This is a genomic window from Psychrobacter okhotskensis, assembly GCF_013248965.1.
Classification (GTDB): Bacteria; Pseudomonadota; Gammaproteobacteria; order Pseudomonadales; family Moraxellaceae; genus Psychrobacter; species Psychrobacter okhotskensis.
On sequence record NZ_JABRVQ010000011.1, the window covers coordinates 1 to 110,117 of the forward strand.

91 protein-coding genes and 1 pseudogene are annotated in these 110,117 nt (G+C 43.7%); 51 read left to right on the top strand and 41 right to left on the bottom strand.

The annotated features are described in order from the left end of the window. Positions 1-433 precede the first annotated feature (433 nt). On the top strand, positions 434-1,630 hold the full coding sequence (locus HQR03_RS07015; protein WP_173239672.1) for a globin domain-containing protein: 1,197 nt from the start codon (positions 434-436) through the stop codon (positions 1,628-1,630). A gap of 121 nt (positions 1,631-1,751) precedes the next feature. On the opposite strand, the gene HQR03_RS07020 is transcribed toward HQR03_RS07015, so the two are convergent. The 6 genes and pseudogenes from HQR03_RS07020 to HQR03_RS07045 all read right to left on the bottom strand — a co-directional run bounded on the left by HQR03_RS07020 (position 1,752) and on the right by HQR03_RS07045 (position 8,904). Continuing rightward, positions 1,752-2,573, bottom strand: coding sequence for a phosphodiester glycosidase family protein (locus tag HQR03_RS07020; protein WP_173239673.1), 822 nt, complete (start codon positions 2,571-2,573; stop codon positions 1,752-1,754). Positions 2,574-2,780: 207 nt separating this feature from the next. Then, positions 2,781-4,586: an FMN-binding glutamate synthase family protein gene (locus tag HQR03_RS07025; RefSeq protein WP_173239674.1), complete on the bottom strand. Its 1,806-nt coding sequence runs from the start codon at positions 4,584-4,586 to the stop codon at positions 2,781-2,783. Positions 4,587-4,775: 189 nt separating this feature from the next. Beyond that, complete coding sequence (gene rtcA / locus HQR03_RS07030) at positions 4,776-5,864, bottom strand: RNA 3'-terminal phosphate cyclase (protein WP_173239675.1); 1,089 nt, start codon at positions 5,862-5,864, stop codon at positions 4,776-4,778. A 373-nt stretch (positions 5,865-6,237) separates the two neighbouring features. Then, positions 6,238-6,696: a DIP1984 family protein gene (locus tag HQR03_RS07035; RefSeq protein WP_173239676.1), complete on the bottom strand. Its 459-nt coding sequence runs from the start codon at positions 6,694-6,696 to the stop codon at positions 6,238-6,240. Positions 6,697-6,706: 10 nt separating this feature from the next. Beyond that, positions 6,707-7,435, bottom strand: a complete 729-nt coding sequence (locus tag HQR03_RS07040; RefSeq protein ID WP_173239677.1) for a hypothetical protein — start codon at positions 7,433-7,435, stop codon at positions 6,707-6,709. A gap of 237 nt (positions 7,436-7,672) precedes the next feature. Continuing rightward, positions 7,673-8,904 (bottom strand): annotated as a pseudogene (locus tag HQR03_RS07045) (RtcB family protein). A 289-nt stretch (positions 8,905-9,193) separates the two neighbouring features. Between HQR03_RS07045 and HQR03_RS07050 the strand changes: the two are divergent. The 3 genes from HQR03_RS07050 to HQR03_RS07060 are packed head-to-tail and all read left to right on the top strand — an operon-like array spanning position 9,194 to position 12,155. Then, entirely contained in the window at positions 9,194-9,949 is a 756-nt protein-coding gene (locus HQR03_RS07050) for an alpha/beta hydrolase (protein ID WP_173239678.1), read from the top strand. After that, positions 9,939-11,636 carry an RNA repair transcriptional activator RtcR gene (rtcR, locus tag HQR03_RS07055; RefSeq protein ID WP_173239679.1) on the top strand — a complete coding sequence of 566 codons (1,698 nt, stop codon included), beginning with the start codon at positions 9,939-9,941 and terminating at the stop codon, positions 11,634-11,636. Before HQR03_RS07050 ends, rtcR begins: the two co-directional genes overlap by 11 nt. Before the next feature lie 27 nt (positions 11,637-11,663). Continuing rightward, positions 11,664-12,155, top strand: coding sequence for a class I SAM-dependent methyltransferase (locus HQR03_RS07060; RefSeq protein ID WP_173239680.1), 492 nt, complete (start codon positions 11,664-11,666; stop codon positions 12,153-12,155). Positions 12,156-12,185: 30 nt separating this feature from the next. On the opposite strand, the gene HQR03_RS07065 is transcribed toward HQR03_RS07060, so the two are convergent. Both HQR03_RS07065 and HQR03_RS07070 read right to left on the bottom strand, forming a co-directional pair. Further along, the gene (locus HQR03_RS07065; RefSeq protein ID WP_173239681.1) at positions 12,186-13,091 is read right to left on the bottom strand and encodes a hypothetical protein; all 906 of its coding nucleotides are present in this window, start codon (positions 13,089-13,091) and stop codon (positions 12,186-12,188) included. A gap of 116 nt (positions 13,092-13,207) precedes the next feature. After that, the gene (locus HQR03_RS07070; RefSeq protein WP_244951997.1) at positions 13,208-14,020 is read right to left on the bottom strand and encodes an IclR family transcriptional regulator; all 813 of its coding nucleotides are present in this window, start codon (positions 14,018-14,020) and stop codon (positions 13,208-13,210) included. Positions 14,021-14,198: 178 nt separating this feature from the next. On the opposite strand from HQR03_RS07070, the gene HQR03_RS07075 reads away from it, so the two are divergent. Continuing rightward, entirely contained in the window at positions 14,199-15,383 is a 1,185-nt protein-coding gene (locus HQR03_RS07075; protein WP_173239683.1) for an acyl-CoA dehydrogenase, read from the top strand. Between the two features lie 186 nt (positions 15,384-15,569). Then, complete coding sequence (locus tag HQR03_RS07080) at positions 15,570-16,778, top strand: CaiB/BaiF CoA transferase family protein (RefSeq protein WP_217271558.1); 1,209 nt, start codon at positions 15,570-15,572, stop codon at positions 16,776-16,778. A 40-nt stretch (positions 16,779-16,818) separates the two neighbouring features. Here HQR03_RS07080 and HQR03_RS07085 read toward each other — a convergent pair whose 3' ends face one another. After that, positions 16,819-17,589 (bottom strand): IclR family transcriptional regulator, encoded by a 771-nt coding sequence (locus HQR03_RS07085; protein WP_025651254.1) that lies wholly within the window; start codon positions 17,587-17,589, stop codon positions 16,819-16,821. Positions 17,590-17,927: 338 nt separating this feature from the next. Between HQR03_RS07085 and HQR03_RS07090 the strand changes: the two genes are divergently transcribed. The 3 genes from HQR03_RS07090 (at position 17,928) to HQR03_RS07100 (ending at position 22,601) form a co-directional block, all read left to right on the top strand. After that, on the top strand, positions 17,928-19,394 hold the full coding sequence (locus HQR03_RS07090) for an NAD-dependent succinate-semialdehyde dehydrogenase (RefSeq protein WP_173239684.1): 1,467 nt from the start codon (positions 17,928-17,930) through the stop codon (positions 19,392-19,394). A gap of 129 nt (positions 19,395-19,523) precedes the next feature. Further along, on the top strand, positions 19,524-20,786 hold the full coding sequence (gabT, locus tag HQR03_RS07095; protein ID WP_025651252.1) for a 4-aminobutyrate--2-oxoglutarate transaminase: 1,263 nt from the start codon (positions 19,524-19,526) through the stop codon (positions 20,784-20,786). A 372-nt stretch (positions 20,787-21,158) separates the two neighbouring features. Continuing rightward, positions 21,159-22,601 carry an APC family permease gene (locus HQR03_RS07100; protein ID WP_173239685.1) on the top strand — a complete coding sequence of 481 codons (1,443 nt, stop codon included), beginning with the start codon at positions 21,159-21,161 and terminating at the stop codon, positions 22,599-22,601. An 82-nt stretch (positions 22,602-22,683) separates the two neighbouring features. Here HQR03_RS07100 and HQR03_RS07105 read toward each other — a convergent pair whose 3' ends face one another. From HQR03_RS07105 to carA, 11 genes are all read right to left on the bottom strand, one after another. Then, positions 22,684-24,057, bottom strand: coding sequence for an NAD-dependent succinate-semialdehyde dehydrogenase (locus HQR03_RS07105; RefSeq protein ID WP_025651051.1), 1,374 nt, complete (start codon positions 24,055-24,057; stop codon positions 22,684-22,686). A 525-nt stretch (positions 24,058-24,582) separates the two neighbouring features. Then, positions 24,583-25,926, bottom strand: a complete 1,344-nt coding sequence (locus tag HQR03_RS07110; RefSeq protein WP_173239686.1) for a glycosyltransferase — start codon at positions 25,924-25,926, stop codon at positions 24,583-24,585. Positions 25,927-26,080: 154 nt separating this feature from the next. Then, positions 26,081-26,953, bottom strand: a complete 873-nt coding sequence (locus tag HQR03_RS07115) for a TIGR03915 family putative DNA repair protein (RefSeq protein ID WP_173239687.1) — start codon at positions 26,951-26,953, stop codon at positions 26,081-26,083. A 79-nt stretch (positions 26,954-27,032) separates the two neighbouring features. Next, entirely contained in the window at positions 27,033-28,301 is a 1,269-nt protein-coding gene (locus tag HQR03_RS07120; protein WP_173239688.1) for a putative DNA modification/repair radical SAM protein, read from the bottom strand. Positions 28,302-28,420: 119 nt separating this feature from the next. Beyond that, the gene (locus tag HQR03_RS07125; RefSeq protein ID WP_217271559.1) at positions 28,421-28,924 is read right to left on the bottom strand and encodes a hypothetical protein; all 504 of its coding nucleotides are present in this window, start codon (positions 28,922-28,924) and stop codon (positions 28,421-28,423) included. Positions 28,925-29,219: 295 nt separating this feature from the next. Then, positions 29,220-30,188 carry a hypothetical protein gene (locus tag HQR03_RS07130; protein ID WP_244951998.1) on the bottom strand — a complete coding sequence of 323 codons (969 nt, stop codon included), beginning with the start codon at positions 30,186-30,188 and terminating at the stop codon, positions 29,220-29,222. 484 nt (positions 30,189-30,672) lie between these two features. Next, on the bottom strand, positions 30,673-31,149 hold the full coding sequence (greA, locus tag HQR03_RS07135) for a transcription elongation factor GreA (protein WP_173239690.1): 477 nt from the start codon (positions 31,147-31,149) through the stop codon (positions 30,673-30,675). Positions 31,150-31,510: 361 nt separating this feature from the next. Further along, positions 31,511-34,774, bottom strand: a complete 3,264-nt coding sequence (carB, locus tag HQR03_RS07140; RefSeq protein ID WP_173239691.1) for a carbamoyl-phosphate synthase large subunit — start codon at positions 34,772-34,774, stop codon at positions 31,511-31,513. 237 nt (positions 34,775-35,011) lie between these two features. Then, positions 35,012-35,797, bottom strand: a complete 786-nt coding sequence (locus HQR03_RS07145; protein ID WP_173239692.1) for a hypothetical protein — start codon at positions 35,795-35,797, stop codon at positions 35,012-35,014. A gap of 38 nt (positions 35,798-35,835) precedes the next feature. After that, on the bottom strand, positions 35,836-36,648 hold the full coding sequence (locus HQR03_RS07150; protein ID WP_173239693.1) for a hypothetical protein: 813 nt from the start codon (positions 36,646-36,648) through the stop codon (positions 35,836-35,838). Positions 36,649-36,651: 3 nt separating this feature from the next. Further along, positions 36,652-37,893: a glutamine-hydrolyzing carbamoyl-phosphate synthase small subunit gene (gene carA, locus HQR03_RS07155; protein ID WP_173239694.1), complete on the bottom strand. Its 1,242-nt coding sequence runs from the start codon at positions 37,891-37,893 to the stop codon at positions 36,652-36,654. A 739-nt stretch (positions 37,894-38,632) separates the two neighbouring features. Here carA and HQR03_RS07160 point away from each other — a divergent pair. Then, the gene (locus tag HQR03_RS07160; RefSeq protein ID WP_173239695.1) at positions 38,633-39,169 is read left to right on the top strand and encodes a gamma carbonic anhydrase family protein; all 537 of its coding nucleotides are present in this window, start codon (positions 38,633-38,635) and stop codon (positions 39,167-39,169) included. A 138-nt stretch (positions 39,170-39,307) separates the two neighbouring features. Here the strand turns inward: HQR03_RS07160 and HQR03_RS07165 are convergent, their stop codons facing one another. Next, on the bottom strand, positions 39,308-39,757 hold the full coding sequence (locus tag HQR03_RS07165; protein ID WP_025651062.1) for a hypothetical protein: 450 nt from the start codon (positions 39,755-39,757) through the stop codon (positions 39,308-39,310). A gap of 193 nt (positions 39,758-39,950) precedes the next feature. On the opposite strand from HQR03_RS07165, the gene HQR03_RS07170 reads away from it, so the two are divergent. The 3 genes from HQR03_RS07170 (at position 39,951) to ppnP (ending at position 42,191) form a co-directional block, all read left to right on the top strand. After that, complete coding sequence (locus HQR03_RS07170; RefSeq protein ID WP_025651063.1) at positions 39,951-40,652, top strand: HAD family hydrolase; 702 nt, start codon at positions 39,951-39,953, stop codon at positions 40,650-40,652. 116 nt (positions 40,653-40,768) lie between these two features. After that, positions 40,769-41,864, top strand: a protein-coding gene (prfB, locus tag HQR03_RS07175; protein WP_101212133.1) for a peptide chain release factor 2 whose coding sequence is annotated in 2 segments (ribosomal slippage) — positions 40,769-40,840 and positions 40,842-41,864 — 1,095 coding nt in all. Because the reading frame shifts where the segments join, the coding sequence is not laid out codon by codon here. A 42-nt stretch (positions 41,865-41,906) separates the two neighbouring features. Next, a complete protein-coding gene (gene ppnP / locus HQR03_RS07180) occupies positions 41,907-42,191 on the top strand; it encodes a pyrimidine/purine nucleoside phosphorylase (RefSeq protein WP_025651065.1) in 285 nt (94 codons plus the stop codon). A 263-nt stretch (positions 42,192-42,454) separates the two neighbouring features. Here the strand turns inward: ppnP and HQR03_RS07185 are convergent, their stop codons facing one another. Then, the gene (locus HQR03_RS07185; RefSeq protein ID WP_173239696.1) at positions 42,455-42,907 is read right to left on the bottom strand and encodes a GNAT family N-acetyltransferase; all 453 of its coding nucleotides are present in this window, start codon (positions 42,905-42,907) and stop codon (positions 42,455-42,457) included. A 180-nt stretch (positions 42,908-43,087) separates the two neighbouring features. On the opposite strand from HQR03_RS07185, the gene HQR03_RS07190 reads away from it, so the two are divergent. The 8 genes from HQR03_RS07190 (at position 43,088) to HQR03_RS07225 (ending at position 56,377) form a co-directional block, all read left to right on the top strand. Then, positions 43,088-44,230, top strand: coding sequence for a DNA topoisomerase IB (locus HQR03_RS07190; protein WP_173239697.1), 1,143 nt, complete (start codon positions 43,088-43,090; stop codon positions 44,228-44,230). 322 nt (positions 44,231-44,552) lie between these two features. Beyond that, positions 44,553-46,256 carry an AMP-binding protein gene (locus HQR03_RS07195; protein ID WP_173239698.1) on the top strand — a complete coding sequence of 568 codons (1,704 nt, stop codon included), beginning with the start codon at positions 44,553-44,555 and terminating at the stop codon, positions 46,254-46,256. A 100-nt stretch (positions 46,257-46,356) separates the two neighbouring features. Then, the gene (locus tag HQR03_RS07200; protein WP_025651069.1) at positions 46,357-47,142 is read left to right on the top strand and encodes an SDR family NAD(P)-dependent oxidoreductase; all 786 of its coding nucleotides are present in this window, start codon (positions 46,357-46,359) and stop codon (positions 47,140-47,142) included. Positions 47,143-47,274: 132 nt separating this feature from the next. Beyond that, the gene (locus HQR03_RS07205; protein ID WP_173239699.1) at positions 47,275-47,862 is read left to right on the top strand and encodes a L,D-transpeptidase family protein; all 588 of its coding nucleotides are present in this window, start codon (positions 47,275-47,277) and stop codon (positions 47,860-47,862) included. 456 nt (positions 47,863-48,318) lie between these two features. Beyond that, the gene (clpB, locus tag HQR03_RS07210; protein ID WP_173239700.1) at positions 48,319-50,916 is read left to right on the top strand and encodes an ATP-dependent chaperone ClpB; all 2,598 of its coding nucleotides are present in this window, start codon (positions 48,319-48,321) and stop codon (positions 50,914-50,916) included. Positions 50,917-51,248: 332 nt separating this feature from the next. Further along, the gene (locus tag HQR03_RS07215) at positions 51,249-52,502 is read left to right on the top strand and encodes a PQQ-dependent sugar dehydrogenase (protein ID WP_198015411.1); all 1,254 of its coding nucleotides are present in this window, start codon (positions 51,249-51,251) and stop codon (positions 52,500-52,502) included. Between the two features lie 319 nt (positions 52,503-52,821). Further along, entirely contained in the window at positions 52,822-54,471 is a 1,650-nt protein-coding gene (locus HQR03_RS07220) for a BCCT family transporter (protein ID WP_025651073.1), read from the top strand. A gap of 250 nt (positions 54,472-54,721) precedes the next feature. Beyond that, complete coding sequence (locus HQR03_RS07225; RefSeq protein ID WP_025651074.1) at positions 54,722-56,377, top strand: BCCT family transporter; 1,656 nt, start codon at positions 54,722-54,724, stop codon at positions 56,375-56,377. 157 nt (positions 56,378-56,534) lie between these two features. Here the strand turns inward: HQR03_RS07225 and HQR03_RS07230 are convergent, their stop codons facing one another. The 8 genes from HQR03_RS07230 to dnaQ all read right to left on the bottom strand — a co-directional run bounded on the left by HQR03_RS07230 (position 56,535) and on the right by dnaQ (position 65,264). After that, a complete protein-coding gene (locus tag HQR03_RS07230) occupies positions 56,535-56,831 on the bottom strand; it encodes a DUF3144 domain-containing protein (protein WP_173239734.1) in 297 nt (98 codons plus the stop codon). A 158-nt stretch (positions 56,832-56,989) separates the two neighbouring features. Beyond that, positions 56,990-58,156 (bottom strand): methionine adenosyltransferase, encoded by a 1,167-nt coding sequence (gene metK / locus HQR03_RS07235; protein ID WP_025650834.1) that lies wholly within the window; start codon positions 58,154-58,156, stop codon positions 56,990-56,992. 162 nt (positions 58,157-58,318) lie between these two features. After that, complete coding sequence (locus HQR03_RS07240; protein WP_101212026.1) at positions 58,319-58,915, bottom strand: DJ-1/PfpI family protein; 597 nt, start codon at positions 58,913-58,915, stop codon at positions 58,319-58,321. Positions 58,916-59,005: 90 nt separating this feature from the next. Further along, entirely contained in the window at positions 59,006-59,701 is a 696-nt protein-coding gene (nth, locus tag HQR03_RS07245) for an endonuclease III (RefSeq protein WP_173239701.1), read from the bottom strand. 53 nt (positions 59,702-59,754) lie between these two features. Then, positions 59,755-60,588, bottom strand: a complete 834-nt coding sequence (locus HQR03_RS07250; protein ID WP_173239702.1) for an RnfABCDGE type electron transport complex subunit B — start codon at positions 60,586-60,588, stop codon at positions 59,755-59,757. 100 nt (positions 60,589-60,688) lie between these two features. Continuing rightward, complete coding sequence (gene nudC / locus HQR03_RS07255) at positions 60,689-61,657, bottom strand: NAD(+) diphosphatase (protein ID WP_173239703.1); 969 nt, start codon at positions 61,655-61,657, stop codon at positions 60,689-60,691. Positions 61,658-61,821: 164 nt separating this feature from the next. Next, the gene (locus HQR03_RS07260) at positions 61,822-63,501 is read right to left on the bottom strand and encodes a hypothetical protein (protein ID WP_173239704.1); all 1,680 of its coding nucleotides are present in this window, start codon (positions 63,499-63,501) and stop codon (positions 61,822-61,824) included. A 161-nt stretch (positions 63,502-63,662) separates the two neighbouring features. Beyond that, positions 63,663-65,264: a DNA polymerase III subunit epsilon gene (gene dnaQ / locus HQR03_RS07265; RefSeq protein WP_025650840.1), complete on the bottom strand. Its 1,602-nt coding sequence runs from the start codon at positions 65,262-65,264 to the stop codon at positions 63,663-63,665. A gap of 449 nt (positions 65,265-65,713) precedes the next feature. Between dnaQ and HQR03_RS07270 the strand changes: the two genes are divergently transcribed. Both HQR03_RS07270 and HQR03_RS07275 read left to right on the top strand, forming a co-directional pair. Then, entirely contained in the window at positions 65,714-66,268 is a 555-nt protein-coding gene (locus HQR03_RS07270) for a hypothetical protein (RefSeq protein ID WP_217271560.1), read from the top strand. A 383-nt stretch (positions 66,269-66,651) separates the two neighbouring features. Further along, positions 66,652-66,957: a hypothetical protein gene (locus HQR03_RS07275; protein ID WP_025650842.1), complete on the top strand. Its 306-nt coding sequence runs from the start codon at positions 66,652-66,654 to the stop codon at positions 66,955-66,957. 119 nt (positions 66,958-67,076) lie between these two features. Here HQR03_RS07275 and HQR03_RS07280 read toward each other — a convergent pair whose 3' ends face one another. After that, on the bottom strand, positions 67,077-67,535 hold the full coding sequence (locus HQR03_RS07280) for a YkvA family protein (protein WP_025650843.1): 459 nt from the start codon (positions 67,533-67,535) through the stop codon (positions 67,077-67,079). A gap of 271 nt (positions 67,536-67,806) precedes the next feature. On the opposite strand from HQR03_RS07280, the gene HQR03_RS07285 reads away from it, so the two are divergent. After that, positions 67,807-69,063, top strand: a complete 1,257-nt coding sequence (locus tag HQR03_RS07285; protein ID WP_173239705.1) for an LD-carboxypeptidase — start codon at positions 67,807-67,809, stop codon at positions 69,061-69,063. 207 nt (positions 69,064-69,270) lie between these two features. Here the strand turns inward: HQR03_RS07285 and HQR03_RS07290 are convergent, their stop codons facing one another. Beyond that, a complete protein-coding gene (locus HQR03_RS07290) occupies positions 69,271-70,281 on the bottom strand; it encodes a GlxA family transcriptional regulator (protein ID WP_173239706.1) in 1,011 nt (336 codons plus the stop codon). Positions 70,282-70,480: 199 nt separating this feature from the next. Between HQR03_RS07290 and HQR03_RS07295 the strand changes: the two genes are divergently transcribed. The 4 genes from HQR03_RS07295 to HQR03_RS07310 all read left to right on the top strand — a co-directional run bounded on the left by HQR03_RS07295 (position 70,481) and on the right by HQR03_RS07310 (position 75,259). Continuing rightward, a complete protein-coding gene (locus tag HQR03_RS07295; protein WP_173239707.1) occupies positions 70,481-72,286 on the top strand; it encodes an acyl-CoA dehydrogenase in 1,806 nt (601 codons plus the stop codon). A gap of 221 nt (positions 72,287-72,507) precedes the next feature. Further along, complete coding sequence (locus HQR03_RS07300; protein ID WP_173239708.1) at positions 72,508-73,515, top strand: NADP-dependent oxidoreductase; 1,008 nt, start codon at positions 72,508-72,510, stop codon at positions 73,513-73,515. A gap of 3 nt (positions 73,516-73,518) precedes the next feature. Further along, a complete protein-coding gene (locus tag HQR03_RS07305; RefSeq protein ID WP_025650848.1) occupies positions 73,519-74,313 on the top strand; it encodes an SDR family NAD(P)-dependent oxidoreductase in 795 nt (264 codons plus the stop codon). 184 nt (positions 74,314-74,497) lie between these two features. Then, a complete protein-coding gene (locus HQR03_RS07310) occupies positions 74,498-75,259 on the top strand; it encodes an SDR family oxidoreductase (protein ID WP_101212030.1) in 762 nt (253 codons plus the stop codon). A gap of 119 nt (positions 75,260-75,378) precedes the next feature. On the opposite strand, the gene HQR03_RS07315 is transcribed toward HQR03_RS07310, so the two are convergent. After that, positions 75,379-76,638, bottom strand: a complete 1,260-nt coding sequence (locus tag HQR03_RS07315; protein ID WP_173239709.1) for an alkane 1-monooxygenase — start codon at positions 76,636-76,638, stop codon at positions 75,379-75,381. Positions 76,639-77,289: 651 nt separating this feature from the next. Between HQR03_RS07315 and HQR03_RS07320 the strand changes: the two genes are divergently transcribed. From HQR03_RS07320 to HQR03_RS07335, 4 genes are read left to right on the top strand one after another with little or no spacing between them, the layout of a single operon-like run. Next, on the top strand, positions 77,290-77,601 hold the full coding sequence (locus tag HQR03_RS07320; RefSeq protein WP_173239710.1) for a cupin domain-containing protein: 312 nt from the start codon (positions 77,290-77,292) through the stop codon (positions 77,599-77,601). A 14-nt stretch (positions 77,602-77,615) separates the two neighbouring features. Beyond that, on the top strand, positions 77,616-78,254 hold the full coding sequence (locus HQR03_RS07325) for a cupin domain-containing protein (RefSeq protein WP_173239711.1): 639 nt from the start codon (positions 77,616-77,618) through the stop codon (positions 78,252-78,254). Continuing rightward, a complete protein-coding gene (locus tag HQR03_RS07330; protein ID WP_173239712.1) occupies positions 78,211-78,480 on the top strand; it encodes a helix-turn-helix transcriptional regulator in 270 nt (89 codons plus the stop codon). The genes HQR03_RS07325 and HQR03_RS07330 overlap by 44 nt, the downstream gene beginning before the upstream one ends. A 58-nt stretch (positions 78,481-78,538) precedes the next feature. Next, positions 78,539-79,453: an HpcH/HpaI aldolase/citrate lyase family protein gene (locus tag HQR03_RS07335; protein WP_244951999.1), complete on the top strand. Its 915-nt coding sequence runs from the start codon at positions 78,539-78,541 to the stop codon at positions 79,451-79,453. Between the two features lie 30 nt (positions 79,454-79,483). Here HQR03_RS07335 and uvrA read toward each other — a convergent pair whose 3' ends face one another. Further along, a complete protein-coding gene (uvrA, locus tag HQR03_RS07340) occupies positions 79,484-82,081 on the bottom strand; it encodes an excinuclease ABC subunit UvrA (RefSeq protein ID WP_173239713.1) in 2,598 nt (865 codons plus the stop codon). Positions 82,082-82,411: 330 nt separating this feature from the next. On the opposite strand from uvrA, the gene arfB reads away from it, so the two are divergent. After that, positions 82,412-82,825 carry an alternative ribosome rescue aminoacyl-tRNA hydrolase ArfB gene (gene arfB, locus HQR03_RS07345; protein ID WP_173239714.1) on the top strand — a complete coding sequence of 138 codons (414 nt, stop codon included), beginning with the start codon at positions 82,412-82,414 and terminating at the stop codon, positions 82,823-82,825. 97 nt (positions 82,826-82,922) lie between these two features. Here the strand turns inward: arfB and HQR03_RS07350 are convergent, their stop codons facing one another. After that, a complete protein-coding gene (locus tag HQR03_RS07350; RefSeq protein WP_173239715.1) occupies positions 82,923-84,122 on the bottom strand; it encodes a sugar transporter in 1,200 nt (399 codons plus the stop codon). Between the two features lie 416 nt (positions 84,123-84,538). Here HQR03_RS07350 and HQR03_RS07355 point away from each other — a divergent pair, with 416 nt between their 5' ends. From HQR03_RS07355 to HQR03_RS07385, 7 genes are all read left to right on the top strand, one after another. Continuing rightward, entirely contained in the window at positions 84,539-85,486 is a 948-nt protein-coding gene (locus tag HQR03_RS07355) for a LysR substrate-binding domain-containing protein (RefSeq protein WP_173239716.1), read from the top strand. Positions 85,487-85,749: 263 nt separating this feature from the next. Further along, positions 85,750-87,021: a 2-aminoadipate transaminase gene (locus tag HQR03_RS07360; RefSeq protein WP_173239717.1), complete on the top strand. Its 1,272-nt coding sequence runs from the start codon at positions 85,750-85,752 to the stop codon at positions 87,019-87,021. Positions 87,022-87,230: 209 nt separating this feature from the next. Next, positions 87,231-88,631, top strand: coding sequence for a 2-oxoadipate dioxygenase/decarboxylase HglS (gene hglS / locus HQR03_RS07365; RefSeq protein ID WP_217271563.1), 1,401 nt, complete (start codon positions 87,231-87,233; stop codon positions 88,629-88,631). A gap of 170 nt (positions 88,632-88,801) precedes the next feature. Beyond that, positions 88,802-90,292, top strand: a complete 1,491-nt coding sequence (gene amaB, locus HQR03_RS07370) for an L-piperidine-6-carboxylate dehydrogenase (protein ID WP_173239719.1) — start codon at positions 88,802-88,804, stop codon at positions 90,290-90,292. Between the two features lie 305 nt (positions 90,293-90,597). After that, positions 90,598-92,058 carry a Na+/H+ antiporter NhaC gene (nhaC, locus tag HQR03_RS07375; protein WP_025650858.1) on the top strand — a complete coding sequence of 487 codons (1,461 nt, stop codon included), beginning with the start codon at positions 90,598-90,600 and terminating at the stop codon, positions 92,056-92,058. A gap of 17 nt (positions 92,059-92,075) precedes the next feature. Further along, positions 92,076-93,362 (top strand): L-pipecolate oxidase, encoded by a 1,287-nt coding sequence (gene amaA / locus HQR03_RS07380; RefSeq protein ID WP_101212039.1) that lies wholly within the window; start codon positions 92,076-92,078, stop codon positions 93,360-93,362. 388 nt (positions 93,363-93,750) lie between these two features. Further along, positions 93,751-94,386, top strand: coding sequence for a hypothetical protein (locus HQR03_RS07385; protein ID WP_101212040.1), 636 nt, complete (start codon positions 93,751-93,753; stop codon positions 94,384-94,386). 153 nt (positions 94,387-94,539) lie between these two features. Here the strand turns inward: HQR03_RS07385 and HQR03_RS07390 are convergent, their stop codons facing one another. Then, the gene (locus tag HQR03_RS07390; RefSeq protein WP_173239720.1) at positions 94,540-95,421 is read right to left on the bottom strand and encodes an alpha/beta fold hydrolase; all 882 of its coding nucleotides are present in this window, start codon (positions 95,419-95,421) and stop codon (positions 94,540-94,542) included. A 7-nt stretch (positions 95,422-95,428) separates the two neighbouring features. Beyond that, the gene (locus tag HQR03_RS07395; RefSeq protein WP_173239721.1) at positions 95,429-96,208 is read right to left on the bottom strand and encodes a class II aldolase/adducin family protein; all 780 of its coding nucleotides are present in this window, start codon (positions 96,206-96,208) and stop codon (positions 95,429-95,431) included. Between the two features lie 660 nt (positions 96,209-96,868). Between HQR03_RS07395 and HQR03_RS07400 the strand changes: the two genes are divergently transcribed. The 6 genes from HQR03_RS07400 (at position 96,869) to HQR03_RS07425 (ending at position 102,648) form a co-directional block, all read left to right on the top strand. Further along, on the top strand, positions 96,869-98,188 hold the full coding sequence (locus HQR03_RS07400; RefSeq protein WP_173239722.1) for a short-chain fatty acid transporter: 1,320 nt from the start codon (positions 96,869-96,871) through the stop codon (positions 98,186-98,188). A 91-nt stretch (positions 98,189-98,279) separates the two neighbouring features. Then, positions 98,280-98,927, top strand: coding sequence for a glutathione S-transferase (locus tag HQR03_RS07405; RefSeq protein WP_173239723.1), 648 nt, complete (start codon positions 98,280-98,282; stop codon positions 98,925-98,927). 380 nt (positions 98,928-99,307) lie between these two features. Continuing rightward, positions 99,308-100,027, top strand: a complete 720-nt coding sequence (locus HQR03_RS07410) for a hypothetical protein (RefSeq protein ID WP_173239724.1) — start codon at positions 99,308-99,310, stop codon at positions 100,025-100,027. Between the two features lie 158 nt (positions 100,028-100,185). Next, complete coding sequence (locus HQR03_RS07415; protein WP_173239736.1) at positions 100,186-100,899, top strand: DarT1-associated NADAR antitoxin family protein; 714 nt, start codon at positions 100,186-100,188, stop codon at positions 100,897-100,899. A 171-nt stretch (positions 100,900-101,070) separates the two neighbouring features. After that, positions 101,071-102,051, top strand: a complete 981-nt coding sequence (gene rluF / locus HQR03_RS07420) for a 23S rRNA pseudouridine(2604) synthase RluF (protein WP_173239725.1) — start codon at positions 101,071-101,073, stop codon at positions 102,049-102,051. Positions 102,052-102,210: 159 nt separating this feature from the next. Then, positions 102,211-102,648 carry an SRPBCC family protein gene (locus HQR03_RS07425; RefSeq protein WP_101212045.1) on the top strand — a complete coding sequence of 146 codons (438 nt, stop codon included), beginning with the start codon at positions 102,211-102,213 and terminating at the stop codon, positions 102,646-102,648. A 116-nt stretch (positions 102,649-102,764) separates the two neighbouring features. Here HQR03_RS07425 and HQR03_RS07430 read toward each other — a convergent pair whose 3' ends face one another. Next, positions 102,765-103,076 (bottom strand): DUF1244 domain-containing protein, encoded by a 312-nt coding sequence (locus HQR03_RS07430; protein ID WP_025650869.1) that lies wholly within the window; start codon positions 103,074-103,076, stop codon positions 102,765-102,767. Between the two features lie 305 nt (positions 103,077-103,381). Between HQR03_RS07430 and ppiC the strand changes: the two genes are divergently transcribed. Beyond that, positions 103,382-103,660, top strand: a complete 279-nt coding sequence (ppiC, locus tag HQR03_RS07435) for a peptidylprolyl isomerase PpiC (protein WP_025650870.1) — start codon at positions 103,382-103,384, stop codon at positions 103,658-103,660. A gap of 247 nt (positions 103,661-103,907) precedes the next feature. Here ppiC and tnpC read toward each other — a convergent pair whose 3' ends face one another. From tnpC to HQR03_RS14375, 3 genes are read right to left on the bottom strand one after another with little or no spacing between them, the layout of a single operon-like run. After that, complete coding sequence (tnpC, locus tag HQR03_RS07440; RefSeq protein WP_173239726.1) at positions 103,908-105,665, bottom strand: IS66 family transposase; 1,758 nt, start codon at positions 105,663-105,665, stop codon at positions 103,908-103,910. Between the two features lie 42 nt (positions 105,666-105,707). Then, positions 105,708-106,052 carry an IS66 family insertion sequence element accessory protein TnpB gene (gene tnpB / locus HQR03_RS07445; protein ID WP_173239727.1) on the bottom strand — a complete coding sequence of 115 codons (345 nt, stop codon included), beginning with the start codon at positions 106,050-106,052 and terminating at the stop codon, positions 105,708-105,710. Beyond that, the gene (locus HQR03_RS14375; RefSeq protein WP_173239728.1) at positions 106,049-106,444 is read right to left on the bottom strand and encodes a transposase; all 396 of its coding nucleotides are present in this window, start codon (positions 106,442-106,444) and stop codon (positions 106,049-106,051) included. Before HQR03_RS14375 ends, tnpB begins: the two co-directional genes overlap by 4 nt. Positions 106,445-106,503: 59 nt before the next feature. Between HQR03_RS14375 and HQR03_RS07455 the strand changes: the two genes are divergently transcribed. From HQR03_RS07455 to HQR03_RS07470, 4 genes are all read left to right on the top strand, one after another. Further along, on the top strand, positions 106,504-106,743 hold the full coding sequence (locus HQR03_RS07455; protein ID WP_173239737.1) for an IS630 transposase-related protein: 240 nt from the start codon (positions 106,504-106,506) through the stop codon (positions 106,741-106,743). Positions 106,744-107,376: 633 nt separating this feature from the next. After that, complete coding sequence (locus tag HQR03_RS07460; RefSeq protein WP_173239729.1) at positions 107,377-108,318, top strand: hypothetical protein; 942 nt, start codon at positions 107,377-107,379, stop codon at positions 108,316-108,318. Positions 108,319-108,366: 48 nt separating this feature from the next. Beyond that, complete coding sequence (locus HQR03_RS07465) at positions 108,367-108,951, top strand: YqiA/YcfP family alpha/beta fold hydrolase (protein WP_173239730.1); 585 nt, start codon at positions 108,367-108,369, stop codon at positions 108,949-108,951. Positions 108,952-109,074: 123 nt separating this feature from the next. Next, positions 109,075-109,932 (top strand): PP2C family protein-serine/threonine phosphatase, encoded by an 858-nt coding sequence (locus tag HQR03_RS07470; protein WP_173239731.1) that lies wholly within the window; start codon positions 109,075-109,077, stop codon positions 109,930-109,932. Positions 109,933-110,117 lie beyond the last annotated feature (185 nt).

The following is a 110,117-nucleotide window of genomic DNA, read 5'->3' on the forward strand; positions in this document are numbered from 1 at the left end:
AGTGTTTCATAACGTTCTGATATGTAGGAGTTGAAGTTTGAAATGCAACACGGCACATCTTACTCTTCAACTCATTCTTTTAAAACGTTGCACTTCTTATTTGAATCTAGGGCACAAAATAAGCGTCCGTTTGCAGCTTTGTTGGTTTTTACCAGAGTAGTAATCAGAGATACTTATTCTAAAAGCCTGTTACTTTAAAAACTTGTCACTCTAAAAGCCAATCACGCTAAAAATAACTGAAAATACTGATTCAGTATTGGTATGCGTAGACAAACATGATAAGATTCATTTTAAATATATCTTATAAAGATTTATGTCAGCCCTTCAATTAGAATTGCCAAAATGTTTGATTGATTTAGGCAATTCTAATCACCGCTGACAACTTAACTTTAACCTTATCCAAGCAATGTTATACATCACTAAGAGAGATATTATGGCTTCACCAAAAACGTCAGAAATCGTAAAAGCAACCGTACCCGTCCTTGAAGAACATGGGACAGCGATTACAACAGTATTTTATAAAAACATGTTTGAAGAGCATCCTGAGCTGTTGGACATATTCAACGAAACCAATCAAAAGCTAGGCCGTCAACAAACCGCGTTAGCGATGACAGTATTAGCAGCGGCAAAGCATTTGGATAAATTGGCGACGCTACTGCCACAGGTCACCCAAATCAGTCACAAGCATCGCGCGTTACAAATCTTGCCTGAGCATTACCCCATCGTTGGTAAGCACTTAATCGGTGCCATTAAAGAAGTGCTAGGCGAGGCTGCCAATGATGATATCATTACGGCTTGGACGGAAGCTTATGATGAGATTGCTTCGGTATTTATCCAGATTGAACATGGTATGTATGAAGAGGCGATGTGGCAGGGTTTTGCACCTTTTAAAGTGACTGAAAAGGTAGCGGCTGCCACGGATATCGCCGCCTTTACGGTTGTGCCAGTGAACGAGTATTCAGAAAGTACACAAAGTATTGACCTGAGTAAATTAAATCTAACCGCTGGTCAATATATCACGGTCAAAACAGATCCAAAGGCCAGTGACCATGTTGCCCTGCGTCATTATTCTTTGTACTCTGCCAGTACCGATACAGGCGTCCAGTTCGCTGTGAGACGCGACAACCGTAATGAGCATCACGGTTTGGTTTCTAACTATCTACATGATGATTTAGAAGTGGGTGATACCGTTCTATTGTCGGCACCGGCGGGCGACTTTGCGCTCAACCAAGAGCTGGTTGAGCAAAATGAGATTCCATTGGTATTGATGAGTGCTGGTGTTGGCGTGACCCCTGTATTATCCATGTTAGAAGCGCAAGTATTGACCAATCCGAAACGACATATTATCTGGGTTTATGCTTGCCAAAATGAAGCGCATCACGCTTTTAATCCTGAAGTGAATGCGCTGTTAGATAAGGCCGACCACGTAGAAAAGCATATTTTTTACTTCGAGTCTGGGCAACTATTAGATGAGGCATGGCTTGCTACCTTGCCTGAGCCTGCTGATATTTATGTCTGTGGCTCGATGCCATTTATGGAAAGTATGATTGATGGCTTGATGACATTAGATCATGGCGTTGATAGCGTCCATTATGAGCCCTTTGGTCCTAAAATGAGTCTGGGCGGCTAGTTTTTAGCTATTGTTGATAAAGAAAAAGCACTTGGATGACAAAATCGTCTCAAGTGCTTTTTTAATTTCAAACAATAAATGGTTAGTAACTGCTTAGGAAGGCAGAGGTATAAAAGGTATATTAATTTTTATTTTCAACAAAGCCAATCATCACGCCCATCTCTTTTTTATCATGCTTATCGATGCTGGGTGTATATAATGCCGATGCAATCCCGCCGTCTAAAAAAAGCGCGTTTGCACAGTTTAAATCATCTTTAAACAGCGCAGCAAATTGATAAAACGTCACAGGCTCATCGCTATTGACGAATTGGATGCTACCATCGCTGCAAACACCGGCACCATTGCGTAGCTTGAGTGAGGTGCTATCAGGGTTGAACTGCGGATGTATCTCGTTATTGATAACCAACATCGGACCCGATTGGGTGGCATACCAAGGCTGCGCTTTGCCGCTCTCAAGCTGCTCATTTAAAGCATTGCTTTCAGTGATTTTTACCTTGCCAGACTTATCCCACCACAGCACACCATTGGGCAATAAATGAAAATTGCCGCCTCCTTCTTTGGTATTTAACGCACGAATCTCTTTACCATCGATGACAGTATAGCCAATCGGTGCATAATTTTCGTTATACATGCCTGCATTCATGGCAAAACTAAGCGTTTGATTGTCTGGCAAGGTCGCTACGACATTGTCAAAGGTTAGCAAAGGTTGCTCGCTTGCAGACGATTGCCAAAACAGCTGTAAAGAGTAGCGCTCGCTATTTAATGCATTGGTATCGATACGGCAGATGCTATAAGAAAACGGCGAGTTTTGTGTTTCGCATGACCAGTTTTCTGTATCATTGTCAGACGTGTCAGCACCTATCGGCTGGCAGGCACTAACGCTCAAGGCCATAAGCGCTGCCGCCAGTAAGGAGTGGGGTAAAGCAAAACCGAAACTTGGCATCAATGAGGTGTCTTTTATATTAGGACTATAGTCAGTGAAAAGTAATATCGATATATCATGTACAACTGATATCAACTTTTCTTGCTTGCTGTGCCTGCGCAGACAGAGGCTACAAAAAACTGATATCAGCAATAGCATCGCGTTTTTAGAAGATTTTAACGATATAATTGGGTCTATAATTTATAGGCTTGTATGGCTATTAGCTTATTATTTGCTAGCAGGCGGGAAGTCGCGAAAGGTATTATTGACATTACCAATCAGCCGACCACCATTGATTTCATTATACTCAGGACTACCCAGGCTTGCTTCTGTGGGTGCGCTGGTTTCTTTGCCTTTATCACGCGAGTCCTTGTTATAAGCAATCAACGCATCGTTATTGGCTAAGAAGCTATCGGGGTTTGCCATGACCCACATCTGGTTGAAAACGTCTGCGCGGGCACTATGATCAAGTAAAGCGCCTCTATCGGTAAAGTAAAAGAACTTGGATAATAATTTGATTTGGCCGTCGTCTAAGCGGCGAGCGATATGATAAGGCTGCAACTGACTTGGGTGTTCAAGTCCCACCGCTCCCACGATACTGGCGAGAGATTTTAGGGTGTTCTTGTGGAAGCTTGCGACGCGCTCGGCTTTGCTGGGGACATCCAGTGCTTTTTGACGATACGGGTCTTGAGTAGCCACACCAGTCGGGCAGGTATTGGTGTGACATGAGCGTGACTGAATACAGCCAACGGCAAACATAAAGCCACGCGCTGAGTTGCACCAGTCTGCGCCCAAAGCAATCATACGCGCAATATCAAAGCCGGATACGATCTTGCCGCTGACGCCAAGCTTAATCTTGTTGCGGATGCCTGCACCAACCAAGGTGTTGTGTACCAATAAAAACCCTTCAACCATCGGCATGCCGACGTTATCCATAAATTCAACCGGTGCTGCGCCCGTGCCGCCTTCAGCGCCATCAATAACGATAAAGTCAGGATAGTTATCCGTTTCTATCATGGCTTTGACAATGGCCATAAACTGCCACGGTTGACCCACACATAACTTAAAACCAACGGGCTTGCCGCCTGATAAGTCACGTAGCTGTTGCCAAAAAGCCACCATTTCGCGTGGCGTACTAAAGGCCGTATGCGAAGATGGCGACACGCAATCCTCCCCAAGAGGAACTTGACGGGTATCAGCAATCTCTTGAGTGATCTTCTCAGCAGGTAGCACGCCACCTTTACCAGGTTTTGCACCTTGAGAGAGCTTAATCTCAATCATTTTAACTTGTGGATCGACCGCTTTTTCGGCGAAAGACTGTGGATCAAAATTGCCGTTGTCATCACGGCAACCAAAATACCCCGTACCCAATTCCCAAATCAAATCGCCACCGAACTTGCGGTGATACGGGCTAATCGCGCCCTCACCGGTATCGTGAGTGAAGCCGCCAATCTTTGCACCTTGATTGAGCGCCATAATGGCATTGGCTGATAAGCTACCAAAGCTCATCGCCGAGATATTAAACACCGACATATCGTGCGGCTGTTGGCAGCGTTCGCCGCCAACGATAATACGAAAGTCTTGGCTCTCTAACGGTTGACTCACTGCCGACTGCAAAAACCACTCCTTACCATGCGCGTATAAATTATCCAACGTACCAAAGGCATTGGTATCGCTGACGTTCTTTGCACGTTGGTAAACGAGCGCACGTTGCTGGCGTGAAAACGGTACTTGCTCTTTATCATCCTCTAATAAATACTGACGAATCTCAGGACGGAAGTCTTCAAGTACGTAACGAATGTGCCCGGCAACTGGATAGTTTTTCAAAATAGCATGCTTTGATTGTATGATGTCATAAATTCCCAAGCACACCCCAAACCCTCCGATAACGATTAACCACCAATTCAGCAATAATAGACCTGCTAGAAATATCAATATCGCAGCGCCAAAGGTGCTGTAGCGCAGCAATAAGCCGACCAGATACGGAGAGTTGGTTTTAGGTTCAGGATTTAGATTGGTACGAGATTGGGGCATAGTGGCGCTCGACAATAGGACATAAAAAACAGAGACGAAATAAAAATTTTCTATATAGAAAACTATGGAATAGAAAACTATGGATTACTATTATACGTTGAAAATATCATGGCAAAATATGAGTTGAGTAACGGTATGAAGCTGCGTATTTTCAATGTATAAGTCTAAAAAGTAAACGTCATTACTTTTTTAATCAACGATTCGTACTAAAGTTCTTTGTTCATCAATCGTCTCGAACTTGATCTCTACAGGCAAAAACTGCTCGATTAGCCATGCTTGGGTCTCGGTATGTTGGCTAATAATACGCGCAGTAAACTCACCACCCCCTGACAATGCTAAAGGCAATAAGAGTTGATCGGTTAGGTACTCATCCATCAACGCATCGGTTTTGAACAAGTAGCGTTTAATTAATCCTGCTAAGCGACTCCCCATCTTTTCAGCAGAAGCACGTTTTTCTCCGAGCAGGGTAAAGACTTCTGGATGGTATTGTCCATTAACCTTATGCGTAACGATCGCATAGCAAGTATTGCCTTCACCGATACCGAGCAGTTTATTACATCTTGTGGTAATAAGGGTGTCGTCGATTCCGGCTTCAACCAATACCGCCTGCGCGCTGGCAAGCTCACGTTTACCAATGTCATATTCTAAGTTCAGAACACTAGCGACTAGCTCTACGCTCATCAGCTCACCACGTTCAATAAGTTTGAAAGGCAGCGAGTCAGCACGGCGCAAAAACGGCGGTATCGTTGCCTTAACGATACCGCCACCGATAGGCGCAAAGCCTGCTTGCAGACATTCAATATCTACTTGCATACCCAACTTAGTAAGTGCAGGAATAAACGCTTGTTGTAAAAAGTCTGTGGTTGGCGCTAATGGATTGTGCGTGCCCCCTTTAATGGTTACGGTTGATTTTAAGTGTTTATTGGAGTTAGCAAACAGCAAGGCAGGCAGTATAGTTTGCAGTACGAGACTGGTACTACCAGCCGAGCCGATATCAAAAGTATAGTCACCTGAGTTAATCATATTCGGCGTAAAGCTAAATGCCGTACTACCTAAGTGAGCGCCTGACACGCTGGCGTCTGATATCGCTTGTGACGCTTGCACGCACATTACATGTTGACGCATCAATCCAGGCTTGGCACGACCAGCCCGAATATTAACTATCTCAATTGGAGTACCGGTCAGCATAGATAAAGACAATGCGGTACGGATAATTTGTCCACCGCCTTCGCCAGTGCTGCCGTCTATTTTTAACGGTTTGGTTTTTGATATTGGCATGATGTGAGACTTTCTTATTTTTGAGATGTTTTTAGCGTTTTTTTGATGATACTTATCGCGTAATGATAGTTGAATGGTATTTAAAAAAATATAAATGTTAGAGAGCCATAAAAATAAATTGAAACCGACTGTCAGTGTCTGGTGGTAAGGTCTAAATAGTGCACTGTGAGCTGTGACGTGTACGGGGCATGAGGTGTAAAAAAAGCATTTGCCCCCAACGCGTAGCAGTCACTACAGTATGTTTTCAACCCCCTGCTGTGACGGTTTGGGGTCTGACACTCGCCCAATCGGTTCCAAACTGGTCGTCTATGCGCTTATATTCAGCACGTAGAAAATTCTAAAACATATGGTTTAAAATAACTACTTAAGCAAATCATTCAACCAAATCAATCTGCCAGTTATTAGACTGAATGACAATATTAATTTTGCGTAGTTTCATTGCGATGTCATCGGCTTGCTTTTGTAATCCTGCGACCGAGACTATGATATTCCATTTAATCTCACGATGGCTATAGCGATCAACCTCGGTGTCCGTGGCTTCAATCGCTTCAATCAATAGCTTATGGCGCATCTCTAAGGTATCACGCTCAACCAATAGTGTCAGTATCGACTGACCTTTATCCGTCTTAGCAATGGCATTGGTACGGTGAATGCGCTCAATTAAATTACTTAGCTCACTAATAATTTGGCTAGCATCAATCATTAGCTCATTAGGGTCTTCGCTTGGCGTATCACCGTCTTGGACTTTGACATTACTACGAATTCGTCCTTTAAGCTGGGCAAGCTTTTTTTGCATATCGCTACGGATAAGTAGGGCTTCTGCGAGTTTCATAGTTTTGTCCTTAAGTCCTATTTTTCATTCTAATGAAATGCTTCATAAATGAAGAGGTTATTTCAAGAATAAACTCAACTTCTTCTTCGATAACTTGAGAATCATGTTTAACATACTCATTCTGATACTTTGTAAAATAATCGATTAACTTTACAAACATATTTGATAGTTCTTTAGAGCCATTATTACTCTCAATAAATAAACCTATATCACTAAATTGGTTTTCTAGAGATTTTGAATTTCCTAGTATTTCTTTGACTAGTAGCTCTAACGATAAACGAAGATCATCTAGTAAATTTCTTTCAAATATATTTCCTTTGTACTTCTCTAGAGCATTATTATATTGTTTTAAAGATTTAGTATAGTCATCTAACCAAAATCTAGTTTCATCTACTAAGATTTCATTAACCATATCTATATCTGTGTTTAAACCTTTAAAACGTGTTAATAATTTTATTTTAAGGTCTTTGACTTCGGGTAAGTTTTTAAGTTCTGAATGTTCACAAAGTTCTTTTATGATTTTAAATTGTTGCTTCGAATCAAATACGCTTAAGTTTTTCTTTAGAGCATATCTTTTGTTAGGTACTGATGGAGGAAATGGATAACTTGGATAGGGAATATCAACATCATAGTCAACTGCATGCGCCGACAATAAGCTAGCAATTTTAGAACCTGATAATCCTTTCTCGGTATTGCCTAAAATATCACCAACTATTTCAATAAATGTTTGAGGAATCATATTTAGCCTTGTGTTTAAGAATAATATTTAGTTGTGAGTGTTAGGATAGCTTAAATTCTAACATACGTTTGAATCATGTATTGCTTTTGCCGAGGGACGAGCACCGAGCTAAGCTTTTAAAGAAAATAGAGTTATGAAAAGCATATTTACCACTGTTTAAAGAACCCAGATGTTGAGGCCATGCTTCTTAAGCTTTTGATTTTTTCAGCTAAGCGCATAACCTTAATCATATTCCATTTACCCTTTAACACAAACTACCTGACGCAAGGTATGCACCACTTCTACCAAGTCACTTTGCGCATTCATCACATCATCGATATTTTTATAAGCTGCTGGGATTTCGTCAATCACTGAGGCATCTTTACGGCATTCCACGCCTTCGGTTTGGGCAATTTGATCGGCTACCGTGAAGACTTTTTTGGCTCAGTCCGTGACATCACGCGACCTGCACCGTGTGAGCAGGAGCAAAACGATTCCTCATTACCTTTACCGCGCACGATAAAGGACTTTGCGCCCATTGAGCCGGGGATGATACCGTATTCACCAACGCGAGCACGTACCGCGCCTTTGCGAGTGACAAAGATTTCTTCGCCGTAATGCTCTTCTTTTGCCACATAGTTATGATGACAGTTCACCGCTTTAACCTTGGCATCAAAGGGCTTAGTGATGATTTGATGTAGCGCTTTAATCGCTTTTTCCATCATGATTTCGCGATTTTTAAAGGCGAATCGCTGCGCCCAACCCACCGCAAACCAATAATCATCGAAGTGCTCGGTACCTTCGGCAAAGTAAGCCAAGTCTTTATCAGGCAAGTTAATAAACCACTTACGCATATCCTCACGTGCCAACTCGATAAAGTAGCGACCGATAGCATTACCGACACCGCGCGAACCTGAATGCAGCATAATCCACACTTGATTGGTCTCATCCAAGCAGACTTCTACAAAGTGATTGCCCGTGCCAAGCGTACCCAAATGATTAAGATTATTAGTGTTTTTAAGCTTAGGATGCTTTTGGGTGATATAGTTAAAATCATCGACTAACGTTCCCCAACCATCCATGACGCTATTGTCAGGGTTTGACCAGGCTCCAACATCACGACGTGAACCGCGTCCACGAGTTTTACTACGACCATGTGGAATGGCTTTTTCAAGTTCAGTACGTAGACCCAGCAAATTATCAGGCAAATCATCAGCGGTTAGGGTGGTTTGCACGGCCATCATCCCGCAACCGATATCGACACCGACCGCTGCTGGAATAATCGCTTCTTTGGTCGGCAGCACCGTGCCGATAGTCGCGCCAATACCGACATGCACATCGGGCATTACCGCAAGCCACTTATAAATAAATGGCATTTTCGAAGCTTTAATAAGCTGGTCATGGGCTTTTGGGTCAACAGGTACGCCCTTTGTCCAAAGCCTGATAGGGGTTCCACCGTCCTGAATGATATTATGAGTAGTTGGTTGCATAGCGTGCTCCTTAGTCTTATAAAGTTATTTAATATTGAATAAGCTGTGCTTTATACACTGCGAAGGGCGTGCCAAGTTTTTTACTTTACCAGATATGCAAGTTAAGTTACTGATAGTTAATAAGAAAATAGAAATTAAATATAAGTCTTATGCTCATTTATTTTATAGTAAAAATACAATACATTATGATTTATTCTATTTTTATAGAATTTAATATATATTAGATGGTATTAAGGTTAGGTTTGTTTTCAGAAAACTAATCTAAAAATAGAATTTAAAAGGTGCTTTTATGATGATTTTACTATTGCCAGGGGCAGATGGCACAGGCGTGCTATTTAAGCCATTTATAGAAGTGCTACAAGCTTCGATTAATACAGAGCATTTCTCAAAAGCGTCAAAGCCAATATCGAGCGTGATTATTAATTTAAATCATGATGAGATGGGCAATCCACTGGCACAAAAATTATCTGAACAAGCGACGCGTATTGAGAACGAATATGAAGGTCAATCAGTAGTTGTCATTGCTGAGTCTTATTCTGGCTTATTGGCCTATGAGTTACTTAGCCGTCAGCAGTTAGACATCACACACGTTGTATTTGTTGCAAGCTTCCTAAAAGCACCTAGCAAATTTGTTTCTATAGTCGCCAAGCTTAACCCTGCTTGGTTGAAAGGCGCTATTCGAACTACTCCAAGTGTAATATGGGGTAGAGTACTATTTGGACGCTGGCAAACGAGGCAACTGCGAATTTTATTTATTCAAGCACTGAAGCAGACGCCTAACGAGTTATTGCAACAGCGACTGGCAATCATTGCTAATACTACAGTAGCGCACAAAACCCTAAGTGTGCCTTGTTTATACTTGCAAGCCAATCAAGACAATCTAGTCTCTGCGCAAAACATAGAGATATTTGATGAAGTATTTACTGATTTTTCTAGAATTGCTATGGATGGTAGCCATTTCTTATTACAGACCAATCCAGAAGGGGTTTGGGAGGCGATAAAAAGCAATATATACTTTGGAACGAATGATTACTATGTCAAATAAAACCCAACATAATAAAACCGCCGTTATCGGCTTTCTCGGCACCACTTTAGACAATGGCTTTAACGATAAGCGTTGGCAACGTTGGCGACCGACGGTTAGTCTAGGTTTGCATGATGCGCTGTTGATTGATGAGCTGCATATTTTATATAGCACCCGTGACAAGCGTCTATTTAAGATTGTCAAAGATGACGTGGCGCATGTCAGTCCGCAGACACAAGTGATTGGTCATCATGTCTCGTTATCTAGTCCGTGGGATTTTGCGGATGTCTATGCTGAGCTGTATGACTTTGCGGCAGCGTTCGACTTTCAAGATAACACTGATTATCTGCTGCATCTGACTACGGGCACGCATGTCGCGCAGATTTGCTGGTTTTTATTGGTAGAGGCAGGATTCATCCCAGCAGATTTACTGCAGACGTCTCCTTGTCCGAGACCGGATCAAGCGGATCCGCAAGGTCGCTATCAAGTGATAGATTTAGACGTCTCGCGTTATGATGGTTTACGCGCACGCTTTGAGGCGGAAAAGCAGCAGCATTGGCAAACCTTGCAAGCCAATCTCGTTACCCAAAATGCTGCTTATCAACAGCTCATCTCCGATATCGAAAAAGTTGCCACGCGCTCGACCGCGCCGATACTATTGATGGGTGCAACAGGAGCAGGCAAGTCGCAACTTGCGAGCCAAATCTACGCTCTAAAAAAGGCCAAAGCCAACAGTACCGCACAAGGTAAATATGCGTTAAATAAATTTGTCGAAGTCAACTGTGCCACCTTGCGCGGTGATACAGCAATGAGTGTATTGTTTGGGCATATTAAAGGCGCATTTACAGGTGCGGCGTCAAATCGTGATGGTTTACTAAAATCAGCGGACGGCGGTTTATTATTCTTAGATGAAATCGGTGAATTGGGACTTGATGAGCAGGCAATGTTATTAACGGCACTAGAGGAGCAGCGCTTTTATCCGCTCGGTAGTGATACGTCGATTAACGTCTCGTTTCAGCTAATGGCAGGAACCAATAAAGACTTGCGCCAAGCGGTCACAGATGGTGAGTTTCGTGCGGATTTATTTGCGCGGCTTAATACGTGGACGTTCTTTTTGCCGTCACTTAAAGACAGACTAGAGGATTTACCTGCTAATATCGATTATGAGCTGGCGCGTTTAGGTAGCGAACAGCAGCAACAATATCGCTTTGAGCCGAGTGCACGACAGTTGTATGAAGACTTCGCAACTAGTCCGCAGGCGACATGGCAAGGCAATTTTCGGGATTTAAGCGCGAGTATGATTCGCTTGACTACGCTTGCAGATAGCAAAGTGATTAGAGTAGTGGATGTGCAGGCAGAGATTGAACGTTTGACAGAGCTATGGTCATCACCGGGAGACATGCAGTCTAAAAATAGCCTAAGTAAAAATAAACCTGAAACAGGGTTAGACAGTGAACTATTAGAGCAGGGTAGCCATGAGCTTTTAAGCCAATATCTTGACGAAGAAATGCTTGAGTCTATCGATCCTTTTGACGCTATACAATTGGCTTATGTTATTAATGTTTGTATTGATCATAAAAATCAAGCAGCAGCAGGGCGCTACCTCTATGCCAACTCCCGCAATAAACTCAAAAACCCTAATGACAGCGATCGTTTACGTAAGTACCTGATGAAGTTTGGGCTTAAGTTCGATGAGTTATCTTTTTAATAAAGGTAACAAGTATTTACGGATAACTTGCATCATATTATTGTCTCAGATATAAGTGTGCAAATGCTGGATAAGGCTAAAGAGAAAATGACTAACTACAGTGCGAACACTTCATTTATGCCTTTAGACGCTGAAAACATGATACAGATTGAGAGCGCCAGCCAAGATGTGGTATCTATCTCTTTAGGATTGAAAATATGTGATAGACATAAGGCATTGCAAGAAGCTTATCGAGTATTAAAAGCAGAGGGTAGACTAGTCGTTTTAGAAGCTTCTAACATTCCTATTAACTGGATTCATAAATTATATTTAGGATATATGTCAGTGGTAATGCCACTGATTGGTTGGCTGGCAACGGGTGGTGACAGCTCAGCTTATCAGTACTTGCTTAAGGGCGTAAAAGACTTCCCTAGTGCCGAAGCTTTAGCGCAAGAGATGAAAGATATTGGCTTTGGTGAGGTCAATTTTGAGCGCTTAAGCTTTGGCATTGTCGCTATTCATATGGCACGTAAACTATAGTCAAGCTACTGCTATGATATGCACACACGCTCAATCGCTGCTATTTTCAAAGTCATAGCCTTTGACCGCTGGCGTGCTTTTAGAGAAATCAATTTGATAGTTATGAGTCTGATCTTTATCATCGATAAGTCCATTACCGTCACTGTCTGAGCGAGTGATAAAATAATAACGCGATAGTTGTGGTAGCCATTTGGTGGTTTGGATAAATTCATTATCAGGATGCAGTTTGAGCAACTTATCCCCTTTATCGTCACTCATATACAGCGCTTGTTGCTTCAATAAATTTTTATCTTTGGCATCTTTTTGATTTGGCGTCTCATTAATATGATAGATAGCATGCTTAAATAAAGTGTTTACGGTCTCAAAACGCGGCGTTCTATAAACTTCGTCTGTAGCATTATCAGACTCTATATCTGTCACGATATTAGCGTCCACAATAGCATCACCATTTGAATTTATTTTTAAAATACGTTTTTTAGTGACATGAGGAATAAAGATACTACGGATAATAAAGCTATCGTCAACCAATAACTTTTTTTCTACGCCAGTTGCGAGGTCTTCAAAGACGATATTACTGATGTAGGTTTGATAGGTATAAGGCTCTGTTTCTGCAAAGATAGTAGGTTGCCATTTATCCCTAGATTTTATACTACTTAAACTTTCATCCTGCTCAGCAGTCAAGCTAAGCGGCGAGATCGGATGAAGCAGAGTAGGCCAGCCTTTAATATAGTGCGGGAACTCAATTTGCGTGGCGATTGGCGCTGGAGTAGCAGTACTGGCATCTGAATTATCAGTCTGATTTGGATTGCTAGTTTGAGTTTCAGCCGTAGCGTCAGGGTTATTATTGGGCTGACAAGCACTAAGCATTAGCATAGCTGCTAAACTAATGCCAAAAGATAGTGCCGATTTCGCTAAATTCTTATTATAATGAGTCATGCGCATTCCTATATAACTTTTTATATTCGGTATATTTAATCATACGCATATGATTTAACATTTCAACAAAGTTACATGGAAAATTGATGGAATAGATATAGCTATGCTACTTTTATTTAAATCCCACTCCCAATCTGTTCAGCCAACGCCTGCAATTTTGGCACTATTATTGCTGCATATTCCTTTGCATCCCAGTTCGCTCTTGGCACACTAGCATTTAACGAATAGGCAAAATGATTCGTTGCTACATCAAATACACCAACCGCCACTGCCAATATATCTGGCGAAAACTCACCGTCGGACAAGGTATAGCCTTTTTCTTCAAAGTGTTTAGCAGCTTTATTTAGGTTTAACTGCGCTATTTGAGTGTCCTTAGCCGATGATCTTGTTCGTAGATTATTATTAATAACAGCCTGTCTAGTTGGCGTACTCATCGCATAAAAAGCCCGACCAATAGCCGTATCAGCAATAGGGACAGCGGAGCCCACTTGCAGATTTACCGAGAGTCGAGCAGGACTACGATAGCAAGCCAAATAACGCATCTCTCCTTCAATTTCGGTGGCTAAATTCACTGACACCTCATAGTCTAGCGCAAATTGGCGCAATAGAGGCTCTGCAAGTGCTACCAAATCATGCTGACTCCAAGCGCTAGCGCTCAAACGAACGGCACTGCTGCCTAGCTGATATTGACCCTGTACAGTAGTACGCAAGAACCCGAGAGTCGTCAAGGTGTAAATCAGTCGCGTCACAGTCGCTTTAGGTAATCCACTCATTTGACACAACTGCTGGTGACTCATTTGCTCTTGATGCTCAAATGCTGCGAGCAACAGTAATCCACGGCCAAGAGCGGTGACAAATTGCCGATCTTCAGCTTCTTTGCTCTGTATAAGTTGATCATTAATATTCTCTAATAAAAGCGTGTTTTTCATCATTTTATAGCCATAGTTAGCAATAGGGGTTTACAGCAGCCTATAATTCTGCTTAAATAGTTTCATAATATGAAACTAAGTTTCGCACAGCGGAATTAAGAAGTCAATATCTTACTAAGTTAGTTCATATCTCATTCACTACTCGTCGGTCAGGATGACTGACACCAAGGAGCTCCACATGGCAACATCTACTAGCCCACGTTTTGATTGGGAAGATCCTTTTTTATTACGCGATCAGCTGACTGACGAAGAGCGCATGGTCACTGAAAGTGCTCGTCAGTTTTTTCAAAAAGAATTAATGCCTAATATTGTTGAGGCCAATCGTAATGAGGTTTTCGATCGTAATATCATGCGTCAAATGGGTGAGATGGGTCTGCTTGGTGTGACTATTGAGGGCTATGATTGCGCGGGTATGTCCAGCGTCGCGTATGGTCTGCTGGCTAAAGAAATTGAAGCGGTTGACTCGGGCTATCGTTCAGCGATGAGTGTACAGTCAAGCTTGGTCATGCATCCTATTTGGGCGTACGGCACCGAAGAGCAAAGAGAGCGATACTTGCCAAAGCTGGCTTCAGGCGAATATGTCGGCTGCTTTGGTCTGACTGAACCAGATTCCGGCTCTGATCCTTCATCGATGTCGACTCGTGCGCGTGCAGTGGATGGCGGTTATGAGCTGACGGGTAATAAGATGTGGATTACCAACAGTCCTATCGCGGATGTGTTTGTGGTGTGGGCAAAAGATGACGCTGGTGATATTCGTGGTTTTATCTTAGATAAAGGCATGAAAGGCTTATCAGCGCCGAAGATTGAAGGGAAGTTCTCACTGCGTGCCTCAGTCACTGGCGAGATTGTCATGGACAAAGTGTTCGTTCCCGAAGCCAATGCCTTCCCAGATATCCGTGGTCTAAAAGGGCCGTTTGGTTGCTTAAATAAAGCCCGTTACGGTATCGCTTGGGGCTCAATGGGCGCGGCTGAGTTTTGCTGGAAAGCGGCTCGTCAATACACGCTAGATCGCAAGCAGTTTGGTCGTCCGCTAGCCGCGACGCAGCTCGTGCAGTTGAAGCTTGCCAATATGCAAACTGAAATCACGTTGGGTCTACAGGCAGCGCTACGTGTTGGGCGTCTGATGGATGAAGACAATGCAGCGCCTGAGATGATTTCGCTGATTAAGCGTAATAATTGTGGTAAAGCGCTGGATGTCGCGCGTATCGCTCGTGATATGCATGGCGGTAACGGTATCTCTGATGAGTATCACATCATCCGTCACGTCATGAACCTAGAGGCGGTCAACACTTATGAAGGGACGCATGATATTCATGCGCTCATCTTAGGTCGTGCACAGACGGGTATTCAAGCGTTCTTTTAAGCGTTTTTAATTGATACAACTGTATTTTGTGACGTACGTTATTGTTTTGCTTTTTACGAAGCAGTTATAGACAGTAGCGTACGTTTTTCAGTTGTTCTTCATGATTTAACCGTTAAGCGGCTAAATGATGCAGAACAGTTTTATGATCAAAAAATCAAAGAATACGCTACAAAATAAGGGATGATTATGACTGATAGGGCTAATATGCCAGAGGGCGCGTTGCATGGTATCAAGGTACTGGATTTATCGAGAGTATTGGCGGGCCCTTCTTGCACACAAGTACTTGCTGATCTGGGCGCAGAAGTCATAAAAGTTGAGCGTCCACATATCGGCGATGAAACGCGTCATTGGGCCCCGCCAAAATTCAGCGATGACACTTCCGCTTATTACGCTACTATTAACCGCAATAAAAAATCGCTTACCGTCGATATTACTAAACCGGCAGGACAGGCCATTATCAAACAGCTCATTGCTGATAGCGATATTGTCGTTGAGAACTTTAAGGTAGGTGGTTTAAAGAAATACGGCTTAGATTACGACAGTTTAAAACAAGCCAATCCACGTCTGATTTATGCGTCATTGACGGGTTTTGGTCAGACAGGTCCCGACGCCAAGCGCCCCGGTTACGACTATATTATTCAAGGGCTATCAGGACTAATGAGTATTACTGGGCCAAGCGACGGCGAACCGCACAAGGTTGGTGTGGCCGTCGTTGATTTGTTTGCAGGCTTGCAGCTGACCATTGGCATTCAAGCGGCACTGCTGGCACGTCAGCATACTGGATTTGGACAACATGTCGATGTAGCATTGCTTGACAGTGCACTGGCGATGTTAGCGAACGTCGGTATGAATCATTTAGCCTCAGGTGATGTACCGCCAAGACTGGGTAATCAGCATCCCAATATCGTGCCTTATCAAGTGTTTGCTGGTGAGGGGGAGGCGCACTTTATCTTAGCATGTGGTAATGACAGCCAGTTTGCCAAGCTTTGTGACGTATTGGGTATTGATTGGCATAGCGACAGCCGCTTTACGACCAATCCGCAACGCGTTGCCAATCGTGAGCTGCTATGTAATGAGCTGGCCAAAAAGTTCGGCGAGCAACCACGCAACTATTGGTTAGAGGTATTGGATCAAGCAGGCATTCCGTGCGGTGCTATTCATAACGTGGCCGAAGCTTTAGCCATGCCGCAAGCATTGGCACGCGAGATGATTGTTGATTTTAGTGAGCAGGGTAGTCCTGTTAGAGCACTGGGTAATCCCATTAAGCTTTCTGCATCACCTGTCAGCTATCGTACGCCGCCACCGCAATTGAGCGAGCATACCGATAGCACGCTTGCTGATTTGGGTTACGACAGCGAGATGATTGCCAAGCTTAAAGCGGATGGGATTGTTTAGTTAATGGCTCATTTGACTGTTTGAGACGTTTATTAAACAGCTAAGCCAAATGCTCCTCCTTAAAACCCAAACGCTGCTCAATTTGCTGTGCCAATTCAATCAGCACAGCACTGACCTCAGCATACTTAGACTCGTACTCTGCCTGCAAAAAGCTAACCGCCATACCTGCAACGGCATTGCCTGACGCATTGCGAATATAAGTACCCAAGCAGTACATACCTTCGCGTAATTGCCCGTCATCGAGTGAGATACGACTGTCATGAATGGCGGCCATCTCAGTAGATAAGTCCGCAAAGTTATCGACACCGTTTGGCGTCAGTGGTTCAGGGAAGATACCTTCGTACAAAGATTCGATGGTTTGGATGGAGAGCGTAGACAACATCGCTTTGCCAGTCGCTGAAAATACCGCTGGCACGCGCACACCAGCACGGAAGGTAAAGCCGAGCGGGGCAGGCGCTTCATGACAGGCCAAAAATACTACTTCGCCCAAGTCAAGTTTGGATAAGGTAACGGTATGCTGCATGAGTATAGGATACTGCACGATGAGGTCTTTAAATAGCTGGATGACGCCTTGCTGCTGCTCATACTTGCCGGCCCAATACATCAGATAGGAGCCTAAATGAAAGCGGCTGTCGCTATCTTTATAGATGACATGCTTGGCCAGCAAGCTTTGCAAAATGTTATGGGTTGAACTGCGCGGCAGCTTTAATTGCTTGGCGATATAAGCGGCAGTCAAGGGCTGTTGACTTGCTGTAATCAAATCTAAAATCTGAAAGGTTTTGTCCAATGCTGGAACGGCCGTTGTGCTCATAAGTCGCCTATAAAAAAGTAAAAACAAAAATAGTTAAGAGAATACTCAAAATAATCTGAATAAAGGTTGCAAATAGTGACGCATCATTCTTATAATGACGTCTCATATATAGAATTAATGTTCAGTATATTGAACAAAATACAGATGAGCAATAATTATTACTGACTGATCGTTTTAATTTTTAGTCTCTTATAATGAGCTTACTAACAATGAATGGTGTTGCCGTACTTTTAAAATGGCATAGTTTTGAGTTTTCACTTTAAATGGCCACATTATCAAATTGTTAAATAGCTTACCCATAATAAATGCGCAAATCACGATCAACATGGAGTGTTACGATGCCAAAAAATACGCTAACCCTATCGAATTCAGAGCTACTAAAACAGCAGTGTTTTATTAAAGACGGCTGGCAAGATGCCAGTGACGGCGCGACTATCGATGTGACCAATCCTTTTAATGGCGAAGTCATCGGTACGGTGCCAAGCTTAACCAAACAAGACGTCGATGAAGCGGTCGCTTACTCTCATAAAGCGCAAGTATCATGGGCGGCAAAAACGGCCAAAGAACGTGCCGAGCTACTGCAAAAGTGGGCCGATCTTATTGATGAAAACAAAGAAGATCTCGCGATTCTTATGACTGCCGAACAAGGTAAACCATTGACGGAATCACGTGGTGAGATTGGTTATGCCAACAGCTTTATTCGCTGGTTTGCCGAAGAAGGTAAGCGCGTCTACGGCGATGTCATCCCCGCCAATCAATCACAACTGCGCCACGTTGTTTTAAAGCAACCGGTCGGTGTCTGTGCAGCAATTACACCTTGGAACTTCCCTGCGGCAATGATTACCCGTAAAGCGGCTCCTGCTTTGGCTTCTGGCTGTAGCATCATCATCAAACCTGCCACCGAAACCCCGTTTTCGGCCTTAGCCCTTGGTGTATTAGCTGAGCAAGCTGGTATCCCAGCAGGCGTCATTCAAGTAGTGACGGGCAAATCATCGGTCATCGGTGAAATCTTAACGGGTGATGCCCGTATTCAAAAGCTATCGTTCACCGGTTCTACTGAAGTCGGTCGTACCTTGATGGCACAGTGCGCACCAACCATCAAAAAATTGTCTCTAGAATTGGGTGGCAATGCGCCCTTTATCGTCTTTGATGATGCCGATCTCGAAAAAGCTGCTGATGGTTTAATTGCCTCCAAATTCCGCAACGCTGGTCAAACGTGCGTATGTGCCAACCGTGTCTACGTACAAGCCGGTATCAAAGATAAATTCCTCGATATTTTTGTGAAAAAAGTTGAAGCACTTAACGTCGGTAATGGCATGGATGAGGGCGTTAATATTGGTCCTTTGATCAATGAAAAGGGCTTAGAAAAAGTACAAGCGTTATTAAAAGATGCCTTGGATAAAGGCGCGCACTTAGTCACTGGTGGTGACAAGAATGACGCTTCTCCGCTTAGCTTTAACCCAACCGTCATTACCAATATCAGTACCGACATGGATATCGCTGCTGAAGAGATTTTTGGTCCTATCGCGACGATATTCGTTTTTGACGATGAAGCAGAAGCCATCCGTCAAGCCAACGACACGATTTATGGTTTGGCCGCTTACTTCTATAGTGGCAGTTATGCACGCTCATGGCGCGTCACCGAAGGTCTTGAGTACGGCATTATCGGCCACAACACTGGTTTGATATCTACTGAAGTTGCGCCATTTGGTGGCGTCAAGCAGTCTGGCTTTGGCCGTGAAGGCTCGAAATATGGCATCGAAGAATATGTTGTGACCAAATACTGGTGTTCTGACGTCAGCTAATGTTTGATTTCAACGCCGCACTGTAAGCTGTTCATTAAAAGCACCTCTTACCTAGCACCTAATGCTTGTTAAATGAGTGACCATCTAATCAATGGCGCTCATATTAAAAATAATGAAAAGGACATTCTCATGACTACGACCAATCAATCATTACTTGCGCGCCGCAAAGCCGTTTTACCAACAGGACTTGGTGTTGCCTTTCCTATCTTCGCAGAAAAAGCCAAAAACTCTGAAGTTTGGGATGTGGAAGGCAATCGCTATATCGATTTCGTCGGCGGTATCTCAGTACTCAATACTGGTCACAGCCATCCAAAAATCACTCAGCGTGTCCATGAGCAACTTGATAAGTTTACCCATACTGCGGCACAAATGATTAACTATGAATGCTATGTCGATCTTGCCGAAAAGCTTTGCGAAAAAGCCCCTATCAGCGGTGAGAAAAAAGCGTTCTTTTTAACCACTGGCGCAGAAGCCGTCGAAAACTGTATAAAGATTGCTCGTGCAAAAACTGGTCGCCCGGGCGTCATCTCTTTCGTTGGCGGTTGGCATGGTCGCACGCTGATGTGCATGAGCCTAACGGGTAAAGTATTGCCGTACAAAAAGAACTTCGGTCCGATGCCTGGTCCTGTCTTTCATGCGCTATTCCCAGCAGAAGAGCTGAACGTCACCGAAGCACAAGCATTGCATAGCCTTGAGATGATCTTTCAAGCGGATATCGATCCTAGTGAAGTGGCGGCGATGATTATCGAGCCAGTACAAGGCGAGGGTGGTTTCCATCAAGTGACGCCATCATTTGCCAAAGCCTTACGCGAGATTTGTGATGAGCATGGTATCGTACTGATTTTTGATGAAGTGCAGTGTGGTTTTGCGCGTACCGGTACGTTGTTCGCCAGTGAGCAGTTAGGCGTTGAGCCGGACTTGATGACCAGTGCCAAGAGCTTGGCAGGTGGTTATCCTATTTCTGCCGTTATCGGTCGCGCTGATATTATGGATGCGCCGCAAGTAGGTGGTTTGGGCGGTACTTATTCTGGTAACCCATTGGCGTGTGTTGCTGCATTGGCAGTGATGGAAGTCATCGAAGAAGAGAACCTGCTTGAGCGTAGTATTGAGATTGGAGACAAAATCGAAGCATTCTTAAAGGATTTAAACCTAAGTAGCATCGGTCATATTCGCCATAAAGGCGCGATGCTTGCGTTTGAATTAATCGACAGTGACGGCAAGCCTGATGTCGAGGCGACTACTAACTTAAAAGCCAAAGCATTCGAGCAAGGTCTACTATTAGCCTCGTGCGGCATGTTTGGCAACGCCATTCGTGTGATGGTGCCGCTCACCGTTGAAGATGAAGTACTGCAAGAAGGATTAGATATCATCAAAGGTATCCTAACGGCTTAATAACTATTGAGCCAATAGTTGATAGAACAGCAAGATTGCCCATATGGCACTCGCTTTGAGTACATTTTTTACAACGGCGCCTTGCAAGTCAAGACGCCGTTGCTGTCTCTACTATTTGAATCTCAAACAGGTATAGTCAAGGAATTTTAAAATCGCTATAAGGCGGCCGACCGCAGATAGTACATTGAGTACATCTAGGGCGGGTAACACCGTAGCGGTTTAAAAGTGCTCTGGTAGTATATGACAGCTTGAATCAAAAGGTATATATGATAATTATGATGGGTGCTATCCCACTAAACAAAACATAGTGTGGCCATAAATAGTGTGGCCATAAAAGGTTAACACGGACGACACACAGACAAGGAGCAAGTTATGTCTGAATTAAAAAAATCGTTAGGGACGCTAGATATTATTGCCTTAGCATTCGGAGCTATGGTCGGTTGGGGCTGGGTAGTCTTGGCAGGAGGCTGGATTTTATCTGCTGGGACATGGGGCGCGATGCTGGCGTTCTTTATTGGCGGTTTGGCAGTGATACTGATTGGTGTGACTTATGCTGAGCTGGCGGCCTCCATGCCGATTACGGGCGGTGAGCATACTTATACGCACCGAGCACTAGGGGTGAATGTCTCCTTTATTTGTTCGTGGAGTATTCTGTTCGGTTATTTTTCAGTGGTCGCTTTTGAGGCAGTTGCTTTACCGACCGTCGTAGAGTATTTCATTCCCAACTATAACCAAGGGTATCTGTGGACCATCGCTGGTTGGGATGTCTATGCCACCTGGGTAGGCGTCGGGATGCTCGGCTCAATTATTGTGACGTGGCTAAATATACGCGGTATGGAAGTCAGTGCTTGGTTTCAAAAAACGGCGGTATTGGGCATTTTATTCGTCGGTACATTACTGTTTATCGGTGCGGTCTTGTTCAATCCTGAGGGCTCAAATTCGATACAAGCGCCCGCGTTTATTGGTGGTATCGGCGGTATGATGGCGGTCATCGTCATGGTGCCTTTTATGTTTGTTGGTTTTGACGTTATCCCGCAGGCAGCAGAAGAGATCGATCTAACTCGTCCTAATATCGGTAAGTTTTTGATCATCTCTATCGTCGTTGCGGTGATGTGGTATGTGGGTATTGCTTGGAGCGTGGGGACGACGCTGCCACTTGTACAAGCAGAGGACTCAACCCTTGCTACTGCTGATGCGATGACCAATGCATGGCAAGGTAAGTGGGCAGGAATTTTGCTGGTGATTGGCGGTGTGCTTGGGATTTTATCAAGCTGGAATGCCTTCTTAATCGGTGGTAGTCGTCTACTATACGCCATGTCAAAAGCACGTATGTTGCCTGCCTTCTTGGGCAAGCTACATCCAAAGTATAAGACGCCGTCGAATGCCATTCTATTAATCGGTGGTTTGGCGACATTAGCGCCATTATTTGGTCGTAAAATGCTGGTTTGGATCGTCGATGCCGGTGGCTTTGGTATCGTTATTGCTTATACCTGTGTCGCTATCTCATTCCTAGTACTACGCTACCGCGAACCTGATATGGTACGTCCATTTAAAATACCAGCAGGTAAGCTCGTTGGTATGGTTACGATTGCACTAAGTTTTGGTTTATTGATGTTATATATGCCAGGTATGCCATCGGCGCTAACACCCATTGAATGGTGGATTTTCTTTGGCTGGACTGTGCTAGGTATTGCATTATATGGCTATGCAAGGATCAAGTATCCGGGTATTAGTGAGTCAATTATGGCAGAAGAGCTACGTGAATTAAAAATTGTTAACCAGTTGTGGCTAAAAGATAACCCACCTAAACGATAAGATTTTTTTATCAATGATCATGCATAAAAAAGCCTAACATTTAATGTTAGGCTTTTTGTTTATCTAAAAAATACGCTATTGATTACGATTTATCGCGGATCAACTTGTAGTTTAGAAATTCTGTAATACCAAGAGTACCTAGCTCGCGACCAAATCCTGAGCGTTTAACGCCACCGAATGGAGTGTTGGCTTCGGTACCAGAAGGAGCATTAATAGTTACCATACCCACTTCTAATTGCTCAGCAATCTCTGCTGCCAATGCGGCATCTTGAGTTTGGATAGAAGCACCCAAACCAAAAGGCACATCATTAGCAATTTTGATAGCATGTGCAATGTCATCCGCTTTGTAGATAACGGCGACAGGACCGAACAACTCTTGACTATAAACATCCATTGAATCATTGACGTCTGTCAATACAGCAGGTGCAAACCAAGCACCGGGCTTGTCTTTGACTATGCCGCCTTCGACTAGAACGGTTGCACCAGCTTTAACAGCATTGTCTAACTGCTCTTGCAAGTTGGTTGCTGCGGCCTTCGAAGACATCGGACCAATGAAAGTATCTTCACTTTGTGGATCAGCTAGGCTCATGCCACGTACGGCGTCAGTAAAGCCTTTAACAAACTGGTCATAAACGCTTTCGACGATAATTAAACGCTTAGCAGCATTACAAGCCTGGCCAGTATTACCGAAACGACCTGTGATCGCACCTTGTACGGCTTGTTCGATGTCAGCATCTGCTGCAACGATAAAGGCATCAGAGCCGCCAAGTTCTAAAACGACTTTTTTAAGTGCGCCGCCTGCTATTTTTGCAACCGCTTGTCCTGCACGTTCAGAGCCTGTCAAAGAAATACCTTGAACTCTAGTGTCTTCAATAATCGTTGCTGCTTGATCGTTAGTAGCAAAAACATTGTTATACACGCCATTAGGCAAGCCTGCTTCTGTCAGCATCTCAGCGATGACTTCTGCCGTATTAGGGCATTGCGGTGCATGTTTTAGAATGACCGTATTACCTGCCATAAAGTTCGGTGCGACAAAACGTGCTACCTGATAATGTGGATAGTTCCATGGCATGATGCCAAGTAACACACCAACTGGTAGTTTTTCTACCGAGGCTGAACCTTCTGCAACATCAATCTTATTTGGTGCTAATAGCTGCGCTGCGTTGTCTGCGTAATAACGATAAATTTCGGCAACTAGCTGGATTTCACCTTTGGCTTGTGCGACAGGCTTGCCCATTTCGTTGGCAACGATACGTGCTAGCTCGTCTTGGCGCTCAATATAGAGGTCAGCGACTTTATTTAATATAACACTACGTTCGCTAAGCGACGTTTTTTGCCAGTCCTGATACGCATTATCCGCTTGCTCAATGGCATTCTGGATATCTTGCTCAGTCGCTGTAGGATAAGTGGCTTCAATTTCACCTGTAGATGGGTTGCTAACTTGATATTCGCTCATAGTTATGTCCTTTAGTTTAAAATGTCCTTGGATTAAGATCCATTTTTGATTGTGTGGCAAATTACTCTATTTTTTATCATAAAGCGCGTGGATTGTTCTTATGGTTGTCAGTCATTTTATAGTTTTCAGATTCGTAAAAAGAGTGCCAAAACATCTACAATGACTCTAGCATTTTAATAGCGCTGTCATTGTAGTGTTATTACTTGACGGCTGAGGTTGAGTAATAATAATGTGGCCGCCGCCTAGAACCATGTCTTTCTTACTCCCACTACCTGATGACACGCAAAGGGTTTTTCAAGGTATATAGTCATTAAAATACCAGAAATATCATTGTATTGGCAAATAATGAAGGAATAATGACAGGTTAAGGATTTGCTATAGAAGGGGGACAAAATATGTCGAGTTTAGGTAATGAAATAGCACTGCGTATCAGGAGAGGTTTCTATATTTGACGATAATAAAGGATAAACAGAAGGCTGTTGGCGTCATTCGATGAGGTTTTGTACAATGAATTTGGAGGTTTATTTAGAGTTTGAGGTCTTCCTCAGTAGACTTTGCTATATGACCCGTTTTATCCTCTTTTTTGAGTAGCTTTACCTTGCCATTGGTATTAATACGCTCAGGCTTGATATAAATCGACCCAGTATTTTTGTGCGTGGGTGCAAGGGTAAGCTTAGCAGACTTCTTTAGGCTCTTTTTAATTCTTCGTACCGCTGCCGCATCAGCTGCCGCTTGCTCTTCTACTAGCGATTGATCATATAAGCCTTGATAGACGGCAAGCGTTTCTTCGATCATCTCGCGCATGGTAAATTGATTGGTCATCTCTGGACGCGTTACGCTTTCTAGCTGGTTCCTAACCGCTTTACACAAGGCATTGGCATTGTATTTTTTTACCAAGCCTTGCGGGTAGAGCGGCTGTAGAATTTCACTAAATGCGGCCTGATCCCAACCAATAACGGGCGTGCCTAAATGAATGGCTTGCAGCGCATTGATACCAATTGATTCGGGCTCATTGGCAAGCGCCATAACAATATTGGCCGCCGACAACCATTCACGCATATCATTGCGTTTGCTGCCGACGTAAGTGATGCGCTCAGCAAGTCCCAAGGTATTGGTGCGCTGACGAAAGTCTTCGTGCGCGACGTCACCATCTCTATAATCATCATCCATGATAATGACGTGGATGTTAGGGAACTGCTCTTGCAAGTTGCCCAAAATATCAATCAGCCATTCCTGACCATATTCGTTGCCAATAATAGTTGGAAATACCAGCCATTTTTTATGCTCAAGCTCAGGATACTCAGCAAAAGTGTGCCGTAGCCAATAAACAGACGGATTATGACGATAAGGATAGCGGCGTGTATCGATACCACGGTAGATGCGTTTGATGACTTTAGGGTCGGCATCTTCTCGGCGTAGGCCTTTTTTTAGATAATTGGTCACACTATCGGAGACGGTAATGATGGTATCGACATCGAGTAGGGCTTGAGAGTACTTATTGATCGGATAAAAACCGTACATGGTTGACACTAGCTTTGGTATCCGCTTGACGCGGGCGCGGCGCAATGCCAAATTCAGTATCCATGCAGGTGTGCGTGAGTGCACATGGATCACGTCAGGGTCGTACTCTTCAATTAAACGCCGCAGCGCCGTGACTTGTAGTAACGACAGCCAAGACTTTTTATTCATGTGTAGCTGATGATAGTTATTACCATCACGCTTGAGGCGTTTGACCAGATCATTATCTTCATCGGCGCTAGAGACGATGATGGAGGTATGGCCATTTTTGACCAATGCGCGCCCAAGATGAAAAATACCGCGCTCGGATTCATCATGCTTTAAAGACGACAGTAAGCGCATAACTTTCATAATAGCGTGGGTCACCGGTTAAAATATTAAACTGCTATTGTCAGTTAAAAGCGCGAAAAACTCAACCATGAAGCGTAAAAGAGGCGTTTGGTTTTTGAGTCGTTTAGCAAATAAGTAATAGACACTCTTATTAGGTCAAAAACGTATGACTACCTTAGCGACGTTTTTGCAGATGCTTAGCATTGGGCAGTACTTGTTTTTCGCTTAGGTATTTCCAATAGCGCTGCGGCAAATATTGCTTATGCAAACGCGGGTTTTTACGCTCTTTGATATTGACGTTGGTAAAGTAACCCTGCCAAAATCTTTGATAGCGCTGCTCATCAGGACTATGAATGCTGGCAGGATTACGCAGTACTGCATCATCAAGGTCAGTAATCGTTTGCAGGGCAGCGGGGCGTTTGGGCGTGCTTTGGCTTTTGTCATAATAAATACCATAATTACGAGTCAAATCATAAATCGCCCAGTGTTGGTCTTGGTAGCGCTGACGAAAATGCTCACCAATCAATGGCAAAACATTAAAGTCAGGCTCAACGCGGGCAAAGTAAATGTCGTCAGTGGTATGCTCAAAGCGCACAAAGGCTTCCATACGATGCTTCTCACGACCGACCGATTTGACGGTTTGTACCAGCTCCAAGACATTTAGGTTACCCAAATCTTCCATAATAGGGCGGCTAGGGTAGTCAATGGCATATTTAACCACTTGAAATAAAGTGGTGCCGATGTTGTCTTTTTCAGATAAAAACCCCCAAAGCAAGTTACGCATGCCCGAGCGACCTAATAGCTTATTTAACTTGGTTAGTACCCGTTCGGCTTTATCTTCATCAGTGGCAACACTTGTCGCTTGTGAGATTAATGACGGTACATAACAATCCTCAGCAATTATCTGTAAGGATGCATCGTCCTGTAACTTATTAGCATAGACATAAAAAACGGCACTCAGCCAACCTTCAAAACTTGGCTCATAAAGCACAATACTGGGCATTAAGTGACCGACAGAATACGTTATGTGTTGAGCAAGTATCGACATTGTCTATCCTAAGATAACTCTAAAAATGTTATGGCTGATTTTAAAGACAGTTTTTCTAAATACTCGTTCTAAATGGTTTTTAAAATAGCGCCAATTGACCACTACGTTGATCTTTATACTTGGTCTGCGTTTGCGCCAGTACATATTGGCGGAAGTTATCACGGGTTAAATGCGCTAAATGTTCATTCTTACCCGTTATTGCAATAAAGTATTTGGCACGGTTAACCGCTGCGCCCATCTTTTTTAGATGATAAAGCGTTAACTGATTAAACTTGCGCGCTTTCACTATCTTTTTGGCCGTTTTGGTACCAATACCTGGGATGCGTACAATCATCTCGTAGCTCGCTGTCTGAATATTGACCGGGAAATGCTCACGGTGGCGGATTGCCCAAGCAAGCTTTGGATCACAGTCCAAATCTAAGAACGGCGAGTCAGGTTCAACGATTTCATGCGCGCCAAAACCATAAAAACGCATCAGCCAATCCGCTTGATAAAGGCGGTTTTCACGTATCATCGGCACGGGCGTTCCAATCGCTGGCAAGCGGCTGTCGGACAACATCGGTACATAGCCAGAGTAGTAAACGCGTTTTAAATCATACTGTTTATAAAAATGACTCGATAGCTGAATTACTTGCAAGTCAGTCTCGTTACTCGCGCCAACAATCATTTGACTGGTTTGACCTGCTGGCACAAATTTTGGTGCTTTCTTATGGGTTTTACGGCTCTCTTTTATCGTAATAATTTCAGTTTTAACGGTTTCCATTGGTGCTTTTAATTCATCATGCGACTTCTCTGGTGCCAATAAAGCTAAGCCAGATATCGTTGGAATCTCGATATTAACACTAAGGCGGTCAGCATAAAGACCAGCTTCTAACAACAACTCTTTTGATGCACCCGGAATGGTCTTTAAATGGATATAGCCATTAAAGCGTTCACGTGTCCGCAATATCTTGGCGACCTCAACCAGTCGCTCCATCGTATAATCGCCACTTTTAAAAATACCTGAGCTGAGAAACAGCCCTTCGATATAGTTACGACGATAAAACTGCATGGTTAAATCAACGACTTCCTCGACGCTAAAAGCAGCGCGTGGGGTGTCATTGCTTTTGCGCGACGTACAATAAGCACAGTCGTAAATACAGTGATTGGTTAAGAGGATTTTTAACAAGCTGACGCAGCGACCATCTTCAGTATAGCTGTGACAAATACCAGTTGCAGAAGCATCGCCCAGACCACCGCCTTGGTTTTTGCGCGTACCAGCGGAGGATGAGCAAGAAACATCATATTTAGCAGCATCCGCTAAAATATTGAGCTTGCCTTGTAGTCGTTCATAATTGATGGTGGCCATAAGATTACCAATTCATTTATTGGCTATTATTTTAGCAAACTGTCTTGTAAGTCACTGTAATTATTGAAGAAATATTGATTTCATGCGACAACTGTTGTCGTGCTATTTATGAAGTTTTTTTAATTATGAGAGTAGGGATTAGGCAACGTTTGAACCACTTCTTCTGAGAAGTATTCTTTGACAATGAGACGTCCTTTTTTATCAAACTCGACGTTGTACTTGGGGTAAGCTGCAAAAGCGTCTGGGTCATAGGTCGAAGGAAAATCGATTTCTTTATCTGAAAAAAATCGGCTAGCCGTCCATAATTGTTTATCATTATTATATCTAACGCTACACCGACTGTTTAGGTCAAAGGTGAAATAACGGCCAAAGTATTGCTCCTTGCCGCCACGACCAAATAGCATGTTAGCACCGCACGGATTGCCACAGCCGATATAGACATGATAAGTATCTTTATCGATTCTTTTGAGCGAAGTATGGTCCCAGCCGTAGCCACCCATGTCATCCATAAGCACAGTTTCTATCACTTCGCCATTATTTAACGTTTCGCTTTTAAGGATATAACCATCATCGCAATATTCATGACCGTCTTTACTCATATAGGCAGTACAAATTTTCGACATATAAAATCTAGCGTCAAATTTTGGTTCGGCAGCTTCAGCCCAAGATATAGAGCTAAAAATACAGCCATAAATAATAAAAACCAATGTATAGAAAGGAGTAAATTTATACATGTAAATAATGACCGGATATTTGTTTTGAGTTAATAGCACTATAGCAAAAGGTTGGTTGTTAAGGAATAAGGTACACTCATCAAAAAGGTCTTGCTGACTAAGAAATTAGCCGGCAAGACCTTTTACTAATTTTAAGATTTATTAAATAACAATATTTTCAAATATAAACTTTCAAATCTAACTTTTACTGAACCTTCGCACGTATAACAACCGTTTGCGGTGCGTTAGCAGGAAGATCTACCAAGTTCCATTTGAGTCCAGAGTAATTTTCCGTGATGACTACAGTATTGCCAACTTGTTGGATAGCCTGATAACTGTCGCCGCCTGTTGTCGCAAGCGTTGGTAGTGGGCTATTCAATGATACCAATTGCACGCCATTTGGCAGTGACACCATGGCATTGATGTCAGTGACGGGTTGTGCCGTGGTATTGGTATAAGTGGTGTGGTATTCGATGATGTCGCCAGGTGCGATATGGTTCGCAGGTACAGCCACTTCGCGACCATCTTTGTTTTTTAATATTTTCATCACTTTGGTTTGTGCATTCACCACGTCAGGCGTACTAAAGGTCGGGGTCAGTTGCAGAGCATCTAAAGACGTAGATACAATTTGCGTCGTTGCAGGTTGGCTCGTTACTACGGTGGTCGTTGGTGTATTGATGACTGGCAATTGGGTAGCCGTCGTCACAGGCAATACTTGCGTCACGCTAGTCGTCGGCACAGCTATGACATCAACTTTGCTTGTTTGATCGGTCATCTGGTTAGTCACAGGTACGCTCGTAACCGTGGTGCTGCTTTGGGTGACGACCGTATTGCTCGCACCATTACTGGCTACTTGGCGAACCGTATAGCGAGGAACGTTAGTTACTTGAGTCACAGCATAAGGCATGCCGTCTTGCATAGTGATGCCGTGTGGTGTCGCTGTAATGGTCGCAGTTTTACCGTCAGAATACTGCTCAACGACGGTAGTGCTACTACCAGCAGACGAAGTGATGGCGATTTCAGGCGCAGCATGTGCGGTAGATACCGTCAATAAAGCGCCTGCTAAGATTGTTGGAATAGCAGTGCTTATCATGCTTTTTTTGATGAGGCTGTGCTGGGTAAACGCCTTCTTATTTATAGTCAGTAACGCTGGCATATCGATGTGTATGGTCATAATAGATTCCTTTAAAATAACAGTAAATAAAGCCGCTAATGTAGTAGCAGAAAGCAAAGCGTAAAAAATAACGCTTAGAAAACAACACCTAGAAAAGAAAAACCCCCGTCAAATGAGCATGTAAACCATGTCAAATAACGAGGGTAAAGATACTAATGATAGCCAACGTTCGCTATCTCTCCATCATTATTTTAGTCAGTTGCTAAGCACTGATGTCTAATGTTTATAATGAGACACTTGTAATAGTCACAAGGCTCAGCATCTATACTCGAGAAATTATGCGCTAAAACAAACAGACTAAAAAAGCAGCGTTGTGTAACTTCTGCTCTATTCATAATGAGGTTGTGTACTACTTTCTACGCTCATTTGCTAGGCGAATTGCCAGCTGATTCGCGTTAAGATACTTCTGTTATCAAAAGCTTTTTCTTTATCAAAGAATTGCTATCAAAGGCTTTCTATCCAGATATTTCTCAAATCAGGAAAATTAATCGTAAATCACTTTCATGATTTCGTATTCGACCATGCCTTTTGGCGTTTCAATACGTGCTTCATCGCCTTCAGACTTACCAATCAAACCACGTGCGATCGGTGAATTGACTGAGATTTTACCCGCTTTAAAGTCCGCTTCATCATCACCAACGATTTTGTATTGTTTTTCTTCTCCGGTGTCCATGTTTTCGATAACGACGCTCACGCCGAATATCACACGACCATCTTTTGGTAATGTTGCAGGATCAATCACTTGCGCGCCGCCAAGTTTGGCTTCGATATCACGGATACGCGCTTCACAAAAACCTTGCTGTTCGCGAGCAGCATGATATTCAGCATTTTCTTTTAAGTCGCCATGTTCACGAGCTTCAGCGATAGAAGCGGTGATGCGTGGACGGTCGACACTTTTTAACTGTTTTAGTTCGGCTTCTAAAGCCGCGTGTCCTTGCGGAGTCATGGGATAACGTTGCATATTTTTTCCTTAAACCAATAACACCACACCACCTCCTACTCTTGGTGAATAGTGAGATGGTGTTGGCGTTATTATTATAATGTAATGGGTTTGAAATATAAAAGGGTGATGTTAAGCGTGCTTAACAAGTAAATTGGTTGTCACTTATAAATCATTAATTTTAAACCTATACGTATTTAAGCTTACGTAATAAAAAGCATAGTCGCAGTTTAGCCACTATGCTTTTTGGGTCTGTCATGTTGCTTTTTGAGTCTACCCTGTTAAAGGTATCGTTTTTAAGCACTGCTGTCGTGTCAAAATAATTAATCAGTCTCGAATAGGCCTTTGATGAAGCCTAACGGTTATGCTTAATCTACTGAAATTATTCAGCCACGTCAATAGTCTTTGCTTGCTCATGCAAATCTTGTAATTTATATACATCAAACGGTAAGTCGATGGCATAAGATTTACACACTGCATCTGCCGCCCCTAAGGTGGTGACGTAGAATACTTTGCCTTGTAAGGCGCTGCGGCGGATAGAGAATGAATCCTCTTGTGCCTGTTTGCCTTCAGTAGTATTGATAATAAGGTCAATCTTGCCATTTTTCAAGGCGTCAACGATATGCGGGCGACCTTCGGTGACTTTGTTGATTTGCTTACATTCGATACCATTCTGAGCCAAGACTTCTTGCGTACCAGTAGTGGCGACGATGTTAAAGCCAAAGTCCGCTAGCTGACGGGCGATAGGGGCGATTTGTGTTTTATCACTATCACGTACCGAGATAAAGACCGTTTTGCTTTCGCCCTCAACAGGTAGACCGGGCAGGCGCTCATTACTACCGATGACGGCTTTATAGAATGCTTCGCCAAAGGTTTTACCAACGCCCATGACTTCACCGGTTGATTTCATCTCAGGACTCAAGATTGGGTCAACACCAGGGAATTTAGCAAAGGGGAATACTGCTTCTTTAACCGCGAAGAATGCAGGAACGATTTCAGTAGTAAAGCCTTGGTCTTTAAGCGATGTGCCAGCCATACAGCGCGCCGCGATTTGTGCTAGTGAAGTACCAATACATTTAGAGACGAAAGGCACTGTACGGGCTGCACGTGGGTTTACTTCCAAGATATAAACGGTTTCGCCTTTTACCGCAAACTGGACGTTCATCAAACCAATAACGCCCAGCTCTTTTGCCATCGCAACGGTTTGCGCGCGCATGACATCGCATAATTCTTTAGATAGTGAGTAGGGCGGCAATGAACATGCTGAGTCACCAGAGTGGACGCCCGCTTGTTCGATATGCTGCATGATACCGCCAATCACAACGTCAGTACCGTCGCTAACACAATCTACATCGACTTCAATGGCATCGTCTAAGAAGCGGTCAAGTAAGACTGGCGCTTCGTTGGAAGCTTGTACCGCGGTGCGTAAGTAATGTCTTAGCTCGTCTTCGTTATAAACAATCTCCATCGCGCGACCACCGAGCACATAAGATGGGCGTACCACCAGCGGGTAACCAACGTCTTTCGCTTTAACCAAGCCATCTTCTAAGCTCGTGGCCAATGCATTGGTTGGTTGCACAAGGTTTAATTGCTGAATCATATGCTGGAAGCGTTCACGGTCTTCAGCGCGGTCAATCGCATCAGGGCTGGTACCGATGATTTTGACGCCAGAGGCCTCAAGAGCGCGGGCTAGTTTCAATGGTGTTTGACCACCGAACTGAACAATCACGCCATCTGGATTTTCGATACGAACGATCTCTAACACGTCTTCTAACGTGATTGGCTCAAAGTATAGACGGTCAGAAGTGTCATAATCGGTTGAAACCGTTTCAGGGTTACAGTTGACCATGATGGTCTCGTAACCATCTTCACGCATGGCAAGCGCTGCATGTACACAGCAGTAGTCAAACTCAATACCTTGGCCGATACGGTTAGGGCCACCGCCGATAACCATGATTTTCTTTTTGTCTGTTGGGTTTGCTTCACATTCGCTATCGTAGGTCGAGTACATATAAGCCGTGCTAGTAGCAAACTCTGCTGCACAGGTATCTACACGCTTATAGACTGGATAGACGTTTAGATCCCAGCGCTTTTTGCGTAGCTGCTTCTGTGAGATACCAAGCAGTTTAGCCAAGCGCAAATCTGATAAGCCTTTACGTTTAAAGCTACGTAAATTTTTCTCGTTCAAGCCGCCAAAACCAAGTGATTTTACGGTGGCTTCTGTTTTAACGATATCTTCGATCTGTACCAAGAACCATGGGTCAATCTTGGTAAAGTTAAACACTTCATCGACACTCATACCGACGCGGAATGCATCTGCAACGTAGTAGATACGCTCAGGTGTTGGAATGGTTAGACGGTTGATGATTTCGCTACGCGCTTTTTCAATGCTTACTTTTGATAAGTCAATTTGCTCATCAAAACCATCATTGCCAGTTTCCATACCGCGTAAGGCTTTTTGCATCGACTCTTGGAAGTTACGACCGATCGCCATCACCTCACCGACTGACTTCATTTGCGTTGATAAAACACTATCGGCTTGCGGGAACTTCTCAAAGTTAAAACGAGGTATCTTGGTCACAACATAATCAAGCGCAGGCTCAAAGCTGGCTGGCGTTTTGCCACCCGTGATGTCGTTTTGCAATTCGTCTAGCGTATAACCAATAGCCAGTTTTGCTGCGATTTTGGCAATCGGGAAACCAGTGGCTTTTGAGGCTAGGGCAGACGAACGTGATACACGTGGGTTCATCTCGATGACGACCATACGACCAGTATCAGGGTTGATACCGAACTGGACGTTTGAGCCGCCCGTTTCTACACCAATCTCACGCAGTACTGCTAATGAAGCATTACGCATGATTTGGTATTCTTTGTCGGTCAGCGTTTGTGCTGGAGCTACGGTGATTGAGTCGCCGGTATGCACGCCCATTGGATCAAAGTTTTCGATGGCACAGATGATGATGCAGTTGTCGTTTTTGTCACGAACCACTTCCATCTCATATTCTTTCCAACCAATTAAAGATTCATCAATCAGCAATTGATGGTTCGGTGACAAGTCAAAGCCGCGCTCACAGATTTCGATAAACTCGTCGCGGTTATAAGCGATACCGCCACCTGAGCCGCCCATGGTGAATGACGGACGAATGATACAGGGGTAGCCCATTTTTTCTTGAGTAGCAAAGGCCTCTTCCATGGTCTCAGCCGTTTCAGCACGTGGGCACTCAAGGCCAATACGCTTCATGGCTTGGTCAAACAGCTCGCGGTCTTCTGCCATCTCGATTGAATCTTTGGTCGCGCCAATCAGCTCACAGTTGTATTTGGTCAGTACGCCATGCTTATCTAATTCTAGCGCACAGTTTAGTGCAGTCTGTCCGCCCATCGTTGGCAAGATAGCATCAGGACGTTCTTTGGCAATGATTTGCTCAACCGTCTGCCAAGTAATTGGCTCGATATACGTCGCATCCGCCATGGTAGGATCGGTCATGATGGTCGCAGGGTTTGAGTTGACCAAAATGACGCGGTAGCCTTCTTCTTTTAGCGCTTTACACGCCTGCGCGCCTGAATAGTCAAACTCACACGCTTGACCGATGACGATAGGGCCTGCGCCAATGATAAGAATGCTTTTTATGTCGGTACGTTTTGGCATAATGTTTTTAAGTCCTATTTTGGCGGGTTGGGATTTATTAAATATTTAAAGAAACTTTAGAGAAATATAATTTTTGATACAGCAGTAGCTTAGTTCTATTAACGAGTGGAAATTCCTATCGAATTTTAGGGGCTATCTTCCTAAAGCTACTTCTAAGCTAAACAGGTAAACGCTTCGCATAAGTATATATTTAGTTAGATTATAGGCAATTCTCAAAGTGCTGCTCGACTGATATTGCTAATTAATCCGTTTTTGCATAATTCCTCTAGTCAGATATCCGCAAGTCATATAATTAGCATATATAAATAAAGGCATCACAGGCTCACCACTTCTTTCTCCAACTTTTAGATTGGTCAATTCTTTAAGCTCTTTATAATCTGCTGAGTTGAGGAAATCTTCATAGGCGCCTTCAAGGCCTTGCTGCTTTAATTTATAATCAAAATCACTATCTAAGTCGTTGACATCACCTATTTGAGATGCCATTACAAGATCGTCTATAAAAAAGTGGTTTAGCATGGTTATACCATCTTGCACCTCTGCAATAGAGTGATCATCAACATATTCGTAGGAAAAATACTGAGCAAATCTTTTATATCTTGAAGGTTGATTGGCGTACGTTAGGCATTGAGCCATTATTTTTTCTTCGTCTGCAAGGTTTCCAGTATTTAAAGCCTGACTGTAAGTCTCATATTGTTTAGTTATTCCAGCCACATCTTGATCAAAGGCATAGTTGTAAAAAGCGATAGGGTACAAATTGTAAACACGCTCGAGTATAGACTCAGCCAGTTGTACTTTATCAAAATTTAAATCGGGCAGTGAAAACTCGCTATACATTTCGGCATCAAGATCATCGCCATATTTCGCAACGAATTGATTGTATTCACTATTATCCGACAAGCTAGTAACTGCAGCAACTGTATTAATCTGTGCGTGAACCGATGATGTCGCCATGACTAACGCTAAAGGTAAGCAAAGTGATCGAATTTTAATTGATATACTTTTTATCATTTTACTATTCATCATGCTTCAACCTTTTGAGTTAGTGACTAACAGTATTAAAACTAAGATGTAACTTTCCTAAAAAAACCATCTTTGAACTGATACTTAATCAGACGGTTGGTCAGCTCACCGTATATGTATTCCTCTGACTCAATCACGACAGGAAAGCTGATGACTTTATCCTTAGGCTCATAATGAAAGAACGGCATTTTTATAGGGCCATTTGGAGAATGAGCACTATACTCAAATCCAAGCGTATTAGTCGTTCTTGATGAAGTTTGAATGATATTAGGATAAATAAGCTTATCACCTTCAATTTCGTAGAGATTAATAGATTCGCTACGAGCAATATTTGAATAAATACCGCGCTCAATAAGCATATAGATCGTTTTTTCACTGTCTTTTTCATCAGGCAGTTTGATAGTTTTCACTGCCATAACATCACGGTTTATGGCATTAGTTAATATATGATCTGTCTGTTCACTTTGAAACTGAATCAAACCATTAAAGTGGTGCATAGTACCGCCATTAAGCTCATCCCAAGATAGCGTGCGAAACTTGCCATCAGCTGAAGTATTAACGTTTATGCCTACTTTTTTAGCCTGATCAAGATCACATGCTATACCATCAGGCGCCACCGTATAATCGGCGACTGCGTCATAGAAATCTTTGGTGGCCTTATCAAAATTATTATCATCATGTTTTCCATAATAACTTGAACTCTCAGCCATCGACTTATAATACGCTGCTAAGTTTTTATCAATCGTTGTACATGAATCCGCTACGGCAGCTTGACTAGCAGCAATCGATAGAGCAAAAGTAATAACCGTATAGCTTAAAAAACGAAATCGTAATTTACGGTTATTACTTCTCATCATTTAAGCCTTCGCTGTCTTAGCAGTTGCCATCATCTCTGCAAACTTATCAAACAATGGCGCAGCATCATGCGGGCCAGGGCTGGCTTCTGGGTGACCTTGGAAGCTAAAGACCGGCTTATTAGTCAGCTCAATCCCTTGGTTAGTACCATCGAATAATGAGCGATGAGTCGATTTAACATTGGCAGGCAAGGTGTCTTCGTCAACCGCAAAACCGTGGTTTTGACTGGTAATCATCACCGTACCAGTAGCCAAGTCTTGTACTGGATGGTTGGCACCGTGATGACCGGTTTTCATTTTAATAGTATTTGCACCGCTGGCTAGACCAATCAGCTGATGACCTAAGCAGATACCAAAAGTTGGAATTTCCGTTTCTTCAATGATGTGACGTACCGCATCGATGGCATAATCACAAGCAGCAGGGTCACCAGGACCGTTTGATAAGAAAATGCCATCTGGATTCATCGCTAGCACGTCAGCGATAGGCGTTTGTGCTGGTACAACGGTGACGTGACAACCACGGTCGACTAGCATACGTAAGATATTGGTTTTGGTACCAAAGTCATAAGCGATAACATTATATTTTGCTTCAACGTGCGTGCCCAAATTCTTAAAGAAGCCGCCCGTACCGCTATCATGGCTACCAGCTACATCACGATTAAGCAAGGTATCTGATAAATCCCAGCTACCAGCGGTCCACTCAAACGTCGTCGGCGTACAGCATTCTTTTGCTAAATCCATACCTTCAAGACCAGCGAACTCTTGCGCCAGTTTGATGGCTTGCTGTTCGTCTTCGCTGCTAATCGTGTCGCCGTTAGATGCGGTCATGATACAACCGTTTTGAGCGCCTTTATCACGTAGTAGGCGGGTCAACTGACGGGTATCTATATCAGCAATAGCGACCGTATCATGGCTCTGTAGATAATCACTCAACGATTCAGAGTTACGGAAGTTTGAGGTAACCAGCGTTGCATCACGAATGATCAGGCCTTCTGCCCATACTTGGTGTCCATTACCAGACTCCGTATCTTCAGCATTGGTACCAGTATTACCAATGTGCGGATAGGTGAGGGTGACGAGCTGGCGCGCGTAGCTTGGGTCGGTCAGGATTTCTTGATACCCTGTCATGGCTGTATTAAAGACCACTTCACCGACACGATGACCAAGACTGCCGATACTCACACCGCGAAAGATCGTACCGTCTGCTAGTGCCAAAATTGCTTGTATTTCTGCCGATGAATTCAAGGGTTGCCTCCGCTGTTATTGGTGAGTGCCATCATGATTTGTGGGTGAAAATATTGACTTATAATCACTATTTATAGGGTTATAGCTGCTCTTAAAGCCATAACAAAAAAGGACTAAAGCCAAAATTTTTCCACAAAAAAGCGAGAAGACATTATCGATGGAAACTACAAAACTCACTAGGTAGTGAATAGGTAACTTGCATCATGTCCGCTCGCTTAGGCACAGATTTTGCGCATTATATACAATATCCGCTAAGATAGCCAGCCGATTCTCAAGGTTGATGACTGTGGCTTTGCTGATCGTAGTAAATAGCCGATATTAACTTAGCTAAAAGCCGATATCTGTATACTTGGGCTTTGCTTAAAATTTGCGTGACATGCATATGTATGGTCGTCTTTAGAGAACATGATTGCCTAAAATAAGAGCTATATAAAATAGCCTAAGTAATATCGATAAATCATGCACTGCTGATATCCATTTTTCTTGCTTGCTGTGCCTACGCAGACAGAGGCTACAAAAAATCGATATCAGCAATACCGTCGCGTTTCTAGGATATTCTAACTATATATAAAATAGCCTAAGTTATAAAAATGAATTTTCGTGACTGATATAACCATAAATCTAATACTAAAAGAGCTAGATTTTCACAGGTAGCTTTGCCACAATGGACGGCGCTGTTATAAATATAGCTTTGAACCGAATATAATTATTAAAATACCCAATGTAACAAGGACCCGTTATGATTTACCAATATTTAGACAAAGTGCCTGAGTTTGCCGTTCCATTTAACGGTTGGGTGGCAGATACCGCACGTGTCATCGGCGATGTATATTTGGGTCATCAAGCCAGTGTTTGGTTTGGGGCGGTGATTCGCGGGGACAATGAGCGCATTCATATCGGTGATTATAGTAATGTGCAAGAAAACAGCGTCATTCATACCGATGCAGGCATCGAAGTAAAGATCGGCGATCATGTCACCATTGGTCATTTAGCGATGCTGCATGGCTGCGAAGTCGGTGATAATAGTCTCATTGGCATCGGTGCAGTTATTTTAAATAATGCCAAAATTGGTAAAAATTGTATCATTGGTGCCAAAGCGTTGGTCACTGAAGGCAAAGAGATTCCAGATAATTCTCTGGTAATGGGCGCACCTGCAAAAGTAGTCAAAACCTTGACCGATGAGCAAGCTGCCATGATGAAGTGGTCTGCGCTGCATTATAGCGATCGTTGTCAGACATTTAAGACTGGCTTAAAAGAAATAGCCATGCCTGATTAATCAATATAAAAGTGAGCATTGATTTATCTTTAGATAATCGTTTTATAAGTGATAAGTAGATTGAGCGTTATTGATTTCTCATCCTTTATTGAAACGTTTTTTGAGCAAATAATTTTGGGGCAGAAGCTTTTATGTTATTTATGCCATTAGCATCATGATAAGCCAAATAACGGCAAAAATGATAATACCGATGATTATTCCACGAAAAACGTCATGGCGTATCGAGTAGTCGTTAAGATAAGCATTGTTGTTGCCAGTTTCATCATTATGCAAAGCATTGACGCTCTCGGCACCGGCGCTTTTGCCAACGATAAAGCCTATTAACGCACCCAAAACCAACATAAACGGCGTAAATAACCAGAATATCTCGCCATTGCCCATGCCAGCAAGTGAGCGAATGACAACAATCGCAAGGTCGATAAGTAAGCCGCCAAAGCCATACATCAAGCCATTTAACAGCGCATAAAGCAGACGCTCTAAAGGCGATTGATAGCTTTTGCCTAACTGCCGTCGCCTAATTTCTCTGATGGAGCGGGCAGGGCGTCGCGGTCGATTAAACAAAGCAGTTTTATCATCAGGCGCTTTCATAAGGTTCTCTATTGTTATTATCAAGCAAGCTAAAGATAAGCTAATGAGATTTTAAAGTAAACAAGTTAGCATAATTTTGTTCGGTGAACAGTAGGCTTATAGAGAATTATCAGCACATTTTATATCCAATATTTTCTCTAAAATATTTTTCATTCAAAAAATCATTCCCTTAAAAAATCATAAGGCTCCAATTATGCAGGCAACTCAAGCACACACTGATGGAAAAGAATTGGCGTTATTCGATCTAGATCATACCTTGCTCGATGTCGATAGCGACTACCTATGGGGCGAATATATCGTCAAGCATAACCTCGTTGATGAAGCTGAATATCGTACAGCCAATCAAGCATTTTACGAACAGTACATCGAAGGCACGCTTGATGCGACCGAATATAATGAATTCGTCGCCCAGTTTTTGAGCAGTTTGCCGATGGATAGACTGCATGAGTTGCGAGAAGATTATATTAAGACTGAAATCGAGCCTCATATTCGTCCAAAAGCGATGGAGGCGCTCTGTCATCATGTCGAAAAAGGTCATGATGTGGTGATTATTTCGGCGACCAATGACTTTGTAGTGTCGGCTATCGCTAAACGTTTTGGTATTGAAGATGCCAATGTCTTGGCTACGCCTTTGGAAATCAAAGATCAGCGCTATACTGGTAAGCTGATGGACAAACCAAACTTTCAGGCAGGCAAGATATACCATCTCGATAAGTGGCTGAATAAAAAGCAACTGGCTGGCATAAAATTTGATAAAACCTATGCCTATTCAGATTCCAAAAATGATATTCCTTTGCTTGAATGGGCGGATGTGGCTATTTGCGTGTCCCCTGATGACGCGTTGCATGCGCATGCGTTAGCCCATCGCTGGGCAGTAGAGGATTGGTCAATTTAGCTGGTCTATGATTATTTAATATAAAGGCATTGATAATTAGTCAACTATTTATCGTCAATCTCATTTAAAATAGCGCCATATCAATGAGATATCTATTTAAAAAGACAGGAATACTTATGGAAATCAATCCGTATCAAGAACAAATCAAAGATCTATCTGAGCGTGGACAGGACTTGCGGAGGTATCTTTGACTTCGATGGTAAGCAAGAACGCTTAGAAGAAGTCAATTTAGAGTTAGAGAACCCCGAGCTATGGAATGATCCAGAGCGTGCAACCAAGATTAATAAAGAGAAAAGCCAGCTTGATGGCGTCATCGATGTCGTGGTCTCGCTTGAGACCACCTTAGAAGATGCATCTGCCATGCTGGAGCTGGCGGTAGAAGCAGAAGACGAGTCGTTACTTGCTGATGTACAAGCCGAGCTTGACGATGCGGAGAAGCGCGTTGCTGACTTAGAGTTCCGTCGCATGTTTAGTGGCGAGATGGATCCTAATAATTGCTACTTGGATATCCAGTCAGGCAGTGGCGGCACAGAAGCGCAAGATTGGGCCGAGATGCTACTGCGCATGTATACGCGCTGGGCAGAGGCGCATGGCTTTAAAGTTGACGTGATTGAAGTATCTTCTGGTAGCGTTGCTGGGATTAAATCAGCCACGATTGAGATTAAGGGTGATTATGCCTTTGGTTGGTTACGTACCGAAATTGGCGTGCATCGCTTAGTGCGTAAATCACCATTTGATAGTAACAACGGTCGCCATACCTCATTTGCCGCTGTTTTTGTCTCGCCTGAAATTGATGATAACGTTGAGATTGATATCAACCCAGCTGATTTGCGTATCGATACTTACCGTTCATCAGGCGCGGGTGGTCAGCACGTGAACACCACTGACTCTGCGGTGCGTATTACTCATGAGCCGAGTGGTGTGGTGGTGACTTGTCAGAATGAGCGTAGCCAACATGGCAACAAAGCGACGGCGATGAAGATGCTACGTGCCAAGCTTTATGAGCTTGAGATGCAAAAACGCATGGAGTCGCAACAAGCGGTTGAAGATGGTAAATCTGACGTCGGTTGGGGCAGTCAAATCCGCTCATATGTGCTGGATGACTCACGTATTAAAGACTTGCGTACTGGCGTTGAAACCTTTAACACCGGTGCAGTGCTAGATGGCGACCTTGATCAATTTATCGAAGCAAGTCTAAAAGCGGGATTGTAAAAAAACTTTCAAATATTACCTAAAACCTTATTAAGGAAAACTATGCCAAGCGTTAATAATTATTTTGATGATAAAGTCACTTCTATTGCTTTTCAAACCGCGACCAAGCCCGCTACCGTTGGCGTGATGGAAATTGGCGAGTATGAATTCGGTACTAGCGAATTTGAAACCATGAGTGTGGTGAGTGGTGCATTGACAGTTAAGCTACCAGAAAGCACTGAGTGGCAAACCTTTAATGCGGGCGAGCAGTTTACCGTTGAAGCCAATCAGAAATTCAATGTTAAAGTTGAAGTGGAAACTGCTTATTTATGTGTATATGGTAAATAAGCGATTTTAAAGTAGTAATATAATAATTAACGCCAAGTGTTTAACGCTTGGCGTTTTTTTATGGTTAAATTTTAAGATAAGTTTCAGTCGTAAGATTAAGTTTCAGTCGTAAGATATAGTCAGTGAAAAGTAATATCGAACCATCACGCACTGCTGATATCAATTTTTCTAGCTTACTGTGTCTGCACAGACAGAGGCGACAAAAAATTTATATCAGCAATACCATCGCGTTTTTAAAATATTTTGACTATCTTTGTCAATCGTTATAATTTTTTACGATATTGCACCATGTCCGTTTGGGTGGCGATGGCATCATAGAGTTTGCGTGCTGTGGTGTTGCCTTCTTGCGTGGTCCAATAGACACGGTTGCAATGTTGCTTATCAGCAAAGTCATAAACCTGTTCAATCAGTGCGCGTCCTATGCCTTGCCCGCGGGCAGACTCACTAACATACAGATCCTCTAAGTAACAGCATTCGGTGGTATTCCATGTATTGGGATGTAGCACGACATGCGTGATACCTACCAGCGTTTCATCGACCCATGCCCCAAAGCCATAAATTGGCATATTGCTATCAAGCAGGTTGCGCCAAGTCTTTTCTGTGGTACTTGGTGGCAGACGAGTTTCATAAAAAATTAAATAACTTTGCCACAATTTTAACCAAGCATCGTAATCAGCTTTAGACAATGGGATTATTTTTATCGAAATATTTTTCATGGGTGTTCACTTGATTTTATTAATGGACAGACGTTCAATTATGACGCAATCAATCATAATTGATAACCCTTCTATACAGCATTTTTACATAGCGATTACACTTTATCCGTGGCAAGTAAACAGCAAAAATTCTCATAGTTAATTATGCTAAAACCACTATTATTTAAAAGTGTATTATTTATGACCAAAGCAGCTGCACAAACGACCTCAGAGGATATTCGTCACGATTATGAGCATTTAGCACGTCGGGCGAATTTGCGCTACGTCAGTGATAATGAACCGGGTTATAGTCGTCAGCGTTGGGGTCGCGGTTTTACTTACCGAGATGCTACTGGCAAGACGGTGAAAGACAAGGCTTTGCGCCAGCGTTTTGATGCCTTGGTCATTCCACCGATGTGGTCAGAGGTATGGATATGCCAAGATGATAAGGGTCATCTGCAGTCGACCGGTCGTGATGGCAAAGCGCGCAAGCAATACTTATATCATCCTGAGTGGGATACGGTACGTGACCAAGCCAAGTTCGATGCGATGATAGGTTTTGCGGAGGCATTGCCAAACCTACGTGCGCAAGTCGAAGAAGACTTAGAAGCAGCGCCGCTATCACGCGCCAATGTACTGGCTGCCGTGGTTAAATTGCTTGAGACGACGTTAATTCGAATCGGTAATAGCCGCTATGCGAAGATGAATAAAAGCTACGGTCTCAGTACATTGCGTAGCAAACATGTGAGCGAGATAGACGATGGCTTGGCATTCGATTTCGTCGGAAAAAGTGCCAAAGCCCATCATATCGAATTGCAGGATGAGCGTTTGATTGAGATTGTACAAGCGTGTTCTGAGCTGCCCGGTTATCAAATTTTTAAATACTTAGATGATAATGGTCATAAGCAAGTCGTCGATAGTGCCGATATCAATGATTATTTGCGTAAGCACCTTTGCACTGATGCCAGCAATAATAAAAGCGATCATTTATATAGTGGCAATCTGTATAGTGCCAAGGATTTTCGTACTTGGATGGCCAGTGTATTGGCTGCCAGCCATCTGTATGACGAGCTTGAAGCCGCCAGTGGCAAAGAGATATTGACTAGCGAGCCGGACAGTCGGGCGCGCCAACAGTTGGTCACTGATATGGTCAAAGAAGTAGCAGATGAGCTTGGCAATACCCCAAGCGTGTGCCGAGCATCCTATATTCACCCTGTTATTATTGAACGGTTTTTGGCAGGTCAGTTTTTTGAGCCCTATAAACAAGCGCGCCGTGGACGCACTCGAAAGTATCAAAGCTGTGAAGAAAAAGCACTGCTGGGCTTCTTGAGTATATTCGATTAAGCGTACTCGACTAAGCGCACTAGAGTAACTGCGTTAGAAAATAAGAGGCTTATAAAATAAAGGCCTCGGAATAGTTGCTTTATAATGTAAGCACATTAGAAGAATATATAGCAGTCTAACAACTGCTAATAGTAAGATAATTATCTGGACTCAGATATTTATAAATGATACGTTATGTATTGAATTAGATGTTAACGTGCTTTTTTAACAGACCCTAATGATTAACGCCCAATTTTATCAAGTAACACAGTCTATAGGATATCGACTGTTGTGATAGCAATTGATATTTTCAGCTCGATCTCCACCGCTAAAGGATTAGCCCATGAATACCTCATCTACACAAACCGCGCACGCTACAGCGGATACTTCTAAAACACCCATCAATTATAGTGATTATTATAATAACTTCGAGATGAATGCGTTGTTAGAGGAAATATTTGGCGCGCATTTGGATGATCGATTAAATGCTTACATGGCTTGCTGTGGTCGCCATGTGCGTGACGGTCGCGCGGACAATACGGCCTTAGTCCATGAAGATACTAGCGGTAACATAACGCGCATGAGCTTTGGCGAGTTGGATGAAGCGAGTGCGCAAGTTGCCAATTTATTATTGTCCTATGGTGTAAAAGCCGGTGACCAAGTCGCCACCATGCTACCGCGCACGCCTGAATTACTAACGGTTGTATTAGCGACATGGCGCATTGGGGCAGTGTACCAGCCGCTATTTACCGCTTTTGGTTACGATTCGATTAAGTACCGTATGGATAAGGCCAATACCAAGGTGGTATTTACCAATCAGGAAAATCGTGGCAAGTTTGAAGATTTGGCCAAACAAGCCAAAATGGTACTTATTGGCAGTATTCATGATAGCGACGCTTGGGGTGATGACAATTATCACGAGATGAGGGTGACGCAGCCGCAAGCGATAGAAGCTGTTTTGCTAGATACGGATGCACCATTCTTGCAAATGTTTACTTCAGGTACGGTGGGCAAGTCAAAAGGCGTTAGTGTGCCATTAGCGGCGTTGCCTGCTTTTTATCTATATATGCGTTATGCGATTGATCTGCGCGAGACTGATAATTACTGGAACATGGCAGACCCCGGCTGGGCATATGGGCTATATTATGCGATTACTGGGCCTTTATTATTAGGGGTCACGACCTACTTTAACGAAGCAGGCTTTGATGCGACCAATACCCGCGACTTTATGGTGCGCCATAAGATTACCAATCTAGCGTCATCGCCAACGGCTTTTCGGATGATGAAATCGAGTGGTGTTTTTGATGCATCGTCCGCAAATGACGATAACGCCTTGTCTCTACGCTGCGCTAACTCGGCAGGGGAGACGCTGAATACTGAAGTAGTAAGTTGGGTGGAAAGTCATTTGGGCTGTCAGGTTTGCGATCAATATGGGCAGACAGAGACCGGCATGACCTGCTGCGAGCATCATGCTTTGGCGCATGAATGTCCAGTCGGCTCGATGGGCATGGCGTTACCGGGGCATACGCTGGTAGTGCTCGATGATGATATGCAAGTATTGCCCGATGGTGAGCAAGGACAATTGGCAGTCGTGGTCAGTCAGTCGCCTGCGTTTTATTTCCGAGGCTATAGTTGGAATGAAAAACAAGCGTTTTTTGAAGATTACTATTTGACAGGCGACGTGGTCGAGCGTCATAGTGACGGCAGCTATTGGTTTTCAGGACGTGATGATGACATCATTATCACGGCAGGCTATCGGGTCGGTCCTACCGATGTCGAAAACACTGTGCTCGAGCACGCAGCGGTCGCGGAGTCTGCTGCCGTTGGTATACCTGATGAGGTGCGTGGGCATACGATTAAGTCCTATGTGGTACTCAAAGATGGCATCGAGGGCTCTGAAGAGATTGCTCAGAAAATCAAAGACTTGGTACGCAAACGTTTATCGACTCACGCTTATCCGCGGGAAGTTGAATTTGTGAGTGCACTACCAAAAACACCAAGCGGTAAAATTCAGCGCTTTTTGCTGCGTAGCCTGTCTGCAGATTGAAGCCTCTTGGTCCAGAGTAGGGGCGCAGAGCAGTTATAAAAAGAGCAGTTATAAAAACGTTAAACATCAATATCAAACAAAAATCTATTAAGGGAATAATATGCAGATTAAAGAAAATAGCTTTTTGGTCACCGGCGGTGCATCAGGATTGGGTGAAGCCGTGGTTCGCGCTATCGTCGCTCAAGGTGGCAAGGTCGTCATCGCTGATTTGAATGAAACAGTAGGGTCAGCGCTAGTAGCTGAGCTGGGCGATAATACGCGTTTTGTTCGTTGTGATGTGACCAGTGGTGATGAGGTGCAAGCGGCGGTAGATACAGCAGAAAAAGAGTTTGGTGGTCTGCAAGGTTCTATTAACTGTGCAGGTATTGCCGTGGTGCAAAAGCTACTGGATCGTGAAAACAATCCTGCTGATCTCGATCAGTTCAGTCGCGGTGTTATAATTAATCAAGTGGGCTCGTTCAATGTTGCACGTTTAGTAGCAGCTAGTATTGCTAAGCGCGTAGCAGCGAATGTGAACCCTGATAGTGAGCAGAACGCGGACAATGGTATCATTATCAATACTGCTTCTATCGCTGCTTTTGATGGGCAAGTCGGGCAAGCCAGTTATGCCTCATCTAAAGCTGGCGTTGTCGGTATGATGCTGCCATTAGCTCGTGAGCTGACTCGTCATGGCATTCGCGTGATGACGATTGCACCGGGTGTCTTTGCCACCCCAATGATGGAGAGCTTACCGGAAAAAGCACGCACGCAATTAGAATCAGCCGTTCCTTATCCTAAGCGCCTAGGAGCACCGAATGAGTTTGCCAAACTGGTGACCCATATTATTGATAATGCCTACCTAAATGGTGAAGTGATTCGTCTTGATGGTGCCATTCGTATGGTTTAGTTTGACAACTGCCAGAACACGTTGTTATCTTATTCATCATTTTTGCACAAAACCTGATCATTAAATATGACATAGTGCTTTGATATATTATGACTCGTTGCTATCAAGCATTGCTTATAAGGACCAAAGCCTATGTCATTTTTCTCTTTCAGTCTTAGCACCAAATCTCGTTGGTTGTTTATTGCGATAGGACTTGGTCTGACTGCCATCATTAGTACCAGTGCGATAGGCTATGTCAAAACCTCCTCGCAGGCAAAAAACGCGGTTGATAAAGGTCAGTCTATTCCTAGCACGCTCATTGTCGATAAGGTCTTTGTTGACAAGTCTGAGCGCATTTTAAAGTTATTAAGCAAAGATACCGTGGTCAAATCCTATCGCATTGCATTGGGTGACAGCCCGATAGGACATAAGCAACAACAAGGGGATCAGCGCACACCAGTAGGCTACTATACCTTAGATTATAAAAATGAAAACTCAATAGCCCATCGCTCCATCCATGTCAGCTACCCAAATGCGGCAGATAAAGCACGGGCTAAGTCTCGCGGCGTCAATCCAGGTGGCGACATTATGATTCATGGGCAAATGAATGGCTTTGGTCATTTAGCCGGGCTCAATCAACAACGCGATTGGACAGATGGCTGCATCGCCGTCACTAATGATGAGATGGATGAAATCATGGCGGCTGTGAAAGTAGGCACCGCGATTGAAATTGTTGAATAAGCCACTTTTAAGGTTTATGTATACTTAATGCTTGCTGAGTTGATTAGCTTTTTAGATATTTTGTAATAACCGCATATTTTTTTCGACGATTTATTCACACTCCTAAACTATTCTTCTCTCTTTTTCACAAACTTAACACTACCTATTTTTCTTTCCTATATTCCCTTGAAATAGCTCATCAATGTGCCTATTAATGCCTTATCGTCATATCATTGTTATAAGTAAGGTTTATATTAATCAGGTGCAATGCGCACTGCTTGCTATTGGCTTGTTATTGATAGGAGCTGATATTGATAAGCCATTATTGATTGTTGATAACCGTTAAATTGATATTGAAATATTACTCAACAAACCTGATATAGATAACAACGAAAAGCTTGGGCATTGTTTGATACTTATAAAAAGCCGCAGCTACTATCAGATATAAAATATTATTAATTCTAAAAGGACACCAATATGAGGTTCGAAAAATTTACCCAAAAATTGCAATCTGCGATTCAAGAAGCCCAAAGTTTGGCGCTAGGGCGCGACCATACAGGAATTGATCCTGTGCATTTGCTTGCCGTGTTGCTGCAAGACGAGTCTAACTTGTCTATCTGCCAGCAAGCGGGCGCGTCTATTCCTGCGCTAAAAAATGGCGTGGCAAAGGCGCTTGATAATCAAGCGACGATTAGCGAGCCAACTGGTGACGTTAATCTAAACCCTAATTCGGTCAAAATTTTGAATTTGGCCGATCGTCAAGCGCAAAAAGAAGGCGACGATTTTATTGCCACTGAATGGGTGATATTAGCACTCGCTGAACAAGGCGAAACCAAAAAAATATTTGAAAGCGCTGGCGTGACGGCAGCCAAATTAAAAGCCGTGATTGAACAATTACGTGGTGATGAAACCGTGAACAATCAAAACGCGGAAGATCAACGTGACGCGCTGAATAAATATACGATTAACTTAACTGAGCAGGCGGAGCTTGGCAAACTGGATCCAGTCATTGGTCGTGACGAAGAGATTCGCCGCACCATTCAAGTACTGTCACGTCGGACTAAAAATAATCCAGTACTTATCGGTGAGCCGGGTGTGGGTAAAACCGCTATCGTCGAAGGCTTAGCACAAAAAATCATCAATGGTGATGTACCAGAAGGGTTGCGCCGTAAAGAAGTACTGTCATTAGACTTAGGTGCGCTTATTGCCGGCGCAAAATTTCGTGGTGAGTTTGAAGAACGCCTCAAAAGCGTATTGAGTGATTTGGCCAAGCAAGAAGGCAATGTCATCTTATTTATCGATGAGCTACATACCATGGTTGGCGCGGGTAAATCAGAAGGTGCGATGGATGCGGGTAATATGCTAAAGCCTGCGCTAGCCCGTGGTGAGCTGCATTGCGTCGGTGCGACGACTTTGGACGAATATCGCCAGTATATCGAAAAAGATGCCGCGCTTGAACGTCGCTTCCAAAAAGTATTGGTCGATGAGCCAACGGTCGAGGATACCATTGCGATTTTGCGTGGCCTCAAAGAGCGTTACGAGCTGCATCATGGGGTCGATATTCAAGACAGTGCGATTATTGCTGCCGCACGCATGAGCCATCGCTATATTACTGACCGCAAGCTGCCGGATAAGGCGATTGATTTAATCGACGAAGCTGCCAGTCGTCTGCGTATGGAGATGGACAGCAAGCCTGAGTCACTTGGCAAGCTTGATAGCCGTTTGATTCAGTTAAAAATGCAGCGTGAAGTGCTCAAAAACGAAGAAGACGCTGGCGCGCAAGCCGAGCGTAAAGTACTTGATGCACAAATAGAAGAGTTAGAAAAAGAGTACGCCGATCTCAATGAGATTTGGCAAGCAGAAAAAGCGCTGGTCAAAGGCAGTCAGCAGCTAAAAGACGAGCTAGACAAAGCGCGTATCGCCTATGATAAAGCCAGCCGCGAGGGCGATTATGAGACCATGAGTAAGCTGCAGTATGAGACCATTCCGCAGTTAGAGCGCCGAATTCATGAGTCGGACTTGGCTGAGCAAAAAGAGCAGACTGGTGAAAATAGTGGGGTAAAACTACTACGTAACAAGGTCACGGATAATGAAATTGCCGAAGTGGTTGCCGCCGCCACGGGCATTCCGGTCAGTAAAATGATGCAAGGCGAGCGTGACAAAATGCTGGCGATGGAAGAGAAACTCCACGAGCGCGTCATCGGTCAAGATGAAGCAGTCGAAGCGGTCGCCAATGCCGTGCGTCGTAGCCGTGCGGGCTTGTCGGATCCGAATCGACCATCTGGTTCGTTCTTGTTCCTTGGGCCTACTGGTGTCGGTAAAACCGAGCTGACCAAATCATTGGCGAACTTCTTATTCGACTCTGAAGATGCGATTGTTCGTATCGATATGAGTGAGTATATGGAGAAGCACAGCGTCAGTCGCTTAGTGGGTGCGCCTCCAGGTTATGTTGGCTATGAAGAAGGTGGCGCGTTGACCGAAGCGGTACGTCGTAAGCCCTATAGCGTGATATTGTTTGATGAAGTCGAAAAAGCGCACCCTGATGTGTTCAATATCTTGCTACAAGTGTTGGATGATGGTCGTTTGACCGATTCGCAAGGTCGCGTGGTGGACTTTAAAAACACCGTTATTATCATGACCAGTAACCTAGGCTCGCATAAAATTCAAGAGATGGTTGGCGAAAGCTACGACGATATCAAAGCGGAGGTCATGGATTCTGTCGGTCAGCATTTCCGTCCAGAGTTCGTCAACCGTATTGATGAGATTGTGGTTTTCCATCCGCTCGGTATGTCGCAAATGGCAGGTATTGCTGACATTCAATTGGATCGATTACGTCAGCGTTTGCATGAGCGCGAGATGGACATCGAGCTATCCTCTGATGCGATGAACAAGCTGGTCGCCGTGGGTTATGACCCTGTGTATGGTGCGCGTCCGCTAAAACGTGCTATCCAGCAAGAGATCGAAAATCCGCTGTCATTAAAATTGCTGTCTGGTGACTTTGTCGCTGGCGATATCATCAAAGTCGATGTCGGCGCTGATGATAAGCTTACCTTTGATAAGCTTCGAATGAGCTAATAGTAAACGCTAAATAATTGTTGCTAAATGACGGTTATGCTTTAAAACCAACCCTTTATTTGTCTATTTTTTATATAGGCAGATAAGGGGTTTTTACTTTGCGCTCTATAATCATTTTACCGTTGTCATACTTTGATTATGTTATAACTATAGTCAAAATATCCTAAAAATACGATGGTATTGCTGATATCAATTTTTTGTCGCCTCTGTCCGCGCAGGCACAGCAAGCAAGAAAAATGGATATCAGCAGTGCGTGATGGTTCGATATTATTTTTCACGCACTATCACTTAAGCCCTAATAAAGCCAATATAACATTAAGGGAGATGACATCATGATGATGACCAATAAAAAATATATTAGCACGCCATTAATCTTGCCGTTAATCATAGCAGCCCTGCTATTTAGCGCCTCTGCGTGCTCAAACCCATCAGCAGTCAATACCGATGCAGATCTGACAGAGTACAAAGAAGGTCAGGCTTCTGCCAAAGATTCGGCAGCGAGCACTGAAAAACCTGCCTTTGCCACTAAGACTGTCGCTACCTTTAATGAACCATGGGCGATGACCGCGCTACCCAATACCAATGATGAGCCACCAACATTACTGGTTACCCAAAAGACCGGTGAGCTCTTCATGGTCGATACTGCTACCGGTACTAAAACCGAAGTAAGCGGTGTGCCGACCGTTGCGTATGGCGGGCAAGGCGGTCTAGGTGACATTATTCTAGCATCAGATTTTGCTACCAGTAATGTCATATATCTCAGTTATATTGAAAGCGGCACGGGCGCTGATGACAATAAATTTGGCGCGAAAGTGATTAGCGCTAAGCTCTCAGGTATAGGTAGCGCTGCTCCTAGTCTGCAATCTATTACCCCGATTTGGCAGCAGACGCCAAAGGTAAAAGGGCAGGGGCATTATAGTCACCGTTTGCTATTCTCTCCCGATGGTCGCTATCTCTATATCAGTTCAGGTGAGCGGCAAGAAAAAACGCCAGCGCAAGATATGAGCGTCAACTTGGGCAAAATCATTCGACTATACCCTGACGGTAGCGTACCCGCAGACAATCCATTCGCCAACGAAAATAAGGAAATTAAGGCACAGTTTTGGACAACTGGGCATCGTAACGTACTGGGTATGGCCTTTGATGACAGTGGTCGGCTGTGGGCAAATGAGATGGGGCCAAGAGGTGGTGATGAGTTTAATTTAATCGAAAAAGGCAATAACTATGGCTGGCCGCTGGTCTCTAACGGTCGTAATTATTCGGGTACAGACATTCCTGACCATGACACTCGGCCTGACTTGACTGCGCCCAAAGTGACTTGGACACCCGTCATCTCACCTTCTTCATTAAGTATATATTCAGCCGGGACTCATAATGATTTTCCAGCATGGCAAGGCAATGCGCTAATCAGCGGCCTGTCATCAAAAGCGCTCATCATAGTGAGTTTTGATGACAGCAACAGTGCCTCTGAACGTTACCGCTATGATATGGGGAAGCGTATTCGTAGTGTACTGAACGTGGATGGACAAGTCTGGTTATTAGAGGACGGCGATGCGGCTAAGTTACTGCAATTGCTACCTAAATAGTATATTGCTATAAAGAGTGAATGATAGCACTGTTAAAATTAATTCATAAATCTACATAAAGGGTACTGCGATTTTTACCATAAATCCAGCACCTTTTGTAGTTTTAAAGCTTAGAAAATGAATAGAGTAGATGGCTTTTATTTTACTCTAAACCAGAATTTTGACTTGTTACCATCTATACATCATATTTTTAGATAAGTTTAAGAATAGGAAAACATTAGAGCAAATAGGGTGTTTCTTGATGGCTATATTTTGTAATTATTTGATAATCAAAGGTTATTTTGTTAAGGTAGCAGCCCTTATATAACGAGATTAGCACATGGACGAAGTAAAAGTAGGTCGATTGGGTCCGTTTCCACGGGTCAGTAAACCTGTGTTTATAACCTCGACGTTGTTGATTGTCGGATTTATTATTTTTGGCGCTTTTTTTACGGAAGCTGCCGGCGCACTTTTTAGTTTTTTACAGAGCTTTATTACCGATAAGTTTGGTTGGCTATTTATTGTTTTGGTCAACGTGGCACTCGTTTTTTGTATCTATTTAGCCATGAGCCGTTACGGCGATATTCGCTTGGGTAAACAAACAGAACGTCCGCAATATAGCCTCATCTCTTGGATAGGGATGTTGTTTTCGGCGGGTATCGGTATTGGTTTGGTTTATTGGGGTACGGCTGAGCCGTTGTATCACTTTATGGCCCCACCACTTGGTGAAGCGGAGACAATAGAAGCGGCCAAACAAGCGATGAACATCTCGTTTTTACATTGGGGTTTACACGCTTGGGCGATTTATACCATCGTGGCATTGTCGTTGGCTTACTTTCATTTTCGCCGTGGTCTGCCATTATCGATTCGCTCGACGCTGTATCCGATATTGGGCCGCAAGATTTATGGTCCTTGGGGTCATACCGTTGATATTTTAGCAGTATTCGGTACGATGTTTGGGGTAGTGACTTCTTTGGGTTTAGGGGTGATGCAGATAAATTCTGGTCTGGAGAACTTGTTCGGTATTCCTAATAGTTTGGGCGTGCAATTTGCGATTATTGCATTTGTGACTGCCATGGCATGTATCTCTTTGATGCTGGGTCTTGATAAAGGCATCAAACGTCTAAGTGATATTAATATGGGACTGACGGGTATTCTGTTGGTCTTTATGGTGATTTTGGGTCCGACGCTATTTATCTTCGACAGTTTTATCGAAAATATCGGTAATTATCTAGGGTCGATTGTGACGTTATCGGCGTGGGGCGAAGCCTATAGCAATACCGATTGGCAAAGCGGCTGGACGATATTTTACTGGGCGTGGTGGGTAAGTTGGGCACCCTTTGTCGGCGTATTCATTGCCCGTATCAGTCGTGGTCGTACTATTCGTGAATTTGTCTTGGGAGTCTTATTAATCCCAATGACGATTTTATTCTTCTGGTTTACTACGTTTGGCGGTGTTGCTATCCATATGGAGCTATTGGCATCGATCAACCCTGACATGCTGAGTCCTGGACTGATTGAAGCAGTGCAAGCCGATACCGGTAGTGCGATCTTTAAACTGGTCGAATACTATCCACTGACAAAACCTGTGACCTTGCTGATTGTTATCATGATTGTATTATGGTTCGTCACGTCTTCTGATTCGGCAAGCTTTGTCATCGATATGTTGACGGCAGGCGGCGATACCAACCCGCCAAAGATTCAGCGCTTGTTTTGGGCGACGATGGAAGGGGTCATTGCTGCGATATTATTAGCAGCTGGTGGTTTGGGTGCGCTACAAGCCGCCGCTATCGTGGCAGGTTTGCCGTTTGCTCTGGTAGTCTTTGTCATGATGTATGCGCTGTTGCGTGGTTTAAGTCGCGATCGCTTGATTTTATATCGTGCGCAGCAATATTTCATCACCGAAGAGTCTGCTGATCATAACTCGGCTAATGAGTTCGTCGATGAGCATTTGCTAAAAGGTCCACCTAAAATTGCAAAGGGCGACTAGGGCATTAATGATATGCTGATTGTTGCTTGTTTTAATTAAGCCTGTTATCTGAGTCCTTAAGAAAGTTTTTAAAACAGGCTTTAAAAAAATATTTAAGACAAGCAACGATCAATTATTTACCGTAAAAAATCCTAAGATAAACCGATATCTTAGGATTTTTTGCTTTATAACAATAAATGGTTGTTAACCTAATTTGATAGTTCGTAAGTATCTTGTTAAGGTTGGCATCCTAAAAAATTGAGATTATTAAATGGATCACGTTAAAGTTGGCCGTCTGGGCCCTTTTCCACGGGTAAGTAAACCCGTGTTTTTAACCTCGGCGATTTTGATCGTCGCGTTCATTATTTTTGGTGCTTTTTTTAACGAGCAAGCAGAGCTGGTATTTAACCAAGCAAAAGCCTTTGTTTCTATGCGCTTTGGTTGGTTTTTTATTGTGGTGGTCAACTTAGCTCTGCTCATGAGTATTTATTTGATATTTAGCCGATACGGCGATATCAGGCTTGGGCACCAAACAGAGAAGCCAGAGTATAATTTAGTCTCTTGGATTGGGATGCTGTTTTCGGCAGGTATCGGTATTGGCTTGCTCTATTGGGGTACCGCTGAGCCGTTGTATCACTTTATGGCACCGCCATTGGGTGAAGCTGAAACCATTGCAGCGGCCAAACAAGCGATGAATATCTCATTCTTGCATTATGGCCTACACGTCTGGGCAATCTATGGCATTGTAGCCTTGGCTTTGGCGTATTTTCACTACCGTGTTGGCTTGCCATTAGCGATTCGCTCGACGCTGTATCCGTTAATCGGTAAAAAAATCTATGGTCCTATGGGGCATACAGTTGATACACTTGCGGTATTCGGTACCATGTTTGGCGTGGTGACTACCTTAGGTCTTGGGGTGCTGCAGATTAACTCCGGTCTTGAGACGCTATTCGGTATTCCGAATAACATTACCGTACAGATCATTTTGATTGCGTTCATTACTATGTTGGCAGGCATGTCGCTCTTGATGGGTCTTGATAAAGGTATCAAGCGCTTAAGTGACATCAATATTTTCTTCACAATTGTACTGTTAAGCTTTGTCATTATCTTAGGTCCCACGCAGTTTATTTTTAACAGCTTCGTTGAAAACATTGGTAATTACTTACATCAAGTGATTCCTTTGGGTCTGTGGACAGAGTCTTATGAAGGTCAAGAAAACTGGCAGTCATCATGGACAGTATTCTATTGGGCATGGTGGATTAGCTGGTCGCCATTCGTCGGTGTATTCGTCGCTCGTATCTCGCGTGGTCGTACCATTCGTGAGTTCATACTAGGCGTGTTATTAATCCCTATTACCATTTTATTCTTATGGTTCACCGCTTTTGGTGGTTCAGCGGTACATATGGAGCTGATGGCAGCGATTGATCCTAATATGGCCAGTCCTGGTCTGGTTGAAGCTGTGCAAGCAGATACGGGTAGTGCCATCTTTAAGCTAATGGAGTCTTATCCATTTACTTCAGCGCTTAACTTGTTGATTGTCGTGATGATTGTTCTTTGGTTCGTTACTTCGTCAGATTCAGCCAGTTTTGTCATTGATATGCTGACTTCAGGCGGCGATACCAATCCACCGAAGATTCAGCGTTTATTCTGGGCAGGGACAGAAGGTGTGATTGCGGCGGTATTGTTAGCGGCAGGCGGTTTGGGTGCGCTACAGGCAGCCTCTATTGTCTCAGGCTTTCCCTTTGCCGTTGTCATATTAATCATGATGTATTCACTACTGCGGGGATTGAGCCGCGATAGATTGATTTTGTATCGTCAGCAGCAGTGGTTTATCACCGAAGAATCGGCAGAGCATAACTCAGCCAATGAGTTCCGCGACGAAGGTTTACTGACAGGTCCACCAAAAATCATTGAGCCTAATGATTAATAGCCTAGCTATCTGCTAAAAGTACCATAAAACGTAAAAGTCCCAGCCTTGTGCTGGGACTTTTTATTCAGCTACTTTAATAAGGTCAATAAAAAACCCAAGCCTACTATTAGACTTGGGTTTAATATTTAACGATATCTCATAGATTTAAGAAGACTTATTTAGCAACTTTATCATCTTGATTGAGTTGAACGTATTTATCAAAGTTTTGCGCATAATCGGTTAAGTTATCACTTAGCATCTGGCGATATTGTTTGACATAGAACTCGACGATATCGTCTTTTTCTTTGGCAAAGTCATCGCCTTTAACAAAACCGATAGAGGCCACTGAGGCGCTATAACGCGCGGCGGCGTACAGTAAAGACGCACCGACTTGACCTGAATGAGCATCAGGCCCCAATTGACTATTTGCTACACCAATGATGGCATCCGCACGTTGATAAAATGCCTGCATTTCAGGGGTGATTTCAACATTATCATCAACATTGTTGTCTTGAGTGTTGCTGTCTTGAATATTGTCTTGAGACATAAGCAATTCCTAATAAGTATCGGTAATTTTCAATTTATAGAGACGGTCTGTATGTAAGAGACTAAGGGGCATCAGGTAATATTTTACAACCCTGCGTCTGCTTTTAAGATTTCAGCTTTGTCTGTTTTTTCCCACGTAAAGGCAGTTTCAGAGCCGGGACGACCGAAATGGCCAAACGTCGCAGTCTGCTGATACATAGGCTGCAATAAGTTCAGCATACGGGTAATGCCATAAGGGCGCAGATCAAAATGGGTACGAATCAGGCGAATGATCTCGTCATGGCTGATGTTGCTAGTACCAAAGGTGTTGACCGAGATAGACGTCGGTTCAGCGACCCCAATGGCATAGCTCACTTGTACTTCACAGCGGTCAGCCAGTCCCGCAGCGACGATGTTTTTGGCCACATAACGCACGGCATAAGCGGCGCTGCGATCTACTTTTGAAGGGTCTTTGCCACTAAAAGCGCCGCCGCCATGACGTGCCATGCCGCCATAAGTATCAACGATGATTTTACGACCTGTCAATCCAGCATCACCAACTGGCCCACCAATGACAAATTTGCCCGTGGGATTGATATGGTAGCGAGTGCCAGCATGCAGTAGATCCGCTGGTAATACTTGTTTAATGATAGATTCCATCACCGCTTCTTGCAGATCTGCCTGCGAGATACTAGGGTCATGCTGGGTCGATAGGACGACAGCATCGATAGCAATAGGACGAGTGCCATCATATTTTAAGGTCACTTGCGCCTTGGCATCGGGACGTAACCATGGTAGCTCACCTGCGCGGCGTAACTCAGACTGACGCTCCATTAAGCGATGGGCATATTCAATAGGGGCTGGCATCAATACTTCAGTCTCGTTGCTGGCATAGCCAAACATCAAGCCTTGATCGCCTGCACCTTGCTCTTCAGGATCGCTACGATCGACACCTTGGGCAATTTCTGGAGATTGCTTACCAAGCATGTTGATGACCGCACAGGTCTCGCCATCAAAACCCAAGTCTGAATGGTGATAACCGATACCATTGACGGTATCACGTACGATACGCTCAACATCGATATTTGCCGTCGTGGTCACTTCACCTGCCAATATCACGGCACCGGTTTTAACCAAAGTTTCGCAGGCAACGCGGGCATGGAGATCTTCACGTAAGATGGCATCAAGGATAGCGTCTGATATTTGGTCAGCCATTTTATCAGGATGGCCTTCGCTCACAGATTCTGAGGTAAATAAGTTGTATTCGCGCATAGTTGGATCGCTTAATGGCAAGGACTGTAATCTATAAACTCAGTCATGATTAAATGTTAACGGAAAAATAAGGCAAAAGTGAATCAAAAAATTATGACATTTTACCGTGAATTGAGTGAAAACTCTAGCGATGGATAATACTAAGAAGTAACTAGGCATGGATTAGCCACGGTAAAAGTCATCAATATCGCTATTTTCTTGCCAGCGATATTCAGTATAGTGAGCGATCTGACGAGCCGTCTCTATATCATGTCTATCAGTGATAAAGCCAAGCGCCATATCCATTCCAGCACTAACCCCTGAAGAAGTATAAAACTTGCCATCGACGACCCAGCGCGCTTGCTCTACCCAATCAACTTTATCAGACTGCGATATTACCCATTGCCATGAGAGCTTATTAGACGTTGCACGCTTGCCATCCAGAACACCAGCTTTAGCCAATAATGCACTGCCTGTACAAACGCTAAGCGCCCAATCAGCGTGCTCAACCAATGCCCTAAGCGCCTGCAAAAACGGCTTGTGATAGACTTGCTGGCGAGTACCCATCCCGCCAACCATCAATACAATATCAGTCTGATACGCCAATTCTGTGACAGCGACCGTTTGCATCGCAACGCCATGCTTACTGCGAATGATACCACCACTCAGTGAGGCAAATTGCAGACGATAGTGCTCAGGCAAGCAGCCAAACATCTCGATAGGCCCAAACAAATCCAAGGTTTCAAAATCATCAAAGAGTAGAGCAGTCAGCGTATGCATTAGGATTCCTTAATTCTAAATAAAGAATGGTTATAATTCCAAAAACTATAATCTTAAAAACTATAATTCCAAAAAATATAATCCTGAAAGCTATAGTTCTAAAAACTTGGCTTTGTCCTTAAACATACATTCTTCATAAACAGGGCAAGCACCGCATTTGGGTGTGCGAGCCTGACAGGTATAGCGGCCATGCAAAATCAGATAATGATGCGCATCTACGATAAAGTCATCTGGGATACGTTCGACCAGCTTGTTTTCAACGATTAACACGTTTTTACCAGTGGCGAGGCCAGTACGATTGCCGACGCGAAAGATATGCGTATCGACTGCCATGGTCGGCTGCCCAAAAGCGGTATTTAAGACCACATTGGCAGTTTTACGTCCAACGCCAGCGAGTGATTCTAAGTCCTTACGATTATCAGGAACGGTACTATCGAATTTCTCAATCAAATCTTGGCAGGTTTTGATGACGTTTTTAGCTTTGGCGTTATATAAGCCAATATTTTTGATATAGGATTTTAAACCCTCTTCACCCAATGCCAAGATTGCTTCAGGGGTATTCGCCACAGGATATAATTGCTTGGTGGCAATATTGACACTGACATCCGTCGCTTGTGCCGATAAGATGACGGCAATCAGTAGCTCAAAATTACTTCTATAATGTAGTTCCGTGACTGGCTCATCAATCGTTGCTGCCAACTTTTCAAAGAACGGACGGACGTCACGATTGGGCATACGCCGAGACGGCGGGGTATCGGCAGTTTTGTGTTTGACAGTTTTACTCATGGTATTTTTACTATGATTTTATTCGTTGGTTATTCAGAAGTGAGTACTCGCTATTAAAGTTGTGCAAGTTCAGTTTTTAATCCTTCAAGTTCTATTTTTTTGCGCTCATTTGGACGCACATTTAACTGCTTTTCTAATTTTTTAATTTTACTGCGCAGCTTGGCAGCGGCAATGGTGTTTTTTGCTTGAGCTTCACTGATATCTATAGACTGACTGGCGGCATTATTCAGTTTTGCCTCTACCATACTGACAACAGGCTTGCTATTGCTGCTGTCAGCAAGCTGCTCAGTGACGCGCCTAAGGTGCGTATGATAGCGCAGCCTTAAGTCCTCTTGTTCTGCCTCGCGCTCAGAGATATACAGCTCGCGCTCAATAGTGACCAAATCAATGCAATCGACTGGGCAAGGGGCGATACACAGCTCGCAGCCCGTGCATAAATCCGTAAAGATAGTATGCATGTGCTTGCCAGTGCCGACGATGGCATCGACGGGGCAGGCGGGTATGCATTTGGTGCAGCCGATACAGTCATCCTCACGGATAACGGCACGTACCTCGGTCGGTCGCATCGATGTGGCATCTATCGGCCACTGAGATGGCGCGGCTCTAAGGGTTGTTGTAGCGCTGGCGGGATTGACGATTTGCGCAATAGCATCAGTAACTGGTTGACCGCCCGGCACGCATTTATTGTATGGCTCGTTATCCACTACAATCGCGGTAGCATAAGGCAAGCAACCGTCTGGATGTTCGCACAGACCGCACTGAGTCTGCGGCAGACAAGCATCGATACGGGCAATTTTTGCTTGCATATCAGCAGGCAATGTCTCGATACGCAAGGTATCGAACAAGATGGGCAGATTGATTAGGCGAATATTACGACTGCTTTGCATTTAATTAAAAACCTTAACATCAGTCATCAAGACTGTCGTTATTAAAATAGATATAAATATTGAAATGATTGTCTTTTAGTCTAATTCTATAGTCAATCTACTATAGTACGATGCCTTGCTCATGGGCAACTTGGGCAATCAGCTCGTAGGCAATGCTGCCCTTAAACGGTATTTTGGGCAGATTAGAGAGGTCAAAAAAATCGGCGTGCGACAGCTCATCTTCTTGTATTACAATATCGCCAGCCGCATAAGATGCGCGAAAACCAAGCATTAAATTGGAAGGAAATGGCCATGGCTGACTGCTGACATAGCGAATATTTGATAGGCTGATATTTACCTCTTCTGCCACTTCACGAACGACCGCATGCTCTAAACTTTCACCCACTTCGACAAAACCTGCAATCAAGCCGTACATGAGAGGGCGTTTTTGTTCTCCATGGCGATGGTGATGAGCGAGTAAGATTTGCATCTCTCCCGTCTGTGGATTGGGACGAGTGATAGCGGTGATAATGCAAGGCTGGACACGAGGGTATTGGCGTAATCGGCATACTGGACAGACCATGGCGCGCTCATCTGCTGTGGCATGAACGACTGGGGATGCGCAGCGACTACAAAACTGCGTATCGGTTTGCCAGCGTAACAGTTGTATTGCTTGGCTAATCTGAGCCGATAAGGCGGCAGGTAGCTGGGTAATAAGCTGTCGATACGGTACAAAAGCGTTCCCGCTGCCCTCTGCAATGATGGGCAATGCGATATCATGCGCGATCGCATAATCATAAGTGATGGCACTGGCCGCTTGCGCAGTAAAAGCGACATTATTCTCGGCAGTTTCAGGCGCAAGCAAACCCTTTGTACCATCACTGATACTACTGTCAGCATCAGACTGCCAGTGATGTGGCGCTAGGCTTTCGAGTAGGGCGACGTTGCCTATTTGATAGGCGGGCACTGGTAGGTTGCCATTGTCGTTTGCATTTGACGATGGTGGTAGTTGGATTTGTAATGGCCACCAACCGTCAATCGTCTGATGGCAGAGGACAGTATCATCACTAAATACAAAAGCACGAGTCATAAGCAGGTTTCCAAACGGTCCAAAGTCAGTACGTAGCAAATGAAGAGCGAACTTGCTTTCAGTGACTGTTTTGAAGTAACTATTTCAAAAGTAACATTCAAAAGTAACTATTTCAAAAGTAACATTCAAAATCAATCGTTATCGCAGCGCTGCCGCTATCATTCTTAAGCGGCAAGTAGTTGGCTTAAGCTTTGCTGACCAACATCAAGCGCTTGTTTGCTCACAGGACGATTGTGCTCAAAACCATCTAAATGATGATCGACAGCCATAATCACATCAGCGATATAAGCCAGCGTACTATCATCGATACGGTGTCCGCTTTCGATGCGCTGCTGTATATAATTGGCCAATTGGCTCAGCATGCTAGCTGGGGTCGGCAGTTGCAAAAAGCGTACCGCGCCTGCCACTTGGCGTAGCATTTCAGGTATATTCTGAATATTGAGCATATCGCGCTCAGGCTCAGATAAATAATCATTAATCGCTTGCTCAGCACTGGCGATAGCCGTACGACTTTCTTGTATTAACGTATCATAGGCAGTATTGAGCTGATGCAATGAGATATGGGGGTTGTTCAGCGGCAGATAGATAGCCCCAGGGGTATGCATCTCAGCCATGGAAATAGTGGCATTTTCAGCATGCATCAATGCCAAGAGTAAATGATCGAAATCTTCAGGCGAGGGCGCACGCCACTTGATTACCGCGTCGGCTGCTGTACTCAGGCTGCTCGCGGCATTTGACAGTCCCAACAAGCGTAATGCTGAGCCCAGTACCGTCAGCTGTTCGATAATTTGTGCCGTCTGCATATCAGCAGGATTGAGCGAATCACCACGCGCGTAGCTATCCACATCTTCTTTAATCGTATTGATTTGAGTCTGAATAATAGCGTTTAAAGTGTCTGTCAGCGCGCGGTTAGGACCGAATAAGAAGCGCTTCATTTGTTCGCGCTGTGGGTCTTCTAATTGGTTAACCGCATATTGTTCACGCAGCAGTTGCGCCGCTTCATTATCACGCTGACAGGCAAAGCTGACTAGATCAGCAAAACGCGTGTCCATGATAGGTAGATAGCTCTGGAACTGCTGCTCTAAATAAATAAGCGTATGCTTTTGGCTGAGGTTAAGCGGCAAAATGGTCGCGATATCAGTGACAGCGGCGGCGGCAGCTTGCCAGAATAGACTCTTGCTCTGAGCAGCTATCAAAGCACAAGCAGCACTCATGGCATCTAATTTTTTCTGAGCGTCTTGAGTTACTACGCCATCTTGGTTGAGCAGTGCAATACCAAGACCACTACGATACGCATAGGTCAGCAGCTCACTGTCGAGGTTAAGCTCGTGCAGGGGCTGAAAGTTCTGTTCAGGATTGGCAATAATGACACTGCTACTACCAAATGTCGCAAAATAATCCGATTCGATTGGCGCTAGCTGCCCATGAGCATTAAGCTTATTAATGATTGGTAATAATAAAGTCGGCTCTACTGACTCTGTCAACAGTACAAATTCCACATAACGATCGAGGGTCATGATGGCTTGTGATAAATCCATAATCAAGGCAGTATCATTATTATCACCACTGTCATAAAGGCGCTGCAGACCGACGATGGCGGTATTTAACACTTCTGCACCAACCAAAGAAATCAGCTCAAAAATACAAGACAGCTGCTTTAGCACGGTAATAGAGTCTAATAATAAAGGCGCTTGACTGTTATCATCGTTAAATTCGCTTAGATGAATCTCAGTGTCTTTAAGGGTGACGATAATTTCATCATGCAACAAATGTAGCGATGGCAAATTAAAGTCAGTAACGCTAAGCGTGGGAGCAGTTAATTTCATTTGGGCAGACTGGTTCATAGGTGTTTTTCCATAACGTACTGATGAAAATAGCGATCATTTAAAGGATGAGTTAACAGGCGTTTATGCGTAAAGGCTAACGCTTATAACAATCAAGACTACCGTATCCAAATGTCAGTATAAGAGGTTATTTTAATATAAGAGGTTATTTTAATCACGTGCTACATGTTTGCTTTTAATTCAGGATATTGTTCGGCCAACTCGCTATACCACTGCTGGCTGGCCATCTCATCGGTGGGTGACACTAATAATAAGGACGCCAAATTAGCAAAGCTGGCGTGGGCTGTTTGTCCGCCGTCTGCTTGTGAGTCTTCTTCGATGGCGAGGGTGACCTGACCGCCCGTCATTGCTAGATAGACTTCAGCTAAAATCTCGGAATCCAATAATGCCCCGTGGAAAGTACGGTCTTGTTTACCGACATCTAAGCGGCGCACGAGGGCATCTAGGGTGTTTTTTTGTCCTGGATATTGCTGTTTGGCCATGACTAGCGAGTCAGTGACTTTTACCCGCTGTGCAAAGTCATGCATGCCAACTTTAGCGAACTCCATGTTTAAGAAGTTCATATCAAAGGTGGCGTTGTGAGCGATGATTTCGGCACCGTCCATAAAGTCATAGAGTGACTGAGCGACTTGATCAAAGGTTGGCTTGTCGGTTAAAAACGCTTCAGAGATACCATGAATGCGAATCACTTCCTCATCCATCCCGCGCTGCGGGTTGATATAGACGTGTAGCTTTTCACCGGTGAATTTGCGCCCGATCATCTCAACAATACCAACTTCAATGATACGGTCGCCTTTTTGTGGATCAAGTCCGGTGGTCTCGGTATCCATAATGAGCTGGCGATCGGACTCGTGACGGTGTATCGGCTTGGGTAGCAATGGCTTAAAATATGGATTGGCACGACTGGTGTCACCATCAAATTTTGGCTCATCAGTTGCCATATCTGGATTATCATTATTTATTATAGTGTCAGTCGTCATCGTCTGGGCTTCTGGCATGTTGGGGGTACTCATTGGTTTGCTAGCATTGTCATGGCTTTGTTCGTCTAATAAAGGGTTGTCGAATGGTTCATCATCGAGCGCTTCTTCGTCAAGCTCATCATCGATATCAAGACCCAACGGATCATATTTTAGCCAGTCATCATTATTAGAGCCACTTTGATTAGAGGCGCTTTGATTAGAGCCACTTTGTGCTTTATCAGGCATTATTTGCTCTTTTTTTTTAGCCATTTCTTGCGACTCTATGCTCGATGATGCTTCACTACTGGACGTCACGCCTAAGTTTGCCAGCTCATCGGCTTTTTCATTGCCCGCATGTCCGGCGTGACCCTTCACCCAGTGCCAGTCAACATCGCGCTGTTGGCATAGTGCATCTAATTGTTGCCAAAGGTCTTGATTGGCAACGGGTTTTTTACTGGCTGTTTTCCAGCCTCGTTTTTTCCAACCTTCAATCCATTCGGTAATGCCTTTTTTGACATAGCTGGAGTCTGTCCAAATCTCGAGGTTTTGCTCATGTGGACTATGAGTCAATGCTTGTATCGCGCCCATCAGCTCCATGCGATTATTGGTCGTTTCTTTATCGCCACCATATAAATCCTGCGTACGCCCATCACTGAATATCAAATGCGCGCCCCAACCACCAGCGCCCGGGTTGCCTTTGCAGGCGCCATCGGTGTAGGCCACTGTGGTGTTTGCTTTGGCGGCCAACGGATCAATCGCGTGGTCTTTATAACTATGTGGCGTAGAGGTACGATTGTCTGACATAAAAACTTTGTGACCTAATAAATGAGAAACGTAGGGTGGCGTTAAGAGATTTTGGGAGCACCATAAAAACAATAGCGGCGCACCACTTAACTGCGCTTGAGTATAACAAATCTATCGCTGATATGGGCAATCGTAACGCACAAAATCGCAAAACCACATATCATAATAGTAACCCTGCAGTTTTCTGTTAAAATAAGCAGGATTGCGCCAAGCTGACCAGCATTTGGCAGCACGAGCATCAACGTATTTAACCCAAAATAGCACTAGTAGCAATTCTCAAAGTGGCTGCGTCGTTTTAAAGATGAATGCATAAAAAATAGCGTAAACTGCCATTTAAATAACGATGGTCATGGCTACTTTTTCGCCATTAACAATTAAAATTAACGATACTGTTTATCAACGGCTTGCTTCCTAAAAGTTTTAATGCATGAATGCAGGATAACCCTATTATGTCCTTACGCTCAAACGTTTTTTATAAAAGATTGACGCTGTTGATGGTCAGTATCACGGCAAGCAGCGCGTTACTGTTGAGCGCTTGTAATGATAGTAATACCCAAGCCGATACCGACGTGGTTGAAGCCGCAGCAGATCTGTCTGTCTTTGAAGGCTGCTATACGGTCAGTCATGACGAGCCTGCGCAAATAAAAGTCAGTCAACAGGACGGCGCTTGGGTGATGCAAATGAAGGAGCCAGCAAGCGCCAAGCGTGTTTGGGATGACGCTGAACCGTTAGAAGTACTCGAAAATAGCGAGATACCCACGTTTTTCTCTATAGATCCTGACAATGTCGATGCAGTCATCGGCCGTCCCGATAGGGTGCTGGTACTGGCTCATGTGAAGCCTGTCTATGCCAATATCGATCCGCTACTGGACAGTGAGTATTTGTCGTATATCTATCGCGGTGCCAATACTATCTATCGCGTAGAGTGTGATGACGTTAATACTGATATTTTAGCCAATCCCCATGCCAATATTATCATTGATAATGTCGGTACAGGCAGCTAAGAAAATGGTCTGATTAGCATTAGGGTCTGTTGAACATTCAAATGTGGCACTGGCAGCGGCTATTTTTTAGACAATACGCAGTGAAATTTTTGACGCCTAGTCATTCTAGGTTAGATAATTTCGCCATGTGTTGGCAAAAAATAGCCCTGCCCTGGAAGGCTGATGCTAAAATCACCCCAAACGTTGTTGTAAACCTAGCTAAGGTCTCGACATTATCGTCGGTTTACGCCTGATTTGATAAAAGGTTTGGGACGATTTTAGCAATCAGCAGTCCTAATATTTGAATGTTCAACAGACCCTAAGTACATCTCATCAATTATAGACAATCTTTTCTCATAAGCAGTCTTTTCTCATAAGTAGTCAAGTCATTAGAGTCAGGTAATATGAATTTTTTTAGTTATGTGGTGTTGGGTGGGTTTTCTTATGCGGCTGGTTGGGCGATAAGAAGCTATGTATTAAACAAAAAACCTGAACCTGAGCAGCCTTATAATCTTAAGCATCCAGCCATCTTGGCGTATTTGGGCGGGTTCTTTATTGTTATGCTCATTATCTCATGGCTCATCGGTCGCTACTTGCTTGGGCATACCGCTATCGATTTGCCGTTTATCATTATAAACAGCCTCGTTGCGACCTTTGTTTATTCATTCGGTCTTAATCCAGAAAAAGCCCGTTATGATGTGCCAGATTGATAAAGAGTTGAAAAGGTAAATGTATAAATAGCTTAAAAGGTTTCTATTTTAAGCTTGTAAAAAACACGGTCAGTGAGTGCCTCATTGATCGTGTTTTTTATAAGTGATTGTTTACTAGATTATTTATCTGTTTTCTTTGAGCTGTTACTTTTATCTTCTAGCTTTTTATCAGTCGGCTTTGAGGCAGCGTCTTTATTAGACTTTTCATCTTTAGAAGCTGTCTGCTCATCTTTCCAAGTTTTGTACTTGCGCAAGTCTTTTTCCATGAGCTTGAGACAAAATTTCAGTACCAATGCATCATCAATTTGACCGATAAAGGGAATAAAATCTGGAATGATGTCAATAGGGTTCAGGACATAGAGCAGACCGACCACTGCCGCAGAAATAGTTTTGTAGGGAATATTGCGATAGTTGCCTTGATAATAATCTTTGACTAAACTCATCAGCAGTAGCAAATCCTTAGCATAACGCTCAAGGCCGCGACCGTTTTCGAGCTGGTCATTGAGCTTATCTTCTTTACCTAAAATGACCTTAATACTGTCTATCAGGCTTTTATTATCTTTCTCTTTGTCAGCCATACTCATATTCCTTATTTTTTGTTAAAGACTATTGAACGCCCTTTACTATAACAAGAGTAGCGACTTCAGCCAAATAAGACTGTGAGTGATTCTGTATCGTTTTGTTGACTATAGCAGCGATAGATTGAGCTGAGCTAAACCATCCTAAGACGCGATATTGTCCAAACCTGCGTTATAATCCAGTTTATGAGATCTTATAAAACAAATATTTAACGTGTGCTAAAGACGGCTGTTCAACAGACCCTAGCTGCATGGCAAAAAAGGTAGAATAATGACTAAGAAATTTTCTGAGCTGAATCGTCGCCAGTTTTTACGTCAAGTCGGAATCAGCGCAGGGGCAGGGCTGTTAGCGACCCAAAGCATTACTCAAGCACTGGCTGCTAATACTACTGGGCAAGATAACAGCACGCAATTTACCAAAGATGATCTGCCAACGGCGTTGATGGATGAGAGCCTGCCATCAGGACAAGCACAACAAGCAGCGCCCGAAACATTGCAGGTGCAAACGAGTTGTATCACGCCAAATATTGAGACGCGGCTTTTTGCCAGCTCCAATGTCGGCGGTAGTGACGAGCGTAATGAGTTGGCGTTAGATCGCATGGCTTGTGCGGGCTTTAAGGTGGATAATCCGGCGATTACCAAACGGCAGTATCTGCGCTTTGCGGGTACGGATTCGCAGCGCGCTAGTGATTTGCAAAACATTGCTACGGGTGCGATTAAAGCGCCTAAACTGCTACTTGGTGTACGCGGCGGCTATGGTGCGATGCGTTTATTGCCGATGGTTGATTGGTCAACTTTAGGTCGTATTATGAAGGAGCGCGGCACGATACTGGCGGGCTTTAGCGATGTGACCGCGATTCAGTGTGCGCTACTGGCAAAAGGCGGTATGAGCTCACTTGCCGCGCCGATGCTCTATAGCGAGTTTGGCAAAACCAAACCCGACCAAGTCAGCTGTCGCCAATTTGTAGAAGCATTAACCAATCCTAATCTGGCTATCAACATACAAGATGCGTCGTTAACCAGTCTAAATTTACCGAGTATTCTGACAAATTCTGAGCCAAAAAATCTAACCGGCACTATATGGGGTGGCAATCTAAGCGTGGTGTCAGCGCTGGCAGGCAGTGAGTATTTGCCACGTATTGCTGGCGGTATCGTATTTTTAGAAGATGTCGGCGAGCAAGCTTACCGCATCGAGCGCATGCTCTATGATTTGTATTTGGCAGGGGTGTTTAAAGACCAGCAAGCCATTGTGTTTGGTGCGTTATCGGGTGCAGGTGAGGACAGCTATGACAAGCGTTATGATGTCGCCACCGTGATTCGTCAATTGCATAAGCTGACAGGGTTGCCGATTTATAGCGGCATGCGCTTTGGTCATATTGGACAAAAACACAGCTTCCCACTTGGCGCGATGTGTCAGATTAGTCCAAATACAGTTGGTGGCTATCAATTGGTATTTAATGATTACCCAACGATTAAAGCCGATGCCATTCATGTCGAAGGCTTGTGGCAAAAAAGTTTAAGCCTATAGTCAAATCCAAATAAATCAGATACGTAGTTATCAGGTCGCTCAATGAAACGTTGTTTTTCTTGCGTGCTGTGCCTACGCCGACAGAGGCTACAAAAAACAACGTTTCATCTCGCTGTATCGTTTTTATATCGAATGAATTATATAAAAATTGTTGCTGTGATAAATTTATTGCAGCCACGTATTACTTCTAAAAAGTCTACTATCAAGTTAAATCGCCAGTCGTGAAAATTTATCCTGATATTCTTTCGGGGTTAGCTCAGTAGCGCGTTTAAACAGCCGCGTAAATGACGAGATATCATCATAGCCGACTTGCTCAGTTAGCGATTTTATCGTCACATCGCCCAATTCCAGTAAGCGCTTGGCCTGCTCAATTCGTACTGCTTGAATATACTCAATTGGGCGCATAGTAACGCATGATTGAAAACGCCTGTTTAAGGTGCGCGGGGTGATATTCACCATAGCAGCCAAATTGCTCACCTGCATAGGTTGTTTGAAGTTTTCCTCGATAAATTCTTGTACCTGCTTAACCAACTGATCAGCATGTGGTTTATGCAAGGTTACATTGGTATAGCTGCTTTGATTGCCGCGTTTACTATCAATAATTTGAGTTTTTGCCACTTGGGTAGAAATCTCACGTCCGCAATACCGCTCGATTAACAACAACCCCAAGTCATAAAAGGCGCTACCGCCTGCCGCACAGAATATATTGCCAAATTGATTCTTTGATTGAGTGACAAACTGGTTTTCCTGCAAATCAACCAATGGAAAATCGGTCTTAAACTTACTGGCATAACCCCAATGGGTGGTGGCTACTTTGCCATCGAGCAAGCCTGCTTTTGCTAAAAAGAAAGCGCCGCTACAATTACTAGCGATATCCGCTTTGGTGTTTGCCAGCCGCTGTAAATGCGAAATTAGAGCGCTATTTTGACTCAATACTTTATCGATTGAATCGCCAATCGTTGGAATTAATAGTAAGTCGCACTCTGTGACTTCCTGAATATCGCAATGCGCTCGCATAATCAAACGGTTGCTGCATCTGATATCCGCGCCACCTAAGCTTGCAATCTGCACGTCAAACCTTGGTTCTACTGCCTCATCCAAGAATCGCTGCCAGCTGACGCCAGTAAACGAAAATAAATCTAGCGCCCCAGCAAGCACACTACCGAGCACGCCATCGAAGCCAACGATAATCACTTTAAACGGTTTGAAGTAGGGCAAAATTTGGCTTCCTTTAAGTGTATGCAAATTTATGGCTGATATTCACCAGCTACAGGATACGTAATTTGAAATTCACTCACTATAGGTTAGAGAGGATGTCTTATTTGACCATAATTATGTCATAAATGACAATATGGCAAGGCGTTAAATTAGATTAATATCAATGAATCACCAAATTTAATGAGTTAACGAGAATACTATGGCAGCAGATACGCTTATCAATGACTTTGAGTTACCGTTCCAACTATATGATGTATTGGGCACTGAGCATTTAACCGAGCATCCGAAGTTTTCAGAACACAGCCGCGAAACCTTTGATGCGGTACTCGACACCGCCAATAAAATCGCCACCCAGCTATTCTTGCCCCATAACCATGTGGCAGATAAAAACGAGCCACAGTTCGATGGCAAAAAAGTCAGCATGATAAGTGACGTAAAAGTTGCCTTTGATGCGTTTCGTGAGTCGGGCTTCATCGCGGGTCGTTATAGCTTTGACGATGGCGGCATGCAATTACCCGAAACGGTTATGACCGCAGTGGCAGGCTATTTTATGGCGGCCAATCCATCAACCACCGCTTATCCATTTTTGACCACTGCCGCCATTAATGTTATCTCGCATTTTGCCAGCGACGAGATTAAAAATGCCTTTATGCCGCGTATGCTAACGGGTGAATTTACCGGCACCATGGCGTTAACCGAGCCGCATGCTGGCTCATCGCTTGCCGATATCAAAACTACCGCTGTTAAACAAGACGACGGCAGCTATCGTGTCAAAGGCAGCAAGATTTATATCTCAGCAGGCGATCACGAATTGTCTGACAATATCGTGCATTTGGTCTTAGCTAAAGTGCCCGGCGGTCCTGGTGGCGTCAAAGGTATTTCTTTATTTGCCGTGCCGAAGTATCGTCTGAATGATGATTCATCAGTAGGCGAGCGTAATGATGTGCATTTAACGGGTCTTATTCATAAGCTGGGCTATCGAGGCGCGACTTCTACCGCATTAAGCTTTGGCGATGCAGGCAAGTGCTATGGCTATCTTATCGGCGAAGAGCATTTCGGCTTGCGCTACATGTTTAAGATGATGAATGAAGCGCGCATCGCGGTTGGCTTTGGCGCAGCGATGATTGGCTATCGTGGTTATCAGTATTCGCTTGATTATGCCAAAGACAGAACGCAGGGCAGAATTGCACCGAATAACAAACCTGAAGATGCAGCAACAGCGATCATTCAGCATGGCGATGTGAAGCGTATGTTGTTGGCGCAAAAAGCCTATAGCGAGGGCGGCATATCACTGTGTTTATATGGCTCAAACCTGATCGACCGTATCAATACTTGTGAAGATGCAACACTAAAAGCTGAGCTATCAGAACTGCTGGATTTACTCACGCCAGTATTAAAAGCATGGCCCTCTGAATATGGGCCGAAAGCCAATGATTTAGGCATTCAAGTATTGGGCGGTGCAGGCTATACGCGCGAGTATCAAGCCGAGCAGTTTTGGCGTGACAATCGTCTCAATCCCATTCATGAAGGCACAAATGGCGTGCAAGCGTTAGATTTGTCATTCCGTAAGTTATGGCAAAACAAGGGTCTTGGTATTCAAATTCTAAAACGTGAAATTACCCAAGACTTAGAAAGTATCAGCACACCAGAAACCGCCAAACTTGCCGGTAAATTGATGCCTTATATGGGTCATCTGCATGAAGTATTGGTGCATCTAAGCAAAATCCTGCAAACGGAAAAAGCACTTACATTAACGGGTAACGCACAAGCACTAATGAATATTTTTGCCTCTATCGTGGTCAGCTGGATTTGGATTCGCCAAGCTAGCAAAGCGGAACAGTTGTTAAGTGATACAACCGACGTTGAAAAGCAAAACTTCTATCATGGCAAACTACAAGCAGCAAAATACTTTATCGATTGGGAATTGCCGTTAATCAATCGCGATATCGAGCTGTTAAATAACGACAATGCGGTATGTACCAATATGCAAGCAGAATGGTTTTAAGTGATTGTTTGGAATGTTTTCAACATAAGAACATGCCTGAATAATACGACCAATGTGATGCTGGGATGAATTTTTCGAAGCCTCTGGAGTGCAAAGCGCACAGCAAGCGAGAAAAATTTATCCCAGAAGAACGCTTTTTAATATATTTGGCTTATTTTGAATAAACTCTTTTTAAGCAAACGATACCAATGGCTTTTTATAAAAATTTAAAGGAATAAATAATGACAACAATGAATAAGCAGTGGCGTTTAAAAGAAAGACCTGTTGGCGCACCGAGTGCGGAGACTTGGGATTATACCGAGTCAGAACTACCGACCATCACAGACGGTCAGTTACTGATAAAAATTGAATATATCTCGATGGATCCAGCGATGCGTGGCTGGTTAAACGATGCCAAATCTTATATCGAACCGGTACAGATTGGTGATGTCATGCGCGCGGGTACCGTGGGCGAAGTGATTGAAAGTAAGCATGAGAAGTTTGCCGTCGGCGATTATGTCTGTGGTCACAATGGCGTGCAGTCGTATGCAGTTAGTGATGGTACTGGTTTATACAAAGTCGATCCAAACCTTGCACCCTTATCTTATTACTTAGGCGTGCTCGGTATGCCGGGTATGACCGGTTACTTTGGCTTATTAAAAACTGGTCAACCAAAAGCTGGCGAGACGGTGGTCGTCTCTGGTGCTGCGGGTGCGGTTGGTGGTTTGGTTGGACAGATTGCTAAACTAAAAGGCTGCCGAGTCGTTGGTATCGCAGGCGGTGCTGAGAAATGCAAATTCCTAGTCGATGAGCTAGGTTTTGATGCTGCGGTAGATTATAAAAATGAGGATGTCAAAAAAGGCTTAAAGCAAGCTTGTCCAAATGGGGTAGATGTCTTCTTTGACAACGTAGGCGGCGATATCTTAAATGACGTCCTGACCCAAATTAATCTGCGCGCGCGTATCGTGATTTGCGGTGCGATTAGCCAATATAACAACACCACAGCGGTAGAAGGGCCGTCAAACTATCTGTCATTATTGGTCAATCGTGCCCGTATGGAAGGCATCGTTGTCTTTGATAATATCAAAGAGTATCCAATCGCGATGAAAGAGATTGCTGGCTGGATTCAGTCGGGTGAGTTAAAAGTAAAAGATCATATCGTTGAAGGTATCGAGACTTTCCCTGATACGTTGATGATGCTCTTTAAAGGTGAAAATTTCGGCAAACTGGTACTTAAGGTAGAGGGATAAATCATGACACTGAATACAAATGGAATTGCATCAGACGTAGCCAGTAACGTTTCTGGTAAACGTATTTTAATCACGGGCGGTGCGTCTGGCATTGGTGCGGCAAGTGCGTTATTGTTAGCCAGTCGCGGTGCGAAAGTCGTGATCGGTGATATGGCCGAAGAGATGGGCGCAGCCGTTGCCAAGCAAGGTCAAGATGCGGGCAATAGTATCGTCTTTAAAAAAGTTGATGTGACGAGTGGCGACGAAGTGCGCGCATTATTTACCTTTGCCATGGAAACGCTGGGTGGTCTTGATGTGGTGGTAAATAATGCGGGCATCGACCATCAGCCTGCACCGATGCATGAGCTAAGCGATGAGGATTTTGACCGCAATATCGCCGTTAATTTAAAGGGTGTTTGGCATTGTATGCGTGCCGCCGTCACTTGTATGGCTCCGAATGGCGGTGGTCATGTGATTAATGTGGCATCAATCGCAGGACTTCGTTCTGCGCCGTTGCTATCAGCTTATAGCGCTGCCAAACATGGCGTGATGGGACTGACGAAGTCTGCTGCTCATGAATATGCGCGCGTCAATATTCGTTTTAACGCCGTATGTCCAAGCTTTATTGATACGCCAATGGTGCAAAATACCATGGCGAAGATGGGCGAGCGCGCGCAAAAAGCCACTATTAATGCCAGTCCATTACGCCGTTTAGGTAAAGTCGATGAAGTGTCTGGCGCGATTGCTTGGCTTGCGAGTGATGAAAGCAGCTTTATGAATGGTCATGCGTTTACCCTTGATGGCGGTATGTTGGCTTAATAGTCAAATAACTGCTAAATCATTACGCTGTTAGCCTCGCTCAATGTACTGGCTTGTATAAAATAGATACTATCTACACTCAGCTGCCTTGTAATAGATTTGCAGTTTTTCGACTATAATTTATTAAGTGGTTACGATAAAAAATTGAAAACTGAATAGCTAATTCAAAATACAAGGAATAACGATGAAAGATTTATTTGATTTAACCGGCAAGATTGCTTTAGTCACTGGTGCCAGTCGTGGTATTGGCGAATCTATCGCCCGCTTATTGGCGTCAAGAGGCGCGCATGTGATTGTCTCTAGCCGTAAGATTGATGCTTGCCAAGCGGTCGCTGATAGCATCGTCGCCGACGGTCATAAAGCCAGCGCCTTTGCTTGTCATGTGGGTGATATGGATCAGATTGAGGCGATTTTTGAGCATATCAAAAGCGAATTTGGTCAGATTGATATTTTAGTTAATAACGCCGCGGCAAACCCTTATTACGGCCATATCTTAGATACCGACTTAGCGGCTTTTGATAAAACTGTCGAAGTCAATATTCGCGGTTATTTCTTTATGTCGACGGCAGCAGGCAAAATGATGCGCGAGCAGGGCGGCGGAGTGATTTTAAATACCGCATCGGTCAATGGTTTGGTCGCGGGTGACAAGCAAGGTATCTACTCAATCACTAAGGCGGCTGTCATTAGCATGACCAAAGCCTTTGCCAAAGAATGCGGGCCATTAAATATTCGCGTTAATGCGCTGCTGCCAGGGTTAACCGACACCAAATTTGCCTCAGCATTGACTACCAATGATAAAGTCTTAAAGATGGCGCTACATGCAATTCCGTTAGGACGCGTGGCTAATCCTGACGAGATGGCAGGTACGGTATTGTACCTAGTCTCTGACGCGTCAAGTTATACGACGGGCGCAACGGTCGTGGTTGATGGCGGCATGTTGGCTTAATCCGTTTATCACTATCGCTATATTTTTATAATAAAAAACACGTTCATTAGTAACGTGTTTTTTTTATGTCTCAACGTTCATTACTTTTAGTTCACTACTTTCAGCTCATTGCTTTAAATCTATCTATTCGCACGTTTTGACATGATAAGATTTAATCGCTGTAAGCTTTTTTCAATGATATTCGTCGTCCGCTGCATTAATGGACTCAATGGTTTGGGGTGCATATTAATTTTACTCATATCATTATCATAATGTGCTCTGACACGCTTATTCATAATAGCAAACCACAGTGGCGGGATATAGGCGGGCATAATCATCGTGGCATAACCTATCGGCAGTTGCGGTGCTTCCTCAAAATGTCTGAGCAATTGATAAGCGCGGCTTGGATGCGCGTGGTGATCAGAATGGCGCTGCAATTGATACAAAAACAAATTGGTCACCGTGTGATTACTATTCCAGCTGTGCTCCGGCTGCGTACGCTCAAACTGCCCGTTATCGTCTTGCTCTCTGAGCAGACCGTAGTGCTCTAGATAGTTCACCACTTCTAACAGACTAAAGCCGTATACCGCCTGCAAGCCAATAAAGGGTAGAATCTTTTTGCCAAAAGCCTTATAAAGGGTGGCATAAAGTACCGCCGACATCGCCCAACCTTGCAACAGCTCGTTGTCTTTACTCCAAAAGCCTTTTTGTCGACGGGCAAGCCGCTCGGTTTCAATGTTTATGGCGGAACGTAGACCCCCAAACACCGTACGCGGCAAAAACTGCCAAAAGCTCTCGTTGTACTTGCTACTGGCTGGATCTTTTGGGGTCGCGACCCAGCGGTGATGACCGAAATTATGCTCTATGGCGAAATGTCCATAGGCCGCTGGTGCAAGGCTGACGCGCGCCAAAGTACGATTTAAGTGGTCAGACTTATGGCCAAGCTCATGCGCGGTATTAATCGCAATACCACTGCCAATGCCTGCTGTCAAGGCAACGCCTAAACGATTATACCAAGGCAATTTTCGCTGACTATACTGGTAAGCCAACAGTCCAAAAGCCATATATTGTAACGGTATAAAAGCATGAGCAATCCACTTATAATAGGGGTCTTGGGCAAGCGCTTGCATAGCGCTATCAGGTGGGTTGCTATCATCTCGACCGACCAACACATCCGCCAACGGTATGATACCGTGGATCAAGATAGTCCCTGCCCACGCCAGCGCTGTATTTTTAAGCTCAAAACCTTTTTGATCTCGTAATCCTAACGCGAACAAGCAGCCTAATAGAGGCAGTGATGGACTACACAACCAAAACCGCCTTTTTGGGTCGCGCCATAATGAGCCATCCACCGCATCTTGAATGATGGCATGTTCTTTGATGCTTAATGTCTTAGTCATTATACGGTCCTTGTATAGTTAAGCTTCTATAAATCAGAAACGGTCTCAGACTTATCCAGTCTATTATTTATTGCACTCTTACTTGATTGCCTGATAGCCACTTCAAACCGTTCCATTTATATATAGTTGAATCACTATAAAAAAATATAGTGCTGCTGGGATGAATTTTGCGCAGCCTCTGTCAGCGCAGACACAGCATGCAAGTAAAATTTATACCAGTAGCACTGGTAATATTAGCGTATCGGTTTTATGTCGAATTGACTATAGTATCAATCAAAATTCTGATAATTTATTATGACCTTTGATATCATTCAAGACGGCGTTGATTGACAAAAAAATCTCACTTTGTGTCCAAAAGTGCAAATATATTCAGATTTAATCGTCGGACTTCGTTATGTTGAGAACTTATACATAGCGTATATACGGTAATTAACGTTGATAACGCTCTTTGAAGTGAGTAGTTTGGGCGTGTCATCAATTAGCATATTGATACATTTAGTGGTCTTAAAATGGCTAAATTTTGCCAAACATCGTCAGAAATTTTGTCAATATGTTCATATTTACGGCAATTACTTCCTTGTTTGGCTGCAATTTTCCTCATTTTAAGCCTCACAATCTAAATGATGACACACCCTAGTATTGGTCTAAAATATGGATATTTTAAGTCGATTGTTTGATGAGATGCATTTGCAAAAGGTGCAATATATCACTGTCAATGCGCGCGGCTCTTGGCAACTGGTACAGAGTAGACAGGATGATTATTTGAGCTTTATTGTGGTTATCAGTGGCGAGGTGCATCTGTGCTATGGTAATGATAATAATGACAGGCAAGTGATCACAGCCAACAATATGATGATGTTGACCACACAAGACAGCTATGTCTGTCAATCAGCACCAATGGTGTCTAATCTAACGGCTAAAACAATTATGTCTGTCAATCAGCACCAATGGTGTCTAATCTAACGGCTAAAACAATCATGCCTGCACACACTGAAGGTCAGATTGGCTTAGAGATTGACAATACAGATAGCGGTCATAAAATTATTGCCCAAGGTAACCATGTTCAAACTAAGCATACTCAAACTAATCATATGCAAGATAATGAGACTCAATTTATTGTGTTACGCAGTCAGTTTGACACCGATATGGCAAGACCTTTGCTATCTGCGTTGCCAGCCAGTCTGCCGCCAGTGACCCAAAAGCACTCGGCTTACAATGATGTGGTGAATATTGGGTTGCAGTTTTTCTTATTAGAAGTGAGCTTGCAGCGCCCCGGCAAAACCACGATGCTTGAACGCTTGGCTGGCATGTTGATGATTGAATGTATACGCGAGTATGTCGAACAGCTAGAAATGGCATCAGGATTTAATGACAGCATAAATCACGCTACGGATAATACCCTAGACAGTACGCCATCGTGGATTGATCATCCATGGCAGATAAACATTGATGCCGACAACAGTGGTGAAAATAATGCCATTAGAAACGGAGATGAAAATGGCAACTGGCTAGCTGCCCTAAAAGATCCTTATCTATCAAATACCCTCTATTTGATGCACCGCTACCCAGAAGATGCTTGGACGAAAAGCATCTGGGCTGTCGCGCTCAGGACTTAATGAGCGTTTTAAGCAGTCCGTTGGTATCACGCCGCTGGCATATCTGAGTCACTATCGCTTGCGACTGGCGGCAAGATTTTTGCGGCAAGAACAGTATTCAATTAGCAAGATTAGCGAATTGGTAGGCTATGCGTCAGATCACTCGTTTAGTGGTGCATTCAAGCGGCGTTACGGGCAGTCACCCAGTCATTACCGCAAATCCCATAGCAAAAAATCAACGCCATAACGTGAATGTTGGTCACAAATAGATGGATGACTACGGGCGATTAATTGTGAGGATAACGATGAAAACAACAATAGAAACCACAATAGAAGCAAATATGAAAAGTCCTATTAAAGATAAAAAGCAGCCTCATCATAATGTAATGATAAACAATCATATAAAAACGAAGACGTGGCTATTTGTCCCTGCGACTCGAATCGATAGAGTAGCAAAAGCCTTTACGAGCGGCGCAGATGCAGTGATTGTCGATCTAGAAGATGCGGTCGCCTGCGAAGATAAAACGCAAGCTCGCGACTCTGTAAAAAGTTATTATGACGAGCAGGATAATGTACAAAACCCACGACCGATTTGGCTACGTATCAATAAAGCGGGTAGTGATGAGTATAAAAAGGATTTAGAATTGTGCCAACAGCTGCCTAATCTGGCGGGTGTCGTATTGGCGAAAGCCGAACAAGCATCGGATATTGAAGCAGTTTATCAAGCCACTAACTTATCGGTAATTGCCTTAATAGAAAGTGCGCTTGGTCTGTATCAGATAGACGAGATGGCAAAAGCATCAGGGCTGTTGACATTTAGCTATGGTTTTTTAGATTTGTGTAATGACTTGGGTTTCACTGTTGGAACGCCAGCAGCAGACATCATCGCCAATCAGATTCGCTATCAATTAATCTTAACGGCAACAGTACATCAATTATTAGCGCCTATTGATACGGTTTATCCTGACTTTAAGGACGACGAAGGTTTAAGTGCCAGAGTACAGCTTTGGTCACAGATGGGCATGTCAGGGATGCTGTGTATTCATCCCAAGCAAGTCGCCACCGTGCAAGCATCTTTACAACCAACAGAGAGCGAATTGTCATTTGCCAAACAAGTGCTAGAAGAGTACGACAGAAGCGGACAAGCGGTGTTTAAAATAGCAGGTCAGATGGTCGATGCGCCCGTAATCGAGCGCTGCCGTCAGTTGCTGAGTGGATAAAAGGTTGTTAATAGAGTGCGCCGAAATAGGCTAAAAAAGTAAAAAAGGCGCAGTACGGCTGGTTTTTGACTTTGCGACTTCTGCTGGCGTGCCTTCTACCACAATAAGACCGCCCTCATCACCAGCACCCGGACCCATATCGATAATCCAATCGCTGTTGCTAGCGACTTGCATATCGTGCTCAACCATAATCACCGTATTACCAGTTGCGACCAGCCCATTTAACTGTGCCATCAGCATCGCGACATCAGAAGGATGTAAGCCAGTCGTTGGTTCATCGAGCACATACAGCGTATCGCCGCGCTGGGTACGCTGCAGTTCGGTAGCAAGTTTGATACGCTGTGCTTCGCCACCAGACAACTCGGTTGCTGGTTGCCCAAGTCTTAGATAGCCAAGCCCAACTTTTAGCAAGGCATCTAAGGCGCGCATTATTGGGGCATCATCAACGAAAAATTCAGAAGCCGCTTCGACTGTCAAATCGAGTACTTCAGCGATGTTTTTGCCTTGATAAGTAATTTCTAAGGTTTCGTCATTGTAGCGCTGACCGTGGCACACTTGGCAAGGCGAGTAAACACTCGGCAGAAATAGCAGCTCAACGCTGACAAAACCGACGCCTTCGCAATTTGGGCAACGTCCTTTTTTAACGTTAAATGAAAAACGTCCAGCATCATAGTGCCTTGCTTTTGCTACTTTGGTGGCAGCAAATAACTTGCGCACATGGTCAAACAGTCCAGTATAAGTGGCCAGATTTGAGCGCGGTGTGCGCCCGATGGCTTTTTGGTCTACAGTGACTAAGCGTTTGATATGCTCCATACCACTGACTATCTCTCCGCCTATTGGCGTTTCTTGTTCTTGCTCCAGTAAGGCCGCTTCATCGGTGGGCGCTTCAATCACAGTTTTTTGCCCTAGCGCATTGTAGACCAGTTCAACCAACGCTTGACTGACCAAACTCGATTTCCCCGAACCTGAAACGCCCGTCACTGTGGTTAACACCCCTAAAGGAAATGCCGCATCTAACCCTTGTAGATTATTACGCTCGATATTGGCAAGTTTTAGCCAATGATTAGGTTGTCTTGGCTGCTGGCTTGTTAATTGATGGGCTTTTGGTTGCTGGGTTTTTGATTTTTTATTTTTGGAATCCCCATTAAAAAGATATTGTCCAGTATAGGAATCAGAGATATCTTGCAAGCCTGCGACAGGGCCGCTATAGATGATTTCACCGCCGTGACTGCCCGCTTTTGGTCCGACATCGACTATCCAATCGGCGTGGCGAATGACGCTAACATCATGCTCGACAATGAATAATGAATTACCCGCTGCTACCAGTTCATCTAGAGCGCCTAATAGCGCCTGAGTATCGGCAGGATGTAACCCAGCAGAAGGTTCATCGAGCACATAAACCACCCCAAACAGTTTAGAGCGAATTTGAGTGGCAAGTCTTAAGCGCTGTAGCTCACCGGGCGATAAGGTAGGCGTGGTACGTTCAAGCGATAAATAACCTAGCCCAAGTCTGGTTAACGCTTCTACACGCGATAAAATATCGCTGGTAATACGCTTGGCAACAATGGCTTTTTCACGGTCGGGCATATCATCGCTGAGTTTTTTATTGGCAGCGCCGTGAAGTTTAAGCGCCAGTTCAGTCAAGGTTAATTGTGATAACTCGCCAATATCAAGCCCTGCAAATTTAACCGACAGCGATTCTTGTTTTAACTTTTTGCCATGGCAGCTTGGGCATTCTGAAATTTGCATGAACTGCGCCACACGTTTTTTGGTACGTGGACTTTGGGTCGTGGCAAAAGAATGTAAGACGAAATTTTTTGCACTGGTAAAAGTGCCTTTATAATTGGGTTTTTCACCTTTTTTAATCGCCTCGCGTACTTGCTCGAGATTGTATTCTGGGTAAACCGGCACTTCTGGGGTTTCATCGGTAAATAAAATCCAATCGCGGGTTTCCTTGGGTAAGGTGTTCCAAGGTTTGTCGATATCGTAGCCCAGTGTGGTCAATATCCGGCTCAGATTCTGCCCTTGCCATGCTGGTGGCCAAGCAGCAATGGCGCGTTCTCGAATGGTTTTCGTCTTGTCAGGCACGAGCAAATCTTCTGTGACCTCAAACACGCGGCCAATACCTGAGCAAGTAGGGCAAGCACCTTCTGGCGTATTTGGCGAAAAGGCATCGGCATATAGCATGTCTTGCCCAGCAGGATATTCGCCTGCTCGCGAGTACAGCATGCGTAGACCATTTGAAATCGTCGTCACGCTACCAACCGATGAACGTACCGACGGCGTACCGCGCTGCTGTTGCAAGGCGACCGCAGGCGGTAAGCCTTCTATCGAATCGACATCAGGCTCGCCAACTTGGTCAATCAAGCGCCGCGCATAAGGCGATACCGAATCAAGGTAGCGGCGTTGCGACTCAGCAAACAAGGTACCAAATGCCAGTGACGATTTGCCTGAGCCTGATATACCGGTAAAAACGACCAACGCATTACGCGGTAAATCTACATCGACATTTTTGAGATTGTGCACCCGCGCGCCCCTGACCTGAATGCTTTCATCAGCGGTAAGGTTGTGATTTTTGAGAGAAGTGTTAGATTTTTTATGATTAGATTTCTTATTATTGGTTGTCATACAACGCTTATTCCTTTGACTAAAATCGGCTTATTAACGCTTTGATTCAACAATACCCTATCTGTTTGATACTGTGTTCTTTTAATATCGTATCTGCTTAAAGTCATCCTACCACCTTAAAATCAAATCACTGCGCAGGCTTACGCTTTATATACAGAGGATAGACACAGCAACGTCAAACGATAACATTTATAAGGTTTACCCTATAAATTGCAGATTATAGAGGTTAAGAGATACGGCGTTTTGAACGCTATTAAGCGGGCAAGTGGCGCGTTAATTGAGAATGCTTTATCATTAACCTTATCTATCAATCATTTATAAAAGTATTTTATGATTTTTATCAGCAATACCATTAGCCTGAATGACAGCGAAGTAGATATTAGCGCCATACGCGCGCAAGGAGCAGGCGGGCAAAACGTCAATAAAGTGTCGTCTGCTATCCATCTGCGTTTTGATATTCCCGCTTCGAGCTTGAGCGATGTCATTAAGCAGCGCTTATTGGACAGTAAAGACAGTCGAATCACCAAAGAAGGTGTACTTATTATTAAAGCGCAGCAGTTTCGTACCCAAGAACGTAATCGAATTGATGCCTTGGAGCGGCTGCAAAGCTTTATTATTCAAGCCACTCATGTCAATAAAACCCGTAAAGCGACCAAACCTAGCAGAAATGTCAAACGTAAACGCGTCGATCAAAAAACCCAGCGCGGTAAGACCAAAGCGTTACGCGGTAAAGTAGATTTTTAAATAAGCGGCTTACTTTTTTAATAAAGCAAACAGCAAAATGCCAGCCCATTTAATTGGCTGGCATTTTGTATAGGCTTATTTACTATCAGATTTTTAGCTAACCAAGTCTTCTACTTAATTCAGGAAAGCGCTTTATCATAAATAACATCAAGAGCAGCGACACACTGGCGATAGCCGCGCCAACATAACCGACACTTGATATAGAAATATGCGTTACGGCATAACCACCAAACAGCGCACCGGCGCCAATGCCTAAATTAATAATCCCTGAGAACATCGACATCAGCATGTCTTGCGCCGTGACATCGACCATGATGACTTTGGCTTGCATGGAGATAATCAGCAGCATCAGCGCCGCGCCCCACAGTAACGCAATGAAACTCAGCGCCCAGATGGAGGTCACGGCAAACAATAGTACCAGCATAGATAGCAGCATTAATATGATCGATATCAGCATCAATCTGGTATTAAAGCGATCGCCCCAGCGACTGAATATCACACTGCCGGCAATCCCTGCCACTCCAAATAATAGCAAGACCAAAGTCGCAGCGTTTTCACTGATGGCGCCGACTTGGCGCATAAAAGGTTCGATATAAGAATAAGCGGCATAGTGCGCGGTAAAGACCAGTAAAATGAGTAGATACAAACAGACCAATAAGGGGTTTTTAAGCAATTCTGGAATTTTTCTAAACGAGCCTTCAAACATACTTGGTAGCATGGGCAATAGCCTTGCTTGCAAGATAAAGACGATAAAAGCAATCACCCCAATACCGCCAAAGGTTGCCCGCCAGCCAAACCATTGACCGACTAAGCGCCCTAGTGGCACGCCGAGCACCATCGCCAATGAAGTACCGGTTGCAAGTACACTAAGTGCCAGTGCTTTTTTGCCTTCTGGTGCTACGCGTATCGCAATCGCCGCTGTGATTGACCAAAATATCGCATGCGATAGCGCAATACCAACGCGGCTAATCAGCAATACATCAAAGCTCCAAGCAAATACGGACAATACATGGCTGGCAATAAATACCACAAATAAGCCCAAGAGTAAGCTTTTACGCTCAAATCGGCTGGTAAGTAGCATCAATGGCAATGACATCGCCGCGACAATCCACGCATACAGTGTCAACATCCAGCCAGTCTCAGCCGTAGTGATGGAAAAATCTTGGGCGATGTCACTTAATAGGGCAACGGGGACAAATTCGGTGGTATTCATAATAAAGGCGCTGACGCCCATCAAAAATACTTGAAAATACTGAGTTCGGCGAGCATTTGCGCTCACCTCAAGGTTATGTTTCATATGATCCAATACAAATAAAGAAGGTGCTAATAGTGCAAATTAGCTGAAAAATAATTCATGAGTTTAAGCGTGATGTCGGAAATACATGGCGGCATAGGTCGTAATGATGAAAAAGAGGAGGGCAAGATAGCAAATCAGTTGCGGTATGTCAGAGCCTATCATCAGACCCTACTATTTTATCAGGAATCTACCGTTTTTTTGTAGGAGAGTCTTTAAAATTAGCGACCGAATAATTGGTTGAATGCTTAAGTAAATCCGATGATGGCATCAGTGTCAGTTACATAGTGTTTATAGTGAGGTATCGCTATTTACGCTTGAATATAGGTATGATGACGCCATAGGCTAGGAATGCCTGATAACGTGATTTTAAATAACCACTGATATTTTACTAAGATGGAATAAAAGAAAAGCAATCTATGAAAACAGACACCAATAAACCATTAGCCTTTAGACGATATCCTTCAACGACGGCGCTGCAATGTTTTGAGACCGCTGCCCGTCATTTGAGTTTTACCAATGCCGCGCAAGAGATGCACATGACCCAAAGCGCCATCAGTAAGCAAGTGGCGCAGTTGGAGGAGATGCTAAATCTGTCTTTGTTTTATCGGACGCCGCACCGGATTTCATTGACCCCTGCTGGCAAGTTATATTATCTTGAAGTATTAGAGATTTTAAAACATATCGAGGTGGCGACCACCAATTTGATGTCGCATAGCAGTAATACCGAGCTGCTAAAAATCGTCTCGCATCCGACATTTTGCGCCCGTTGGTTGATTCCAGCACTCAGTGGCTTTAGTCAAGAATATCCCCTTATTAACTTGGATATTAAAGAGCTGGCGGGACCGTTTTTTTCTGAAGACCAAAATGTCGATATTGCTTTTTTATATGGTGATGGCATGTGGAGCAATATGGAGGCCATAAAACTGTTCGATGAATACTGCGTTGCGGTCTGTCAGCCGCAGTATTTGCGAGATAAAACACTGAGTACTGAGTGTATAAATGACTATGTGTTATTGCAAATAAGTTCGCGCTTAAGTGCGTGGTATGAGTACTTTAAGCAACAAGATATCAGCGTCGATGGCACCTTTGTAGGTCCACGTTTTGAGACTTTCCATGCTTGTATTTCTGCCGCCTTACTGGGCTATGGTATAGCCTTAGTGCCGTTACGTTTGGTTGAGCCCGAGCTACAATCAGGCGCTTTAGTGCTGGCGTGGGATTATGCGGCAAAGGGTCGCGGCAGCTATTATGTGACTTATCCTGTCTCTTCAGGGCAATCGCATAAGGTCAAAGCGGTTTTAGAATGGATTACGGCTTATTTAGCAATCTCAGATGAGCGTGAAAAGGCGTTAGGGTTGGTTTTATAATGTCACTTACGTTTATTTATAACCTAAAGTATTTTTTATAGCACTGGTCTTGTTATTTTATCCTACAAAGTTGTTTGCTGTGAAAACTTAACAAGCTAAAAAAACTGCCTTGATACGCAGTTTTTTGTTTTTAAAGGATTCGTTTAGGGAGCTAATTTACTGGCAATGACAAAAAGGAATGCCACCACAACTATTATTCGTTTGCTGCCGGAATGATGTTTTGTTGAAATGAGTCTAACTCAAGGAAGAGATAGAGATTCATCATGGACAAGCTTTATAACGTGACCGATGCCTTTACGATGGTGCATCCGCTCACGCTCGTCAAAGGCAAAAATGCCAGAGTTTGGGACGACAATGACCGCAGCTATATCGATTTTGTCGGTGGTATCGGTGTCTTAAACTTTGGTCATTGTCACCCACATATCGTAGCCGCGATTATCAATCAAGCACAATCACTTATTCATTATGCCTACAATGCGGCTGCTCATCAGCCGTATCAAACCTTTATGCCGCGACTTTGTGCGCTGATTCCAATCAGTGGTGAGCTATCAGGCATGCTTACCAACTGCGGCGCAGAAGCGACCGAAAATGCCATAAAGATAGCGCGTATGAAAACGGGTCGCACAGGCGTTATTGCGTTTGATGGTGGGTTTCATGGGCGCACACTGGCTGCGGTCAATCTCAATGGTAAGGTCGCGCCTTATAAGCGCGGGCTTGGTGTATTAGGGAGCGGCGTTTATCACATTCCTTTCCCCAGTCCCGATAACAATATCAGCGACGAGCAAGCGATTGACGCGCTCCAGCGTTTATTTATGGTAGAAACCGATATCGACAATATCGGTGCTATTATCGTCGAACCTGTACAAGGGGAAGGCGGCTTTCAATTGATGTCGCCCACCTTTGCGCAGTATCTACGTAAGTTTTGTGATGAGCATGGCATGTTACTTATCATGGACGAAATCCAATCCGGTTATGGTCGTACGGGCACGCCGTTTGCTTTTACCCATTTAGGGATTGAGCCTGACCTTATTTTACTTGGTAAAAGTATCGCGGGCGGCTTGCCTTTAGGCGCACTCATAGGCAAGGCTAGTGTGGTAAACGGTCTACCCAAAGGCAGCTTGGGTGGTACTTATTCGGGTAACCCAGTTGCTTGCGCTGCTGCCAATGCCACGCTTGATATCATGCAAGCCAATGACGTTTGGCAGTCAGCCAAGCATTATGCCCAGACGATTGAGACGACCATCAGCCAATGGCAGCAAGAAGGTATCTCACCTTGGTTATTTGGTCTTACTGGTATCGGTGCGATGCGCGGTATCGAGCTGCGCCATCCTGAGCATGATGTCCATCCAAGTGTGATGGCGCAAGTATTAACCAAAGCCCGCGAGCGTGGTCTATTGCTGATGCCAAGTGGGCAATATCGCCATATCATTCGCTTATTACCGCCACTTACCATAGATCCTGACACCCTAAAAGAAGGGTTGGATATTCTAAAAGAGGTACTCATCGCGCTTCCTGATGGATTGCCTGCCGCTTAATGTTTAGGAGTGCTTAGGCATGTTTAGGAGTGCTTAGGCGTGCTTAGGATAGATAGCGCATCGTCATAACCAAATGCTCGAAATAAAATACTTATTATTAAGCTAAAGATTTATTAACTCTATTACAAGGATGTTTATTTGTGAAAAATAGTAGCGTCAGTCCAGATAAGGATTTTATCTGCAGCGATGATATCCGCCATCATTTTTCTATGGCCATGTCAGCCATGTATCAGAACGAGGTGCCGCTATACGGCGACTTGGTTGATTTGGTCAGTGATGTCAATACCGAAGTATTAACCTCACATCCTGATATCAAATCACAACTGCTGCATACGGGCGAGATTGAGCGCCTAAGCATGGAGCGCCACGGGGCGATTCGGCTGGGTAGCGCAGCAGAGCTGAGCATGATGCGCCGTCTTTTTGCCGTGATGGGTATGCACCCTGTCGGCTACTACGATTTAGCGCCTGCTGGCGTGCCGGTGCATTCAACAGCTTTTCGCGCACTTGACTCGCATTCATTGCATAAAAGCCCCTTTCGCGTTTTTACTTCGTTATTGCGTTTAGATTTGATTGCCGATGAAAATTTACAACAAGAAGCCACGGCCACACTGGCGCAGCGTCAGATATTCACTACTGGCGTCATTGAGCTTATTGAAGTCTTTGAGGCGCAAGGTGGTTTGACTACTGAGCAAGCAGAGCAATTTGTCCAAGAAGCGTTAGAGACATTTCGTTGGCATGATAAAACGCCGGTGGCAAAAGCGCTCTATCAGCGTCTATTAAATCAGCATCCGCTCGTCGCTGATGTGGTCGGCTTTAAGGGTCCACATATCAATCATTTAACGCCTCGAACCTTGGATATTGATGCCGTACAACAAGGCATGCAAGCAAGAGGCATACCCTCAAAAGCCATTATCGAAGGGCCACCGCGTAGAGCGTGTCCTATCTTATTAAGGCAAACCAGTTTTAAAGCGCTACAAGAAGCGGTTGGCTTTAAAGTTGCTAATAACTCAGACGCTAGCCATGAAGAGTACGAGCAAGGGCATCATACCGCGCGCTTTGGAGAGATTGAGCAACGCGGTGTGGCGTTAACACAAAAGGGCCGCGCGCTTTATGATGAATTATTGGCCGCAGCTCGCCGCCAGCTTGGTGCTACCCCAAATGAGGACAATGCGGCTCAGTATAATCAAATTTTAACTGAGGTATTTACCGCTTTTCCTGATGATTATCAAACTCTACACGATGAGGGGCTGGCGTATTTTTATTACCAGCTGACGGACAGCACCCTTGATTCTGAGGACGGTCAAGCATTGTTAGCCGCGACCTTAAGCACTGATGATTTGAATAAACTGCCTAATGCTAAGCTGACTGCTCTGATTAATGATGAAGTGCTTCGCATTGAACCCATCGTTTATGAGGACTTTTTGCCCGTCAGTGCCGCCGGTATCTTCCAATCGAATCTGCAACAGGCGCAGCCAAGCCAATATGACGGTTACTCAAGCCAACAAGAGTTTGAACGTGATTTGGGGGCAGTCATTTACGATGAGATGGCATTGTATGAAGCGATGCAGGCGCAAAGCCTTGAGCAGTGCCTGTCTAGTGTCAGTATTTAGTAAGATTTAGGCTAGAAATGTCTAGCTTATAGCCGACTTATTAGCACGTCATTCCAAAAAGGAATGACTGCAAGAAATTTATTATTTTGCAACTTAGTAGGTAGCAGGGTAATTTTATAAGTCAGTCAAGGACGTAGTAAACCATTATACCAATAAGCAAAGGATTGATTATGATTAAGCAATATATGTCTGCAATGGGCGTAGAAGAAGCACACTATCAACATGGCGATTTTGAAGTCAATACGCCTATAGACGGTACGGTTATTGGCAAGATAACTCTAGATAGCGTTGATGATGTTAATAATAAAATCCAAAATGCCAAACAAGCCTTTCAAGAATGGCGTGTCGTTCCTGCCCCTAAACGTGGTGAGCTGATTCGTCTGTTGGGTGAAGTCCTGCGTGAACACAAAGAAGACTTAGGTATCTTAGTATCGCTAGAAGCCGGAAAAATCAAAGAAGAAGGCCTTGGCGAAGTACAAGAAATGATTGATATTTGTGACTTTGCCGTGGGCGTATCGCGTCAGCTTTATGGTCTAACCATCGCCTCAGAACGCCCAGGTCACCACATGCGTGAGACATGGCATCCACTTGGCGTCATCGGCGTCATCTCTGCCTTTAACTTCCCAGTCGCCGTTTGGTCTTGGAATACGGCACTGGCCATCGTCTGTGGCAACCCTGTCATCTGGAAACCTTCAGAAAAAACCCCACTTGTCGCCTTAGCTTGCCAAGCGTTATTTGAAAAAGCCTTGGCAAAATTTGGTGAAGCACCAGCACATTTATCGCAAATTATATTGGGCAAAACCGATATCGGTAATGCGTTGGTTGAAAACAAAGACATCGCTTTAGTCAGTGCCACCGGTAGTACGCGCATGGGCCGAGAAGTGGGGCCAAAAGTCGCTGAGCGTTTTGGTAAATGCTTGCTTGAGCTTGGCGGTAATAACGCCATGATTTTGGCACCCACTGCCGATTTAGATTTGGCACTACGTGGCATTCTATTCTCAGCAGTAGGAACGGCAGGGCAGCGCTGCACCACCTTACGCCGTCTGTTCGTTCATGAGTCGGTCAAAGACGATATCTTACCGCGCGTTAAGTCTGCATACGAGACGGTGAGCATCGGCCATCCGCTTGAAGGCAATTTGGTCGGTCCACTGATTGATGAAGACAGCTTTAATAATATGCAAGCGGCGTTAGAAAAGGCTTGCAATACTGGCGGTAAAGTCACAGGCGGCGAACGGGTGCTGATGGACAAATTCCCCGATGCTTATTATGTGACCCCGGCGATTGTTGAGCTTGATGAGCAAAATGATGTGGCACGTAGTGAGACGTTTGCACCGATTTTATATGTCATGCCTTATAAAGAATTTGACGATGCGCTAGCGATGCAAAACGATGTCCCACAAGGGTTGTCATCTTGTATCTTTACCAATGACTTGCGTGAAGCTGAAACGTTCCTCAGCGATCGCGGTAGTGATTGCGGTATCGCCAACGTCAATATCGGCACCAGCGGTGCTGAGATTGGCGGCGCATTTGGCGGCGAAAAAGAAACCGGCGGTGGTCGTGAATCAGGTTCTGATGCATGGAAAGCTTATATGCGTCGTCAGACCAATACGGTCAACTATTCAACCGAGCTGCCACTGGCGCAAGGCATCAACTTTGGCTAGTAAGAATGTGATGTGATGTGATGTGATGTGATGTGATGTGATGCTTGTTAAGTAGGCTCAGCGCCTATTTAACAAGCCAAGTATCAATTGTTTTGGTAGCCAATTATTAAGTATTTATTGTTTTGGTATGAAAGCCTGCGCAAGTGATGAATAACTATTCATGATTTCAAAAACAGGTTTTTTTACTCCCTTTTTAGTACTCTTTTCAGCGTTTTTTTAGCATTATCAGCAGCCATGGATTGGTTGTTCCCACTACTGTTATATCTATGACAACAGTAACCACTACTAAGGAAGGTAGGTGTCTTATGATGGATGATAAACCTTATGACGAAGCTAAAGATGGCTACGGTCCGTCTTCTAGTTTTTTATTAGATATTGCACCTCTGGTGTTGACTGCCATTATTCTGATGGTGCAGTTTTTTGTATTCAAAGATTTTACCCCTCACATTCCCTTAGCTTGCGGTCTTTTAATCACCGGCTTGTTTATGAAGCTGCGTGGCCGTGATTGGGACGGCATGGAACAACGCTTTTTAAAGGTTGTTAAAATTGGTCTACCGGCCATGATTATCTTGATGGGCGTTGGTATGCTCATCGGGGCTTGGATTATCGCTGGTACCGTCCCTACGATTTTATACTACGGTTTTAGCATTTTTTCCCCTTCATCATTTCTAGTCTCCGTTTGTCTTATCTGCGCCATTATTTCTGTCGCAACCGGTACCTCTTGGGGCACGGTTGGTACAGTCGGTCTTGCTATGATGGGTATTGGGCTAGGCTTGGGAATCCCGCCGTCACTAACGGGCGGCGCTATCGTTTCTGGTGCTTTTTTTGGCGACAAGATGTCTCCTCTATCAGACACCACCAACTTAACGCCAGCAGCGGCTGGTGTTGAGCTTTGGGATCATATTCGCGGCATGTTGCCAACGACTGTACCTGCCATGGTGACTGCATTAATTATCTATGCTTGGATTGGGATGGGTTACGGTGCAGAAAATGTCGATTTATCTTCGATCAAAGAAATTCAAACCTCACTAGCGGCCAACTATAACTTGAGCGTGATTACTTTATTACCTGCTGTAGTCGTTGTCATTGCGGCGGTAATGAAAATGCCCGCTATTCCAACGGTATTATCAGGTGTAGTAGTTGCAGGCTTAGTCGCGTTCTTTATGCAAGGCGTGGGTGTTCACGATATCTTTAACGTCCTACAAAATGGCTTTGTCAGTGAGACAGGCTTTGCTGTCGTCGACCAACTGCTGTCTAAAGGCGGCATTATGTCAATGACTTGGGTTGTGACCTTGACCATCTTTGCCTTAGCCTTCGTTGGTGCCATTGAGCATTACGGTACGCTCAAAGCCATCATGGCAAAAATTAATAAGATGGTGAAATCAAGATTTGGCTTAGTAATTACCACTTATCTCAGCACTCTTGGTGTCGGTACGCTCATCGGTGACGTCTATACCACACTGGTATTGCCAGGCCGTCTACTCAAAGACAAATATCAAGAAATGGGCTATAAGCGCACGACGCTTACGCGCTCTATTGAAGATACTGGCACTCTGTTATCTCCTCTGATTCCTTGGAACATGGGTGGTAGTTTCGTTGCGGCAACCCTAGGTATTGCGACCCTTACTTATGCGCCCTTTGCCTTTGCCTGCTGGTTATCGCCGCTATTTGGCTTGCTATGGGTATTCTTAGATAAATTTATTCCCCGTGAAGAACCTACTGTTAATAACGACACAAGCACGCTCTCCACTGTAGACAACGTGTAATTTATAAGGAATATAAGATGTTGCAAGAGCAATGTTTGTGGAATATGACCGCACCTATTATTGATACCTACAGCCAGATGAATAGCGATACTGAAGCAACTATCTGTATTATAGGCGGCGGTTATACCGGGTTATCGGCTGCGATTCATTTGGCTGAAAAAGGGGTCAAGGTCATCTTGCTAGAGAGCCATACCATTGGCAGTGGCGGTTCAGGAAAAAGCGTAGGGCTCGTTAATGCAGGTACTTGGGCGCGCCCTGATGATTTGAATATTGCGCTAGGTGAAGCAGCAGGTGAGCGTTTAACTGAAGCCCTTGGACAAGCCCCAAGCTTAGTATTCGACTTAATCAAGCGTTATAATATCGATGCACAAGCCACTCAAGCTGGCAATATCCACATGGCACATAACGCTAAAGGTGAAGTCGATGTCGATGTTAGATACGAGCAGCTAAGTCGTCGCGGCGCGAATGTTGAGGTATTGACCGGCAGCAAATGCCATGAGTATTGTGGGACTAAGAACATCAATAAGGCACTACTTGATCACCGTGCTGGTACCATAAACCCGCTGGCTTATGTCAGAGGACTGGCCAAAGTAGCGGCCAGTCTTGGTGTCACTATCTACGAACATTCAGCCGTTGAGGCACTAGAAAAAGTAGACGGTCATTGGTATACAAGAACCACTAAAGCGCGCGTGAAATCTGAGCGCGTCATTATTGCAACCAACGCTTATACCGAAGGCGAGTGGACAGAAATCAAAAAGACGTTTTATCTAGTGTATTACTATCAGATTGCATCTGAGCCGCTCAGCGGAGAGGCGGCAGATCGTATTTTGCCATACAAAACAGGGGCATGGGATACACGCTTGGCCTTGTCTAGCTTTCGCCGTGATGACGATGATCGTCTATTATTGGGAACAGTTGGTGGTACGCAGCTTAAACCAAAATCCTTTTATCAATCATGGGCCAATGCTGTGCAACAAAGCTATTATCCAGATTTACCAGCATTTAAGTGGCAGTATGAGTGGACTGGTAGCTTCGGCTTTACGCAAGATCATATCTTTCGAGTCATGGAACCCGCTGAAGGTTTACTGACAGCAACGGCTTATAACGGTCGCGGCATTACCACAGGCACGCTGATGGGTAAGTGCTTTGCAGATTATATAATGACAGGTAATAGGGACAGTATTCCCTTGCCATTTAAGACTTTAGAAGAGGCAAAAATATCTTTTGGAGGCATTAAGTCTGGCTTTACTGAGCTGGGACTGACTTTATATCATGCAGGTCAATGCCTAAGAATCATTGGATAACTTTATATTGGATAACTTTATTGAGTTATCGTCTGATTTTGCTAAAGTTCTTTTAAATATAAAGATATTTAGAGTTTTACGATGATAGGAAGACATTAATACTTGTTTGATTACTAAAGCGTATTAATATCCATATTTATTTTCTAGTATCTGATATGCTATTATCCTTGAGTCACTATCGTGGGTTTAACAGTTTTGTATCGTCATCCGTTATTTTAATTAATGACAGCGTACAAACCTTGCAACTTCCAGCACGATATAAAACAATTCTGGTAAAGCGCATGAGCCTGTACTCCGACATCCTCATCTGTGCCTGTTTTTATTTGCCTACTTGGGCTTATTTCAACGTTTTTCGTCGGAGTTACAGGAGTCTAAGGTGTTCAATATCATGAGCCACATTGCCAACCAATCCAAATATACCCGTCATTATCATCCACGTCATCTTCTTGCACAGTATGCGATCAATCAGATAGCAACACTTGAGCTGCGTCCGCAAGATATTGTCAAAGCCATGGGTTATCCTATCAAGCATACCATTCCTGCTTGTGAGCGACTGCGTCATGTATTGTCGAACAAATATCTCGGGCTTGATAGCAGCTATCTTGATAAATATTTTACTGCTGATGAGTTTTTAATAGCATTATTTACAGTGCTTGAGATACCTCATGCACCTTTTGCAGAAGATATTGCCCAAATTAAAGATGACTTAACACATTATCCTAGCCGGTTGCCAAAATATAGTTTGCGAGCAGAGGTAAACTTTGAGTTTACTGCGGACGTGAACTGGATGGCTCGTGGTGCTGCTTCGCGCTTGGCTCATATAAGATTGCCAGAGGGATTTGCCAAACTAGATGAGTCTGAGCGAGCGTCGATAGTGAAAAAAAGTATCTACAAGCATTATCGGCAGCACGAGGGCAACCTACCTTATAATGGTATGGTTAAAGGTTATCAATTAATCACTGAACAGCGTAATGAAGTGGTTGATAGCGTCAAATATGCTCTACCAGAATCTAAAGCGTGTTAAGTTTTAAATGTTAAATGCCAAAGGTCGAAGGTCGAAGCAAAGCCTGACGGTAATGTCAGACCGCTGACAGTGGTGACGAGTGCGAGATTTGACTAGTCACTTAACGACGCTTTTTCACATACCTTTCCTTGCTCATTTTGGTGCAGATATTCTTTAATTCACATTACTTCTAAAGCTTAGGTATTCGGCGGTGATAGCATCGGCATCTTCAATTTGTGGATAATGTCCCAACGCTGACATCTCAGCAACATTGGCATTCGGGATCAATTCACGGTAACGCTGAATCATATGTTTACCCGAGATGGGATCTTTGGCACCTGCAACCAGTTTAATTGGTATGCTGCTATTGATAATCGCGTCTACCCAGCGTTCACGATATTGTTGACGTTGTGGTATATAGTTAATCAGTTTATGCATCACTGCTAGACCATTATTATGAGTTAACAGCTGCCATAACGTTTCGATGACCTCAGGGGTTGGCGGCGTTGCTGGCCCAAATATTTGTTGTAAATTATCCGCAAACTTCTGCTTATTAATGAATTTGGATACCAAAGGACCTAAGGGTGACAATAATAATTTTTGAATCAAGATTGGTTTGTGAGTCTCAGGAAACAGGCCACCATTTAGAAAACAAACACTGTCAATGCGCCTTTTACTATTGTTACTACTGCCACTAACCTGCCTAGCTAATAACTCTTGTGCGACTGTGTCACCATAATCGTGTGCCAAAATATGATAGTCATGGATGCCAAGATTTTGCAAAAAAGTCTCAAAAATATCAGCCTGCTCACTAATTAAGTAGCGCGCGTCTTTGGGTTTGTCAGACAAGCCAAACCCCAACATATCGAGAGTGACAACGTAATAATGCTCAGTGAGCTTCTCCCACATACCTTCCCAATCCCAACTGGCACTGGGGAAACCATGAATTAACAGTAATACTGGCGCATTTTTATCTCCACCCTGACGGGTAAAAATTTTCTGACCGTCAATAAATACGAATTGTCCCTGTTGTTGCCATTCATTCAGCGTTATCATTATTGGATCACTCCTCAAAAGACGGATCAGTTCGGTGCAGCTTTCTTAATAAGGCCGGCCACGCAATATCACCATTGGCTTCTTTAGTTACTTGCTTCGATGCCGCTTGAATGCCAGCCAATATTTGCGGTGATATCAAGGTTAATTCACTGCCGCCGCTCTGCGCTTTGATTTGGACCTCGCACGCTTTTTGCAAGATGTACATGTTTAAAAAGGCATCGGCCACAGTGCTTGCACAAGTGAGCAAACCATGATTGCGTAAAATCATGAAATTGGCTTCTCCAAGATCAGACACTAAGCGCACTTTTTCTTCAGGGTTCAAAGCGACACCTTCATAGTCATGATAAGCCAAGTTAGATAATGGAAATAAGGATTGTTGCGAGATAGGCAGTAATCCTTGCTGTTGGGTAGATACAGCCACACCGTCGCTGGTATGGAGGTGGATAACGCAATGGGCATCACTACGAGCTTCGTGGACGGCACTATGAATGGTAAACCCTGCAGGATTGATATCGAATTCTGATGACGACACTTTTTCACCAGCTTGATTGACTTTGACCAGACTAGAGGCGGTAATCTCTTCAAATAGTAAACCATAAGGGTTAATCAAAAATTCATCTTCAGTATTTGGCACACGTGCCGAAATATGAGTAAAGACCAAATCATCCCAGCCATACAAGGCAATCAATCGATAACAAGCGGCAAGGTTGACTCGCATCTGCCATTCTTGTTCAGTTACATTGTCTTTTACGTTGTCATTTACATTGAGTGTTGAATTGCTTTTCATTATGTCATCCTTGAATTTCTTAGCTATTTTTGAAAGGCGATGAATCCATCATTTTGTCCGCACGGCTCCCTCAAATCTATATCCTACGATAAGTAAAAGCAATTGAATTCTTTATAAAGATAACTGTTACTCGCTTATGACACGTTTAAGATAGATGTTTGAAATCAATAGATTTCATTTAATTTCTATTTTGATAATTAGATTAAACGTTTGTATCCTCCAATTTTATTTCTTATGATCTCACCATTGTCATACACCTAAAGGAGCCTATGAGTACCATATCCTTTAAGAGTGAAAATTATTATTGAGGGTCAGTGTTCGCATTGTTATCATAAGCGAGTGAAAGATGTTGCTGCTGTTTATCGTGAAAAAGATAAAAGTTTAAATATTATCTATTTATTGATTGCATCTGACAGATTATCAAAGACTATGAGAGCTTATAAAAAATTTTGATAACTGTTGTTGATCATTAGAAGTCTTTGCAGAGCGATATCGCTCTGCAAAGACTTTTTCTGTTAACTAATGAGACAGAAGATTTTAGAAGCTAATACAGCGTAATAAGAGCTAATTCTTGCTGAATGAGTAAGAATATAAAGGAAGAATGAGGTAACATTAGCGTTAGAAGTAAGGGACGATTTTCAATAAAAAGGGAGTTTTACAATGAAGGGAATCACGCGTTTTTCGAATAGTTTGATGGAAAAATACTTACCGGATCCATTTTTATTTGTCATCATCTTAACCGTCGTGATTTTTGGTATGGGCTTAGGTCTAACCGATTCTTCACCGGTACAGATGGTGGCATATTGGGGTGAGGGCTTCTGGGCATTACTCGCGTTCTCAATGCAGATGGTACTGGTACTCGTCACTGGCTTTGTATTGGCAAGCAGCCCAATATTTAAAAAAGGATTGGGCAAACTTGCCGGCTTTGCCAAGTCGCCCGGTAGTGCGATTATTTTAGTAACCTTAGTCTCGCTTGCAGCGAGTTGGATCAACTGGGGATTTGGCTTGGTCATCGGTGCGTTATTCGCCAAAGAATTAGCGAAGCGTGTTGAACATGTCGATTACCGCTTATTGATTGCCAGTGCTTATTCTGGTTTTATTATTTGGCATGCCGGATTCTCGGGATCGATTCCTCTATCGATTGCCACAGAAGGCCATCCGTTCGTTGATAAAATTGGTATTATTCCGACGAGTGCGACTATCTTTGCAGGTTATAACTTAATTATCGTTGCTGCCTTGGTTATTATTGTGCCGTTATTAAACCGTCTGATGATGCCAAAAAAAGAAGATACGGTGACGGTCGATCCAAAAGTGTTGGCTGATCCCATCATTGATGAACTGCCAGAAAAATCAGCCATGACACCAGCAGAGCGTTTGGAAAACAGCTGGATACTATCGATGGTTATTGGCGCTTTAGGCATCGCCTTTATCATCTATTATTTTGTGCAAAACGGCTTTGCATTGACGCTCGACTTGGTCAACTTTATGTTCTTGTTCCTTGGCATCATATTTCACGGAACACCGCGCAAGTATTTGATTGCCGTGCAAGAAGCGGTCAAAGGCGCAGGCGCAATTATTGTCCAATTTCCGTTTTATGCAGGCATTATGGGTATGATGACGGCGTCTGGCTTGGCAGCTGTTATGTCAGAAGCGTTCGTCAGCGTTTCGTCAGCAGACACCTTGCCACTTTTTGCCTTCCTAAGTGCAGGACTCGTCAACTTCTTCGTCCCGTCAGGCGGTGGACAATGGGCAGTGCAAGCGCCGATTATGTTGGAAGCGGCAGAAATGCTTGGCAGTGACCCTGCAAAAGTTGCCATGGCGGTGGCATGGGGTGATGCTTGGACAAATATGATCCAACCATTTTGGGCATTACCTGCCTTAGCAATCGCTGGACTAAAAGCCAAAGATATCATGGGTTTTTGTGTCATCGTGTTGATTGTCAGTGGCGTTGTGATTGGTCTGGGATTATTGTTCCTGTAAATAAAGGCTAAAGTACTGACCTTGCTTTGAATTAGGGGCAAGGTCTGTTCTATTTCCCTTTCCTGATTTTTAGTTACCTGTGAGAGATATTATGACTGCATCACTGCATCGCCTGTATTCTTTTCGTCGTTGTCCTTATGCCATGCGTGCTAGGTTTGGCCTCTTATTCGCTGAGTTACAAGTGGAGCTGCGGGAGATAACGCTCAAAAATAAACCGATGCAGATGCTAGCGATAAGTCCCAAAGCTACAGTGCCTGTTTTGCAACTGGCTGATGGTAGGGTGATTGAAGAGAGTAGAGAGATAATGGAGTGGGTGCTTGAGCAGCAAGATCCGCAAAGGTTGCTGGATTCAGAGGTTTTGCAACAGGCCAACGCTCTGATCGATAAAAACGATAACGAATTTAAACATTGGCTAGATCGTTATAAATATGCCGACCGTCATCCTGAGATGACTCAGGAAGAGTATCGACAACAGGGCGAAGTCTTTTTACAGGTGCTAGAAGAACTACTGACTAAAAACCCTTATTTGCTAGGCGATAGCATAACGATTGCCGATATTGGCATCATGCCTTTTGTCCGTCAGTTTGCACATGTGGATCGCGATGTTTTTTATGATCTACCTTACCCAAATCTACAGCGCTGGTTGCAAGATTGGCTGGCGCATCCATCATTCCTGCAAGCGATGAGCAAGTATCAGCCTTGGCAAGAAGAGGATGATGTGGTGCTATTTCCTTCTTAATCCTAAGTGCTTAACGATAAGGGTTCATTAAGATGAACGTGCGTTATTAACGAGATGCTTAGTGGATATAACCACGCTTCATGGTTAAAAGCAGTATTTGGCCTCCTAAGGCGAAACTGTACGGGTAAAAGTGTATCGACGAGCACTATAAGACGTATAATGGTAACCTGCCGTATAACGGCGTGATTAATCATTGGTAATTAGTGGTTATCGACTTATCACTAAACAGCGTAATGAGATTATTGATAGCGTTGAGTATGAGCTGCCAGAGTGTGAGCTGCCAGAGTGTGAGCGGTATTTTATGTATCACTCATTATCTAATAGCAATTAGCAGCAATAAAAATTTAACAAAGTACCTCCAAATAAAAAGGCCGTCCTGAATGAGCAATAATAACCCGTATAATTTTTTACCTTTGCAGCCGACTGGTAGAAACGAGACTGATACTGCCAACACTTATGCGCCTGAAGACATGATTAAAATATACGAGCAGCAGTTTCTCATTCAAGTACCTGAAGAAAAGCTGACCGAGTTTTTACCCGCGCTAAAGAGTTTTTATGATATTGACAATCATACGTTAGACGTCAGTGCTATTATTTTTGACGCAATCGCGGAGTCCTCTATCATTTATAATCATAAGGTCAAAGCAGGGCGCTATGAAATCCTAGGCGAGTTGGTAAAAGAAGTGATTGAATATGATGAAGACAATAAAAATGATGAAGGTATTGAAGACCTAGACGCTGAAGACAAAGAGATTCAAGCTTATACACTAGAGTGCAAGCGCACCTTTTTCATTAACGATGTAGAGATACCTTATCATTTTAACTTGTTCATTTATGGTGACGGTTATTCTACTTTGACCAAAAAAGAAACCGTATTAGAAAAAATGTACTGGTTCGTTAGAGGCAGATTCGAAGAAAATCTACTGGACGACACCGAAGAGAATGACAGTTTAGACTCGATCAATAAGCAGCTAGCCAGCTTAGGTATTCGAGAAATGGATCTGAACACTATAGATGAGATAGTGAGCTATGTTGAGGACAACATCATAGACGATGCCATGGTGGACGAGCTTAACACCTTATTAGATGCTGCTGAGTAGGTAGCAAGCGCTAAGAGTAGGGTATGTCCTAAATTCGCATGACAATTATTTTAAAATACTGTTTATGCCAAAGTTGTTATAAAAAAGCCGTTACAAAAGAACATTTATACAAGATTATTGATATAAGGCACATTGCTATGCAACAAACACAGAACCCTGTGGATCAAAGACAAGATGCTGTAGAACATAAACCCGTATTCATGCCGAGGACCAACAGTGATAATCTGGTCAAAACGGACATGGTTCGGTTTGAGCGGCATGTGGGGTTTGCGAGTCGCCAAAAGAAAAAATCCATTAATGATATGCATCAAGTCATTCGTAAAAAGTATGGCTTTAGTCATGTCCTAGAGCTATCGAGTAAATCGGGCAATCAATTGAGTTTTCCGCTCAGTCCATTGAGCTTAAAGCTCACGAATGAGCAAGATGGGCAGCAATATAGTGTCGAAAACGCCTTTCAAAGCAGTATGGTTTTTGAGGATGATGGCCCTTATATCGACTTGCTAAGTGTGCCGCCAAGACAAGCCAAAAAGGACGAGCGCTTAATAACTTCAGGTGAGCTGATTGGCTATAATTATTTTGGCATGGAATGGAGCGTAGAGCCGTTGACGACATTTTATGACTGGCTGTATATCAATGCCCTAAAGCAAAACCCGCATCTGCATGAGGAAGTCATGCAATATCAGGCCTTTACGGATCGTGAGTTTAATCCCAAAAAATCTATTCATTGTGCCGCTTATGCGCTGGCGATGTTTGTGGCGCTTAATAAACGCGAGTTGCTCGATAACATTGAAGACCCTGCGGTATTCTTCAATTTATATCATGAATTCAAAATAAGTAACACCGAGCAGCTTTTGGAAGAAGGGTGGGTTTGATTGCTCTGTGCTTTCAATTTGATATAAGAAGTCAATTGGTTTTCTAAAAGCGACGATACAAATGAGCACTGAGTTTCCTATATAATACGAGCCATCCAGTTATTAATTATTCATTCAATTTAGGTTTTTTTCTTAGCAGGAAAAGCCTTTTATTAAGTAAAACGGTGCTTTATGTTTAACGCTTCCTCGACTCGTTTAAATAAATACATCAGCGAAAGCGGTATTTGCTCCAGACGCGACGCTGACCGCTTTATTGAACAAGGTAATGTCTACGTCAATGGCAAGCGTGCTCAAGTAGGCGCGCAAGTAGTCGCTGGAGATGCGGTAAAAGTTAACGGACAGCTTATTGAGCCACGAGAGCCTGATGATTTTGTTTTTATTGTGTTGAATAAGCCAGTAGGTATTGTCAGCACCACCGAGAGCTCTGAGAAAAACAATATCGTCGATTTTGTGAGACATAGTTTACGTATTTTCCCCATCGGTCGTTTGGATAAGGACTCTCAAGGTTTAATCTTTTTGACCAACAATGGCGATCTGGTGAATAAGGTATTACGTGCTGGCAATAATCACGAAAAAGAATATTTGGTCACGGTCAATAAACCGATCACCGATAGTTTCATCGAGGGTTTGGCCGGTGGTGTGCCTATTTTGGGGCAGATGACAAAGAAATGCCCGGTTACTAAGGTCGCACCCACCGTGTTTAACATCACGCTAGTTCAGGGTTTGAACCGCCAAATTCGCCGTATGTGTGAGCATTTTGGCTATGAAGTCGTCAAGCTTGAGCGTACGCGGATTATGAATGTTACTCTTAAGGGTACTCCCGTTGGAGATTGGCGAGATTTAACCGAAAAAGAGCTGTCTGTTTTACTCAAATCGATAGAAGACTCTTCTTCACAAGATCGTAATTCGGGCAAGAAACCTAGTCATACGCCACGAAAAAAATCTCGCAGTGATGATTCGTCAAAAGCAAAAGCGTCTGCAAAATCAGGGGATGCAGCCAAAGGAAATACTAGAAATACGAAGGATGGTGCGAGAAAACCAAAGGGCTCAAAAGATAGACGTCCTTTTGGTGATAGCAATAAATCTCGTGGCAATGGCAAACCTACTGCACGTGGCAAGCGTCCTTCAAAAGGTCGAGGCTCTAAGCGGTAACAGTCTTCAAAGTCATAGATTGGTAAGTAGTGGTTGACTGGTTTAGAGCGTTTTACAAAAGATACTGTATAAAAATCCAGATAACTTAAAGTTTGATTGCTTTATTCATTTATGAAATGGCAATAAGCTAAATAATCTTAACCTTAATGAGATAATATTATGTTCAAGATAAAAGTAGAACGCATTGTCAAAAAACCGATTAATGAGGTTTTTGAAGCACTAAGTGACCACGCTAGCTATGGATTATTTAAAGCTGTAGGTACTGCTAAATTGTTGACTGAAGGTGACGAGGAACGCAATGGCGTTGGCGCTTTACGATCAGTACAAACGGGCACCTTTAAAGTATGGGAGCGCATTACGGCGTTTGAGCGTCCCACCCATATGCAATACAAAATCGAAAAATCTAAACCTATAAGAATGCAACATAACAAAGGCATGATTGATCTAAAAGATTTAGGAGACGGAACCACACACGTGACTTGGCTGTCTGAAGGTCGAATAGTTGTGCCATTAATTGGATGGGCGTTGGATCGTAAAATGCAAAAACAAGGTACAAAAGTATTTAATAGTATGCTCAAGTCTTTAGAGAGCAGATAAACTAAAAGCCGCTAAACTAGCGGCCTCGCTTGATTGTATTCCAAGTATTGCTTAGCGTTTTTATAGTTGTTCTCAATCAATATTGATTCATTGATTGAGAGCAACTACAATTACTCTTAATTGGACTCGTTCTTGGCGGCTTCAATGTCGTTAAAGCGTGCCAATTGCTCTGGTGTTGCTGGTTGTTGATGCTTCTCTTTCCACTCAGAATAGGGCATGCCATAAACAAGCTCACGCGCGTCTTCGTAGTCGATGTCAATCCCACGCTCTTCACCAGCTGCTTTATACCATTTGGATAAACAGTTGCGACAAAAGTCAGCAAGGTTCATTAAATCAATATTTTGTACGTCTTTACGCTCGTCCAAATGAGCCAATAAACGACGGAATGCTGCGGCTTCTAATTCGATGTTGGATTCTAATTTTGCCATAAGATTCTTCCTAATGGTTAATTGTTAATGGGTATTTATGCATTGTTATACAGGGCATTTTAAGAGTAATGATAACCTGTTTTCTGTTCATTTAATGGTTGTCCATTTATTAAAAATTTATTTACATGAGCTAACATTGAAATTCCCTCCAAACCTGAAAAATTGGATAAAAGAACTCAGCGCTTTATAAAATCGCCTGTGTAGATAATGGCTTTTGATAAAATAGCGCAGTCAAGTTAGGTGAGAAACCAAAGTAAGTAGTGATATAATGCCCTGATAATCAATATTTTATGAAGGTTTACGTTATGGCTCGCACCGCTAGCGCATTACACATTTTAGTCAAAGATAAAGCATTGGCTGACGACATTATTGCCAAACTCAAAAAAGGCGCGCAGTTTGATGTACTGGCTAAGAAACACTCCACCTGCCCATCAGGCAAAAAAGGTGGCAGCTTAGGTGAGTTTGAAAAAGGCGACATGGTACCAGCATTTGATAAAGTCTGCTTCAACAGTGAACTCTTTACCCCGCATTTAGTAAAAACCAAATTTGGCTGGCATGTGGTTAAAGTGCTTTATAGGACGTAAGCGTTAGAGACTGTAGTGGCATAGAAGCCTTAAACTGTTTTTAATAGATGATGCACACAAGAAAAGCCAGACAGCTTAGTTGTCTGGCTTTTTTAATTCTTGGTACTTATCTGTCTGCTAAAAATCATGCTGACGTATATGTGTATAGTAAAAGAAAGATAAATCCGACACAGTATGGCGTACTCAAAAGATTACCGACAACTGATACTGTGCAAGCTTGAAGAAGGGTAAGCATCCGACCATCCCCCTATTGCGATGGCATCCAGAGATGAGGTAACAACTCATCTAGATCATCTTGAATAGGCAGGCGTCTTAGCACGTCTATCAAATAGGCATATACATCTAAGCCATTTAAGCGAGCCGACTGGATAATCGACATAATATTCGCAGCACGCTGCCCACTTCGTAGCGAACCTGCAAACAACCAGTTTTTACGCCCAAGCGCCCACGGGCGCATCTGATTTTCCGGCCAATTATTATCAATCGGCAACCTCCCATCATCCAAATAACAAGTCAGCGCCTGCCAACGTTTCAGGCAATAATCAATCGCCTTACTAATACTGGCATTCTTAGTGGTTAACTGCCTTTTTTCTTGTAACCATTGGTGCAGCTTATCAGCAATCGGTTTGGCTTTCTCTTGCCTGATTTTCCGGACTATCTGGGGATCTCTTGGCATTGGGGATGTGTTCTTTTCAAATCGCTCATCAATCTCACGTTCAACCGCATACAACTGCCCGAATAACGCTAATGCGTCAATGCTAATAACACTTTGTCCAGTAACGTGCAATTCATGAAACTTACGCCGTGCATGGGCCATACAACCGATTTCGCTCACGCCTTGATGAAATAAAAACTTATATCCACTGTAATCATCGCAAATCAGCTTACCGTGCCATTTGTCTAAAAAGGCTTTAGGGTGCTCATTACGACGGCTCTGGGCAAAGTCATACACCACCGCTTTTAATGCACCGTGCTGTGGAGTGAGATACGCCCAAACATAGCCTTTTTTTAATGATTTACTGCCGGCTTTCACAGGGTTTTTCATGATAGACACCGGTGTTTCATCGGCATGTAAGATAGGCTCAGACAGTAACAGCGAATGCAAGCGATTCACTAAAGGTGCCATGGCAACACCACAGCGTCCCACCCAGTCTGCCATGGTGGCATCGGGAATATTTACCCCACTTCGCTGATAGATAATATTCTGCCGATATAGAGGCTGATGGTCTGCATACTTACTAATCAGAATGTGAGCAAGCAGCTCAGGGGTGGCGATGCTCTTGTTAATAATCTGCTTGGGTGCAGCCGCTTGATGAATGATTTCACACTCACGGCATACCCATTTTGGGTAGAGGTGTCGCTCAATATAAAACTGCTTGGGGATGAGTCCAAGTTTGTCCTGTTTATCCTCCCCAATTCGCTTCATTTGACAGCCGCAGTCACAAACGGTGGTGAGTGGTTCATGAACCAGGGTTTTAACCTCAAGGTTGTCAGGAATAACCGTGTATTTAGCACGCTTTGCTTTTTTAGGCTGATCAGTGGCTGAGGGTAGCGATCCGTCAGTGATCTGTGTGCTTGGTTCAAGGTCGCTCTCACCGATGAGCATTTCTGTCTGGATAGGATCGATAGCAGGTAGCTTGGCAAGCTGATCTTGGGTTAAGTCGTGGCGGTAGTCATCTCGGATTTGTTCTAGTGCAGATAAATCTTCTTGCGCAGCTTCCTGATTTAAGTGGGTTTGTTTGGCACTTAAGCCTTCGCTCTTTTGTCCATACAGTTGATGGATGAGCCGCTTTTGTTTTTCGATGAGTTCCAGTACTTTTAGATACAGCTTGTGGTTTTCCTCAAAGGTTTTATTGACGAGCTGCTGTAGTTGATCGTGACGCGTGTTTGTTTGAACAATCTGTTGTTGCAGGTGCTCATTACGCTGTTCAAGCATACTGATTTTCACCAGGAGCTCGGCGTAAATGGGGTCTTTCGATAAGTCGGATAGATTGGCAACAGTCATGGTGCTATGTTGCCAGAGTTTTATTTGCCTGTCATCGGGTATTTATAGGATGGGGGTCAATGTATTTTTGCCCATGTTACGCCAAGGCAATCCACTGATTAAGGCATTAAATTGCTCACGGTTGATGCTGATGCCGGTTTGAGTGGGGGTGAGTGGTTTGGTTAAGCCATGAAACTTGCTGTCGTCTAGCTGACGGCTGCAAAGCCAAACCCCAAGCCCGTCATGAATGAATACTTTCAGCCGTGTGCCTGTTTTGTTGTAAAACAGGTAGGCACAGTGAGGGCGGATGCCTTGGTGCTCGGTAATGATGTGGGCCAGTAGTTTGCCACTGCCACATCGCATGTCCATGGGCGCGGTGGATAACCAGATGTGATTGATGGGTATCATTGTAGTCCTCGTAGTAGGTCAATCAAACTTTGGGTGTCTATTTGGGCAATAGTAAGGCTTATGGACCCAGGTCCTGGGGCTCTGATTTGCAGCTTGATGTTTTGTATTACGGAGGGTGAGGACAGATGAGTTGCTTGAGGTTCAATGGTGATTAGGATAAAGCAGGAGTTTGGATCAGCAGGACTGTTTATGGCAGCAGGTAATATGCCAGTTTGAGTCTTTTTGCGGTGATGCTGACGTTTCCAGTTATGGAGAAGGTTCTGGTTGATGCCATGGTCTCGAGCGATACTGGCAATTGATCGCCCTGAACCTTCAGCTTCTTGTACTAAAAGTTCTTTAAACTCAGCACTGTAAGTTCTACGTTTGGGTTTGTTAGGTGGTTGTGTTGTCATGTTAGTGTCCACGATTATTAATCGTGGACACTATCTCGCATTTTTTAATAGAAAAAAAGATGGGATGGTCGGATGCTTACGAAGAAGGTTATAGCATTCGAAAACTTTCAGAGGAATATCAAATTAGTACCAGCATCATTCAGCGTTGTAAAACATTTCGTGAATGTAAGAGACGTCAATTTTTCCCTACTAAGATAGACAATGAGTTACTTAGAACCGACGTAGAAGCTTATCCTGATGATTATCACCACGAACGAGCTCGGCGTTTTAACTGCACTCAAAGTGTAGTGGTCAACTAATTTAGGACACCCGATAAGGGTAGTGGCATAGTAAAACTGGACAGCGCATAAGAGGTTTATAATAACCCAAAGAGGAAAACAGTATGACCACTAAACGCAACCAATACACCCGAGATTTAAACTTAAAGCCATTTGACCTCTGCTGTCAAATCTGTAGAAATTAACTTGGGAGATTTTAGTATGGCTAAGCGACAACAGTTGTCGTACACCCTACTTTAGTCTCTTACTTTTCATCAATTTTTATACTATAGTTATTTAGTCAGGAAGAAATAATGTGACATCGTGACATGGAGTTAACCTTCGAAGCGCAACGCTTCATCTCATAACTCTGCTATTGTCATCAAATCAAAAAACTTCTCGACCTGTATTAACTCTCTCTCTATCTTAGTTATAAACCCAAATAAATACTTAGACATAGCCTACATGCAAGTGTTGGTCACGAACCTATTATGGCTAAAACAATGAGTTCAAACAAAAAAAGTCTTTAGACAGTCCAACAAATTAACTCACTCATTTTAACTTTATAACGTCGCTCAAAGAGCTGCGTACAGTCACGACTGACTTAAAATTCGCACTAAAAATTAAACAAACATACTGCTACCAATCTAAATTTAAAACAATAAGGACGTGCATATGACAATCGCAAAATACTCATTTGAACAAAACCGCATAGACGATATACAGTGGGCAGGCGTATCCGGGCTTTCAAGCTTACCGTCACTGCCGAATGACGGTCAATTCCCATCACTTAAGACCCCATTATTTTATCTCACTACCGTATCTATTAACGACTCTGAAGATGATATCTATTTTATTAATAATACCGATCAGACGCTACATTTTGTAGCGCCGTTTAAACTGTATCGAAACTTAGAAGATGCCGATGCCAAACTTGGTGATGCAAGCATTGAGAATCTAAATAAAATGAAGTTTTATTCTGACAACATGGATCGGTTATATACCAAAGTATTGCCCAATCAAAGCGTGCGTATTGGACGCACTCATATCATTTATGATAGCGATGAGCTGATACAGTGGTTTATTCACGTGCCTTACAAAGGCGTTGCCAATAATAATAGTCATTACGGCATTTGGCACTTTAATGTGCTTGAACAAGGAGGTATTGGTCAGGCGTATCCACTACTGTGGGATGACTTTAGCAAACCCTCACATATGGCCAGTTGTGACTGTGTGTCTGAGCGGGGTGAGATGCCGATAGAGCCTTCAGTGTATGAAGAACGCTGTTGGGTGTTAGACAAATTAATTGAATCTCTTGGTGTGGCTGATGCCATACTTGTATTGGCTATTAATGATGTGCTTTATCGTTATTGTGTAGGCTGGAGCGCGCCCTATAACGAGTCTGATATACAAGCAAAAGACATTGCCCGTAAATTAAAAGAGCTAAAGCCTAACGACGTTGATGCAGTGAAAGAGATTGTACAAGCGGTTTATGACTTCTGGTTTAACGAGGGCTTTGCTAAGAATATCTCACTGCAAGCTTGTACGGAGATTTTAGACTTGTATAAGACATACATGGCTAATAAAAACACGCTCTCATTGAAGCCAAACCTATAAGTTGGCAATTTACTATCAATAAAAACAATCCCTAAAAAGGAGAAAATCATGATGTTCCCCATTGAGAATAACGAGACGTTTTTACTGTTTTTTCATGGTCTAGATTCGAGTAGTGAGACCAGTAAATACACTTGTATCAAACGTGAGCCTAAGCATTGCCAAACCGTCAATTATCGAGATGACTTTGAAGGTGTTTTTGAGGTTTACGATGCGTTAATTCAAGAGAAAATGAGGCAGTACCCTAAAGTGGTATTGGCAGGGCATTCACTCGGCGGTTGGTTTGCCAATCACTTTGCCCATAAGTATAACCTGCGTGCGCTATTGATTGCGCCCTGTATTTACCCTAGTGAAGTCTTAGCAGATCGTATTCCTGAAGTGGCTAATATGAAACTGTCTTTCCCCACGTCAAATACTGAGATGATGCGAGTCATGATTGAGGTCGACGATGAGTCTTTAGATGTGGCCGTCGCTAGGCGAACGCTCGTGAACTTACCTGACAGCTGGGAAGTGGAGTATTTTGAACGTGGTCATCACCGTATCGCTCGTAGCGAAGACATTTGGTATCACTTAGTCTATCTGTGTGAGGATCCTATCATTTGGATGGATGAGGCAACGTATCATGGGGAAGATTAACGAATACTATAATTATTGGTTAAATAGCTTGCCAATTCACTAATTTTATATCCTAACCTAGAAATTAAATTTACAGGTTGTCCGCTATACTAGCCTTTATGATAAATATAAGGGCTTACCGTCATGATTCCCTCCTTAAATGATTGTCCTACAAAGAATACTTCTTTCATAGCCCAAGCCTGTGCAATTACCTTCCTGGGTAATGCTAGCAATAATCTACAACAAGATGCTTTTTTCTTTTTAGATCACTGGTATCAAGAAGACTTAGGTGTGATGGCGGTGACCCCAGTTGCAGCACCATTTTGCTTGGCAGTCTCTGACGGGGTAGCCAGCTCCAATCATTCACAGCACTGCTCAAAGGCGGTAGTGAAGGCAATTAAGCGGTTATGGAATGATCAGAAGAATATCTCCTCAGATAATATTCATTATCTAGTTAATCAAACCAAGCATTTATCTAAGCGTCATGGCGCGGCGGCGACCCTCGCTATGATTGCCTGTGAGCTAAATAGTGATGAAACTATAAAGGCGACGATAACGCATGTAGGTGATAGTCGTGTTTATTGGCTGCCCAAAGGCGCGCCACAATGGCAGTGCCTGACTCGTGATCATAACTTGCTAAATGAACTTATCGACCAGCAGGCGCAAGAACAAGGTCGCCACGCAGAGTTTTCTGATTATAACCGAGAAGGGATGGCGGGGAGCTTATATAGTATTACAGAATGCTTTGCCTTAACCTCTGATGACAGTTATACAAGCAGTGAAGCACCAGAAAGCGAGTCTCAAAAGATTGATGTTAGTAGTGGCGATTGTATCTTGGTTTGCACGGATGGGATTCATGACTTAGTGCTAAGTAATAACTGGCAAACTGTTAGTGCTGAGACTGATTTGCAAGATTGGCTAATTGCTCTTAAAAACAAAGTTTATGACTCCGATGGCAATGCTTATGATAATGGCACCGCCATGGTGGTTCGTTTTGATTGAACACTTATCTTAATAATAAAGTGATGAGCTCATCACGTAATAGAGTAAATACTATGTCCACATATCAAATGGCCAGCTATACAAAGTCAGCACGTCTATTTGCGTTATATCAATGTCTGCCTAGAAGTGAGTCTGATGCTGTGTCGCTGACAGAGTTGATGATTGGTTATGGTGATAATTCAGAG

Coding starts and splice junctions, on each gene's coding strand:
- HQR03_RS07015 (WP_173239672.1), top strand. CDS start 434: ATGGCTTCACCAAAAACGTCAGAAATCGTAAAAGCAACCGTACCCGTC.
- HQR03_RS07020 (WP_173239673.1), bottom strand. CDS start 2,573: ATGCCAAGTTTCGGTTTTGCTTTACCCCACTCCTTACTGGCGGCAGCG.
- HQR03_RS07025 (WP_173239674.1), bottom strand. CDS start 4,586: ATGCCCCAATCTCGTACCAATCTAAATCCTGAACCTAAAACCAACTCT.
- rtcA (WP_173239675.1), bottom strand. CDS start 5,864: ATGCCAATATCAAAAACCAAACCGTTAAAAATAGACGGCAGCACTGGC.
- HQR03_RS07035 (WP_173239676.1), bottom strand. CDS start 6,696: ATGAAACTCGCAGAAGCCCTACTTATCCGTAGCGATATGCAAAAAAAG.
- HQR03_RS07040 (WP_173239677.1), bottom strand. CDS start 7,435: ATGATTCCTCAAACATTTATTGAAATAGTTGGTGATATTTTAGGCAAT.
- HQR03_RS07050 (WP_173239678.1), top strand. CDS start 9,194: ATGATGATTTTACTATTGCCAGGGGCAGATGGCACAGGCGTGCTATTT.
- rtcR (WP_173239679.1), top strand. CDS start 9,939: ATGTCAAATAAAACCCAACATAATAAAACCGCCGTTATCGGCTTTCTC.
- HQR03_RS07065 (WP_173239681.1), bottom strand. CDS start 13,091: ATGACTCATTATAATAAGAATTTAGCGAAATCGGCACTATCTTTTGGC.
- HQR03_RS07070 (WP_244951997.1), bottom strand. CDS start 14,020: ATGAAAAACACGCTTTTATTAGAGAATATTAATGATCAACTTATACAG.
- HQR03_RS07075 (WP_173239683.1), top strand. CDS start 14,199: ATGGCAACATCTACTAGCCCACGTTTTGATTGGGAAGATCCTTTTTTA.
- HQR03_RS07080 (WP_217271558.1), top strand. CDS start 15,570: ATGACTGATAGGGCTAATATGCCAGAGGGCGCGTTGCATGGTATCAAG.
- HQR03_RS07085 (WP_025651254.1), bottom strand. CDS start 17,589: ATGAGCACAACGGCCGTTCCAGCATTGGACAAAACCTTTCAGATTTTA.
- HQR03_RS07090 (WP_173239684.1), top strand. CDS start 17,928: ATGCCAAAAAATACGCTAACCCTATCGAATTCAGAGCTACTAAAACAG.
- gabT (WP_025651252.1), top strand. CDS start 19,524: ATGACTACGACCAATCAATCATTACTTGCGCGCCGCAAAGCCGTTTTA.
- HQR03_RS07100 (WP_173239685.1), top strand. CDS start 21,159: ATGTCTGAATTAAAAAAATCGTTAGGGACGCTAGATATTATTGCCTTA.
- HQR03_RS07105 (WP_025651051.1), bottom strand. CDS start 24,057: ATGAGCGAATATCAAGTTAGCAACCCATCTACAGGTGAAATTGAAGCC.
- HQR03_RS07110 (WP_173239686.1), bottom strand. CDS start 25,926: ATGAAAGTTATGCGCTTACTGTCGTCTTTAAAGCATGATGAATCCGAG.
- HQR03_RS07115 (WP_173239687.1), bottom strand. CDS start 26,953: ATGTCGATACTTGCTCAACACATAACGTATTCTGTCGGTCACTTAATG.
- HQR03_RS07120 (WP_173239688.1), bottom strand. CDS start 28,301: ATGGCCACCATCAATTATGAACGACTACAAGGCAAGCTCAATATTTTA.
- HQR03_RS07125 (WP_217271559.1), bottom strand. CDS start 28,924: ATGTCGAAAATTTGTACTGCCTATATGAGTAAAGACGGTCATGAATAT.
- HQR03_RS07130 (WP_244951998.1), bottom strand. CDS start 30,188: ATGACCATACACATCGATATGCCAGCGTTACTGACTATAAATAAGAAG.
- greA (WP_173239690.1), bottom strand. CDS start 31,149: ATGCAACGTTATCCCATGACTCCGCAAGGACACGCGGCTTTAGAAGCC.
- carB (WP_173239691.1), bottom strand. CDS start 34,774: ATGCCAAAACGTACCGACATAAAAAGCATTCTTATCATTGGCGCAGGC.
- HQR03_RS07145 (WP_173239692.1), bottom strand. CDS start 35,797: ATGATGAATAGTAAAATGATAAAAAGTATATCAATTAAAATTCGATCA.
- HQR03_RS07150 (WP_173239693.1), bottom strand. CDS start 36,648: ATGAGAAGTAATAACCGTAAATTACGATTTCGTTTTTTAAGCTATACG.
- HQR03_RS07160 (WP_173239695.1), top strand. CDS start 38,633: ATGATTTACCAATATTTAGACAAAGTGCCTGAGTTTGCCGTTCCATTT.
- HQR03_RS07165 (WP_025651062.1), bottom strand. CDS start 39,757: ATGAAAGCGCCTGATGATAAAACTGCTTTGTTTAATCGACCGCGACGC.
- HQR03_RS07170 (WP_025651063.1), top strand. CDS start 39,951: ATGCAGGCAACTCAAGCACACACTGATGGAAAAGAATTGGCGTTATTC.
- ppnP (WP_025651065.1), top strand. CDS start 41,907: ATGCCAAGCGTTAATAATTATTTTGATGATAAAGTCACTTCTATTGCT.
- HQR03_RS07185 (WP_173239696.1), bottom strand. CDS start 42,907: ATGAAAAATATTTCGATAAAAATAATCCCATTGTCTAAAGCTGATTAC.
- HQR03_RS07190 (WP_173239697.1), top strand. CDS start 43,088: ATGACCAAAGCAGCTGCACAAACGACCTCAGAGGATATTCGTCACGAT.
- HQR03_RS07195 (WP_173239698.1), top strand. CDS start 44,553: ATGAATACCTCATCTACACAAACCGCGCACGCTACAGCGGATACTTCT.
- HQR03_RS07200 (WP_025651069.1), top strand. CDS start 46,357: ATGCAGATTAAAGAAAATAGCTTTTTGGTCACCGGCGGTGCATCAGGA.
- HQR03_RS07205 (WP_173239699.1), top strand. CDS start 47,275: ATGTCATTTTTCTCTTTCAGTCTTAGCACCAAATCTCGTTGGTTGTTT.
- clpB (WP_173239700.1), top strand. CDS start 48,319: ATGAGGTTCGAAAAATTTACCCAAAAATTGCAATCTGCGATTCAAGAA.
- HQR03_RS07215 (WP_198015411.1), top strand. CDS start 51,249: ATGATGATGACCAATAAAAAATATATTAGCACGCCATTAATCTTGCCG.
- HQR03_RS07220 (WP_025651073.1), top strand. CDS start 52,822: ATGGACGAAGTAAAAGTAGGTCGATTGGGTCCGTTTCCACGGGTCAGT.
- HQR03_RS07225 (WP_025651074.1), top strand. CDS start 54,722: ATGGATCACGTTAAAGTTGGCCGTCTGGGCCCTTTTCCACGGGTAAGT.
- HQR03_RS07230 (WP_173239734.1), bottom strand. CDS start 56,831: ATGCAGGCATTTTATCAACGTGCGGATGCCATCATTGGTGTAGCAAAT.
- metK (WP_025650834.1), bottom strand. CDS start 58,156: ATGCGCGAATACAACTTATTTACCTCAGAATCTGTGAGCGAAGGCCAT.
- HQR03_RS07240 (WP_101212026.1), bottom strand. CDS start 58,915: ATGCATACGCTGACTGCTCTACTCTTTGATGATTTTGAAACCTTGGAT.
- nth (WP_173239701.1), bottom strand. CDS start 59,701: ATGAGTAAAACTGTCAAACACAAAACTGCCGATACCCCGCCGTCTCGG.
- HQR03_RS07250 (WP_173239702.1), bottom strand. CDS start 60,588: ATGCAAAGCAGTCGTAATATTCGCCTAATCAATCTGCCCATCTTGTTC.
- nudC (WP_173239703.1), bottom strand. CDS start 61,657: ATGACTCGTGCTTTTGTATTTAGTGATGATACTGTCCTCTGCCATCAG.
- HQR03_RS07260 (WP_173239704.1), bottom strand. CDS start 63,501: ATGAACCAGTCTGCCCAAATGAAATTAACTGCTCCCACGCTTAGCGTT.
- dnaQ (WP_025650840.1), bottom strand. CDS start 65,264: ATGTCAGACAATCGTACCTCTACGCCACATAGTTATAAAGACCACGCG.
- HQR03_RS07270 (WP_217271560.1), top strand. CDS start 65,714: ATGTCCTTACGCTCAAACGTTTTTTATAAAAGATTGACGCTGTTGATG.
- HQR03_RS07275 (WP_025650842.1), top strand. CDS start 66,652: ATGAATTTTTTTAGTTATGTGGTGTTGGGTGGGTTTTCTTATGCGGCT.
- HQR03_RS07280 (WP_025650843.1), bottom strand. CDS start 67,535: ATGGCTGACAAAGAGAAAGATAATAAAAGCCTGATAGACAGTATTAAG.
- HQR03_RS07285 (WP_173239705.1), top strand. CDS start 67,807: ATGACTAAGAAATTTTCTGAGCTGAATCGTCGCCAGTTTTTACGTCAA.
- HQR03_RS07295 (WP_173239707.1), top strand. CDS start 70,481: ATGGCAGCAGATACGCTTATCAATGACTTTGAGTTACCGTTCCAACTA.
- HQR03_RS07300 (WP_173239708.1), top strand. CDS start 72,508: ATGACAACAATGAATAAGCAGTGGCGTTTAAAAGAAAGACCTGTTGGC.
- HQR03_RS07305 (WP_025650848.1), top strand. CDS start 73,519: ATGACACTGAATACAAATGGAATTGCATCAGACGTAGCCAGTAACGTT.
- HQR03_RS07310 (WP_101212030.1), top strand. CDS start 74,498: ATGAAAGATTTATTTGATTTAACCGGCAAGATTGCTTTAGTCACTGGT.
- HQR03_RS07315 (WP_173239709.1), bottom strand. CDS start 76,638: ATGACTAAGACATTAAGCATCAAAGAACATGCCATCATTCAAGATGCG.
- HQR03_RS07320 (WP_173239710.1), top strand. CDS start 77,290: ATGGATATTTTAAGTCGATTGTTTGATGAGATGCATTTGCAAAAGGTG.
- HQR03_RS07325 (WP_173239711.1), top strand. CDS start 77,616: ATGCCTGCACACACTGAAGGTCAGATTGGCTTAGAGATTGACAATACA.
- HQR03_RS07330 (WP_173239712.1), top strand. CDS start 78,211: ATGCTTGGACGAAAAGCATCTGGGCTGTCGCGCTCAGGACTTAATGAG.
- HQR03_RS07335 (WP_244951999.1), top strand. CDS start 78,539: ATGAAAACAACAATAGAAACCACAATAGAAGCAAATATGAAAAGTCCT.
- uvrA (WP_173239713.1), bottom strand. CDS start 82,081: ATGACAACCAATAATAAGAAATCTAATCATAAAAAATCTAACACTTCT.
- arfB (WP_173239714.1), top strand. CDS start 82,412: ATGATTTTTATCAGCAATACCATTAGCCTGAATGACAGCGAAGTAGAT.
- HQR03_RS07350 (WP_173239715.1), bottom strand. CDS start 84,122: ATGAAACATAACCTTGAGGTGAGCGCAAATGCTCGCCGAACTCAGTAT.
- HQR03_RS07355 (WP_173239716.1), top strand. CDS start 84,539: ATGAAAACAGACACCAATAAACCATTAGCCTTTAGACGATATCCTTCA.
- HQR03_RS07360 (WP_173239717.1), top strand. CDS start 85,750: ATGGACAAGCTTTATAACGTGACCGATGCCTTTACGATGGTGCATCCG.
- hglS (WP_217271563.1), top strand. CDS start 87,231: ATGGCCATGTCAGCCATGTATCAGAACGAGGTGCCGCTATACGGCGAC.
- amaB (WP_173239719.1), top strand. CDS start 88,802: ATGATTAAGCAATATATGTCTGCAATGGGCGTAGAAGAAGCACACTAT.
- nhaC (WP_025650858.1), top strand. CDS start 90,598: ATGATGGATGATAAACCTTATGACGAAGCTAAAGATGGCTACGGTCCG.
- amaA (WP_101212039.1), top strand. CDS start 92,076: ATGTTGCAAGAGCAATGTTTGTGGAATATGACCGCACCTATTATTGAT.
- HQR03_RS07385 (WP_101212040.1), top strand. CDS start 93,751: ATGAGCCACATTGCCAACCAATCCAAATATACCCGTCATTATCATCCA.
- HQR03_RS07390 (WP_173239720.1), bottom strand. CDS start 95,421: ATGATAACGCTGAATGAATGGCAACAACAGGGACAATTCGTATTTATT.
- HQR03_RS07395 (WP_173239721.1), bottom strand. CDS start 96,208: ATGAAAAGCAATTCAACACTCAATGTAAATGACAACGTAAAAGACAAT.
- HQR03_RS07400 (WP_173239722.1), top strand. CDS start 96,869: ATGAAGGGAATCACGCGTTTTTCGAATAGTTTGATGGAAAAATACTTA.
- HQR03_RS07405 (WP_173239723.1), top strand. CDS start 98,280: ATGACTGCATCACTGCATCGCCTGTATTCTTTTCGTCGTTGTCCTTAT.
- HQR03_RS07410 (WP_173239724.1), top strand. CDS start 99,308: ATGAGCAATAATAACCCGTATAATTTTTTACCTTTGCAGCCGACTGGT.
- rluF (WP_173239725.1), top strand. CDS start 101,071: ATGTTTAACGCTTCCTCGACTCGTTTAAATAAATACATCAGCGAAAGC.
- HQR03_RS07425 (WP_101212045.1), top strand. CDS start 102,211: ATGTTCAAGATAAAAGTAGAACGCATTGTCAAAAAACCGATTAATGAG.
- HQR03_RS07430 (WP_025650869.1), bottom strand. CDS start 103,076: ATGGCAAAATTAGAATCCAACATCGAATTAGAAGCCGCAGCATTCCGT.
- ppiC (WP_025650870.1), top strand. CDS start 103,382: ATGGCTCGCACCGCTAGCGCATTACACATTTTAGTCAAAGATAAAGCA.
- tnpC (WP_173239726.1), bottom strand. CDS start 105,665: ATGACTGTTGCCAATCTATCCGACTTATCGAAAGACCCCATTTACGCC.
- tnpB (WP_173239727.1), bottom strand. CDS start 106,052: ATGATACCCATCAATCACATCTGGTTATCCACCGCGCCCATGGACATG.
- HQR03_RS14375 (WP_173239728.1), bottom strand. CDS start 106,444: ATGACAACACAACCACCTAACAAACCCAAACGTAGAACTTACAGTGCT.
- HQR03_RS07455 (WP_173239737.1), top strand. CDS start 106,504: ATGGGATGGTCGGATGCTTACGAAGAAGGTTATAGCATTCGAAAACTT.
- HQR03_RS07460 (WP_173239729.1), top strand. CDS start 107,377: ATGACAATCGCAAAATACTCATTTGAACAAAACCGCATAGACGATATA.
- HQR03_RS07465 (WP_173239730.1), top strand. CDS start 108,367: ATGATGTTCCCCATTGAGAATAACGAGACGTTTTTACTGTTTTTTCAT.
- HQR03_RS07470 (WP_173239731.1), top strand. CDS start 109,075: ATGATTCCCTCCTTAAATGATTGTCCTACAAAGAATACTTCTTTCATA.